Below are 115,343 nucleotides of genomic sequence, written 5' to 3'. Positions count from 1 at the left end.
ATTTTGCGCATTGTCAGCCTGCTGTTGCTGATCGCAGTGATTGGCGGTGGTTTTGTCTGGTGGCAGGATCAAACCTCGCTGCGCACCAAGGACCTGATCACCCCGAGCCCGGAGCACGTCGAAGTCGAAGGCGCTGACGGCACCACCCAGATCCACCCGCTGGACGAGCCGGAAGATCAGGCCGTCGCGCAAGGCCAGGCTGAAGGTGCAACCGCGCTTGCGTTGCCGCAATCCGAGAATTCCACTGAAGCACCGGCCGAGGCTGAAGCCACTGCACCTGCCGCCGCGCCGACTCCACCTGCTGCCCCCGCTGCCCCTGCCGCACCGGCGCACAGCACCGTTCCGGTTGTCGCGACTCCCGTAGCGCAGGCTCCGACGGCTCCTGTTGTATCGACCCCGCCTGCAAGTGCTTCGGTGACGCCGACCATTCCCGCTCCGGCAGCCGCTGCTCCGGTGGCCGGCCAAGGCCAGGTTCAACTGCAATTCACCGCCGATTGCTGGACTCAGGTTACCGATGGCACTGGCAAGGTGCTGTTGAGTGGCCTCAAGCGCAAAGGCGAAAGTGTTTCCGTCAGCGGCAAGCCGCCGTTTGCCGTGCGTCTGGGCTTCGCCCGTGGCGCGCAGGTCAGCTACAACGGGCAGGCGGTTGATGTCGCTCCGTTCACCAGTGGCGAGACTGCTCGCCTGAAGTTGGGTCAATAAGTCATGCACGGCGAATCTCCAATCAAACGTCGCGAATCCCGCAAGATCTGGGTCGGTAACGTGCCCGTTGGCGGCGATGCGCCTATCGCTGTTCAGAGCATGACCAACAGCGACACCAATGACGTGGCCGCCACCGTGGCCCAGATCAATCGCCTGGAAGCGGCTGGCGTCGATATCGTGCGGATTTCCGTGCCTGACATGGACGCCGCCGAAGCCTTTGGCAAGATCAAGCAACTGGTCAAGGTGCCGCTGGTTGCCGACATCCACTTCGACTACAAGATTGCGCTGCGCGTAGCCGAACTGGGCGTTGACTGCCTGCGGATCAACCCGGGCAACATCGGTCGTGAAGACCGCGTGCGCGCGGTGGTCGATGCCGCCCGTGATCGCGGGATTCCGATCCGCATCGGCGTCAATGCCGGTTCCCTGGAAAAAGACCTGCAAAAGAAATACGGCGAGCCGACCCCGGCGGCGCTGGTCGAGTCAGCCCTGCGTCACGTCGAACACCTTGAACGCCTGAATTTCAAGGATTTCAAGGTCAGCGTGAAGGCCTCCGACGTGTTCATGGCCGTCGCCGCCTACCGCCTGCTGGCCAAGGAAATCGTCCAGCCGCTTCACTTGGGCATCACCGAAGCCGGTGGTTTGCGCTCAGGCACAGTGAAATCCGCCGTGGGCCTCGGTATGCTGCTCGCCGAAGGGATTGGCGATACTATTCGCATCTCGTTGGCGGCCGACCCGGTCGAGGAAGTGAAAGTCGGCTACGACATTCTCAAATCCCTGCACCTGCGTTCCCGTGGCATCAACTTCATCGCCTGCCCGAGCTGCTCGCGGCAGAACTTCGATGTGGTCAAAACCATGAACGAGCTGGAAGGGCGCCTCGAAGATCTGCTGGTACCGCTGGATGTCGCGGTCATCGGTTGCGTGGTCAACGGGCCGGGCGAAGCCAAGGAAGCCCATATCGGCTTGACCGGCGGTACGCCAAACCTGATTTACATCGACGGCAAGCCGGCGCAGAAACTGACGAATGACAATCTGGTGGATGAGCTTGAACGCTTGATCCGCCAGAAAGCGGCCGAAAAGGTCGAGGCCGACGCGGCAGTTATCGCCCGCGGCTGAGCCCGACTGAAGAGCCGAACGAATTTAAGGATTTATAGTGAGCAAGTCTCTGCAAGCCATACGTGGCATGAACGACATCCTGCCCGAACAGACCCCCCTGTGGCGTCATTTCGAGGGCACCGTCTCGCGTCTGCTGGATAACTACGGTTACAAGCAGATCCGCATGCCGATCGTCGAGTTCACCGAGCTGTTCAAGCGCTCCATCGGTGAAGTGACCGACATCGTCGAAAAAGAGATGTACACCTTCGACGACCGCAACGGCGACTCCCTGACCCTGCGCCCCGAAGGCACGGCGGCCTGCGTGCGTGCGGTGCTCGAGCACGGCATCACCGGCGGCGGCCAAGTGCAGAAACTCTGGTACATCGGCCCGATGTTCCGTCACGAACGTCCGCAAAAGGGCCGTTACCGCCAGTTCCACCAGATCGGTTGCGAAGTCTTCAACCTCGACGGTCCGGACATCGACGCCGAGCTGATCGTGCTGACCTGGCGCCTGTGGGGCGAGCTGGGCATCCGTGATGCGGTCAAGCTCGAGCTCAACAGCCTGGGCACCGCCGAGTCCCGTGGTCGTTATCGCGAAGCGCTGGTCGAGTTCCTGTCGGCCCGCCTGGACAAGCTGGACGAAGACAGCCAACGCCGTCTGAAGACCAACCCTTTGCGGGTGCTCGATACCAAGAACGCCGACACTCAAGCGGTTCTGGTCGACGCGCCGAAAATGGCCGACTACCTGGATGAAGAATCCCGCGTGCACTTCGAGGGCCTGAAGGCTCGTCTGGACGCGGCGGGCATTCCTTACGTGATCAACCCGAAGCTGGTTCGCGGGCTGGATTACTACAGCAAGACCGTTTTCGAATGGGTCACCGACAAGTTGGGCGCCCAAGGCACCGTGTGTGCCGGTGGTCGTTACGACGGTCTGGTGGAGCAGATGGGCGGTAAGCCGACCCCGGGCGTTGGTTTCGCCATGGGTATCGAGCGCCTGGTTCTGTTGCTTGAAACTCTGGAGCAGATCCCGCAAGAGATTTCCCGTCAGGTCGACGTTTACCTCTGCGCCTTCGGCGAAGCCGCCGAGCTGGCCGGTCTGGCCCTGAGTGAACGTGTGCGTGATCAATTGCCCAACCTGCGCCTGCAAGTCAATGCCGGCGCCGGAAGCTTCAAAAGCCAGTTCAAGAAGGCCGACAAGAGCGGTGCGCTGTATGCGCTGATCCTCGGTGACGACGAAATGGCCCAGCAAGTGGTAGGTTTCAAACCCCTGCGTGGCCAGGGCGAACAACAAAGCATTGCCTGGGATGCGCTTGCTGCACACCTGGCCACCTGCGTCGTGCAGGGTTGAAGCTGTCATAAACAGCCGATTTAGCGATTAAGGAGTATTGGGGTGTCGAGTACCGAAGACGAAAACCTGGCAGATTTGAAGGACTGGTGGACACGCAACGGCAAGCCCCTGGTCACTGGCGGCCTGTTGGCGCTGGTCATCGTGTTCGGCTGGCAGGCTTTTCAGAAGTATCAGAGCAATCAGTCGCAAGGCGCCTCGATTCTCTATCAGCAATTGCTCGAAACCACGCTGACGCCTGATGGCAAGCCTGATGCCGCCCGTGTTTCGGACCTGGCCGGCAAGCTCAACAGCGAGTTCGGCGGTAGCGCCTATGCACAGTACGGCAGCCTGTTCGTGGCGAAAGTCGCGGTCGACAGCGGGAAGCTGGACGACGCGGCCACCGAGCTGAAAGCCATCGTTGCCAAACCGGCCAACCCGGCGCTGGGCGAAATCGCCCGTCAGCGTCTGGCGCAGGTGCTGGCCGCGCAGAACAAGGTCGATGAAGCCCTGAAGCTGCTCGAAGGTGATGCGGACAAGGCGTTTCTGGCCACTCGCGAAGAACTCAAAGGCGACCTGCTGGTGCAGTTGGGTCGTACCGACGAAGCAAACGCGGCGTATCAAAAAGCCAAGGCGGCACTGTCGGATGAAGCGGCGGTCGGTGGCCTACAAATCAAGCTGGACGACCTGGCCAAAGGGGATGCGTGACGTGATCCGTTGGAAACATGCAGCATTGCTGGCTCTGGCCGTTTTGGCCGCGGGTTGCAGCAGCAACAGCAAAAAAGAACTGCCACCGGCCGAGTTGACCGACTTCAAAGAAGAAGTGGTTCTGCAAAAGCAGTGGAGTCGTTCGATCGGTGACGGTCAGGGCGAAACCTACAACATGCTGGTGCCGGCGATCGATGGCGATACCATCTATGCCGCCGACGTCACGGGTGAAGTCGTGGCGATGGATCGCAGCAATGGCGACGTCAAATGGAAGAAGGACCTTGATCTGCCTGTTTCCGGCGCCGTTGGCGTAGGTTACGGTCTGCTCACGATCGGTACGATCAAGGGTGAAATCGTTGCCCTGGACGCGATCAACGGTGAAGAGAAATGGCGCGCTCGCGTGTCCAGTGAAGTCCTCGCACCGCCGGCCAACAACGGTGACGTGGTTGTGGTTCAGACTCAGGACGACCGTCTGATCGGCCTGGATGCCGCCACCGGCACCCAGCGCTGGTTGTATGACAGCACGCCTGCGGTCCTGACCTTGCGCGGCACCAGCGCACCGATCGTCACCAACCGCTTCGCGGTGGCTGGCCTGTCGACCGGTAAAGTGGTCGCTCTCGATATTTCCAACGGCGTGCCGGTGTGGGAACAAAGGGTCGCGATTCCACAAGGTCGTTCGGAACTGGAGCGTGTGGTCGATATCGACGGCGGCTTGCTGCTGTCCGGCGGTACGCTGTATGTCGCCAGCTACCAGGGTCGCGTTGCGGCACTGGATCTGGAAAGCGGTCGTCAGCTCTGGCAGCGTGATGCTTCCAGCTATGCCGGCGTCGCCCAGGGTTTCGGCAGCGTTTACGTGAGCCTGTCCTCGGGCACCGTTGAAGGCGTCGACGAACGTTCCACCACAGCGTTGTGGAGTAACGATTCGCTGGCCCGTCGTCAACTGTCGGCTCCGGAAGTGTTCTCCAGCTATGTTGCAGTCGGTGATATGGAAGGCTACCTGCATCTGCTGAGTCAGGTGGACGGTCGTTTCGTCGGCCGCGAGCGCATCGACAGCGACGGCCTGCGCGCACGTCCGCTGGTGGTGGGTGATACGATTTATGTGTATGGCAACAGTGGCAAACTGGAAGCACTGACCATCAAGTAAAGATTTGACTATGCTTGGGGTTAACCCCCAGGCAGCCCCGTAACCATGGGGTTCGCAGCGCCCTCAAGCGCTGCCCCGAGCACCAGCCGCTGCCTCGCAGCGGCTTTTGTATTTTCTGAAATAACGAAGTGGAGAGCCGCATGGTTCCCGTAATCGCCCTGGTGGGCCGACCGAACGTCGGCAAGTCCACCTTGTTCAACCGCCTGACCAGGACTCGTGACGCCATCGTCGGCGACTTGTCCGGTCTGACCCGTGATCGCCAATACGGTGAGGCCAAGTGGCAAGGGCGTTCCTACATTCTGGTCGACACCGGCGGTATCTCCGGTGACGAGCACGGTATGGACGAAAAAATGGCCGAGCAGTCACTGCTGGCCATTGAAGAAGCGGATGTCGTTCTGTTCCTGGTAGATGCCAAGGCCGGTTTCACCGCCGCCGACCAGATGATCGCCGAGCATTTGCGCAAACGTAACAAGCGTTCTTACGTGGTTGCCAACAAGGTCGACAACATCGACCCTGAAATGGCCCGCGCCGAATTCGCCCCGTTGGGCATGGGCCACGCGATCCCGATCGCCGGTGCTCATGGTCGTGGCATCACCCAGATGCTGGAAATCGCCCTCAGCGACTTCCCGAAAGACGATGACGAGCTGGAAGAAGGCGAGGAAGAGATCGTTGCCGAAGGCGAGGAAGCCAAGCGCATTCCTGGTCCTAGCGAAAAAGACGGGATCAAGATCGCGATCATCGGCCGCCCGAACGTCGGCAAGTCGACTCTGGTCAATCGCATGCTCGGTGAAGACCGGGTAATCGTCTATGACGAGCCCGGCACCACCCGCGACAGTATCTACATCCCGTTCGAGCGTAACGACGAGAAGTACACGCTGATCGACACCGCCGGTGTGCGCAAGCGCGGCAAGATCCACGAAGAAGTCGAAAAATTCTCCGTGGTCAAAACCCTGCAGGCGATCAAAGACGCCAACGTGGTGATCTTTGTGATGGACGCCCGCGAAGGCGTGGTCGATCACGATCTCAACCTGCTGGGCTTCGCCATTGAGTCGGGTCGTGCGCTGGTGATCGCGATCAACAAGTGGGACGGCATGACGCCGAGCGAGCGCGACTTCGTGAAGGTCGAGCTGCAACGTCGACTGTTCTTCGTTGACTACGCCGACATTCACTTCATCTCGGCCCTGCACGGCACGGGCGTGGGCAACCTCTACGCCTCCGTACAGAACTCGTTCAAGTCTGCGGTCACCCGCTGGCCAACCAACCGCCTGACCACGATTCTGGAAGATGCGGTCGGTGAGCACGCGCCGCCGATGGTTAACAACCGCCGGATCAAGCTGCGTTATGCCCACTTGGGCGGTGCTAACCCGCCGATTATCGTGATTCACGGTAACCAGATCGAGAAAGTGCCGAAGTCTTACGTCCGTTATCTGGAAAACACTTACCGTCGTGTCTTGAAGCTGGTCGGTACGCCGATCCGCATCGAGTTCAAGGGCGGCGAGAACCCGTACGAAGGTAACAAGACCTCGCTCACCGACCGTCAGGTCAACAAGAAGCGCCGCATGATGTCGCACCACAAAAAGGCCGACAAAAAGCGCCGCGACAAGCGCTGATTCACAATTGCCTGCACATTGGTGCGGGCATCTTGTGGTCAGCGAGCTTGGTGTGGCGAGGGAGCTTGCTCCCGCTCGGTTGCGCAGCAGCCGCAATGCAGCCCACGCGGTTTAGCTGGACGAACGCGGTTGCAGGTAATGGGACCGCTTCGCGGTCCAGCGGGAGCAAGCTCCCTCGCCACAGGTTCTGTGGTGAATGGTAAGAAGAGGGGCGCCCACCAGGCGCCCTTTTTTTATGGGCGCCGGATGGGCTATCCTCGGGCTCTCCCGCGCCGCCGTTAGAGCCGGGTGTAGAGCAGGGAATCACCGATGATCACCAGTAAGCTGCCGAATGTCGGCATCACTATCTTCACTCAGATGTCTCAGCTCGCGGCGCAAACCGGGGCGATCAACCTGTCCCAGGGTTTTCCCGATTTCGATGCCCCGCAAGCCCTATGCGATGCGGTCGGTCGGCACATTGCCAATGGCCACAACCAATATTCACCGATGACCGGCCTGCCGGCGCTGCGTCAGCAGATTTCGTCGAAGATCGCCCGCACCTACGGCGTCAGCGTGGATGCCGACCATGAAGTGACGGTCACTCCCGGTGCAACTCAAGCGATCTTCTGTGCGATTCAAGCGGTTATCCACAGCGGCGATGAAGTGATCGTGTTCGATCCGTGCTACGACAGCTACGAGCCTTCGGTGGAGCTGGCCGGTGGTCGTTGCGTGCATGTGCAACTCGGTCTGAATGATTTCTCCATCGACTTTGAGAAACTCGCCGAAGCGATTACACCGCGCACCCGGATGATCGTGCTCAACGCTCCGCATAACCCAAGTGGTGCGCTGATCAGCCGTGCCGAGCTGGATCAGTTGGCGGCATTGATTCGGGATCGCGACATCTACATCGTCAGCGACGAAGTCTACGAACACCTGGTCTTCGACGGCGTGCCTCACGTCAGCGTGCTGAATCACGAAGAGCTGTATCAGCGTGCCTTCGTGGTCAGTTCCTTCGGCAAGACCTATCACGTCACTGGCTGGAAAACCGGCTACGTGGTCGCCCCGCCGGCGCTCACCACCGAGCTGCGCAAGGTGCACCAGTACGTCAGTTTCTGCGGCGTGACCCCGCTGCAATACGCCTTGGCCGACTTCATGGCCGAACATCCTGAACACGTCGAAGAACTGCCGGGTTTCTACCAGGCCAAGCGCGATCTGTTCTGCGATCTGCTTGCGCCGTCGCGTTTCAGCTTCACGCGCGTGACCGGCACGTATTTCCAGTTGGTCGATTATTCGCAGATTCGCCCAGACCTCAATGACGTCGAGATGGCGCTGTGGATGACCCGTGAGCATGGCGTGGCGAGCATCCCGATTTCTGTGTTCTACCAGACACCACCTGAAGGCCAGCGCCTGGTGCGCTTGTGTTTCGCCAAACGCGAGGAGACGTTGCGTGAAGCAGCGGCAAAACTATGCGTGATCTGAGTGCGCTGCCCAATCTGAACATCGCGCTGATCCAGACCACCCTGGCCTGGCACGACCGTCAGGCCAACCTGGAGCATTTCGAGCAATTGCTTGAGCAGGCTCGCGGGGCGGATCTGATCATTCTGCCGGAGATGTTCACCACCGGTTTTTCCATGGAATCGCAGACCCTCGCCGAAGCGGAAAACGGTCCGACCAGCAAATGGCTGCGCGTCCAGGCGGCGAAACTCGATGCGGTGATTACCGGCAGCGTCATCGTCCAGGCCGCCGATGGCAGCCACCGCAATCGACTGTTGTGGGCGCGGCCGGAAGGGGAAGTCTGGCACTACGACAAGCGTCACCTGTTCCGCATGGCCGGCGAGCACAACCATTACACACCGGGCGAGCGCCAGGTGCAGTTCGAGCTCAAGGGCTGGCGAGTGCGACCGCTGATTTGCTATGACTTGCGTTTCCCGGTCTGGAGCCGCGATGCACAGGACACCGACTTGCTGCTCTACACCGCCAACTGGCCCGGAGCGCGCCGTCAGCACTGGAACCGTTTGCTGCCAGCGCGGGCGATTGAAAACCTCTGCTACGTGGCGGCGGTGAATCGTATCGGTACCGACGGCAAAGGCTTTGCCTACACCGGTGATAGCCAGGTGCTGGATTTCCAGGGTGAAACATTGCTCAGTGCCGGTGAAGCCGATGGCGTGTTTCAGGTGGTATTGAATGCTGCGGACCTTCAGGCCTACCGCACGCGCTTCCCAGCCAATCTGGATGCCGACACGTTCGAGTTCACCTGATATCTCGGCAGCCTGAGCCGGCCTCATCGCGAGCAGGCTCACTCCCACAGTGGATCGCGTGAATAGAGATTTTGTGTGCACCCGAAGCCTCCTGTGGGAGTGAGCCTGCTCGCGATGAGGCCATGACAGGCACCATAAAAATGCCAGGCAAACAAAAGGCCCCGAGGTTCTCACCCCGGGGCCTTTTGCATTGCATCGCAGACTTACGCCGCTTTTGCTTCCGGCTGGCTCAGGGAGCGGTTCAGCGCGCTGAACAGGGCCTTGAAGCTCGCGGTAGTGATGTTTTCATCGATACCGACACCATGCACCGCACGCTCACCGTTCACACGCAGTTCAATGTAGGCCGCCGCCTTGGCATTGGTGCCCGCGCCGATCGCGTGTTCGTTGTAGTCCATGATTTCCACCGGAATCGGCAGGCCGGCCACCAGGGCTTCCAGCGCGCCGTTGCCCTTGCCGCGCCAGTGCAGGTTGGTTTCGCCCTGGCCTTTGCCCGAGACTTCCACTTCCACGGCACTGTGACCGTTTTCTTCCTGCAGGCGATGGCTGACCAGCGCATACGGGGTGTTGGCCTGCAAATACTCGCTGTGCAGCAAGGCGTGGATCTGTTGGGCGGTCATCTCCAGACCGAGGCGATCGGTTTCACGCTGTACAACCTGGCTGAACTCGATCTGCATGCGACGCGGCAAGCTGATGCCGTATTCCTGTTCCAGCAAGTAGGCGATACCACCCTTGCCCGATTGGCTGTTGACGCGGATCACCGCCTCGTAGCTGCGGCCGATGTCGGCCGGGTCGATCGGCAAGTACGGCACTTCCCACAGGGCGTCCGGTTTTTGCTGGGCGAAGCCCTTGCGGATCGCATCCTGGTGGGAGCCGGAGAACGCGGTGTGAACCAGGTCGCCGACGTACGGGTGACGCGGATGCACCTGGATCTGGTTGCACTCTTCAACGACCTTGCGCACGCCGTCGATGTCGGAGAAGTCCAGCTCAGGGTGAATGCCCTGGGTGTAGAGGTTCAACGCCACGGTCACGAGATCGACGTTACCGGTACGCTCGCCGTTGCCGAACAGGCAGCCTTCGACACGGTCGGCGCCGGCCATCAGGCCCAGTTCGGTGGCCGCAACGCCCGTGCCTCGGTCGTTGTGGGTGTGCAGGCTGATGATCACGCTGTCACGACGGTTGATGTGACGGCCGAACCATTCGATCTGGTCGGCATAGATGTTCGGGGTCGCGCATTCGACGGTGGCTGGCAGGTTGAGAATCACCTTGTGCTCAGGCGTCGGGTTCCAGACTTCAATGACCGCGTCGCAGACTTCCTTGGCGAATTCCAGTTCGGTCGCGCTGAAGGTTTCCGGCGAGTATTCGAAGGTCCACTGGGTGTTCGGCTGCTGGGCGGCGTATTTTACGAACAGCTTGGCCGCGTTCACGGCGATGGCCTTGACCCCTTCCTTGTCCTGGTTGAAGACAATGCGGCGGAAGGACGGGGAGGTCGCGTTGTACAAGTGAACGATGGCTTTCTTCGCCCCGCGCAGGGATTCGAAGGTTCGCTCGATCAAGTCTTCACGGCCCTGGGTCAACACCTGAATGGTGGTGTCGTCCGGGATGTGGTTGCCTTCGATCAGGGTGCGCACGAAGTCGAAGTCGGTCTGCGAAGCGGCCGGGAACGACGCTTCGATCTCTTTCACACCGACCTGCACCAGGGTCTTCCAGAAACGCAGTTTCTTGACCGCGTCCATTGGCTCGATCAGCGACTGGTTGCCGTCACGAAGGTCGGAGCTGCACCAGATCGGCGCTGCGGTGATGGTCTTCGATGGCCAGGTGCGGTCCGGGATATCGATGGTCGGGAACGCGCGGTATTTCGAAGACGGGTCTTTGAGCATGCTCATCGGGAAATCCTTATTGTGTGGGCCGAAAAAAGGCGGCCTGCCGGTGGATCAAATGTTCTTGGGGAAAAGCGTGGGGCGAGGCACCGCGATTCAGCCTGGCAGTCGTGCACTGACGAGGCACAGGCTGCGGTGCTGGCGAAGCTGAATGAGGGTGTGAGAGGTTTTCATGCCTTCAACCCTAACCGCCGTGGTTGAGGATGGCAAGCAGTCGAAAAAAATTGAGAGGAATACCCGAAAAAGCGAAATTGTCGCGATTTTATTGTTCTAAATGACGGTGTTTGTCTGGATGCTTGCCCTAGGTTCCAGCGATGCGCAATCGAAGACTTTAGCTGATGGGCCGTATCAGCGCAGCTATTCTTAAAGCCTCAACAGGTCGACCGGCACGCAGGAGTCAGCCATGAACGAGTCGGATTGGAAGCTTTATAGTGCGTTGCGCCCGAAGGCGCATGAACGGATGTGTGTTCGGATCATGGAGGAGGTCGAGCGTACGGTTCTGGACAGAAGCCAAGCGCCTTATGATCGGATCGAAGCCAGCGAAGAACTGCTGAAGGCCGGGCAAAAGGAGCTGTATTGGGCGTTTGGCGTTTTCCGGTTTTCACGCCATGAGGCCCAATCTCACTTACTGGGATTGTGCGCCCGCGAGTTGATCACGGCTGAAGAATTGGCTGGCTTCTCGCAAGACACTCAAACATGGATCAACCATTGTCTGGCGGACCGGGAGGTCCATGGGATTGAGGACCTGGATGCTGAATAAGCGGCGGCAGTAATGGCCTCTTCGCGAGCAGGCCAGTCGCCTCAAAGAAGATTCAGGGTTGGAAAGCACCGATAAAAATCGCCGGATCCACCCGCGCATCATTCAGGCTGACGTTCCAGTGCATATGCGGCCCGGTCGCCCGCCCGGTGGCGCCGACTTTCCCGACCACACCGCCGCGAGCCAGTTGCTGCCCGACCTTCACATCAATCTTCGACATATGGCAGAACATGCTGATAAAGCCCTGCCCATGATCGACAAACACCGTATTGCCATTGAAGAAGTAGTTGCCGATCAGGATCACCTTGCCCGCCGCCGGGGTCTTGATCGGTGTGCCGGCGCCCACGGCGAAATCCAGGCCTGAGTGGGGGTTGCGCTCTTCGCCATTAAAGAACCGGCGCACACCGAACTTGCTCGACAGCGGCCCGTTGACCGGTTTGTCCAGCAGCAGGTTGCTCGGGGTGTTCGGACTGAACGTGCGGTAGGCGGCGATTTGCTCGGCCAGTTCGCGCTCGATGCGCTTGAGATTGTCCGGGTCTGGATTGACCTGTTGGGTGTTTTTCAAGGTGATGCGCTGTTCCGGGTATTTCTTGTTGCCGACCGTGAAATTCAAATTACGACCGCCGCTGCTGATCGACTGGGCGCCCGGCTTGACGGTCAATGGCACGCCGACAATCGCCAGCCAGTTGCTCTGTTCCTTGACCACCAGCACCGGCTTGCCTTGGTAACTGGCTTTTGGCGCCTGGGCCGAAGCCCCCAGATCTACGACGGCAACGCCACCCGGCACCGGTTTGTTCAGCAGGCGGGCGATGTAACTGTCGGCGTGGGCGTTGAAGGTCAGGCACAGCAACAACAGCGGAGCTAAAAAACGCGGCATGGATCAATCCAGTAAAGAAAGGGTGACAGGCGTCAGGTGATTGTCTTCGACCCGAACGTGCAGCTCGCCGTCGCCCAGTTTGGCTTTCAGGCGCTGACCGGTGTGGGTTTGCTCGGCGCTGCGGATCGCGTTGCCGCGCTCATCCAGCAGAATGCTGTAGCCACGGGCGAGGGTTGCCAGCGGGCTGACCACTTGCAGCGTCTGCACCTGACTTTGCAGTTGCAGGCGACGGGATTTGAGCCCTTCGCGCATGGCCCGCGGCAGGCGCTCGGCGAAGCTGTCCAGGCGCTGACGGAGCATTGCCAGTTGCCGTCCCGGATGTTGCCCGGCGAGGCGGGTTTCCAGGCGGATCAGTCGTTCGCGGCGGGTGTTGAGGCTGCGTTCGAAAGCGCGGCGCATGCGCATGTCCAGGTCGTCCAGGCGTTGCGCTTGCTGCCGCAGACGTTCGCCGGGGTGGCGCAGGCGACGGGACATGCCTTCCAGGCGCAGCCGGTCGCGCATCAAGCGGTCGCGGATGCGCATCACCAGGCGCCGGTGCAGGCTTTCGACCCGGCGCACCAGGTCGCTGGAATCCGGTGCGAGCAATTCAGCGGCGGCGGAGGGCGTCGGGGCGCGGACGTCGGCGACGAAGTCACTGATCGAGACGTCGGTTTCATGGCCGACGGCGCTGACAATCGGTGTCACGCAGGCATCCACGGCGCGGGCTACGGCTTCTTCGTTGAAACACCAGAGGTCTTCCAGCGAGCCGCCGCCACGGGCGAGGATCAGCGCATCGAAACCGCGACCGTCCGCCAGTTTCAGCGCGCGGACGATCTGCTCGGTCGCCTCGCGGCCCTGTACGGCGGTCGGGATCAGCGTCAGCTGGACCTGCGGTGCGCGGCGGCGAAAGACACTGATGATGTCGCGAATCACCGCGCCAGTCGGCGAACTGATAATGCCGATACGCTGCGGATGCGCCGGCAACGGCACTTTGCGCTCGGCGCTGAACAGGCCTTCGGCGCTGAGTTTTTCCTTCAGTGCATCGAAAGCCAGACGCAGCGCACCGTCACCGGCCGGCTCCACGGTGTCGAGAATCAGCTGATAGTCGCCACGTCCCTCGAACAGCGAAACCTTGCCGCGCACCTTGACCGCCAAGCCGTCCTTCAGCGCTTGGCGAACCCGCGCCGCGTTCTGCCGAAACAGCGCGCAACGCACCTGGGCGCCGCTGTCCTTGAGGGTGAAATACACATGGCCGGACGCCGGTCGGGCGAGGTTGGAGATTTCGCCTTCGACCCAGATGTTGCTGAACACGTCTTCGAGCAACACCCGCGCGCGGCCGTTGAGCTGGCTGACAGTCAGGACTTCACGGTCCAGACCGAGTCTTGCAAAGGGATCTTTAATCATGGGGCGCAGTTTAAAGGCATTCGCATGCGAATCTCCATCAGCCAACGCAAATCCCTAGTGGGAGCGGGCTTGCTCGCGAAGGCGGATTAACATTCAACATTGATGTCGACTGACACACCGCCTTCGCGAGCAAGCCCGCTCCCACAGGGATCTGTGCTGGTTTTGATGAAGTGTTGGACCAGCGTCGTGGGATTCTGCCGGCAGGCCAGGGCGACGGTGCTGTGGCAATCCGGGTCGGCCAGGGGCAGAAAGTGGATGTCGGGCGGCGCGATGTCCTGCATCGATTCCGGTAGCAGAGCAATGCCGAACCCGGCCTGAATCAGTTGAAGTTGCGTGGTTTTGCGCGACACCACCCGCGCCGCTTTCGGGAAAAATCCTTGGCGCATGCACAACTCGGCGGACAGGTAACTCAACCCGCCACGCTGCGGATGAGGAATAGAGATAAACGCTTCATCCTTTAACTGCGCCAGATCGATGCCTTGCCCTGAGTTATCCACAGCCAGTCGATGATTCGGCGGCACCGCCAGCAACAAACGCTCGCTATATAAAGGAACAATCTGCACGCCTTCACGCTGGCGCAGCACCGGCAAACGCAGCAGTCCGACGTCCAGCCGATTGTCAGCCAGCGCTTCAAGTTGCGCTTCGGAAGACAGCTTGGAGATTTCCATGGACACACCGACATGTTGGTCCAGATAGTCGCTGATGCCTCGCAGCAGGCGTCCGCTCATGGGCACGGTGCTGGAATGGCTGAGGCGCAAGGTGCCGAGCTCTCCATTGCCGACCTGAGTGGCCATGTCGCTGGCCTTGGCCAGTTCGTTCAGCAGGTTTCTGGCCCGGGGCAAGAAGGCTTCACCGGCCGCTGTCAGTCGGGGCTGGCGTGCGGTGCGTTCGAACAATAACGTTTGCAACCGGGTTTCCATGTCCTTGATTTGCCGGCTCAGGGCCGACTGAGCAATGAACAGTCGTTCGGCCGCGGCGCTGAAACTCCCGCAGTCGGCGATTTCCACGAAGTAACGCAATTGGCGGGTTGAAAGCACCAGACATGCCTTTTTGAGATGGGTGGGTGGCTTTGAAGATATTAGTCGCAAGACTCGGCGCTGGCTAAAGTCGTCACAGGTATTCAAGGGAGCCGTGCAGATGAATGTGCTTGAGTTGTTGACCCAATGGCCATTCGGCGCCACGGATTGGCTGGTGATCGGATTGGGCATCGCGCTGGCCTATATCGTGTTTGGTATCGCCGGATTTGGCACCGCGTTGGTGGCGGGGCCGATTCTGATTCTGTTCATGCCGCTGTCGAAGATCGTGCCGTTGCTGGTGCTGCTGGATTTCGTCGCAGCCTTTGGCAATCTGCTGCCGTCGCGGCGGGATGTGGCAAAACCCGAGCTGCTGCGTCTGCTGCCCTGCATGGCCGTGGGCTGCACGTTGGGGGTGATCTTTCTGCTGAACCTTAAATCCGATGTGTTGTTGCTGTTGATGGGGCTGTTCATCAGCGCCTACGCGATTTACAGCCTGTGGGTCAAAACCCGCCCTACGCAATTGTCCGCCGGTTGGGCCGTGCCGATGGGCACGGTGGGCGGGCTGTTCGGAGCGTTGTTTGGCAGTGGCGGCTTTTTATATGCGATCTACTTGAACAGTCGCCTGCCCAAAGAGACGGCCCGGGCGACCCAGAGTGCGCTGATCAGTTGCAGCACCGTGGTGCGTTTGAGCCTGTTTGCCGTCGCGGGTGTCTATGCCGAGCTACCCTTATTGATATTGGCCGTGTGTTTGTTGCCGGCCATGGCATTGGGGCTGTGGATCGGCCGGTGGTTGACCATGAAATTGTCCCGCGAGGCGTTCGTGCGGCTGGTGACCTGGTTGGTGCTGGCGAGCGGGATTGCCTTGATCGGGCGTTATTTGAGCACTTGACCGGATTTCGTCAGGGATTAAGCTGCGGGCCGTTCCGACGCCTTCGCGGGCAAGCCTCGCTCCTACAGGATTTATGTCGTTCGCAACTTTTCCTGTAGGAGCGAGGCTTGCCCGCCAAGGCGTCAGTAAGAACACCGCAGAAACATCCAATTGACGCAGTAGGCTTGCACCATGAATTCGCAAAGCATCATCGTCCCGAAAATCTCCACGCTACCGGTGCACGAACCCCGGGCCCGGGCGGTTGTGCGCTGGCTGGTGCGCAAGAACATCATCAAGGAAGAGCTGACCACTTGCGGCCGCACCGGTAATCGCATGGCTCACGCTATTGGCGACGGTGCCCGCGCCGTGGTGTTGCATCCCGAAGCGCTGCCGTTCGGCGAGCCGATCAATGGCCTGGAGATCATCACCAAGCGCTGCATTTATACGCCGGCCAAGGGGTTTCTCGAGGAGGCGGGCTGCGCCGAGTGTCGCAAGGAAGTCGGCGAAGCACTGTTCGAAAGCCTGGAAGAGTGGATGCCGGGTCGCACCGATAACTTCACTTGCCCGGAATGCGGGCATGAAGACGACATCAACGGGTTTCTTTTCCTGCAGGAATGCGGTTTTTCCAACCTGGGGTTCATTTTCAACAACTGGGCCGAGGCCGGGTTCAAGCAGAGCTTTATCGATGAGTTTGCCGATTGGCTGGATCAGCCCGTCAGTTGGGTGAAAGTCGAGTTGTAGGAAGCGACAATCCCCGTATATCAGTAATGCTAATAATAGACAGAGTTTTACATTGAACCCGAGGGGGTGTCTGACTATAATGGCGCGCTTCCATTTTCCCGCTCGGGAGCCCCCGCGATGCTGCGTATCAGCCAAGAAGCTCTGACATTCGACGACATTCTCCTAGTGCCTGGTTATTCCGAGGTGCTTCCTAACGAAGTCAGTCTCAAGACCCGCCTAACCCGTGGCATCGAGCTGAATATTCCCCTGGTTTCTGCCGCCATGGACACCGTCACTGAAGCCCGTCTGGCAATCGCCATGGCTCAGGAAGGTGGCATCGGCATCATCCACAAGAACATGACCATCGAGCAGCAAGCTGCCGAAGTTCGCAAGGTCAAGCGTTACGAAGCCGGCGTGGTCAAGGACCCGATCACCATCGAGGCTGAAGCCACGGTTCGTGAACTGTTCGAACTGACCCGCATGCACAACATCTCCGGCGTTCCGGTTTTGCACAATGGCGACCTGGTCGGCATCGTCACTTCCCGTGACGTGCGTTTCGAAAATCGTCTGGAAGCCACTGTCCGCGAAGTGATGACGCCGAAAGAGCGCCTGGTCACGGTCAAGGAAGGCGCCGACAAGAACGACGTTCGCGAGCTGTTGCACAAACACCGCATCGAACGCGTGCTGATCGTCGACGACAAATTTGCCCTCAAAGGCATGATGACCGTCAACGACATCGAAAAAGCCAAGGCTTACCCGCTGGCCAGCAAGGACGATCAAGGTCGTCTGCGCGTTGGCGCTGCCGTCGGTACTGGTAAAGACACCGGTGACCGCGTCGCCGCCCTGGTCAATGCTGGCGTTGACGTGGTGGTGGTCGACACCGCACACGGTCACTCCAAAGGCGTGATCGACCGCGTTCGCTGGGTCAAACAGAATTTCCCTGAAGTGCAGGTCATCGGCGGCAACATCGCCACCGGCGCTGCCGCCAAGGCCCTGGCCGAAGCAGGCGCTGATGCGGTCAAGGTCGGTATCGGCCCTGGTTCGATCTGCACCACCCGTATCGTCGCCGGTGTCGGCGTCCCGCAAATCAGTGCCATCGCCAACGTCGCCGCTGCCCTTGAAGGCACTGGCGTTCCGTTGATCGCCGACGGCGGCATCCGTTTCTCCGGTGACCTGTCCAAGGCCATCGTTGCCGGTGCTTCCTGCGTGATGATGGGCTCGATGTTCGCCGGTACTGAAGAAGCGCCGGGCGAGATAGAACTGTTCCAGGGTCGTTCGTACAAGGCTTACCGCGGCATGGGTTCGCTGGGCGCCATGTCCCAGGCCCAGGGTTCCTCCGACCGTTACTTCCAGGACTCGTCCGCGGGTGCCGAGAAGCTGGTTCCGGAAGGCATCGAAGGGCGTGTTCCGTACAAGGGCAGCCTGAGCGCCATCATCCATCAACTGATGGGCGGCCTGCGTTCCTCGATGGGCTACACCGGCAGCGCCGACATCGAAGAAATGCGCACCAAGCCTGAGTTCGTGCGGATCACCGGCGCCGGCATGGCCGAGTCCCACGTTCACGACGTACAGATCACCAAAGAAGCGCCAAACTACCGCGTAGGTTGAGGCTTCAAGCAAACGTTAAGTAACCGGGGCTGTTTTATTCAGCCCCGAGTTGTTTCTGAATCACGACTGTTTCTGAATTACTAGACGAGACTGAATCATGGCCCTCGACATTCACGCTCACCGCATCCTGATCCTCGATTTCGGTTCCCAGTACACCCAGCTGATTGCCCGCCGCGTGCGTGAAATCGGCGTGTATTGCGAACTGCATCCGTTCGATATGGATGAAGACGCGATTCGCGAATTCGCTCCAAAAGGCGTCATTCTCGCCGGCGGCCCCGAGTCCGTGCACGAAGCCAACAGCCCTCGCTGCCCGCAAGCGGTGTTCGACCTGGGCGTACCGGTCTTCGGTATCTGCTACGGCATGCAGACCATGGCTGAACAGCTGGGTGGCAAGGTCGAAGGTTCCGAGCTGCGTGAGTTCGGTTATGCCCGCGTTGACGTGGTCGGCAAAAGCCGCCTGCTCGACGGCATCGAAGACCACATTGACGCTGACGGCCTGTTCGGCCTCGACGTGTGGATGAGCCACGGTGACAAAGTCACCAAGATGCCACAGGAATTCCACATCCTGGCCAGCACCCCGAGCTGCCCGATTGCCGGCATGTTCGACGATGCTCGCGGCTACTACGGCGTGCAATTCCACCCGGAAGTGACCCACACCAAGCAGGGCGGTCGCATCCTGTCGCGCTTCATCCTCGACATCTGCGGCTGCGAAGCGTTGTGGACGCCGTCGAAGATTGCTGAAGACGCCATCGCCAACATTCGCGCCCAGGTCGGCACCGATAACGTACTGCTCGGCCTGTCCGGCGGCGTTGACTCCTCGGTGGTTGCCGCGCTCCTGCACAAAGCCATCGGCGACCAGCTGACTTGCGTCTTCGTCGACAACGGTCTGCTGCGTCTGCACGAAGGCGAGCAAGTGATGGCCATGTTCGCCGAGAACATGGGCGTCAAGGTGATCCGCGCCAACGCTGAAGACCAGTTCCTGAACAACCTGGCCGGCGAGTCCGACCCAGAGAAAAAACGCAAGATCATCGGCCGTACCTTCATCGACGTCTTCGATGCCCAGTCCAACAAACTGGACAACATCAAGTACCTCGCCCAAGGCACCATCTACCCGGACGTGATCGAGTCGGCTGGCGCCAAAAGCGGCAAGGCTCACGTGATCAAGTCGCACCACAACGTGGGTGGCCTGCCGGAAGAAATGAACCTCAAGCTGGTTGAACCCCTGCGCGAGCTGTTCAAGGACGAAGTCCGTCGTCTGGGCCTGGAACTCGGCCTGCCGTACGACATGGTCTACCGTCACCCGTTCCCGGGCCCGGGCCTGGGCGTGCGCATCCTCGGTGAAGTGAAGAAGGAATACGCCGACCTGCTGCGTCGCGCCGACCACATCTTCATCGAAGAACTGCGCAAAGCCGACTGGTACCACAAAGTCAGCCAGGCCTTCGTGGTGTTCCAGCCAGTGAAATCGGTTGGCGTTGTGGGCGATGGTCGTCGTTACGCTTGGGTCGTGGCCCTGCGTGCGGTGGAAACCATCGACTTCATGACCGCGCGTTGGGCACACCTGCCTTACGAACTGCTGGAAACCGTCAGCGGCCGGATCATCAACGAAATCGAAGGCATCTCCCGCGTCACCTACGACGTGTCGAGCAAGCCGCCAGCGACGATTGAGTGGGAATGATCCCGGTTTCAACTGATCGTCCGTAACACCTGAAAGGCCCCGTGAGCGCAAGTTCACGGGGCCTTTTTGCGATCAGGCCACTGCAGCGGGCAGGCGCCCTTCAAGGGTCAGGCCCATGCGGTTGAGTGCGTGGACAAGGTTGATCAGATTCGCGTAGTTGATCTGATGCACGGCAGTCCAGGCAGGACGGTTAATCAGAAAGCCGCCATCCATCGTTCGCTCAATCATCGTTCGCACAATCTGGTTGGTCCGGCTGCGATGAATCAGCGTCAACGTGTCCTCCGAATTTTCAATGGTGAACATGCCTTGGCGGAACAGCAGCTGATTGATTTGCTCGGGCGATCGCTGAATGACCTGAGTCGGCATCTGCAGGCTGATGTCGGCATACAGGATGTCGACATTGCCACTCATCTGGGGCGCGGCCTCTGTAACTTCACGGCCGACTTCGATGCCATGGTCGATGTCGAGGTGCAGACTCTGTTCAGGGCCCACTTCTTCGATGCGTAGACCGATACCTCCCTCGGTTTCGCTGATGCCGGCCATTCCCCTGAACGTGTTTGTACTCTCCTGGTCGGTGAGCACCACCCATTTGCCGCCGCCATTGCGGGCTTGAGAGGCCTGCATGATGGTATGGGTGAAGTAGGTCCTGACAGATTGCCGTGAGATGGCGCGGAAGTTCGGGTCTGTGTAGCGATAGCTGGCCAGGCAATCGGTGGCCTGGATTCGAATGCCGTTCTGTTGGGCCGTCTTGACGACTTCAAGGGGGGTGAACTGTCCCGCAGGATCGCCTGGCAGTTTTTGCAGGTACTTCTCCAGCATGCCATGCATGTCGCCGGTTTCGGCGAAGTCGTTCAGGTCGACTTGATTGAAGTCGTTGAGCAGGCGATGCATGTAGATCGTCTTGACGCCTTGTTTCGCCAGCGTCGGCATGTTTTCGATCAGGAACCGCATGCTGGCAATGCGATCCTGACTTTCACCGACTACAAGGCCGGGCGCCGAGTTGAATATGTCCTCGATGAGTTCTGTAACGGTGGTGGAGGGTGTGATGACGGGCTGAACCGGCCGAGCGGGCAACGAGGCAAAAAAGTCCTTCGGGATCTGGAATCCGATTGCATCCCTGATCAGGACCGCTCGACGCCCGGCGACATACTCTTCATAGGGGGTGATCCCTGTGATGCCCCTGCCGGGCGTGGCGACGACTTTTATATGGGTTTCGGGCTTTCCCAGGGCCAGAAAGTTCAGCGAACGTCCATTCGGGGCGTCGTATCTCGTCAAATGCCTGAAAAAATCAGACCTTGGCCGGGCATGAGTCGTCGGCCTGGAAGGACCGGGAGCGGGAGCGGGCTTGCTGAGGCCTTTCCCGCCGCCTTTCAATCCGGCTTTCGGCGCCAGCTCCCATTCGCCCTCGCCATTCAGGCGCACAGGAATTGATCCCGTGGAGGCATGCGGGTTGGCCGGGTCAATGATCGCCCACGTACCGCTACCATTGAGGTCGGCTTCGTAGCGAACGTAGTAAGCCTGATCGTTCATCATGATGGCGGTGGAAGGGTTTGAGTCCAGCGAGTAGATACCCCAAAATTTTCCGTTCGTGGCCACAGGGTAGTTTTCGAGGATTTCATTGCATTGCCAGTGCTCTGGCACTTCAAAAGCTTCCGCGGTTTCATCTGGCAGGGTAGGCAACACACCCGGTTGCAGGGGGCCTTCCTCTGATTCTGCGGACGCCTGAAGGTCTTGCGTGGCGACGGTTTCTTCCGGATCGATCGTCTTGTACAAATCCGCCATCTCGGCTGCGTCAGCCGCCTCAGCGGCGGCCCCGGCTTCATCCAATACGTTGACCTCCTTGAGCAGCGGAATATTGAACAGGGCATTGATGCCATCGAGCACCGCACCGATGACGCCGGCCTTGCGCTGCGCCGCCGTTTTGCCATTGACCGCCTTGTCGATGTTCAAGCCCATCGCGGCGATGCTGGCGCCGATCACCGGCAACGCGATTGGCCAACCCAGAACCGCCAAGGGGCCAAAAACATGCAGGCCGGCAGACAGGTAACCCAGCCAAAGTTGTTTGCGCATTTCTCCGTGGGTCACCAGCGTCAGATCCGCCTCTTCCAGCATCGTGCTCTGGACCGCCCGGCTTTGCCAGGTGAAGGCATCGCCGCTGATTGTGATGTTTTTCTGGTTGATCAAGTGGTGGTCGTATTTTCCCCAGGTGCCGACCAGCTGGTTCATCAGCGGGGTGATGTTGTCGTGGACTTCCTTGCGTACCGACAGCGGGAAATGAGTCATGAACTCGGTGCGTGGCTGCTCTTCATTCATTTGCAGCAACATCCACCAGTGCATGTCCGTCAGTGTCGGATGCACGTGGAAGGCCTTTGCGGCGCCGGGAACGTAAGTGATCTGCCGACCGTTGCGGTCAACGATGCGCAGAATATCGGTGGCGACATGCCCTGCAACATCCAGCGCGCAGACACGAAGATCCTCAGGCGAAGTGGTTTGGGCCCGCAGCGTCGCCAGGGAGATTGGCCAGGCCGCGCCACCGGCGACGGCCCTTACGACCGTCTGGAAATCCGCCTCTTCCAGTTGACCGTTTTGCCGCGCCTCGACGGCTTTGCTGAGGTAGTTGGATTTGGCCAGGGTCCGGAAGTCATCGAAATGAGTTGCCCAGAACGTGTTCAGTTTATTCAGGTAGCGTTCACTGAGGTTCATGTCCCACAGGTCCGTGAGGACCTTGCTGGGGTACATCCGCACTTCGTTGGTTTCATTGAAGATGCTGGCGCTTGCATCTGCCGTGTAAAACCCGCCGTTACTGTTCAGTTCGAGGGCGTCGTCTTGGTCGGTGACGCGGTATCCCTGGATGACCAGTTGCGTCAGGGTCAATGATTCACAGGGTTTGGGGGCGTGCTCCCAACTCAGAAAGGCCTTGGTACTGCTGGCCGAGACGTTATCGAACCGGTGCCACCAGACCTGATCCGGGTCCATGCCGGTGATACCGTGTTTTTGCAGGATTTCGCTGGCGACCGCGTGGGCTTCTTCCTTCAAGCCCGGGCAGGCTGTCACAACGACGGGGGCAATCGTTTTCAGCTGCTCCTTGTCGGCAGCATTGGGTAACGCTTCGGTACTCTGATCAACAGGCATGCTCTCGCTCCTTGAGAAATGGGCCATGAGGATGACCTGTTTGCTCAAGGCAAGTGCACTACATAGTTATGCCCACATGCCTTTCGTGACCGTGTAGGGTCAGCGCCGTGCCACATCCGAAAAGTAGAACTTGTCGAGGGTATGCCTTGATTCGGTGTACTCGAACTGCCGACCGTCCTGCAGGAAAGTCTGGTTGCTGACCACGATCACATGGCTCTGGCCGTCGAGGTCCAGGTGATGTTGGTCGTCCTTGCTGCGGGGGACCGCTTCGATGGTGCGCTGGGCGTAGGCGATTTGCAGTTGCAGGGTCTGTTCGATGAAGGCGTAGATCGACTGCTCGGCGATGTCGCGGGACAAACCGGGAATCACGTCGCTGACGAAATGGTTGATGTCGAGGATCACGCGTTTGCCGTCGATCCGCCGCACGCGCTTGATCCGCGTGATCAGGCTGCCTTCTTCAGCCTTGATGTGCTCGAGCAAATGGCCCGCGAGGGGGATTTGTGTGAATTCGACCACCTCAGTGCTGACATCGTTACCCAGGCGCGGATAGGTCTCCTGGAAGCTGACGATGCCGCCCAACTGGAATTCGATCGGGTTGGTGGAGAGCACGAAAGTGCCTTTACCGTGGACTTTCTGGGCGAATCCGCGCTCCTGCAATTGCTCGATGGCCCTGCGCACGGTGCCGCGGCTGGCCTGATAGCTGTCCATCAATTCGGTTTCGGAAGGCAACCGTGCGCCGCGTTCCAGACGTTCGGTCGTGATGCTGGCAAGCAGATCGCTGTAGATCTGGTTGTATTTACTCATGGGGATGGCTCTGTGCCGCGAGGTACTCAAGGTTTCGAACCTTAAGGGCAGGGTAGGGGTTTGTCCATGCGGCTTTGGGTTTCATCGTTTCGTGAGGTAGGAAAAATCGCCAACTACACAGTTCGGAATAAACAAAATCAAACTCGTCTGTACGAGTTGTTGCTTTAACTCGTACAGACGAGTACTTTTCGCTTCGGCGTGCTGCCAAAAACAAAAAACTACAGCGGAAGAAAAGCATGAGCCACGACTATCCGAACATCGCCAGCGAGCTGCTGCAAAGCCTCGGTGGCAGCGATAATCTCGAGCAGGCTGCGCACTGCGTCACACGCCTGCGCCTGGCCCTCAAGGACCCAAGCCTGGTCGACAGCGCCACGCTGAATCAGGTTGATCTTGTGAAAGGCTCATTCTTCACCGGTGGCCTGTTCCAGGTGGTCATCGGCCCCGGCGAGGTTGAAAAGGTGTACGCCGAACTGCGCCGTCAAACGGGTCTCGCCGCTTCAACCATCGCCGACGTTAAACAAAAAAGTGCCGACAAGATAAACGCCATGCAGCGTCTGGTGCGGGTGTTTTCCGACGTGTTCATGCCGATCCTGCCGGCGTTGATCATTGCGGGGTTGTTGATGGGCATCAACAACCTGATCGGTGCGAAAGGCATGTTCATCGAAGGCCAGACCCTGCTGGACGCCTACCCGAAACTCGACGGGCTCTGGAGCCTGATCAACCTGATGGCCAACACGTCTTTCGTGTTTCTCCCGGCGCTGGTGGGCTGGTCGGCGGCCAAGCGGTTCGGTGGCAGCGAAATCCTCGGCATCGTGCTCGGCCTGATGCTGGTTCACCCGGACCTGCTCAACGCCTGGAACTACGGCAAAGCGGTTGCCGGGCTGGACGGTCAGAGCCTGCCGTACTTCGACATTCTCGGGCTGTTCCAGATCGAGAAGGTGGGTTACCAGGGACAAATCCTGCCGATCCTGCTGGCGGCCTATGTGATGAGCGTCATCGAGAAGTGGCTGCGGGCGCGGGTGCCGAACGCCGTGCAGTTGCTGGTGGTGCCGATTACCACCATCGTTGTCACTGGCGTGTTGGCGTTGGCCGTGATCGGCCCGGTGACCCGGCATCTGGGGATTCTCATCACCGAAGGCGTGGTCATGCTGTTTGACCTCGCGCCGATGGTAGGCGGGGCGATTTTCGGGCTGCTCTACGCGCCGCTGGTGATCACCGGCATGCACCACATGTTCCTCGCGGTCGACTTGCAGCTGATTTCCACCCAGGGCGGCACGTTCATCTGGCCGATGATCGTCATGTCCAACCTCGCCCAGGGCAGCGCGGCACTGGCGGTGTTCTACATGACCCGCAATGTGCGAGACAAAAGCATGGCCTCGACCTCGGCGATTTCCGCCTATTTCGGCATCACCGAGCCGGCCATGTTCGGGGTCAACCTGCGCTACAAGTTTCCGTTCTATGCGGCCCTGTGTGGCTCTGCCCTGGGTTGCATCTTCCTGTCGCTGAACAAGGTCCAGGCCTCAGCCATCGGTGTCGGTGGCTTGCCCGGTTTCATCTCGATCATTCCGCAGTTCATCCCGGTGTTCGTGATCGGGATGGTCATTGCCATGGTCGTGCCGTTTGTTCTGACCTGCGGGTTGAGCATGAAGATTGTCCGGCCGGGGTATCGGGTCGCTTGATAGATCGCATTCGCGGGCAAGCCTCGCTCCTACAGGTTACGCATTCCAATGTAGGAGCGAGGCTTGCCCGCGAAGGGGCCATAACGGTCACCGCATCAATTAATGGAAGGAATAGCGCCATGCAAGACTGGCAACGTTCGGTGATCTACCAGATCTACCCGAAGAGTTTTCACAGCCACGCCGGCAATCCCACGGGTGATTTGCTGGGTGTCGTGGCCAAGCTCGATTACCTGCAATGGCTGGGTGTCGATTGCCTGTGGATCACGCCGTTCCTGCGTTCGCCCCAGCGCGACAACGGTTATGACATCAGCGATTACTACGCCATCGACCCGAGCTACGGGACCATGGCCGATTGCGAGTTGCTGATTGCCGAGGCGGGCAAGCGCGGGATCAAGCTGATGCTCGATATCGTGGTCAACCACACCTCGATCGAACACAGCTGGTTCCAGCAGGCCCGCAGCAGCCTCGACAACCCGTACCGCGACTTCTATATCTGGCGCGATCAGCCGAACAACTGGGAATCCAAGTTCGGTGGTTCCGCCTGGGAATACGAGGCGCAGACCGGTCAGTACTTCCTGCACCTGTTTGATCACACCCAGGCCGACCTGAATTGGGACAACCCGAAGGTGCGCGCCGAAGTCTTCAAAATGATGCGTTTCTGGCGCGATAAAGGCGTGGGTGGTTTCCGTCTGGATGTGATCAACCTGATCTCCAAACCGGCGGACTTCCCTGAAGACAATACCGACGGTCGACGCTTCTACACCGACGGCCCGAACGTGCATGAGTACTTGCAGCAAATGCACCGCGAAGTCTTCGAAGGTCACGACCTGATCAACGTCGGCGAGATGTCCTCCACCAGCCTGGAACATTGCATTCGCTACTCGAAACCGGAATCGAAAGAACTGTCGATGACCTTCAACTTCCATCACCTGAAGGTCGATTACCCGAACCTGCAGAAGTGGATTCGTGCCGACTTCGACTTCCTGGAACTCAAGCGCATCCTCTCGGACTGGCAGACCGGCATGCAGGCTGGCGGTGGCTGGAACGCACTGTTCTGGTGTAACCACGACCAACCGCGAGTGGTCTCGCGTTTTGGCCATGACGGTGAGCATCGCGTGGTGTCGGCGAAGATGCTTGGTACCGCGCTGCACTTCCTTCAGGGCACACCGTTTGTGTATCAGGGCGAAGAGCTGGGCATGACCAATCCGGGGTTTGATCACATCGATCAGTACCGCGATGTCGAAACGCTGAACATCTTCCGCCTCAAGCGTGAAGCCGGTGCGACCGATGCCGACAACATGGCAGCAATCATGCAGAAATCCCGGGACAACGGCCGTACACCGATGCACTGGAACGCCGAGCCGAATGCAGGGTTCAGCGCCGCAGAACCCTGGATTGGCGTGCCGGCGAACGCGGCGCAGATCAACGTAGCCACCCAGCTCGACGACCCGGACTCAGTGCTGCATCACTACCGTCAGTTGATTGCCCTGCGTCGCAGCGAAGCGCTGATGTCCGATGGCGTCTATCGGCAACTGCTGCCGGAGCACCCGCAAATCTGGGCGTATGTGCGTGAAGGTCATGGCGAACGTTTGCTGGTACTGAACAACTTCTATGGCACGCCGTGCGACATCGAACTGCCCGATGACGTGTTCAGCGCAGCAGTGACTCAACGTTTGGTCATCAGCAATTACCCGGACTGTCCGCCGCCAAACCGGCAGATTTCTTTAAGGCCCTATGAGTCGTTCGTTTTGCACCTGACCGACTGACCGACCACTAAAAACACCGACGTTAAACAACACGCAGAACGCTGCGCGGGGGAGTTTTGCGCGCCGATTTTGTGGAACGACACAATAAAAATAATGGGGTGGTTCTTGAAAACAACACTAAATCGCAGCCTTGCCGCCGCGAGCGTATGCCTGGCGTTGCCTTTGTCGGCGCAGGCCCTGGAGTTCGGCGGTTACCTGCGTAGCGGCGTCGGGACATCGGTCAACAGTGGTAAGCAGCAGTGTTTTCAACTGCCCGGAGCGCAGACCAAATACCGCTTGGGCAACGAATGCGAGCAGTACGCCGAACTCGAACTGCGCCAGGACCTCTACACCCTGGACGACGGTTCGGTGCTGAGTGTCGACGGCATGGCGTCGCTGTATAACCAGTACGACAAGGACCTGACGTTCAACGGCGATAATGGCTCGGTGCGCATGCCGCAGATGTACGCGCAGTGGTCGAACATGCCCAATCTCAACGGCGGCTCGCTGTGGGCCGGTCGGCGTTACTACAAGCGGAACGACATCCACATCTCCGACTTCTACTACTGGAACCAGAGCGCCACGGGCGGTGGTATCGAGGACGTGCTGATTGGCGATTTGAAGTACAGCTATGCTTTTTCGCGCAAAGACAACCTGTATCAGAAGGACTACATCAACCGTCACGATTTCAACGTCGCCGGTTTCCACACCAACCCCGGTGGTGAGCTGGAACTCGGGCTGAGCTACATCGACAAACCCGACAGCCGCGACGCACACCGGGGCTGGGCAATCACCGCACAGCATGTGCAAAAAGGTTTTCTGGGTGGCAAGAACAAACTGGCCTTCCAGTACGGCGAAGGCCCGGGCACTGGATTGGGGTATACCGGTAACGTAAAGCTGGACGACAGCAACAAAAGCTACCGGGTGGTGGAGTTCTTCGACTGGCAAGTGACGCCACGGTTTGGCGGGCAAGTCGAGGCGGTTTACCAGAAAGACATTCGCCCGGACGGGGCTGATCAGAACTGGATTTCCTTGGGGATTCGCCCGACTTACGCGCTCACCGAGCAGTTCAAATTGGTGACCGAACTGGGGCACGATCAGGTCGAAGCCTCGGGCGGCACGCGCAAGCTGAGCAAGTTCACCTTCGCCCCGACATGGTCGCCCAAAGGCCCGGAATTCTGGGCACGGCCCGAGGTGCGTCTGTATTACACCTATGCCAGCTGGAACGAAGCGGCAAAGCGGGCGGCCAATGAGCTGGCGGCGGGTTCGGCGTTGTCCGATACCGGCGCCTTCGGCACGGCAAGGCACGGTGCGAATGTCGGATTGCAGGTCGAGTATTGGTGGAAATAAGCGATGCTGTCGGAGCCTCGCGCTCCATCGGCACTTCAAAGAACAAAACAGCAGGTGACGTCATGGCCACACCCCAACAATTGCAGCTGCACGCCCCCCTGTCCGGCGTATTGGTGCCACTGGACCTCGTGCCCGATCCGGTGTTTTCCAGCCGGGTCATCGGCGATGGCCTGTGCATCGATCCGTCTTCAACAACCTTGTGCGCGCCGCTGGCCGGAGTTGTCAGCAATGTGCAGGCCAGTGGGCATGCCGTCAGCATCACCGACGAAAAGGGCGTGCAGGTGTTGATGCACATCGGCCTCGACACGGTGAACCTGACGGGAAAGGGGTTTACGCGGCTGGTGGAGGAGGGCCAGCAGGTTGACGTTGGGCAGGCGCTGATCGAGTTCGATGCCGATTTTGTTGCATTGAATGCCCGCAGCCTGCTGACGTTGATGCTGGTGGTCAGTGGAGAACCGTTCACCTGGCTGACGCCGGAAACGGGCCTGGTAGAAAGTGGCCAGCCGCTACTGAGCCTGAACCTTGTCAAGCAGACAACCGATACGCCGCTAACGGAAGCGGACGAAGCGCTGTTTTCCAAACCGGTGACACTGGCCAACCCTAACGGCTTGCACGCCCGCCCGGCCGCGGTGTTTGCTCAGGCGGCCAAAGCTTTTTCGGCGAGCATTTCCCTGCATAAAAAGCAGGAGACTGCGAACGCGAAATCCCTGGTGGCGATCATGGCGTTGCAGACGGCGCACGGTGACGTCATGCAGGTCAGTGCGGCCGGCCCGGACGCAGACGCGGCGATCAAGACGCTGACCGAACTGCTACTGACTGGATGCGGTGAAGTGGTCGGGGGCCCGGTGCTAATTGAGGTGAATGCGCTCGAGGCTTCATCGCTGACGGTGCTGCGCGGAGTTTGTGCATCGCCCGGGTCGGCGTTTGGCCAAGTAGTGCAGATAGCCGAGCAAAAACTGGAAGTGAATGAACTCGGCGCTACACCGCAGGTGGAACGCGATCATCTGTCTCGCGCCCTGGCCGAGGGGCTGGAGGCTCTGCAACAGTTGCGAGACAACGCCACGGGCGACGCGCAGGCCGACATCTTCAAGGCGCATCAGGAGCTGCTCGAAGACCCGGGTTTGCTGGAAGTAGCTCACGTGCTGATCGATGAAGGCAAAAGCGCCGGGTTCGCCTGGCGCGCGGCCACCGAGTCGGCAGCCTCCTTGTTCAAAAGCCTGGGCAACGCCCTGCTCGCGGAGCGGGCGGCGGACCTCGCCGATGTTAGCCAGCGGGTGCTCAAATTGATCCTCGGTGTACGGGATCAGGCGATGGAGCTGCCTGAAGGGGCGATCCTGATCGCCGAACAACTGACGCCGTCGCAGACTGCCGGGCTCGATACCCGCAAGGTACTGGGTTTCGCCACGGTCGGCGGCGGCGCCACCAGCCATGTCGCGATCCTCGCCCGGGCGTTCGGTTTGCCGGCGATCTGCGGGCTGCCGGTTCAAGTGCTGGCGCTGGTCAACGGAACCCAGGTGTTGCTCGATGCTGACAAGGGCGAATTGCAGCTGGATCCGGATCTGCAGGCCATCGAACAGCTGCAAGCCAGGCGCCAGCTTCAACAGCAACGCCGGCAGCATGAGTTGGCGCACGCAACGTTGGCCGCCTGCACCCGCGACGGTCACCATGTTGAAGTGACGGCCAACATCGCTTCGCTGGCAGAAGCCGAGCAAGCCATGGCACTGGGAGGCGAGGGCGTCGGTTTGCTTCGTTCGGAGTTTCTCTATCTGGATCGCAACCATGCGCCGAGCCATGACGAGCAGGCGTCCACCTACAGCGCCATCGCCAAGGCACTCGGGCCGACGCGCAATCTAGTGGTGCGCACCCTGGACGTCGGCGGCGACAAACCCCTGGCCTACGTGCCGATGGACAGCGAAACCAACCCCTTCCTCGGCATGCGCGGGATTCGTTTGTGCCTGGAGCGCCCGCAGCTGTTGCGCGATCAGTTCAAGGCCATCCTTGGCAGTGCCGGGCTGGCTCGCCTGCACATCATGCTGCCGATGGTTACGCAGCTGTCGGAGTTGCGTCTGGCCCGCCAGCTGCTCGAAGAAGAGGCGCTGGTTTTGGGCCTCACGGAACTGCCCAAGCTGGGCATCATGATCGAAGTCCCGGCGGCGGCACTAATGGCGGACCTGTTTGCGCCCGAGGTGGACTTCTTCTCTATCGGCACCAACGATCTCACGCAATACACCCTGGCCATGGACCGCGATCACCCGCGTCTGGCCAGTCAGGCCGACAGCTTTCATCCGGCGGTGCTGCGCCTGATTGCCAGCACCGTAAAGGCCGCGCACGCCCACGGCAAATGGGTCGGTGTGTGCGGCGCCATGGCCTCCGAGACACTGGCCGTGCCGCTGTTGCTGGGGCTTGGGGTGGATGAACTGTCGGTGAGCGTGCCGTTGATTCCGGCGATCAAGGCAGCGGTTCGTGAGCTGGACCTGGTGGACTGCCAGGCCATCGCCGAGCAAGTGCTGGGCCTGGAAAGTGCCGGACAGGTGCGCGAGGCGTTGCGGCTGTATCACGAGGCGACGGTTGATACTTCACTGGTTCTGGAGAACTGAACATGTTCGAGAAAATGCAGCGAGCGTTCTGGAAAGCGTTGACGCCGGATCTGTTGGTGGATGAGCCGAAGGCAGTAGCTCAGCCTGTTTCTGGGCTGGCGCCGGATATCGTCGCCGCGCTGGGTGGCATGGATAACCTCAAGTCGCAGGGGCCTGTGGCGCTGACTCGGGTCAGGGTGGAGCTGCGGGATGTGACGCAGATGAATCGGCAGGCATTGAATGTCGCAGGTGTGCCGGGCGTGATGGTGCTGGATGACGGGGTGGTTCATCTGATCACCGGCCTCCAGCCATAACCGATCCCCTGTGGCGAGGGAGCTTGCTCCCGCTCGGCTGCGAAGCAGTCGTAAAACCAGCCAACGCAATATCCCTGGTGCGATGCGATTGTTGGATACAGGGCCGCTTCGCAACCCAGCGGGAGCAAGCTCCCTCGCCACAGATGCTTTGTCAGCCTTGCTGTCCCTGTGTCCCATTGCCGCCCCACCCTTACTGTTTCTCAACCGCAGGTGTATCGTATTCGCCTTTTACAGGCCTTCGGGCCTGTCGCTGATACGTGAGGTAGTTGAGTTCATGTCCTTTACCCGTCGCCAAATCCTCGGTGGCCTGGCCGGTCTTGTTGTCGTTGGTGTCGGAGCGGGGGGCGCGTCGCGGTACTGGCTGGGCAAGATGGCCGACGCTGACGCCGGCCATGACTATGAGCTGATCGCGGCACCGCTGGACGTCGAACTGGTTGCCGGGCACACGACCGAGGCCTGGGCGTTCGGCCCATCGGCGCCGGGCACTGAACTGCGGGTTCGTCAGGGTGAATGGCTACGGGTACGGTTCATCAACCACCTGCCGGTAGCGACCACCATTCACTGGCATGGCATTCGCCTGCCACTGGAAATGGACGGTGTCCCCTACGTTTCGCAATTGCCGGTGCTACCGGGCGAGTACTTTGACTACAAATTCCGCGTGCCGGACGCCGGCAGTTACTGGTATCACCCGCACGTGAACAGCAGCGAAGAACTCGGCCGCGGCCTTGTCGGTCCACTGATCGTCGAAGAGCGTGAACCCACCGGTTTCAAATACGAGAAAACCCTGAGCCTCAAGAGCTGGCACGTCGATGACGAGGGGGCTTTCGTGGCCTTCAGCATTCCTCGCGAAGCCGCCCGTGGTGGCACGGCGGGACGCCTGTCGACCATCAACGGTGTCTCGCAAGCGGTTATCGACTTGCCCGCCGGGCAAATCACCCGCGTGCGCGTGCTCAACCTTGATAACACGCTGACCTATCGCCTCAACATTCCCGGCGTCGAAGCGCAGATCTACGCGCTGGACGGCAATCCCGTGGAGCCGCGCCCAATGGGCAAGGAATACTGGCTCGGCCCGGGCATGCGCATCTGCCTGGCGATCAAGGCGCCGCCCGCCGGTGAAGAATTGTCCCTGCGCAACGGCCCGGTTCGCCTGGGCACGTTGCGCTCGGTGGCGAATACTGAGGCCCCCACCGAATGGCCGCCCGCCCTGCCGGCCAACCCGGTGGCCGAGCCCGACCTGGCCAATGCCGAGAAACTCAACTTCAATTTCGAATGGGTGGGCTCGGTGTCGGTCAACGTCGACAACGGCAAACCGCCTAGCCTGTGGCAGATTAACGGCAAGGCTTGGGACATCACGGACAAGACCTGCGCCGACCGCCCGATTGCCAAGCTCGAAAAGGGCAAGAGCTACATTTTCGAATTGAAGAACATGACTCAGTATCAGCACCCGATCCACCTGCACGGCATGAGTTTCAAAGTCATCGCCTCGAACCGGCACAAGGTCATTCCGTACTTCACCGACACCTACCTGTTGGGCAAGAACGAGCGCGCGCGAGTGGCGCTGGTAGCGGATAATCCCGGCGTGTGGATGTTCCATTGCCATGTGATCGACCACATGGAAACCGGCCTGATGGCCGCCATCGAGGTGGCCTGATGCGTCAGATACGTCCCGCCGCGATCATCGACCGCAGCCGTGATCGCGACTACATGCGCGAAGCCCTGGCCCTGGCCGCACAAGGCGCGGCGCTGGGTGAAGTGCCGGTGGGCGCGGTGCTGGTGCAAGACGGCGAGATCATCGGTCGCGGCTTCAATTGCCCGATCAGCGGCAACGACCCGAGTGCCCACGCCGAAATGGTGGCGATCCGCGCCGCAGCATTGGCCGCCAGCAACTATCGTCTGCCGGGCAGCACGCTGTACGTAACCCTTGAGCCATGCAGCATGTGCGCGGGGCTGATCGTGCATTCGCGGATTGCGCGGGTGGTGTATGGCGCTCTGGAGCCGAAAGCGGGGATTGTGCAGAGTCAGGGGCAGTTTTTTACCCAGGGCTTCTTGAATCACCGGGTGCTGTATGAAGGTGGGGTGTTGGCGGATGAGTGTGGGGCTGTACTCAGCGAGTTCTTCAAGGCCCGCCGCGCCAAACCCGCAGACTAAACACTGAACCCTGTGGGAGCGGGCTTGCTCGCGAATGCGGATTAACATTCAACAGATTTGTTGACTGATCTACCGCTTTCGCGAGCAAGCCCGCTCCCACAGGGGGATCTTTTTTGGGAGGGAGATCGGGTGTTTACTTGCGGGCCACGATGACCGCCCGCATCGGTGCCGGCAGCCCTTCAATCGTCTTGCTGTGATCCTGCGGATCCAGAAAATCACTCAACGACTGGTACTTCATCCATTCCGTCCCGCGCTGTTCCTCGACCGTGGTCACGCTCACGTCGACACAGCGAACATCCGTAAACCCGGCACGCCGCAACCACAATTCCAACGCCGGCACCGACGGCAGGAACCATACGTTGCGCATCTGCGCATAACGGTCTTCCGGCACCAGCACCTGTTGCTGATCACCTTCGATCACCAACGTCTCCAGCACCAGTTCGCCGCCCTTGACCAGGCAATCCTTCAGCGCCAGCAAATGCTCGATCGGCGAGCGACGGTGGTAGAACACGCCCATGGAAAACACCGTGTCGAAGCCTTCCATGTTCGGCGGCAGGTCTTCGAAAGGGAACGGCAGGTGCCAGGCATTGGGTTCTGACAGGTAACGCTGCACCGCCTGGAACTGGCAGAAAAACAGCCAGTTCGGGTCGACACCGATTACGCTGTCGGCGCCAGCACCGAGCATACGCCACATGTAGTAACCATTGCCGCACCCCACATCGAGGATGCGTTTGCCCTTCAGGTCCAGGTGCGGCGCGACCCGCGACCACTTCCAGTCCGAACGCCATTCCGTGTCGACGTGTACACCAAACAGATCAAACGGCCCTTTGCGCCAAGGCGACAACCCCATCAACGCGGTACGCATTTGCGCACGGGTCTCAACGTCGCAATCGGTGTCCAGTGTCAGGCCATTGAGCAAATCAACTTCACTCGGCTGAATCTTCGGCAACGCATCCAGCGCACTTTGCCAGCGCTCCAGGTCGCCATGGCCCTTTTCCATTTTCTTGTCGAGTTGCGCTTGCAGGGTGTTGGCCCATTCGGCCAGCGGCGTGCCAGCCAGACGGCGGGCGAGGGGGGACAGATCAATCATGGCAAGGCAATCAACGAGGCAAAGTTAAGACACTGGAACCACGGCACGACTTTCGAGAACCCGGCCGCCAACAGGCGCTCGCGGTGTTCTTCGAGGCTGTCGGGCTTCATGACGTTTTCGATGGCGCTGCGCTTCTGGGCGATTTCCAGTTCGCTGTAGCCGTTGGCGCGTTTGAACGCGACATGCAAATCAGTGAGCAGCGCATGTTCTTCGAGGTCGTTGAAGCGCAGTTTCTCCGAGAGGATCAACGCGCCGCCGGGCAGCAGCGACTGGCGGATGCGCGAGAGCAACGCGGTGCGCTGGTCCGGGGCGATGAATTGCAGGGTGAAGTTCAGCGCCACCACCGAGGCGGGCTGGAAGTCGAGGGCGAGGATATCGCCTTCGATCACTTCCACGGGCAGCAACTCCTGGAACATCGAGTCCTGACCGTTGAGGTATTCGCGGCAACGTTCGACCATTGCCGCAGAGTTATCCACAGCGATGACGCGGCAACCGTCGGTGCGCACGTGACGGCGTAACGCCTGAGTCACGGCGCCCAGGGACGAGCCGAGGTCGTAGAGCACGCTGTTGGGCTGGGCGAATTGCGCGGCGAGCACGCCGAGGTTCTCGACGATGGTCGGATAACCCGGCACCGAGCGCTTGATCATGTCCGGGAACACCCGCACCACGTCCTCGTTAAAGGCGAAGTCGGGCACCTGGGCCAAAGGCTGGGCGAAAAGGCGATCGGGTTCTTTGCTCACGGCGGTTCCAGCGGCGTAGGTGGAAAAGGCCGGCATTTTAGCCAAATTGACGGGGGGATGCGCGGGTTGTCTGATAAACCGCTGGGCTGATTGGGTTTGCGGGATTGAAAGGCTGTTGTGGCGAGGGAGCTTGCTCCCGCTCGGCTGCGAAGCAGTCGTAATGTCTGTGAGCACGGTGAACCTGAAGTAATACAGAGGAGCGCTGCGCACTCCAGCGGGAGCAAGCTCCCTCGCCACAGGGCTCAGCGCGATTTCGGGCCAAACGCCGACGCCGCAATCCCCCATTGCCCCAGCCAGTAACTGAGGATGATCACATAGGGTGCCGCTTCGAACGGCAGCACGAATCGATTGATGCCAATCACGCTGTCGGAAAACACAAACGCCACCGCACCGGCCGCCGCCAACAGCGCCGAGCGTTTGGGTACTTCGGTCCCGAGCCGGGCCAGCGCCCGCCAGAGCATTGCGCTGATGGCCAAGCCGTAGACAATCACCGGAATCAACAACGGGCCCAGTCCGTGGGAAATCAAAATCCCCAACAGCACCGCGCCAACCCCCAAGGCCATCACCAGTGGCAACAACGCCAGCCGCCGGCAATCACTCAAGTAAGCCTTCAGATAGGCCAGGTGGGCGACCAAAAATGCCCCAAGGCCAAACACAAACAAATCCCCGGGCCACGCCAGCAACACATCGCCGAGCAGGGAGAAAATCAATCCGAGGCTGATCCAGCGCCGATACTCACTGGGCGGCGCATCGTGCAACCAGCCGAGCAGGGCCAGTACCGGCAACGGTTTGACCAGCAGGCAAAGCAGCGCGGCATGCACGCTCAAACCATACAGAAAGGTCACTGCGCCCATCAGCGCCAGAATCAGCCAGCCCACGATCAGTTGACCACGATCGAGCAATCAAAGGTTTTCACTGCCGGCACCTCCGGTGCCCATGGCTGTGAATAGGTCAAACGCAACCGGCCTGTACCGGTGGCAAACGCCTGAAAGCGCCAGGTCGAAATGCCCGCACTGCCGACGATTCCGGCGTCTTCCGGGTTGCTGTACACCTCGGGGCTGAGCGCATGCAACACGCCACCGGCCGAATCCTGGATCGACCAGCGATAGCCCGTGGTCGGGTTGCTCGGCAGGGTCAGGATCAGGTTCTGTCCGTTGCGCATCTGCAGCGGGCATTCGCCTTGTTTTTCCACGGTCACGTTCTGTTTCGGTTGCGTGGCGCAGGCAGCCAGCAGGGAAAGGGCGAGGGGGACAAACAGGCGAGTGGGGGACATAAGGTCAGCGGCTCCGGCGTTCACGACGAACGGCGAGCATAACTGAAGATGAGACAAATTGTGACAACGACGGGGGAGTCGGCGGTGTGAGTGCCGACGTCTTCGCGAGCAAGCCCGCTCCCACAGAGTGTGCGATCCGTAGGAGCGAGGCTTGCCCGCGAGGGCGATGGTGAAGGCACTACATGACTATCAGAACAGGATTTTCGCCACATCCGCAAAGCGCTTGGCAAAGTGCACGGTTATCCCTTCCTTCAGATAGTCCGGCAACTCGTCAAAGCTCCCACGGTTAGGCTCCGGCAGGATCAATTCAAAGATCTTCTGCCGCCGCGCCGCGATCACCTTCTCGCGCACCCCGCCAATCGGCAGGACATGCCCGGTCAGCGTCAGCTCTCCTGTCATGGCCACGCCTTTTTTCGGCGCCTGGTTGCGGGCGAGCGAGAGCAGGGCGCTGGCCATGGTCACGCCGGCGCTCGGACCGTCTTTCGGGGTAGCGCCTTCCGGGACGTGCAGGTGGACGAAGGCTTCGTCGAAGAACTTCGGATCACCGCCAAACGACTTCAGGTTGGAGCTGACGTAGCTGTAGGCGATTTCCGCCGACTCCTTCATCACGTCGCCCAGTTGCCCGGTGAGTTTGAAGCCACGGTTGAGCGTGTGAATGCGGGTCGCTTCGATCGGCAGCGTCGCGCCGCCCATGCTGGTCCAGGCCAGCCCGGTGATGACGCCGGTGCCGGACAGCACTTGCTCGTTACGGAACACCGGATGGCCGAGCGAGGCTTCGAGGTCTTTCGGACCGATTTTGATCACCGCTTTCGGCTCGTCGATCAATTTCACCACGGCTTTGCGCACCAGTTTGCCCAGTTCCTTTTCCAAGTGGCGCACGCCGGCTTCACGGGCATAACCGTCGATCAAGGCTTTCAACGCGCTGTCGCTGATGCTCAGACTGCCTTTGGACACGCCGGCCTTTTCCAGCTGCTTGGGCCACAGGTGGCGCTTGGCGATGGCGATTTTTTCTTCGGTGATGTAACCCGACAGGCGAATCACTTCCATCCGGTCCAGCAATGGGCCGGGAATCGAGTCCAGGGTGTTGGCGGTGCAGACGAACAGCACTTTCGACAGGTCCAGACGCAGGTCCAGGTAGTGGTCGAGGAATTCGACGTTCTGTTCCGGGTCCAGCGTTTCCAGCAGCGCCGAGGCTGGGTCGCCCTGGTAGCTTTGGCCCATCTTGTCGATTTCGTCGAGCATGATCACCGGGTTCATCACTTCGACGTCTTTCAACGCCTGGACGAGTTTGCCCGGCTGCGCGCCGATGTAGGTGCGGCGGTGGCCCTTGATCTCGGCTTCGTCGCGCATGCCGCCGAGGCTGAAGCGGTAGAACGGCCGGCCGAGGGATTCGGCGATGGACTTGCCAACGCTGGTTTTACCCACGCCCGGCGGGCCGACCAGCAGGACGATGGAGCCGCTGATCTCGCCTTTATAGGCACCGACCGCGAGGAACTCGAGGATGCGGTCCTTGATGTCGTCGAGGCCAGCGTGGTGTTTGTCTAGCACCTTGCGCGCGTGCTTGAGGTCGAGTTTGTCCTCGCCGTACACGCCCCACGGCACCGAGGTCGCCCAGTCGAGGTAATTGCGGGTGACCGCGTACTCCGGCGAACCGGTCTCGAGGATCGACAGCTTGTTCATTTCCTCTTCGATGCGTTTTTGCGCCTGGGCCGACAGGACTTTGCCTTTCAGGCGCTGCTCGAACTGTTCGATGTCGGCGCTGCGGTCGTCTTTGGTCAGGCCCAGCTCTTGCTGGATGACCTTGAGTTGTTCTTTGAGGAAGAACTCGCGCTGATGCTCGCCGATCTTGCGGTTAACTTCAGCGGAAATCTCTTTCTGCAATCGCGCGACTTCGACTTCCTTGCGCAGCATCGGCAGGACTTTTTCCATGCGCTTGAGCATCGGCACGCAGTCGAGCACTTCTTGCAGTTCGCTGCCGGTGGCCGAGGTCAATGCGGCGGCGAAGTCGGTCAGCGGCGACGGATCATTAGGGCTGAAGCGGTTGAGGTAGTTTTTCAGCTCTTCGCTGTACAGCGGGTTGAGCGGCAGCAGTTCCTTGATCGCGTTGATCAGCGCCATGCCGTAGGCCTTGACCTCGTCGGTCGGCTCGGTGGGCTGGTGCGGGTATTCGACTTCCACCAGGTACGGCGGGCGATGGTGCTTGAGCCAGGTTTTGATGCGCACCCGGGTCAGGCCTTGGGCGACGAATTGCAGTTTGCCGTTTTCGCGACTGGCGTGGTGCACTTTGACCAGGGTGCCGTACAGCGGCAGGGCCGAGGTGTCGAAATGGCGCGGGTCTTCCTGGGGCGTGTCCATGTAGAACAGGGCCAGGGAGTGGTGGTCGGATTTGCTGACCAGATCCAGGGTTTCAGCCCACGGTTCTTCATTGACGATGACCGGCAGCACTTGGGCCGGGAAGAACGGGCGGTTGTGGATCGGGATGATGTAGACCTTGTCCGGCAGGTTCTGGCCGGGCAGGGCGAGGCCTTTGCCGGTGGAGTGGTGTTCGGCGTTCTCTGGGTCGGCGTATTCGCTCGGGTCTTCGGGGAATTCTTGCTGGTCGCTCATGGGGCACCTGCGCAATGGGGTATGGGTCTTAGATGGGGCAGGTGGGGGGTGGTTTCAATGGCGGGGGATATTTCTGGGTGTGTGTTCAGGGTTTGGACAGGTGCTTTTGACTTGGCGGCCTTTGGGCCGACCATGTTCTTGGTGGTTGTGTGCATATCCGTTTCTGCGGTAACGGCGGCTGGTGGTTTCGCCCTTACGGCGACTCACTTTTTTTACAAACGCCTAAAAAAAGTAAGCAAAAAAACGCTCGCCCCAAGCGTCCGGCCCCTCGCTTGGGCTCGGCGTACCTTCGCTCCGGTATCCATCCGGGGACACTGCCCTCCGGTCTGCTTCGCGACGACCTACATGCAGCGTGTTCGACTGCGTCGAACGGCGCTACGCGCCACTCCCCGGATGAACACCTCCACTCAGCCTCCCGAAAGGGGCGGGTGGATCAAGATCAAGAGCTGCAGGCGAGCTAACGCTCGGCCTGTTGAGTGGTGAGAAGCGGATGTACGCCGGGCCCTTGTAGGAGCGAGGCTTGCCCGCGAAGGCGGCCTGACAGCCGACCATTATCTTGCTGATCCACCCAATTCAATTGTGGGAGTGAGCCTGCTCGCGATGGCGGAGAGTCAGACGACATTGATGTTGAATGACACACCGCCTTCGCGGGCAAGCCTCGCTCCTACAGGGGATCAGCTGTGCGGTTGAGGTTTTGGTAGGGCGACGTTATCCAGCATCCGATTCACCGCCAGTTCGGCCAGCATGACGATCTGCTGGATTGCCATCGCCTTGTGCCGATGCGGCCCTTCCAGATAGTCCGCGAAATCACTCGCCATCACACTGGCCTGGGCCAACGATTCGCAGGTGTGGGCCAGCAGGTCTTCGTCTTTGATGTCCGGTGCAATCAGAAACATGGTGCTGGGTTTGCGGATGGCAGGGGACTTGAGGGAGGCGGGGTTGAGGTAGTGATCCAGTGCGCGCTCGGCGGCTTCGTTGAGTTTTTTGGAATCGAGGGATTCGTAGGGGGAAACATCGTCGGTTTGCGGGGGATTCGGGGTTTCTTTGAACATGGTGAAGCTCCATTCGGGGACAGGGAGTCCGCCACGACTGCGACCAAGCAGTTGGGTGGCGAACCGTACGCAGGTTGGTCGACCAGGGAATGGAACCCGGCAGGGCCGAAGCCCTCCCACGCACAGCTCGCCATGAAGCAAGCACGAAAAGTGCGCCATTCTAAACCTGGGCGACCAAACCCGGCCGCTGAATTTGCAGCGACCACAAAAGCCTATCCCTCCGGCTTCTGACACGACAACCGATAGAACTTGTCGGAATCCTCCTCCAGAACAGCAACGGCAGTAGGACGTACGCACAGTTTCTTCAGGCCAACCGAGGTCAAATGTGGGAGCGGGCTTGCTCGCGAAGGCTGTTTAACATTCAACATAGAAGTTGTTTGAAACACCGCTTTCGCGAGCAAGCCCGCTCCCACATTGGATCTGCAGTGTGGCGAAAATGGCGGCCACAAAAAAGGCGACTCCTTCGCAGGAGTCGCCTTTCCTTTATCTGTCGCTACAACTTATTCCGACAGTTTGTACGCAATCACATAGTCACCTTGCTTGGTGCCCAGCGACCCGTGACCACCTGCAACAACAAGCACGTATTGCTTGCCGTCCTTGCCGGTGTAGGTCATCGGCGTGGTTTGCGCGCCGGCGGGCAGGCGGCCTTCCCACAGTTGCTTGCCGTTTTTCACGTCATAGGCGCGCAGGTACTGGTCGAGGGTGCCGCTCAGGAAGCCAACGCCGCCAGCAGTGACGAAGGTACCGCCCAGGCTAGGCACGCCCATGCTCAGCGGGATCGGAACTGGCGAGCTGTCGCGCACGGTGCCGTTTTTGTGTTTCCAGATGATTTTGCTGGTGGTCAGGTCGACCGCAGCCACATAACCCCAGGCGGGCGCCTGGCATGGCAGGCCCACAGGCGAGAGCAGGGGTTCGAGGATGACGCCGTAGGGCGCGCCTTTGTTTGGCTGCACGCCTTCGGTTTCGCTTTTACGCGGGCCTTGGGCGGCGATTTCGGCGGCCGGGATCATTTTCGATTTGAACGCCATGTAGTCCGGGTTCATGAAAGCAATCTGACGCACCGGGTCAACCGAGATGCCGCCCCAGTCGAACACGCCGAAGTTGCCTGGATACACGATCGAACCTTGCAGCGATGGCGGCGTGAACGGGCCTTCGTAGCGCATGGATTTGAAGTCGATCCGGCAGATCAGTTGGTCGAACGGGGTTACGCCCCACATGTCGCGCTCTTGCAGCGGCGGCGGCATCAGGTTGAGGTCGGATTTCGGTTGGGTCGGCGAGGTGTGATCGCCTTCGACAGCACCCTGGGGAACGGGCACTTCGTTGATCGGCACGATCGCCTTGCCGGTGCTGCGGTCCAGCACGTAGATGCTGCCTTGCTTGGTGGAGACGAGTACCGCTGGCTTTACGCCGTCAGCGGTTTTCAGGTCCATCAGGGTTGGCTGGCCGCCGACGTCCATGTCCCAGAGGTCATGGTGGGTGAGCTGCATGTGCCAGCGCACCTGGCCGGTTGCGATGTCGAGGGCGGTCAGGCCGGCGGCGTGCAGTTCCGATTCAGGGGTGCGATCGCCACCGAACTGATCCGGGGTCTGGTTGCCCATCGGCAGGTAAAGCATGCCGAGTTTTTCGTCGACGGCGAACATGGACCACATGTTCGGCGAGTTACGGGTGTAGACCTGGCCTTCGGCGATCGGCGTGGTGTCGTCCGGGTTGCCGCTGTCCCAGTTCCACACCAGTTTGCCGGTGTGCACGTCGAACGCGCGGATCACGCCGCTAGGCTCGTCGGTGGAGACGTTGTCGGTGACGTGGCCGCCTATCACCACCAGGTCTTTAGTGACCGCTGGAGGCGAGGTGGAGTAGTAACCGCCGGCGTTGAAGCCGCCGATGTTGGCGCGCAGGTCGACCTGGCCTTTGTCGCCGAAGTCTTCGCACATCTTGCCGGTATCGGCGTCGAGGGCGATCAGGCGGGTGTCGGCAGTCGGCAGGAAAATCCGGCGTGGGCAAACGGTGCTGATCGGTGCGGGGCTGGCGCTGCCGGTCGGGCTTTGCTCAGACGCGTAGGCGGCATCATCGTGATAGGTCACACCACGGCAGGTCATGTGCGCCCAACCCTTGAAGTTCGCCGCGTTTTGCGTGGAGAGCTTCGGATCGAACCGCCAGATTTCCTTGCCGGTGTCCGGGTCCAGCGCGATCACCTGGCTGTGCGGCGTGCACACGTAGAGCATGCCGTTGACTTTCAGCGGGGTGTTTTCGGCGGTGGTTTCACCTGGGTCGTTCGGCCCTGGCAGGTCACCGGTGCGGTAGGTCCAGGCTGGAACCAGCTTGTTTACGTTTTGCGGAGTGATCTGCGTCAGTGGCGAATAACGATCGCCGTGAGCGCTGCGACCGTAGGAATTCCAGTCACCGTCGGGCATGGCCGGGGCGGTGTTGGTCATGCCGGGGACGTTGTCGCGGTCCAGTTCGCCTTTGATTTCACCGGGGTTGGTGAACTGGCTGGCCAGTGCTGTAACGCCCGCAAGTACCACAGCAACGCTCAACGCGCCGGTGCCCATCGGCGCAGCGCCTTCACGCAGCAACGGACGGCGGAACCACGGCAGCAACATGACGATGCCCAGCGCAAACAGCATCGCCAGACGCGGCACCAGTTGCCACCAATCGAGCCCGACTTCCCACAAGGCCCACACGGTACTGGCGAACAGCACCAGTGCGTAAAGGCCCAGTGCAGCGCGGCGCGCCAACATCAGCAGCACGCCGGTCAGCGTCAGGCCGATACCGGCCAGCAGGTAATACAGCGAGCCGCCGAGCATGCTCAGCTTGATCCCGCCGGCCAGCATGGCCAGGCCCATTAGCAGAAGCAGAATGCCGAGCAGGGTCGGCAGTAGACGGCTTCGACTCAAAGCACCATCAGTGCTCATAGTGTGGTTCTCCGTGACGTTTCAAGTTGTCCCGCGCAAGTTCACTGTAGATGACGATCCTGTGCGGGCATGGTTCAGATAAAAATGGTTCGGCTGACGCGATCCCTGTAGGAGCGAGCCTGCTCGCGAAAGCGGTGGGACAGTCGGCATTGATGCTGAGGCTGACGGCCCCTTCGCGAGCGGGCTCGCTCCTACAGGGGATTTTCGGTGTTGGTTAGAAGGATGACTGGATTTTTATCCCGCCTATCAGCGCGTCATCGACCTTGTCCACGCCACCGGGATGGCGGATGTATTGCAGGTTCGGGCGCACGGTCAGCCAGTTCGTGACGTGCACGCCGTAATAGAGTTCGGCGCTGTATTCGGTGTCCTGGGGCGGCAGGAACGAGGGGTCGTCGTAGTCATACACGGCGCGGGCCTGATTGGTCGCTTCGGCGTTCTTGCGATAGGCCGGGTTGACGTGCACCCGGGCGAGGGCAAAGCCGATGTCGTCTTTGGCGCGAGCATCGAAGAACCCTTTGTAGACGACGCCGGCCTGGACATAGTTGTCGATGGCGTTGGTCTTTTTGTCGTGCATCGTGCCGTTGGCGAACACGCTCAGGCCGCGCGAGTTGTCGCTGGCACGGCTGGTGATTTGCTGCTGCACACCCAGCCACACGCCGTGCTTGCTCGACGCGCTGCGGTAAGCCTCGCCGCTCAGGGCGGCGGGCTGACCATTGCTGTCCTTGTAGGCATCCGTGGCCTTGGCGTTGCTGTAGTAATAACCGGCGCGGTATTCGCCCGGCAGGCCGTTGAGCTTGGGTGACCACACCAGTTCGACCGGCAAAATCGCGCCCTGGGTGCCGCTGCCGCTGAGCTTGAAGCCGTTGTCGCGATCAAGGTTCGACGGGTTCTGTTCATACGCGCCGATTTGCGCGTAGAGCTCCGGCGTCAGGTGGTATTTCACGCGCATCGCCCACTGGCTGACGGGCCAGTTGTACCAGATGCCGCCGACCCAGTTACCGACCTGCGAGCCGCAAAACGCCAGGTTCTGGAAGTCGCACGGGAAGCTGTTGAAGTCTTCGCCTTCGCCGAAACGGCCGACCTTGATGTCGAGCTTCTGGTCGAAGAATTTCTGCTGATACCACATCTGCGTCAGGCGCCAGGTCTGCCCACGGCCCCAGACTTCCTGAGCCGAGGTGAAGCCGCTGACGCGCGGGTCGTTGATCCGGTCGTTGCTGATGTTGTTGCCATTGCGCTCGGTGATGGTCAGCTGAAATTCAGCGTCATTCCAGCCGAGGATTTTCTGCAAATCCAGGTGCGTGCCGAAACCAAACTGGTCGCTGTAGCGTGCGGTGCGATCGTGGTCGTAGCCGCCGTGCAGATTGCTGCCCATTTCGCCGGTGTAATCGACTTTGAAGTCGTAGCCTTTTTCCGAAAGTTCGGTGCGCGTGCCGTTCCAGTCGCCGAGCATCCAGGGCGATTCACTATCGAAGGCGGGAGCGGCCTGGGTGCACGTGGCCAGGCTCAACACGGTGAACCCACCGATCAGGTTCAGAGTTTTTCGACCGGCAATAGCGGTGCAGACAGCGCTGTCTCGCGGAGTTGGGAAATCAGGCATAGAGAAGGAATTCTTGATCTTTTTCTGGGGGATGAACGGAAAGCGGCACTATGTCGCGGGAAGATGAAGCGTTTCAGCTTGACGGGCGCAAGGATAGTGTCCTGTTACAAATAGAGAAAGCGCTTTTAGTGACATGAATTATTTCGTATTTGGTAACAGTGCCGGGCAGCGATCTGTTCAAGGTCACCTACATTTACCAGAGAGCGCACAGAGCGCTTCCACCCGGCCACACCCTCGGCTAAGGTGCGCGGCTTCCAATCCTTTCATCGCTCAAAGGCCCGGCATGACCGAACAGAACAACAACCCGCTGCACGGCGTGACGCTGGAGCAAATCCTCAACGCCCTGGTGGAACATTACGAATGGTCAGGCCTGGCCGAGCGCATTGATATCCGCTGTTTCAAGAGTGACCCGAGCATCAAGTCGAGCCTGACCTTCCTGCGCAAAACCCCGTGGGCGCGGGAGAAGGTCGAACGCCTGTACGTGAAGCTGATGCGCACCAAGCGCCCGCTCTGAACATGGGCACCCTGTCTACGCCAGGTTCTGCCGCGAGGCGTCGTTTTGTGGCGGTGGCCGCCGTGCTGGGCTGGGCCGGGCTGGCCATTCAGTTGTACTTGATTCTGTACTCACGCTGGACGCTGCAAGCCAGTTTGCTGGGTGGGCTGCTGAGCTTTTTCAGCTACTTCACCGTGCTGACCAATATGCTGGTGGCGGTGGTGCTGACCTGTGAGTGGACCCCTCGCGAGTCGGCGGCGCGCCGCTGGTTTTTGCAGCCGTGGGTCAGCAGCGCCATTGCCGTGAGCATCGTGGTCGTCGGTCTGGCGTACAGCCTGTTGTTGCGCCACTTGTGGCATCCCGAAGGCTGGCAGTTTCTGGCCGATGAGCTGATGCATGACGTCATGCCGCTGCTGTTTCTGGCGTATTGGTGGTGGTGCGTGCCCAAAGGCACCTTGCGCCTGCGGCATATCGGCCTGTGGGTCATTTATCCGCTGGTGTACTTCGCCTATTCATTGCTGCGCGGGCACGAGTTGGCGGTTTATCCCTATCCGTTCATTGATGTCGGCACGCTGGGTTATCCACAGGTGTTTTTGAATGCAGCGGGATTGTTGGTTGGGTTTGTGGTGATCGCCTTAATTATTATCGCGTTGGACAGGTGGCGTGGTCGGTGAATACTGAGGGTGATGTGAAGGGCTTTTGTGGCGAGGGAGCTTGCTCCCGCTCGGCTGCGAAGCAGTCGTAAATCAACATACACGGTGTTTCAGTAAAATTCGGTTGCTGGTTTTAGCACTGCTGCGCAGCGCAACGGGAGCAAGCTCCCTCGCCACACTATCGAGCTGCGATCACTCTTCGTCGCTGTCATCCAGGCGCCAGTAACCCACCGCCTTGACGAATTGCTCGTTCAAACCATGCTCATCGAGCAGCAGCCGGCGAATCTGCCGTGACACCTTGGTCTCGGTCGCCACCCACGCATACAGATTGCCGCTCGGCACTTGCAGGTGCTTCACGGTGGTCAGCAAGTTGTCTTTGCCTCCCTCGCGCAAGACCCAGATCACATTGACCTGCGCGGCGCTTTCGAGGCGTTGCTGTTCAGCGCCGTTCTCCACTTCCACAATCACCAGGGCACGACGATTGGCCGCCAGACCTTCGAGCCGGCGGGCGATGGCGGGCAGGGCGGTTTCGTCGCCGATCAGCAAATAGCTGTCGAACATGTCCGGTACTATCATCGAGCCGCGCGGCCCGCCGATGTGCAGGAACTGGCCGGGTGTGGCCTGCTCGGCCCAGGTCGAGGCGGGGCCGTCGCCGTGCAGGACGAAATCGATGTCCAGTTCCAGAGTGTCGAGGTCGTAGCGACGCGGCGTGTAGTCACGCATTGCCGGCATCGGCCCGTTGTCTTTGCCGGCACCGAGCACCAGGGTTTCCAGTGCGGCGTGTTCGGCCGCGTTTTGCGGGAACAGCAGCTTGACGTGGTCGTCCGTGCCCAGGCTGACAAAACCCGCCAGCTCCGGGCCGCCCAAGGTAATCCGGCGCATCCGCGGCGTCAGGTCAACCACCCGCAGCACTTGCAGACGACGGCGTTTGATTTCATGCATGACACGGTGAATGGTGTGCACAACGTCAGTCATTCGGCTTTCTCCTGAACGGGTTGAACGACAGGGCCATCGACGATGGCTTTGGCGGTGTTATTGAGCAGGTCGCGAACCCGCAGGATTTCTTCGGGACTCCAGCGGCCGTGATGCATCTGCAAGGCGTGACGCAAGTTGTGCACCGCCTCGTGGATCTCGGCCGGACGATCATGGCCGCGCAACGAGCGCTTGCTGACCTCGATGCGCATCCGCACGCCGTCCAGCGCAATCGCCTGTTCGGTTAATGACAGACGTCCGGCGTCGGTGATGGTGTAGCGCTTTTTGCCGCCTTCGGCGTCGCCCAGGATCATTTCGCTTTCTTCGAGAAAGGTCAGGGTCGGGTAGATCACGCCGGGGCTGGGGCAGTAGGCGCCGTCGAACATGCTTTCGATCTGGCGGATCAGGTCATAGCCGTGGCAGGGCTGCTCGGCAATCAATGCCAACAGCAGCAGTTTCAGATCGCCGGGGGCGAACACCCGGGGGCCGCGGCCACCGCGTTCCCGCCCGGGGCCGGGGCGTTTCTCGAAGCCGTCGCGGCTATCGTTGTGGTCTCGGTGGGAATGATGGTCTCTCATTTTTGCGTCTTCTCTCGTCGTGTTTAGATACAACTTAAGATATATCGCAAGGCTTGCGCAAGGGTTCTTGACCAACGGTTCGCCTCGGTCGCCGCTTCGGAGCCAGACGCAATCAGCACGAGGAGTGATGCATGGGTTGCTCTTTTAGAGTAATTAAACTAATCATGGAAGTTCATCGATTTATAATTATTCCACTATCATGAGATAAGTAGGCCCGGTCTTACGGAAGTTTTATTAGTTTATATCTGTGTGCTTTTTCAGTTAGATCTGTGTGTAGTATTTTTCTGAGGGTAAAACAATCAAGTTGGCGTTTTTTTAACTTTTTTCCTATTGTTCGAAAGCCATTGTTACTACATGTTCTTCGGAAGTTACGTACTTACTTTTTCAAGAGATTGGACGATCATTTTCTGGCGTCGAAAGTTAAGCGAAATCGCCATCAGTGCGAGGGGTTAAGTTCGCTTGTTTAGACTTTTCTCGGCCCAATCCTTTGAAAAAGACAGGTACTCAATAATGTTCAAGAAGTTTGCAATCGCCGTTCCGATGACCCTCCTGGCCCTGAGCGCTTCGATGGCGTTCGCTGCTGAAGAATCGCGCACCTCCATCAACATTACAGCGGATATCCCAAGCAAGGTCTTCCATGCCCAGCCTGTGAACCCGGATTTTGGTAAAGACGAGAAAATGCAATACCTCATTGGGGTCGGCGACCTGACAGAGGTCCGTGGCACCTACAATATTCAACACACCAATGGCTCGGTTGGCGCTTATATCGTCGGCGGTCCTACCCCGCTGTTCAACGGTAATCCAACCTTGAACATTCCTCTGACGTACACCTTCAATGGCAAGGAGCTGACTGCCGATTCCCAGGAAGTGGTAGGTGACGTCGAGTCCAACGGTGGCATGCGCGCCGACCTGGTCATCAAGGCCGCGAAGCCGACCAACGCCCAGGTGGGTCTCTACACCGCCAACCCGGTCGTCATCTTTGATGCCATTCCGCGCATCTAAACCACGGCGCGTTCTGTAAGTAAGTTCCGTCTTACTTGGCAACGTTCACCGATCGATAGGGTTGCGTCCTTGTCGATCGGGTTTCAACGAATTTATCTTCAGAGTATTTCGTTCATGTTCCCGATGACTCCCATCGCGACGGCGCTTGCCCTATGTTTTTGTGCAACTGCCCTGGCCGCGCCAGCGGACAACGGCCACACACCCCGAAGTTTGCTTGCGCAAGCCAAGGGGCTACCGAGCGAGTTCGAAGAGCACTTCTTTGATGTGCCGCTGGCGGTGCGAGTGGAACTTGACCAACAGTTTCTCGGTGAGGCGATGGTCGTGTTGACTCGCGATGATCGCATCACCCTCGTTGACTTCGCCGATGTCAGCGACAGCACGATCAAACCCAGCGAGCGTGACATCTGGGCCAACTACCTGAAACAAGGTGTGGTACTAGGCGCCTGCCAGGCCAATTGCCCCGAACAATTGCTGGCCGTGCACTACAGCCTGGAAAACTCGCTGGTGTCGATCCTCACCGAAAACGCCGAGCGCGATGATCAGGTGCAGCTCTATTACAACCAGCCCGAAGGCGGCAGCACCGGGTTGATCGTGCGCAACCAGCTGAACCTCAACGGCGGCCAGAACCAGAACCTCGGTGGTCGCTACGGTCTGGAAGCGAGCAGCAGCCTGGGCAACTGGACCCAGGCGGTGAACATGCAGTTGTCCCGCCTGGGTGGTGTGGACAACCAGACGTATCACGCGGTGCACGAGCTCTTCACCCAGCGCGAACTGGAAGGCAGTTTCCTGCGCCTGGGCTTGTTCACACCCACCTCGGAAGGCTTGACCCGCCAGCCACGCTCCTTTGGCGCCAGCCCCGACACCGCGCTGGGCGTTATGTACGGCAGCTCCGACAGCCTGGCCATCAACAACCCGAAACCGGCGGTGTACCCGATCTATGTCACGGCCAATCGCCAAGGCTCTGTGGAGATCTATCGCGACGGCTTGCTGATCAACACTCAAGCGATGCCGGCCGGTTTGCAGACGCTTGATACGCGACCCTTGCCCGGCGGCATCTATGAAGTCGAAGTGCGGCTGATCGAAGACGGCCAGATCACTTCCAGCACTCAGGAACTGGTCTACAAACCCAACAACTGGAGCAATCATGACGAGCGCTGGCGCTACAACCTGTTCGCCGGGCGTGAATCGAAGATGCTCAGCAACTGGGATGAGCAGGCCGACGGCGACATGACCGCTGGCGCCGCGTTCAACTTCCTGCTGCACCCACGGGTGATCCTCGGCCTGTCGGGTCGGCAAGTGAAAGACACCCTGCAGTACGGCACGTCGGTCGACTGGGCCATCGTCAACAACGCCAGCGTCTTTGCCAACGTCTACAAGACTCAGGACTACGGCACCGGTTTTGACGTGCAGGGGCTTTATTCCTACGGCAGCGGCAGCATCGTCGCCAGCCATAACCGCAGCTGGCTCGACACCACGCGGCTCTACGACACCCTGCCCGACGGCACGCGAGTGCGACAGCGCAACGTATATATCGGCCAGACCAGCAACTCGTCGTTATCGGTGAATCATCGACTCACCAGCAAAAGTTCGGTCAATGCCCGGGTGTCCCACAGTGAAGGCAACACCGAAGGCGTCGGCGTGGATCTGGGCTGGAGCCAGCGCGCGCAACTGTTCGGCAGCGATGCCAATTGGCGCCTGTCACTGTTCGATAGACCGGGCAGTTTCAGCTCGGGGAATGATCGAAATCGCGGGCTTGATCTGAGCGTGAGCATCGCGCTGGGTGGTCCGGGAGAACAGCTGTCCGGCAGCATCGGCACCCGTACCGATCGTGACGGCGGGCGCGACAACAATGCCTCGATCACTTACCGCAAAGACTTGCAGGACCACCTGCTGCAAAGCGTTTCCGCCACGGCCATCACCGACACCTATGGCATCGGTTTGAATGCGCTGGCGACGATGCAATCGGACCTGGCCAACGCTGACGGTTTTATCCAGCGCTCCTCTTACAACAACGACCTCACCGGCGGCCTCAACCTCGACAGCACCGTGGCGGTCGGTGGGCAGAAAATGATCGTGACCAGCCAATACCACCGCAACGGCGCGGGCATGATCATCGATGTCGAGTCAGACATCGACGACATCACGTTGCGCGCCGACGATTTGAGCGGCGGCAGCGCAGTCCTCAAGCCCGGACGCAATTTCGTGCCGATCACGGCTTACAAAAGCAGCTCCGTCAGTTTCGATTTCGAAGGCAACCACGTGCCTGCCGCGACCATCCAGCCGGCTCGTTCCAGCTATCACCTGAACAAGGGCGGCGTGGATTATCGCCAGATCCGTGTGATGCGAACCCTTACCGTCCTTGGCCGCCTGATCGACCCCCAGGGCAAGCCGCTCAAGGGCCATCACATCATCAACCACGCCAGCCGTGGAGTGAGTGAAGTGGACGGCTTCTTCTCCATGGAAATGAACGCCGGCTCTCCGACCCTGGAAGTGCGCCACGGCAACCAGTTGCTATGCCAGTTCCGTCTGGACCCGAGCAATGGCCGCACGGAAAACAATGTGCTGATGATCGGCGATCTGCGTTGCACGCCGGATACGTTGGCGGACCTGACGCTCGAGACGCCGACGGCAGGTTGATGCCCGGCACCACGCACTTTTTTATGAGGTAAATGACGATGAAACGTCGGTTGGCACTGATTGGTTTTTGTTTGTTCACCCAGACGGCGCACGCCGGGCCGAGCATCAATATCGGCACGGTTTACGACTACCTGGACGGCGACAAAAGTACCTTTTTGAAACGCGTCTACAACGGCGGCGACAGCACCGCCTTCGTCAAGGTCAATATCCTTGAAATCCTCTACGACGCCGATGGCAAATCCCGGGAAGTGCCGCTCCAGTCCAATGCCGACGGCAAATCCCGGGATGGCTTGATGGCCAGCCCGGCGCGGCTGATCGTGCCCGCCAGTGGCATGCAAGGCACGCGATTGCTGTACATGGGGGAGCGTGACAAGGAGCGCTATTTCCGCGTGCGTTTCGTGCCGGTGGTGCCCGAGAAGGAAGACGAATTTGCGGTCTCCGGCGAGGAACGTGAGGAATACAAGAAAGCCCTGTCCGCCGGGGTCACGGTGCTGGCCGGTTATGGCGCGGTGTTTTTCGTTCGCCCCAAGGACCCGCGCTACGCCAGCGTGATCGAAAACGAGGCGGCCAGGTACCGGATCCGCAATACCGGCAACACCGTGGTGGTGATCGACGAGTTCAAGGATTGCGCGGTCAAGAACGACCAGGACTGCCAGCCGACCACCAAGCATCACATTCTGGCCGGCCGCAACTTCGAGTTCGAGAAACAGGCTGGCCGCGAGTACCGCTTCACGTTGATTGAAGGCGAGAGCCGCAAGAAACTCGATGTGAAAGGCTGATGACTATGTTCAGAAAACTGACGGTCCTGATGATGTCGGCAATGGCTTGCCATTCAGCGTATGCCGCCCGCGAAGTGCAGCACTTCGAAGTGTTCGTGACGATCCCGAGCCAGGCGTTTTATGTCATTCCCGCAGACCCCGGCTGGATTCACCGCGAACAGCAATTGCCGTGGAATCTGACGACCTCGACCCTGGGTGGCTTGCGCAAGTATTTCGACGTGAAGAATGAAGCCGGGTCCATCGAAGCTCGCCTTGAGGGCAGGCCGTACTTGTCCAACGGGACGGATGCCCATGACATTGGTTTACGCGTGCTGTTCAACGGCCATGTGCTCAATGAGCTGGACAGTCGCGAGGTGGTGTCGATGAGTGATGCCGCGCCGGGTAAACGGGTGTTGCTGGAGATCGTGCCAATGCCGCCTGTCGATGGGGTTTATAAACCGGGCAGCTATTTTGGCAGCGTGAATATGGTCTTCAATGCGGTACTGCCCAAATGAAGCGTTTATTGAAGAAGCGATCAGTCCGGGCTCGGAATGGGTTTGTATTGACCAGTCTGTTGTGCGCTGTGTTTTCGATGCCTGCAGAGGCGGTGGTGGCAGAGATCACGGCGGAGTTTGTGCCGGATTCGGCCAAACCGCAGAACAATAAATTCGTCAACAAGACGCCCTCTGAGGGGTTCTGTCGTCAAGTTCCAGAGACCTGTGCGCGCTATCAACTTTTCAGTCTTGTCGCGCCTATATTGTTCACGGCCAATGCGCCGATTCTTGCCAATCACGCGGACCCGCGCCAGGGCGGCATGGCCCGGGTACCCTCTGAATGGAGAGAGGTGCGTGTTACACATGAGTCGGGCGATTCAAAAGTGCTTTCCATACGGATCGGGGGTATTGGTCACGAAGCGTCCATTCCCCGTCCAATCACCGACATTACGGGAGGCGGTTGGTGGGATCAGATGTGGCAGGGAGGGGGCTGGGTGTATGCGCCTGCGCCGTGTCTGGGGGTCGGTAACGCGACTGCGGGACCCGTTGGTTACAACAGTTTCTGGAGAGTCCCGGTGGGTGCGGGCGTATGCAGCAAAAAGGCGCTTTTCGACATCCCGATGTCCTTTAAGTATCTGTATTTTGTGTACGCCTATGAATTGCGCACGCCCGATCCACTGAACATGGCCGCGGGTAAATACACAGGCTCCATTACCTACATGGTCGGTCCTCGTCAGGATTTCGACATGGGCGATGTCATGATTCCCAATGACAACCAACTGACCCTCAACTTCTCCCTGGATGTTCGGCACACCCTCAAGGTCGAGATTCCCCCCGGTGGCAATCGCGTCGAACTGGTTCCGCAGGGCGGCTGGCAAGCCTGGCTGACGCAAGGGCGCAAGCCGACGCGGTTGTTTCGCGATCAGACGTTCAATCTCTCTTCGTCGAGCCGCTTCAAGATGAGCCTGGACTGCCAGTACAGCGAAGATGGCAATCGCTGCTCGGTACGCGACGCGGTTTCCGGTCATGTCGTGCCGCTCGACGTCAGCCTGACCCTGCCCAATGGCTTGGTGGATGCCGCCGATCAGCCGGTCAGTCGCCGGCCATTGCGGCGCGACGGCAGTGGTACTGAGTTGTTCCAACCACGCTTTTATGTCGATCGCAAACCGGGAACGTTGCACTTCGAGATTGCGCAGGATCAGGTCGGCGAAATGCTCAAGCCGAATGTGGCCAGGACCTACTCGGGCCTTGTCACGGTCATCTGGGATTCGGAAGTTTAGCGGGCGCCTGAAGGATCAATTCAGCAGGGCTAAGCATCAATATGGACTTTGAAGGAAAGACAATGCGGTTTCTACGTGGACTATCAGTTCGACTTTTGAGATGCCTGGCGTTTGCTGTGTTTGCGCTGCCCGTACAGGCCGCCGTTATGGAGATCGAAGCGGTATTCGAGCCGGATTCATCGAAGCCCAATAAAAACGTGTTCGTCAACATGACGCCGTCCGAGGGTTTTTGCCGACAGATACCGCAAGCCTGTGCGCCCTATAACTTGTTCAGCCTTGTTGCGCCTATTCCATTCACGGCGAATGCGCCCATCCTGGCCAACCATGCGGACCCGCGGCAAGGGGGCATGGCCCGTGTTCCCTCAGACTGGAGAGAAGTGGTGGTCACCCACGAGTCGGGTGATAAGCAAGTGCTTTCCATTCGTATAGGCGGGATCGGGCACGAAGCCGCCATTCCCCGCCCTGTCACTGAACTGACTGGAGGAGGTTGGTGGGATGACTTATGGGTAGGTGGCGGTTGGTCATATGCGCCACCACCCTGTTCAAGTGTGGGTTGGCACTCGGCGGGTCCCTCTGGCTACAACAGTTTCTGGCGAGTCGCCAGAGGGGCGGGCGTGTGCAGCAAGACGGCGAAGTTCGATATTCCGCTTTCTTTTCGCTACCTGTACTTCGTGTTCGCTTATGAGCTGAAAACGCCTGACCCCCTGGCCATGAAATCGGGCAAATACACCGGCACCATGCCGTACACGGTCGGTCCTCGTCAGGACTTCGACATGGGCGATGTCATGATTCCCAATGACAACCAACTGACCCTCAATTTCTCCCTGGATGTTCGGCACACCCTCAAGGTCGAGATTCCCCCTGGTGGCAATCGCGTCGAACTGGTCCCGCAGGGCGGCTGGCAAGCCTGGCTGACGCAGGGGCGCAAGCCGACGCGGTTGTTTCGCGATCAGACGTTCAATCTCTCTTCGTCGAGCCGCTTCAAGATGAGCCTGGACTGCCAGTACAGCGAGGATGGCAATCGCTGCTCGGTGCGCGACCCGGTTTCAGGTCATGTCGTACCGCTCGACGTCAGTCTGACCTTGCCCAATGGCCTGGTGGATGCCGCCGATCAGCCGGTCAGCCGCCGGCCGTTGCGGCGCGACGGTAGTGGTACCGAGTTGTTCCAGCCACGCTTTTATGTCGATCGCAAGCCGGGAACGTTGCACTTCGAGATTGCGCAGGATCAAGTCGGCGAAATGCTCAAGCCCGGTGTCACCCGAACGTACTCGGGCACTGTCACGGTGATCTGGGATTCGCAAGTGGGTTAAGGGTTGAGCCCTGATGCATCACCCGATGCATCAGGGTTTGCCGATTACGGCTGTGCGTCTTTTTGCAGCGCTGCGCGGGTGAGTTTTCGGCTCAGCTCTTTTTCTTCGTAACCCATGTCGTGCAGCAATAGGCCATAGACTTCATCGGTCATGTCTTGATCCGTCAACACTACGCTGTCATCGATATTCAGTCGTCGGGCGAGGTCTTGCAGGCGCTGTTTGAGTGCTCGTCGTTGTGCAATTTGCTGGCCTTTGGAGCTGACCCAGGCGTGTTGAACTTCGCGTAACTCATCCAGCAATTCGCTCTTGGTTTCGTAAAACAGGGCATTGCGCCGGAACTCGTTCGGGTAAGTGTCCTGCAGGTATTTCTGCCAGAACGGCTGTTCGATCATGTCGTTGATCAAGCCATCGCCGGCCTCCATGGACATCACCGTATCGAAGGCAGTGTCGAGGGTTTTGGCGTTCACGCTGGCCAAGGGACGATACAGCATTGACTCCGATTGCCAAGGTAAACCGAGGCGTTGAGCCAGGCCGGTTTCGTAGGCGAGGTACACCTCGACCTCATCCGGATTGCCCGGACGGCTGCCGAAGTCGGCACGGGCAATGTCATCCACGCGGGCGAGGCGAGCGGCGCCTCTGGCCAGGTTCACCAGTTTGCTTTCAAGGACGGCGTTGGACGTCGACAAGGCATAGGCTTCGGAGGCGAGCACCTTGATGCCCATGTGGTTGAACACCTGGGCCCCGGCATCGGCGCAGGTGGTGGGCGCCTTGGCCATTGCGAACAGATCCTTGCGCAACTCGGTGTCCAGGTCGATGGCTTCAATCATGCGCCAGACCCGGTTGCTGAGCTGTTGACGCAAATCACCACCGGCCATGTAATCGGCCGAGCGGGTCTGTTTCTGGATCAAGGCAAAAAAATCCTCATGGCCAGGCTCGGTCATCAAGTCGTGCCAGGCTTCCTCTCGAAAAGTACCCAGCCCTGAGACTTGGTTACTCCACCATACCGAGTCGTCATTCATGGGCCACAGGTACATCGCGTCTCGTGCCGCATCGGTGTAGACCTGCTTGGGCGAGATGCCGACTGACCGTCGATACGCTTTGAAAGTGACCAGGTTGGCGTCCGAGAGTTGCTTTTCGTACAAGCGGGTCCGCGCGAGGATGAAGGCGTCCTCCGAGCCGGGCACGACTTTCGGAATGACGCTGATCGGGTTCTCCTGCAAATCCAGAAAGAAGCCGCGCGGTCGACGTTTGTTGGCAGGCCCGAACAGGCCATCGGGCCAAGTGGTTGCCCCCGTATTGCTCAAACTCAGGATTTTCAGTCTGGGCATGCGTCCGACGTCCGGGAGCCGGCCCAATCGCTTGTTGTCATCGAGTCTGAGGGTTTCCATGCGGGTCAGGTTTCGCAATTGCTCGACAGCCGATGGCGTCAACGTGATGTCGTTGTTCATCAACCGCAAAGTGCGCAGGTGGTGCATCTTGCCGATGGTGTCGGGAAGTCGCGTCAAGCTGCAGCTGCGAGCGCTCAGTTGCCGCAGATGAGGGAAGTCCCCTAACAGGCCGGTGGCGGATTCGGATAGGTGCGTGCGGTCCAGATTCAAGGTGCTGATCTGATCGAGGTAGTGCTTGATATCCGGCAGGTCCTTCCACCAACGTTCGAGGTCGAGCATCCCGAACTCTGTGGACAGGTCCAGCGCATAACCGCCGTCGGCCGTGATACTGCGTTCACCAAAGACCGTGGGCTTGTGCTTGAAACAATCGATGAACCGCTCGGCAAGGTGCAAGCCGCCACTGTTGACGAACCCGCGTTGATCCGGGCCCCAGCTATCCGGCTGCTGGTATCGCCAGCGATTGAACAGCACACGCAAGTCATCCAGTTCCCGGTCCAGTCGGGTCAGTGTCTGCTGACCTTGCTCCTGCGAACCCAGGGATCGAACGAAGGTATCGACCTCGCGTTCGTTGAAGTGGGGGTAGATATCCTGCACCCGTTCGGTGAGCGTGGGGGAGATCGTGGAGAAACCGGGACCGCGCAACAGCATCATGTCTTCATGGTCAGCCAGCGGACGGATCGGCGGTGCAGCGAGCGCGGTGCGGCGCTGCGCCGGTGTCTCGGTCTTCGCCATCACCCATTGCTTGAAAAAGGCGCCCTGGCCCGGCCGATAACCCAGCTGCGCCTGTTTGTTTTTCGGCAAGGCGTTGAGGACGGCGTCGTAAAAATCAGCGGCGTCGTGCAGTTTGTGGTTATCGCCGTCCCAGACTTCGAACCGGTTGACATCATCCTTGACCAGCACCCGAACCATGGACGCGTCCTCGGCCCCCACACGGCTGCGCAAGGGGCCGGCATCGTTGCCTTCGCGAACCTCGATGCGCAATTGCGCAAAGGTGTCGGTATGAATCCTCAAGGCGTTCAACACCAGGCTTTCGGTTTCCGCCACCCACTGCGCGCCGTCGTTGAAGCCTTCATAGGCATGGTTGGTCCGGGCTTCGAAGGCGGCTTCCCGCGCTCGGCTTTTCAGGCTGAGTGGCAGACGTTGTTCCTGGGTCATGCGCTTGAGGTCGGTCGCGTCGGCACTGCTCAGCAACGTCGCTGCCGCACGGGACGGCAGTTCGGGAAATGAGTGGCGTATGAGTCGCAACTGCGGGTCGTCAGACGCTTGGGCACCTTGGTAAAGCTGATTGACGATGTCCGAGTCCATTCGACTGGCTTCATCCGCCAGTCGATTACGCAACGCTTGCACCCGGTCACTTTTGGCGGTGGAGCGACCGAGCACGGCTTGCAGCTCTTCTTCGCTGAGAAACTCGACAAGGCCCGGCGCAAACTGCTCGCTCATGAGGTTGGACAAACTGGTGGACAGCGTCTGCTCGTCGCTCGCCTCGGCATTGCCGTACTGGCGGAACCGGCCGCTCATGTCGGCGTTTTCATAGACCTTCAGGGCTTTATCCGCGGGCCAGCCCTCCAGGTAAGTCGCCAGCGGTTCAAACCAGTAGGAGGAAGGGTCCAGAGGCTGACCCGAGCGAATCCTTTCAATCGCCTGGCGGGTCTGGCGCTGGATGTTCAAGCGGGTGAGGCTGTCGTCCAGTAACGGTGGCGGGGCCGTGTTGTCGACGTACATCCGGCGCAGCGCACCGTCGTCGGTGCCGCTGGCGATGCGAACGTCTTCGAGCTGCGCGTCACTGAAGCCCTCCACGGAGTGGCCGAGACGGCGCATCAACGTCGGGCGATCCCAGGTTCGCGGGGTCTCGGCTTCATGGGTCCAGGCGCCGAGGCCGTTGTGTTTCAGCTCGGGCAGATAAGCATTCTCGCGATGCGGGTGTTTGACTCGGTAGTTGCCGGTTTGCGGATCCTTTTGCACGGCGTAGTGCTTGTCATCCAGTGGCAGAACATCCTTGCCTTCGTGGACATGCAGCCCCAGCGCGTCGGGTCTGGAGTCCGGCGATAACTGCACATCGGGCAACTCATAGGGTTTGAGGTCGGGGTGCCACAGCCGGGGTTCGCCGTTGGGCAGGATGACCGGTTTCATGCCTTCGATCAGCGGCGACAGTTTCAGGCGTGCCAGTGCACCGATCTGCGCACCGGCGGCAAAGGCCGCGAGCTGAAGAAAATCCGTGGCCACGCCGATGATGTGTCCGGTGGCTTCGGTCCACAGCCCCAGTGTCATGTCGACGATGCCTTCGATGGCGTCACTGGCCATCTGATAAGCCATGTAGCCCATCATCAGCTCACCCAGTCCGGGAACGAACGGCGTGACGACCATCAGGGCGATGTTGAAGATGTCCGAGACGATTTTCTTGAAGTTCTCCCACCAGGCCCATCGGGCGTTGGTATCGGCATCGGCGGTGGACACGGCGATGTGTCGGGCGTCATTGAGGACCTTGTTGAGCTTTTGCTCAAACAGGTATTTCCAGAGTTCGCCGGTGAGCGGTGCGGTGTTGAAGTGCAGATGAGGGTCAGTGACGGCCACTTCCCGCCAGCTCGGCCTCTGGTCCAGCGGCTCTTTGTGATGCCATTTCACTTGGAACAGACGTTGTTGCAGCCCGCCGAAAAAATGCCCTCGATCGGACTGATCGACGAACCGGCTGAAGTATTGCTGGTAGGTCATGCCGGTGGACGGTATGACGTCGTTGTTACGCAACTGACGCGTCAGTTCATTCACGAACGCGAGGGTCGAGGGGTACTCTTTCAGCGGGTGCTCAGGGTCTTGCGGGACGTATGCGAAGATCGGCATAACCTCACGGGTCCGGTCCAGATCCGGCGTAATCAATACGATTCCGGTCAGCAAGCTGTCGAGAATCGACAGGTTGGCGAATTGCATTATCCGGCCTTTGCGGGTGAGGTTGCGCTGGCCATCGAGCATCATCAGGATCAGGTCACAGCTATCGGCGTCGATGTCGCCCTTCAGCACGGCCAGTCTGGCGGCCGCTTTAAACGAGGTTTTCTCGCTCTCGACGATCTTGTGTTTCAAAACAGCCCGCACGAGGCCGTCCCTGGGCCGCAACTGCTCTTCGAGGTATTTCGTGTAGCGCGCGCCAATGTCCAGCTTGCGACACAGGGTCTGAAACTGGGCGATGGACATTTTGCGTTTGATCGGCAGGATGTCGAAATGCCCGCGGGCATCGGGCTGGCTGATGAAGTCCGAGTCTGGTTCGCAGGTTTCCTTGCCCGCGAAGTTGTGCAGCGCCGCGTCCAGCAGTGAAACGATTCGGGTCACGGCACCGCCGAAGTCGGCGGAATACCAGGGAAGCTTTTTGGGTAGATAAAGGTGTAAGTAAGTGGTCTTTACATCGACGTCGACACCGAACTGTTTCAGCAACGCCTCGGTCAGTAACGGTTCGGCGAATTCGTAAACGCCTTGTACCTTGTCCATGACCCGGTCGACGGTGTTTTGAGCGGACCAGCGTTCGAGGTTGGCTTCTTGTAACGGCGTGTGATCGAAATCCCTGGTGGCCTGTACCCAATACCCTGAAGCCGTTTGTGTGAGGCTCAGTTCCCGAATCCGTCGCAGTGAAGCGTCCTTGAACGCAGGATGGATACGGCTCTTGATAAACGCGTAGTGGCGACCTTTATTGTCATCGGCTCCCGGTGTCGGTAGCGCTGATATACGTCCGTGTAAGTCAGTCATGCTTTTAATAAACCTTGAGCGTTAAGTGGAGTGACCAGCCTAACGCCCGAGGCTCAAAGTAAAAGCCTGAATTACCGCTGCTTAATCAGTGTTGGTCCCCCAAACGCATTGGAATTACCAATGCCGAAAATAATTAATTACCGCCTTTTTTCAGCGCCTCGCGACCTCCACCGGCAGGCATTGCGTATGCGCACCCGGTTGCAGATACGGCGTGAGAATCGGCGCCATGCCCTTGAGCACCTGCACGGGCAGCGCCGAGGTGAACTTGAAGGCTTCGGCGGTGCGCCCGGGCACGAAGGCGGTCAACGTACCGAAGTGGTTATCGCCGATGTAAAACACGAAGGTGGCCGTGCGGTTGATTGACTTCGAACTGAGAATCCGCCCGCCGGAACCAATGGCTTCGATGCGGTTATCCCCGGTCCCGGTCTTGCCGCCCATGGCCAAGGGTTTGCCATCGGGCGTGGTGAAACTGCCGGAAACACGTTTGGCCGTACCGGCATCCACCACTTGCGACAGCGCCTCGCGCATGGCCGTGGCCACTTCGGACGGCATCACCCGTTTGCCGGCGTCCGGGTCATTGATCAGTTTGGTTTCGTAGGGCGTATTCGCCGCGAAATGCAGGGTGTCGATGCGCAATGTCGGCATGCGCACACCGTCGTTGAGGATGGTGCCGATCAACTCGCCCAAGGCTGCGGGGCGGTCGCCGGAGCTGCCGATGGCGGTGGCCAGCGATGGCACCAGGTGATCGAACGGGTAACCGACTTTCTGCCAGCGCTGATGAATGTCGAGGAACGCTTCGATCTCCAGCATGGTGCGAATACGGCTGTCGCGGGCGCCCTTGTGACGACTCTTGAACAGCCAGCTGTAGACTTCCTGGCGCTCGAACTGGCTGGCTTTGACGATCTGGCTCCACTTGGCGTCCGGGTTGTTCAACAGGTAGCCCATGAGCCACAGGTCCAACGGGTGAACCTTGGCGATGAAGCCCTGATCCGGCAAGTCGTAGGCGCCGGGGCTGTAATTCTCGTAGAGCCGTTGCAGGCGTTCGTCGGTGAGTTTTTCGGTGAGCTTGGCGCCTTTGAGGTGCGCCCGCACAAAGGTATTGAAGCTTTCCTGGCTGGCCTGGGGCAGCAGATAACGGTGCACCGCCGCCATGCGGATCGGCGTCGGGCGCATGCTGTCGAGGAAGGTATCGAGCCGCGCCTGGGTGTCCTTGTTTTTGTATTTTTTCCAGAACTTCAGCAGGAAAGAAGTGCCTTCGCGGTCGGCGAAACTGGCCAGGTATTCCTGGCGCCGTGGGTCGCGATCATCCTTGAGCAACTCGGCGCTGTTGTTGGGGCCTGAATACGTGGTGTAGCGCACCAGGTCACGCATCAGCCGAATGAATGGCAGGTTGATCGATTCGCGCAAGGCATCGCGCATGGTCGGAATGCGACCGTTGTCTTCCTTGCGGAAGTTGACGAAGGTGTGCAGCCCGCCGCCGGTGAAAAAGGCTTCGCCGGGGCTGGCTGAATACTTACGATCCAGCGCGGCGGCGAGCATGGCCGGCAGGTTGCGGTCCTTGTTCTCAATCAGGTAATCGACGGCCCAGCGACTCAGGCGGTCCTGATCCGGGACGTCGACTTTCTTCAGTTCCGGCACAGTCATCGCTGCGTACTTGTCGTGCAGCTCGGCCATGATTTGCAGGTAGGTGGTGAGCACGCGCATTTTCGCGGTAGAGCCCAGTTCCAGCTTGCTGCCTTCGTTGATGTCGAACGGCTGGTCGGTGCTGTCGGTCTGGACCCGCACGCGCGCGCCGTCCGGTGTCAGCTCAAACAACGTAAAGCTGTAGCGCACTTGGGTGGTGCTGGTGGGGGTGAGCAAACGTTCGCCCATCAGGCCGATTTGGGTGGCAAACGCCGGGTCTGCCAGGTGCTTGAGGTATTCGGTGGTCTGGGTTTGCAAGTCGCCTTGCAGGGTGCTGGTAGCGGACAGGTCGAGGCGGTCGAGATCGTACAGCGGACGATTGAGCAGCCCGCCCAAGCGGCTGCGCGCCACGCTGATGCCTTTGTTGGTTTCAATCGGCTGAATGGTCGGCTGGGTCTGCCAGTCGCGGTAAGTCACCTTGCTGACCAGGGCGGCGGCGGCGAAGGGCGCATCGATCACGCCATTCGCCGCCAGCAGGCGGATGTGGCTGTCGGTGAGATCCGCCAGTTCATCATGGCCTTTGGTCAGGTAGTAAGAAGGGCGGCGCTGGGCGATCATCAGCGAGAGCATTTCACGTAGCGCCAGGCCTTTTTCGGCCATGCTCTTGGGATCTGTGTCGGTGCTGGCCAGCCGTTCATTGGCCTTGTTGAAGTCGGCGCCGTACCAGACGCGCAACCCTTCGGCCATGCCATGCACTTCACCGTGGCCCGGTACTGCCGACAGCGGCACGCTGTTGAGGTAGTCGCGCACCACGTTTTGCCGGGCCTGCAAGGTTTCCGGACCCGGTTGATAAGCGCGCACGGTGGCGGAAATCATCTGCCGGATCTTTTCTGCGCCCGAGACCGTCAGGCCATCGGGCGAGTGCCGGTATTTCTCCAGTTGCGTCGCCAATGTACTACCGCCCGCCGATTGGCCCGGCAGGTGCATCAGTTTGGCCACCTGCGACCAGATCGCCATGCCGAACCGTGGCCAGTCCACGGCGGGGTTGGCCAGGGGCTGACGCGGGTCGAGCAAAAAGCGGTTTTCAATAAACAGCAGGCTGTTGACCACCACCGGCGGAATCGACTCAAAGCTCGAATACAGTTGTTGTGGGTATTTGTACTGGTACAGCGGCGACGCACGGCAATCGGTGATCGACAATCCAGCCTGTATTTTTTCCGCGTAGGGCACGAAAAAGCCCTTGTCGGTGTAGTCCATCAGCTTTTCAGAGAAGCGGGTTTGTGACGCAATGACGTAGTCACGCTTGAGCAATCGCGGCAGAAACTCACCCAGCGAGCTGTAGCCCAGACGCAAGTCGAAAGGGCCAGCGCCTGGATAGCGAATCGCGTCGCTGGGGCCGGGTTTCATTTCGTAACTCAGGGAGGCGGCGAATTTGCTCACCTCACGGGCTTGAAACTTCGAGGTGCGCATTTCCTTGGCGGCGGCGAGCCCCAGGACAATCAGGATAATGACCAGCAACAACCAAAACGCCCCCCAGCCATGCTTCGTGCGACTGCGAGGGGGTTTTTCAGGAATAGGCGTTTCATCCACACGTTCAGTCGGAACCACAGTATTACTCGAATCGGTTTGCCATAACGCACCCATAGTCGACTGATCCATTCACGCAGATTGATCGGACTTGTCTGAAGCTTAGTCGGTGGTTGGCGATGGTGAAAAAATTGTGAATGCTCAGATCTCAAATATTCCCCATCTACTGTGGCGAGGGAGCTTGCTCCCGCTGGGCTGCGGAGCAGACCCGAATTTGCCATCTCGGTCTTTCAGTCGAACCGCGATCACAGGTTTTGCGACTGCTGCGCAGCCGAGCGGGAGCAAGCTCCCTCGCCACAGGGTAGTGCCTGCCTGAAATGCCTTTGCTAGACACGTCGAACGGTAAATAAGGCTCGGTTAGGGGCATGACGATGCACCAATGCTGTGCAATACTCGGCGGCGTTTCAGTTGGTGAATAATCCTACAAAAGCCAGGTAATGCCCCTCCGCTATCCGGGCTTTTCCCGAGAGTTCTGGCTGAATGTTGTGGTTTATAGAGTGAAAAGCCCTGTACGAAGCTTTTTATACTGCACGCCCCGCTGATCTTGCAGGTGTTGTCCTGCAAGACGGGTTTGCTCACGAAGCAGGCCCGGTTTCTCAGAAGCAATGGCTTACCGGTCAGCGCTTTGTTACTCGGTGGTCATATCCAATAACAAGACGAGGTTGTACCCCTATGCCAGTCGGCAATCATCTGCCCCATGGCGAGACCGCTCAGGGCGGTCCGCTTAAACGCGAACTCGGCGAACGGCATATTCGCTTGATGGCGCTCGGTGCCTGTATCGGCGTCGGTCTGTTCCTCGGTTCGGCCAAGGCCATCGAAATGGCCGGCCCCGCCATCATGCTGTCCTACATCATTGGCGGTCTGGCGATCCTGGTGATCATGCGCGCCCTCGGCGAAATGGCCGTGCACAACCCGGTCGCCGGCTCCTTCAGCCGTTACGCTCAGGATTACCTCGGCCCTTTGGCAGGCTTCCTGACGGGCTGGAATTACTGGTTCCTGTGGCTGGTGACCTGTGTCGCAGAAATCACTGCCGTGGCCGTGTACATGGGCGTCTGGTTTCCCGATGTACCGCGCTGGATCTGGGCCCTCGCCGCGCTGATCAGCATGGGTTCGATCAACCTGATTGCAGTGAAAGCCTTCGGTGAATTCGAGTTCTGGTTCGCCCTGATCAAGATCGTCACCATCATCGCCATGGTGATTGGCGGCATCGGCGTGATCGCGTTCGGTTTCGGCAACGACGGCGTGGCGCTGGGTATTTCCAATCTCTGGGCCCACGGCGGCTTCATGCCCAACGGCGTGCAAGGCGTGTTGATGTCGCTGCAGATGGTGATGTTCGCCTACCTCGGCGTCGAGATGATCGGCCTGACGGCCGGTGAAGCGAAGAACCCGCAGAAGACCATCCCCAACGCGATCGGCTCGGTGTTCTGGCGGATTCTGCTGTTCTACGTCGGTGCGTTGTTCGTGATCCTGTCGATCTACCCGTGGAACGAAATCGGCACCCAAGGCAGTCCGTTCGTGATGACGTTCGAACGCCTGGGCATCAAGACCGCAGCCGGCATCATCAACTTCGTGGTGATCACCGCGGCGCTGTCGTCCTGCAACGGCGGCATCTTCAGCACCGGGCGCATGCTCTACAGCCTGGCGCAGAATGGCCAGGCCCCGGCCGGTTTTGCCAAGACCTCGAACAACGGCGTGCCACGTCGGGCGCTGCTGCTGTCGATCGGCGCGTTGTTGCTGGGCGTGCTGCTCAACTACCTGGTGCCTGAGAAAGTCTTCGTCTGGGTGACGGCGATTGCCACCTTTGGCGCGATCTGGACCTGGGTGATGATCCTGCTGGCCCAGCTCAAGTTCCGCGAAGGCCTGAGTGCCAGTGAACGGGCGGGCTTGAAATACAAGATGTGGCTGTACCCGGTCAGTTCGTACCTGGCGCTGGCGTTCCTGGTGCTGGTGGTCGGCCTGATGGCGTACTTCCCGGAAACTCGCGTGGCGCTCTATGTGGGCCCGGCGTTCCTGGTGCTGCTGACGGTGTTGTTCTACGTGTTCAAGCTGCAACCGACCAATGTGTCGCAAGGTGCGGTGCGCTCGGCTTCGTAAGTCGTCACGCCTGAAACGCAAAAGCCCCGGTCCATTGGCCGGGGCTTTTTATTGGCTGGTGTCTGCTCCCCAATGTCGTATTTGCGTGGGAGCAATTCTCAGAAAATGAAAATGCTCTGTGGTAGCGAGTAGGCTCGAGAATCATTTGCAGCGCCCGGTCAAAGTTTGTAACTCTTGATCGATTGCAAGTGAAAATGAGAATTTATAGCATCGGCGGCGAGGCAAGGTAGCCTCGCAAAGGATGTGTCATTGACACACTACGCGCTATCAGGAGATAGAAAAATGCATGTTAAATCGGTAACGTTCGTTGCAACCCTCCTTCTTTCCGCTCACGCAGCCGCGATGACAGAAAAGCCGGTGGTTGTAGACATGAGTCTCGCAAAGGAACATGCGCAGTTTTTGATTACTAAGCCCACTCCTTCAACTTCTCCCCTAGTCGTGCAGCCAGCCGAGTTGGTAGTTGCTGGGACCGCGTGCAAGCTTTTCATGAAGCCACACCCTCTGGCTTGCAACTAATCTGTGCCACACAAGACCAGCAGTAACATTGCTGGTCTGTCCCTCCGCAATACTGGGAATTTGGAATGGACTCTCTATTCGAATCTCTATCCGCCGGAGAAGAGCGGGTATCTGACTCTTTCGTCTACGCGCAAAACAAAGTTGTTGGCTTAATACGTCCAACCGTTGTTGAAGGGCTTGATGGCGCAAGGGGTGCCTACATTGCTGGGCCGGCAGGAATTGTACAATTACCGAACCCTGCCTCTCAGGAGAATTTATTTGAAGCTTTGGTTTCTTCTAACTCAATTCTTTTCGGTGAGGAGGATCAAGTCATTGCAGCGCGCAGGCTACTACGAGACGAGAGAACTAGCAGGACCGCGTCTTATTTTTGCTGCATATCCCGCAATTGCCAAGAGCTGATCAATGCGTTTGATCGTATTCAGAATGCACGAATTTTAGTCATTGGATGTGGCGGAATTGGTTCCCTCGTTACTTTGCAACTTGCCGGAGCAGGGATTGAAGATCTGATCCTTGTGGACCCAGACACAATTGAGGCAAGTAATCTTAACCGTCAGTTTTTGTGGGAAAGGAGTGATATTGGTCGGCCCAAAGTCGAAGTACTTAAAGACGTTCTTGAGCGTAGATACTCTTTGAGAAATTGCCGCGCGCTGATGGAACGGGTGAATGACAATCACCTTGAAGAGCTAACACAAGGAGTGGATGTGGTTGTACTGTCGGCTGATGAACCGTTGGGGGTCGCACAAGAAAAACTTCAAGAGTTGTCGCAGAGAAATGGCTTTCTGACAATTTCTTGTGGGTATTTTCAGAATAAGGCTCTAGTTAAAATTTTTGGTCACTCAGAATCTCAGGTAGATGATGAATTCCGAGCAGTTAAGTGGACAAGAACTCCTGACTTTATTGGACCCAGCTTTGGGCCAATGAATGTAGAGATAGCGGGTGTAGTTTCATCCTCTGCGATTCACGCGCTTGGGTTCCCTGAAAGCATACCTTGGCGTAGGGATAGCAGTGAGCTCAGCCTGTCATGGGTTTCATTTGAGCGTCGCGGTACATTCTTGAACTGAGGTGCTTAAACGTGAAGATCGTAACGATTGGTGGCGGTGAGATTTCTGAATTGGAAACTCTGGATCTGGATTCGTTTATCTGTAACCAAACAGGAAAGAGCACCCCCAAAGCCCTCTTCATCCCTACGGCAAGTGGCGATGCGGAGGGATACTGCAAAACTTTTAAACATGTCTATGGCGAGCGCCTGGGCTGCAAAGTTGATTTCCTGCTGGCTACGCGTTCTAACTTTACGCAACAAGACGCCATGCAGAAGATCCTCTACTCCGATCTTGTCTATGTAGGGGGAGGGAATACACAACAGATGCTCGCCATATGGCGAGATTTCGGAATCGATACGGCTCTGCGCCAAGCGGGAGTGAATGGCACCATCCTTTCGGGGCTAAGCGCTGGAGCCATTTGCTGGTATGAAGCAGGACTGAGTGACTCGGACCGATTCTCCGCTAATTCGGGCTCAAGCTGGAGTCTGAAGCGGCTGGAAGCACTGGGTTTTCTGCCCGGTGCTTTCTGCCCTCACCTCGACAAAGAGCAGCGGCATGCCCCTCTGCAGGAGCTTGTGCGCTCGTCCGGTGGAAGGGCTATTGCCTGCGACAATGGGGCAGCAATCTATTGGGAAGGAGGTGTCGCTCAAGTCCTTGCCTCTCTTCCTGATGCATATGCCTATGTCTACATGGAGCACGCTGGCGAGGTAAAAATTGAGCGATTTACGTCGGGACAGAAACTACCGCTGTAAGCCTCTCGAACTTTCAATCTGGTGTAACTGGTTTTGTGCAGAGGGTCATGTGGCGGGAACGGGGGCCGACTGTTGGGGGACTGCTGCGCAGTCCAGCGGGAGCAAGCTCCCTCGCCACAATGGTTGCTTTGCCGATGTCACGCGGCGGCGACGTGAGCCGACCGGGTCAGGCGCTTGTTGAAATCCAGCCACACCCCCAACAACCCCATCAACCCCGCACCCACCAGCGCGGTGAAGATTTGCATGGCAAACGCGTCGTCGGTCAAGGCGTTGACCATGTCCGCCAAGGGTGCCAACAACACCCCGAGGCAGAACACTTCCAGCGAATAACGACCCATGCGACTGCATTGCTGGGCCAGCCAGTTCTGCGTCCAGCCAGCGTCCGGCAACAGTTTCGCCGTGACATACGCCAGCGCCAGAAAGTGCAGGAGTCGGACCGGCGACAGGTCGGTCTTGCTGATCGGGTACAACAGGTTGCTCAGGCTGGTCGGTACCATCGCATCATGCAGTTGCGGCCAGCGCCACAATACGGTCAGTACACCGGCAACGCCTGCGCATAACGCCGCACTCACAAACAATGGCTGGCGCAGCAACGAGCGCCTGTCGGGCAAGCGTGGGCGCTGCGCGTGAATCGCAGCGGCACCGCCGAGTACGAACAACAGTTGCCAGGCGACGGGGTTGAAGTACCACACGCCATCCTTGATGGCGGCCAGATTCCAGCCGAACAACGGCACCGTCAGGTACACCGCAAATGACATCGCTACCACCACCCATGGTTTGCGCACGAATATCGGCAGCACCAGCGGCAAACCTGCCAGCAGCACGATGTAGAGCGGCAACGGGTCCATCAGGTTCGGTTTGAAGCGCAGCAGCAACTCATCGATCAAGGCTTGCTGCGGGTTGCTGATGAAGTGGTGCATGCCCATTTCCTCGACCAGGTCGCGGGTTTCCACATGGCTGTTGGCGAAGAACACGATGCCCATCAGCATCGCCAGCAGGAAAATATGCACCACGTACAACACCCAGGCGCGGCGCAGGATTTTCACGCAGGCAATCAGGTAACCGTCGCGGGCCAGGATCTTGCCGTAAGCCAGGATCGCCGCGTACCCGGCGAGAAACACGAAGACTTCGGCGGCATCACTGAAACCGACGTTACGCAGGGTGAGTTGACCCAGCGGGTTGTGGGGCACGTGATCCCAGAAAATGAAGATCAGCGCCAGGCCTCGGAAAAAGTCGATTCGGTGATCGCGTTCAGTCGTCATGGCTGCGGGCTCTTGAACGGGTTTTGAAGTAGGAGCGTCGGCGACACAAAAGATTGCACGCCGAACAATGGCGGCGCGCAGGGTGCAGGGATTCGTCGGCAATTGCAAAGTGCGGATACTACGGAATGTCTCTGTGCTTCGGCGAGGTGGCAACCGCCGGTCTAAAAGCCGCGCAGGTCGGCGATCTCTGGCTACCGTCGGGGTTCAAGGCTTTATTGATTGAAGGCGGAATTCCCATGAGGCACCGGCATGAAGATCAGCGAATGGCTCGACAAAGAACTCACAGGCCGCCAAGTCTGGTTGTTGTTTCTGTTCGCGACGCTGATGTACATCCTGCCGCTGATCCTCGCGGATTATCCCTACATCGATGACAACTGGCGTGCCCTGGCCGCCGGCACCGGCTGGGCGGAGGAGGGCCGGTTGTTCGCGCAGTGGTTCTACAACCTGCTGACCTTCAGCGGCGCCGCGCCGAACATCTTCCCGATGCCGCTATTGATCGCCACGCTGGCGATGAGCTCGGCCCTGACACGGCTGACGTTCCACTACTTCCCCGAACCGACGTTCGCCCATTGTCTGGTGGTGCTGCCGCTTTGGTACAACCCGTTTTTCCTGCAAAACCTGTCGTACCAATACGACGGACCGACCATGGTGATGAGTATCGTGGCGGTGATCTACGCGATCACCTTTCAAAGCCCCTCGCGCGTCCAGCACCTGCTGATACCCGCCGCGCTGATAGCCTTGGCCATCGGGCTTTATCAGGTCAGCTTCAATGTGTTTCTCGGTCTATGTTGCCTGGAGTTGCTGCGGCGCACGGACGACCCATTGGCATGGCCTGAGTGGTGGCGATTGATCGGCAGCAAAGTTGTACAGGTGGGTCTGGCGGGGTTGATCTATTACGCCACCGCCTATTCCTACATGACTCAGAACCGAACCTCATTGTTGAACGGAGCAGCGGCGCCGTTGCAGCAAATTGAAACCAGCGCGGGCTGGGTGCTGGAAAAAATCGTGCTGCTGTTCCATGGCGGCTTTGCCTGGGTATTTGCCGCGCTGTTGCTGTGCGCCCTATTCGGTGCCGTGCGCGTGGGACAGCGCGTGCGGGAGCGTGCGGGCACTGGGCTGAACAAAACCGTGATCGGCCTGCTGTGCCTGTTGATCTTGCCCGTCCTGATGCTGCTGGTACCGGGCGTCTCATTATTTTTCCGCGATTTCAATGAAGGCGCCCGCACCTTGATGGGCTTTGCTGTCGTGCTGGTATTGCTGTTCTACCTGAGCCATCGGGCGCTGGCGTCGGTGCACGGGAAGCTGCCGTTGCTGTTGCTGGTTCCATTGTTGGCGATGCTCTCGCTTTCCTTTGCTTATGGACGGGTGCTGACGTTGCAAAAGACTTTCGCAACGAATGCGCTGTACGCCTTGAGTGCCGACATTGCTTCGCGCCCCGCGTTGCGCGAAGCCAAGCGCATTTATATGTCGGTGACGTACTCCGATCACTGGCTGGTGGGCGCCTCCGGGTCGTTCAAGCAGATGCCGGTGTTGCATTACTTGCTCAACACCGACTTCTTCATGCTCGCGGAAAATTTGCCGAAAACTGGCATTGCCAATGTGGTCAGGGAAAAGGAGCGGCGTAACGCGACGCGGGTGGGTTATCAGGGTTATCCACCGCTGGTGGACAGTCTGTTTTATCGGATTTATCTGCTGGGGGACTACGGCTTTATTGTCATGAAAGAACCCGCCAGGGTCCGCTCTCTCCAGTGGTGAACCCCGCGACCATTGGTCTGGAATGCCGCGCTACCTGTTAGTTCTTACAGTAGACGCGCACCTGTCCTCGACTTTAGGTTTGAAACACACCTGAAGCAGCGACAGTTCAAGGACCGAACATGAAAGCCTTATGGAAAGAGTTCTCCACGTATGCGGTTGTTGGCGTAGCCAATACGCTGATCCATTGGCAGATATTTTACGTACTCACCATCGCTGCCGAACTGAGTCAGGCTGCCAGTAACTTTTCGGCGTTTTGTGTGGCCGCGACGTTCTCATTCTATGTGCATGCGCTCTACACGTTTGAGGCCGGGGCGTCGGTACTTCGTTATCTGCTGTATGTGTTTTTCATGGGGGTAATGAGTTTCGTCGTCGGGCATTACGCCGATGTCTGGAAAATCCACGGGCTGGTGACCGTATGGTCGTTCTCGCTGTTGAGTCTGGTTTGCGGGTTTTTCTTCTCGAGATTTATCCTGTATGGCGAGCGCGAAGCGTGAACGTGTCGCGCCGGTTTGTCGATTGGGCGGGGCTGATTGCCGTAGTGGCGATCGCGATGGTCGTGAGGTTTCACTCTATTACCGTGCCGGCGGTCTGGTATGACGAGGCCTACAGCCTGCTGCTTGCCGACGGATCGCCTTCGTACATTTGGTCCACCACGGCTCGGGACGTTCATCCACCGCTTTACTATGTGTTGCTGCATTACTGGATGTTGTTGTTCGGTAATGGCGTCTTGTCTGCTCGATCCCTGAGCACCTTGGCCGACGTCGGCACATTGTTGCTGTGCATCAAATTGATGAGTGTTGTGGCGACGCGAAGGGCGACTTGGATTGCTGCTGTGTTGTTGGCATTGCTACCGATCTCGGTTCGCTATAGCCAGGAGATCCGCATGTATACCTTGCTCGGTTTCTGGCTCATGGGCGCGACCGTGGCGTTGGTGTGTTGGGTTAATTCACCGCAGCGAAAGCGCTTTGCGATCCTGTATGTGCTGCTGATGACGGCTGCTTTTTACACGCATTATTTCGCTGCGTTGTGTGTCTTGGTTCATTGGCTTTTTTGGTGGCAGGCGCGTGGATTGTCCGTTCGTGCATGGACAGCGGCAAACATCGTGATTGTCTTTTTGTACTTGCCTTGGGTTCCATATTTCCTCCATCAACTTTCAGGAATGGGGGGGCAAGCCTGGATAGAGCCTCTCACTGGGCACACTGTGCTGACAATAGTTTGGCTATTCACGGTGATGAATGACTCAGTGCCGGTTTCGTCAAGTTTGCGCGCGGTGCCGACATTCCTAATCCTGATTTGTTCTGTTTGGGCGTTGTCGAACGACCGGAGTGAGCCCCGTTATAGCGTGCTGTTGATCGGGTATTTTTTTGTACCTGCGATTGCGCTTTTACTGATAGCTCTATTCACCCCCGCATTTGTGCCTAGATATCTTTTATTTGCCGCGGTCGGATTGCCACTTATCGTTGCTGTTGCTGTGGATTCCTGGTCGCATCAGCAGCGCACGTTTGCTATAGCTACCTTGGCTATTTTTGTTGTTGTGGAAGTTCAGGGGCTGATTGGTGTTTATGAAAATAGGGAGGGCAAGACAGGTCGGCTGGACGAAATAGTCGCCCGCATTAGTCAGGAACTCAAACCAGATGATGAAATCCTGATCGACAGCCTGCTCTGGTACTTACCGTTCATGTACTACAACACGACGGGTGTTCAGCCGCGGGTTCATGCCAGATCATCGTCCGACCCAACCTGGGGCTACCCTGACCAAGGCGGGTGGGCTCTCATCTCCCCATCCCTGAAATGGATCTTCCTGGAGGATGTTGCGGTATCTAGAGTTCCCACCAGACGGGTCTGGTGGGTAACTCGCTCAGGGTTACCTGAAAGCACAACCAAGTTCCCAGCACGATGGCAACAAATGCTGACGATTAACGGAGGAGACGTTGAAGCTCGCTTGTTTACTCTCGATGGAACGGTAACGTCGTCTGAGGCTGGCGAGGGCGTTTTCCTCACGCAGCAACCACCTCATTAGGCTCAAAACTATCCGCCCGCGCCATCTGCCACATCCGCGAGTAAAACTCGCCGTTCACCTCACCCGTGAGCAATTCCCCCGGCTTCAAGAACACATGCAACTGCGAGAACAACTTGATCTCGGTGGCCGACATGCGCCGTACCAGATGCTTGGCCGACAGTTGTGACGGATGATCGAGGCCCGCGGCCGCGAGCATTTCCGCCAGGGCCTTGAGTGTGTTGCGGTGAAAGTTGAAGACGCGCTGGGCCTTGTCCGGGACCACCAGCGCACGCTGGCGCAGGGTGTCTTGAGTGGCGACGCCGGTCGGGCATTTGTTGGTGTGGCAGCTTTGCGACTGGATGCAGCCGATGGCAAACATGAAGCCGCGCGCCGAATTGGCCCAGTCGGCGCCGATGGCCAGGACGCTGGCGATGTCGAAGGCACTGACGATCTTGCCGCTGGCGCCAAGTTTGATTTTGTCCCGCAGGTTCAGGCCCACCAGCGTGTTGTGCACGAACAGCAAGCCTTCACGCATTGGCACGCCGATGTGGTCGGTGAACTCGACGGGCGCGGCGCCGGTGCCGCCTTCCTTGCCGTCGACCACGATGAAGTCCGGGAGAATGCCGGTTTCCAGCATGGCCTTGGCGATGCCCATGAATTCCCACGGGTGACCGAGGCAGAACTTGAAGCCCACCGGTTTGCCGCCGGACAGTTCACGCAACTGCTGGATGAAGTGCATCAGTTCGATTGGCGTGGAAAACGCGCTGTGCCTCGATGGCGAGATGCAATCTTCGCCCATCAGGATGCCGCGGGTTTCGGCGATTTCCTTAGTGACTTTGTGCTTGGGCAGGATGCCGCCGTGACCGGGTTTGGCCCCTTGCGACATCTTGATCTCAATCATCCGTACTTGCGGCGTTTGCGCTTGTGCGGCGAAGCGTTCCGGGTCGAAGCGTCCGTCTGCGGTGCGGCAACCGAAGTAGCCGCTGCCCAATTCCCAGGTCAGGTCACCGCCGTTTTCCCGGTGATAGGCGCTGATGCTGCCTTCGCCCGTGTCATGGGCAAAGTTGCCGAGTTTGGCGCCCTGGTTCAACGCGCGAATGGCGTTGGCGCTGAGCGAGCCGAAGCTCATGGCCGAGATGTTGAACACCGAGGCCGAGTACGGTTGAGTGCACTGCGGGCCGCCGACGATGACCCGGAAACTGTTCGGATCGCTCAACGGCGCCGGGCGCATCGAGTGGCCGATGAATTCGAAACCCGATTGGTACACATCGATCAGCGTGCCGAAGGGTTTGTCGGCGCTTTCATTCTTGGCCCGGGAATAGACCAGCGAGCGCTGAGCCCGGGAGAAGGGCAGGGCGTCGCTGTCGGATTCGAGCAGGTATTGGCGGATCTCCGGGCGAATGCCCTCTACCAGATAGCGAATATTGCCGAGGATCGGGTAGTTGCGGCGCACCGCGTGAGGGCTTTGCAGCAGGTCGAACAGGCCCACCAGACTGAGGACGCCCGTCACGGCGGTGATTGGCCAGAGCCAGTCATGTTCCAGGAAGGGCAGGCTGGCGAGGGTGAAAATCACGCAAGCGGCAAAGAAGGCGTAGCGGCTCAGGAGTGACAGGCTCATACGGGTTCCTTGGTTCGGACTCGGTTAGCAGGTACACACGGACCCTGTAGGAGCGAAGCTTGCTCGCGAAAGCGGTGTATCAGCCAATATCAATGTTGAATGAAATGGCCACTTCGCGAGCAAGCTTCGCTCCTACAGAACCGTGCTGTGTCAGGCATTTTGTGCCTGCAGGAATATCGAAAACAGCTCGGACTGGGACTTGATCCCCAGCTTGCTGTACATGTGTTTCTTATGGACTTTCACGGTTTCGACGGAGATTTCCAGCTTACGGGCGATTTCTTTACTGGAGCAACCGCTGAGCATCAAGCGCCCGACATCCAGTTCACGGGCGGTCAATTGCGCGCCTTTGAGTTGTTGCACCGAGGCTTCCAGCTGCACGCGCCAATCGCCCTGGATCGGTGCTGGCGCGAGGGCCACGACTTCGTTGATTTCGTAGGGCAGGCGCTGGCGCAACAGGCCGAGCACCCAAGGCTGGATCAGCGACAGCAAGGCAATCTGCTGGCCGCTGAAACGCTGCTTGCTGCCCAGTGACAGACACAGCGTGCGGTCTCCTTCGAGCTGGCAATTGAACTGGATTTCATCGGCCACCACATTCAGACGAAAGTAGCGTTGGTAATACTCGGTCAGCTCAAAGTGCTCCGGCGCCACTTCCGACAGGCGATAGAGCCCGGTACGCGACTGTTCTCGGCAGGCGATGTAGAACGGATCAAGCAGATAGAGCCCGCGCAAGTAATCCTGAAACAACTGATCAGGGCTGCCGTCCTCGCCCGGGCATTCGGCGAACACCTGGGGGTGCTGGTCCGCGCTGAAAAGCAGCGCCACCCAGCTGTCGAAGGTCACGTACTGATCCAGCAGGCGCACCAACTGCGTCCAGAAGTTCGGCTTGTCGAGGGCGTCGATCAGTTGCCCGACCGAGCGGTGCCAAGCGATATCGTCTAATGAAAGTGTCATGCCTCTACCCCTATCGGGTTACCCCAGCGGCGTGATTCCCCGGCCGGTGGCTTGCTGCGCATACTGGCGCACAGACACAGACCGGGCAATCTTTCTGCCGCCCGGTCCATAACAAGGACTCCCCATGAAAGTCGAACTCGCCCAGCTGGCGGGCCGTGACAACGGCACAGCGTACAACCTCGAACGCGCCCTGGCGGCCATCGCTGCCTGCAACACGGATACGCAACTGATCGTCTTCCCGGAAACCCACCTGATGGGCTTTCCGTCTGCCGACACCGTGGCCCAAACCGCCGAACCGCTGGACGGGCCGACGGTCAGTGCCATCGTGGCAGCGGCCCGCGAGCACAACATCGCCGTGGTGATCGGCATGGCCGAGAATGACAACGGCCGTTTCTACAACACCACGCTGCTGATTACCCCGGAAGGCATCGCCCTGAAATACCGCAAGACCCACCTGTGGGCGTCGGATCGCGGCGTGTTCGAGGCGGGCGACCGTTATGCCACTTGCGAGTGGAACGGTGTGCGTGTCGGTCTGCTGATTTGCTACGACATCGAATTCCCGGAAACCGCCCGCGCCCTGGCGCAACTGGGTGCCGAATTGCTGATCGTCACCAACGGCAACATGGACCCTTATGGCCCGACTCACCGCACCGCGATCATGGCGCGTGCCCAGGAAAACCAGGCCTTTGCGCTGATGGTCAACCGGGTAAAAGAGAGCGATGACGGGTTGGTGTTCGCCGGTGGCAGTGCGCTGGTGGATCCGCTGGGCACCTTGTTGTTCGAGGCCGGGCGCGATGAAGGGCAGTTTGCGGTGGAGCTGGATTTCAGCCGGTTGGAGGCTGCACGCAAGGATTACCGGTATCTGGATGATCAGCGGTTGAAGTTGCCAGGTGAAATTGTCGAGCAGGCTTCTGGCGCGCGGGAGTTGCTGATTCCGTCGCGTTGATCCTGATTCTCTATTGCCTGGGATGACGCTTTCGCGAGCAAGCCCGCTCCCACATTTTGATCGCGTCCTCCTGAAGCAACTCGATCGAATGTGGGAGCGGGCTTGCTCGCGCAGGGGCCCTCCCAGACGAAACAGCTGGTTGATCGTTCACCCAAAACAACAACGAAACACCCGAAATTTAGCGCCGAACTCGGCTCTGCCATAAATCTAATAAATTCGGAGTAGTCGCTCATGGCTCGTTTGCAACGCACCCTGTCATTGGGTTCGGTGGTGCTGTTCGGCATCGCCTACATGACGCCGATCATTGTGCTCGGCACCTTTGGCATCCTCGCTCAATCCACCTCTGGCATGGTTCCGGCCGCGTATCTGGCGGCGCTGGTGGCGATGTTTTTCACCGCCATGAGCTACGGCCGAATGGCCTCGGCGTTCCCCGTTGCCGGCTCGGCCTACAGCTATGTACGCAAGGCCATCAGCCCGAAACTGGGCTTCATTGCCGGTTGGGCGGTGCTGCTCGATTACCTGTTCCTGCCCATGGCGATCTGGCTGATCGGTGCCGCCTACCTCAACTCCGCGTTCCCGGCCGTGCCGCAGTGGATCTGGGTGCTGGCGTTCATCGGCATCACCAGTGCGATCAACATCGTCGGCCTGAAACTGGCCAACGGCATCAACGCCTTGCTGATGCTGGTGCAATTTCTGGTGCTGATTGCCTTCGTCGCGCTGTGCATCCATTACGTCGGTGGGGATGCGAGCACGCCGTTGTGGTCGATCAAACCGTTCTTCAACGGCGACATGCAGATGCCGCTGATCATGAGCGGCGCGGCCATCGCCTGTTATTCGTTCCTTGGTTTTGACGCGGTCAGCACCTTGACTGAAGAAACCCGCGACCCTCGCCGTACCATTCCGAGGGCGATCATGCTGATTACCCTGATCGGCGGCCTGATCTTCGTCAGCGTCTCGTACTTCGTGCAAGTCGCCCATCCCTCGTTCCAGTTCGACAGTGTCGACTCGGCGGCCTATGAAATCGCCCGCAATATCGGTGGCGACCTGTTCGTGACGATTTTTCTGATCGGCCTGATCGTCGGCCAGTTCGCCTCGGGCCTGTCGGCTCAGGCCAGCGGTTCGCGTCTGTTGTTCGCCATGGGCCGCGATGGCGTGCTGCCCAAATCCTTTTTCGGCAGCTTGCACGAACGCTTTGGCACACCGGTCAACAGCATCCTGTTGTGCGCCGTGGTCGCGTTGCTGGCGCTGAAACTGGACGTCACCACCTCGACCTCGTTCATCAACTTCGGCGCGTTCCTGGCGTTCAGTCTGGTGAACCTGTCGGTGATCTTTCACTACTGGATCGGCGGAGAAAAGAAAGGGCTGCGCGAGTTCGTGTTGTTCCTGTTATTTCCGTTCATTGGCCTGGCGGCAGATTTGTGGCTGATGGTCAGCCTCGATCACCTGGCGATCTACCTGGGCCTGAGCTGGCTGGCGATTGGCGTGGTGTACCTGGCGGTGCTGACCGGTGGCTTCCGCCGCCAGCCACCGGAGATGGATTTCCAGGAGGCCACATAACATCGAACACCGCATAACCCCTGTAGGAGCGAGCCTGCTCCCGATAGGGCCATGTCAGTCAACATCAAGGGTGACTGACACACCGCCATCGCGAGCAGGCTCACTCCCACATTTATTTACGGTGTTCAGGCAGCTGAGTGGGTTTGGTGCACAGGCAACTCGACGCGAAACGTGCTGCCCACACCCACCTCACTGCGCACCGAAATATCCCCCCGATGCTTCTTCACGATGCCATAAGACAGGGACAACCCAAGCCCCGTCCCCTGGCCCACCGGTTTGGTGGTGAAGAACGGGTCGAAGATTTTCTGCAGGCTGTCCGGCGCAATGCCGCAGCCGGTGTCTGTGACTTCAATCCACACCCATTCACCCTCGAACCCGGTGCGCAAGGTGATGGTGCCGCGCTCTGGGCCGATCGCCTGGGACGCGTTGACGATCAGGTTCATGATCACCTGGTTGATTTGCGAGGGCAGGCATTCGATGTCGGGCAGTGGCTGGTACGCCTTCTGCACATCGGCCTTGTACTTGAGTTCATTGGCGACGATGTTCAAGGTCGATTCGATGCCCTGTTGCAGATTGGTCCACTGCCATTCCTGGTTGGAGTCCACCCGGGAGAAGTCCTTCAGGTCTTTGACGATCTGGCCCACGCGGTTGATGCCTTCCTTGGATTCCTTGATCAGCAACGGAATGTCCTCGCGCAGGAACTCCAGCTCGATCCGTTCCCGTAACTGCCCAAGCCGCTCGATCACCTCGTTCGAATCAATTGCCTCTTCGGCCTCGCGATAGGCGTCGAGCATTTCCTGTAACTGCTTGAAGTAGCCCTCGAGGCTGCCGAGGTTGGAGGAAATGAAGCCAATCGGGTTGTTGATTTCATGGGCGACGCCGGCCGCCAATTGCCCCAGGGAAGCGAGTTTTTCCGATTGCACCAGTTGCGATTCAAGCTGCTTGCGCTCGTCGATTTCCCGCTGCAACGCCTCGCTGGCCTGTTTGAACTCCGTGGTGCGCTGGTCCACCAGATGCTCCAGGTGGCTCATCTGTAAAAAAGCGCGTTCGGTCATCTCCCATTTGGTCAGCAGGGTGTTGGCCATCTGCTGGACTTCGATGTTGTCGAACGGTTTTTTCAGGATCAGCAAACGATCATGGGCTTGCAGTCGGTCCAGCAGTTCATCCCAGGAATAGTCGGAGTACGCGGTACACACCACCACTTGCAGGCGCGGGTCTTCCTGCCACAGATGCTCGATGGTCTGCGCGCCGTCCCAGCCTTCAGGCATGCGCATGTCCACGAACGCGAGGGCGTAGGGGCGACTTTCCTGCAAGGCCTGCGTGAGTTTGCCCAGGCCTTCCTGGCCGCCATACGCTGAATCCAGTTCGAACAGCGCAGTGGTGGCTTTGATTTCACTGCCAAACAGCGTGGCTTCCATCTCGTCCAGTTCGACGTGCTGCACCGAAACCGGTGTGAGGATCTTGCGAAAGTCGTCATGAATCGATGGCGTGTCGTCGATCAGCAGAATGCGCCGGTTCGAAAGCTCACTCATGCCTCCTCCGGGACGGTTTTGAGCGGGATCTGCAGGGTGAACTGCGCGCCCTTGCCGGGTCCGTCGCTGTGGGCGCTGAGATGGCCGTTCATCTCGATCGCCGCCAGCGCGCAGCTGTGCAGACCAAAACCGTGGCCTTCCTTGCGGGTGGTGAAGCCGTGGGCAAAGATGCGCGTCATGTTCTCGGGCGGGATGCCTTCGCCATCATCCTTGACGCTGATTTGCAGGGTGTCGTCTTCAACGATTTTCACCCCCAGGGTCATTTGTCGCGGACGATTGCTGAGGTCGGACATGGCGTATTTGGCATTGCTGATGAGGTTGATCAGGATCAGCAGCAACCGGTGCTTGTCGCCCATGACCTGTGGCACTTCGTTGTACTCCTTGACCACCTTGACGTGGTGCCGGGTCAGGGCACCGGAGTTCATGCGCAGGGCGTCTTCCAGCAGTTCGCTGATGTGCAGCGGTTCCATCAGGCTGTTGGCGCCGGCGTAGGATTGCTGGGTGGCGACAATGTCCTTGATGTGGTCGACGCTTTTGGTCAGTTGGGCGAGTTCGTCGGTCATGCTTTGTTGTTCGAGCGCAATGGCATCTACCAGTTGATTCAGGTAGCCGGGCAGCAACTTGCCTTTGTCGTCCTGGGTCAGAAAGGCACCCAGGTCGCCCTGGTGTTCGTTAATCAGCTGCATCGCCTTGCCCACCCCCTGGGCCTTGCTGCTGCGCAGTTTGCGGCTGACCAGGTCGGCGGAGATGTTCACGCTGTTGAGCACGTTGCCGACGTTGTGCAGCACATTGGTGGCGATTTCGGCCATGCCGGCCTGGCGCGCGGTGTCCAGCAGTTCACTCTGGGTATCCCTGAGCTCGCGGGTGCGTTCTTCGACCCGTTGTTCGAGGTCGTCATTGGCGGTTTTCAGGGCTTTGTTGACGCGATTGATCACCGTGAAACTGCGCATCAGGTGAATCGCCAGGTACACCAGCAACATCACCAGCAGCACGGAAAACACCAGCATGTAAAAGTGATAACGCTGATCGACCGCATCGGTGCGCTGCTGATCGTTGTTCAGCAGATCGGTGATGCCGTCCAGCCGCTCGGCCACGGGAACGGCCTCGATGTTTTCCAGCAAGCGGTTGACCACCGGTTGCTCACGCAGAATCAACTCAATGTGGTTACTGAGAACATCCAGCGGACTGTGGAACTCCTCCGGCAGTCGCAGTTTGTTCACTTTCAGTTTGCTCAACCCCACCAGGATTTCGGCGGCCTTGTAGTCAGAGGTGACCATGGCGAACTCCATGGTGCTGAGGACCAGGTCATAGGTGTCGTTGGCGATGTTCTGCAGTTGTAGCTTGTCGCCGTCCTGCAACTGGGCGAGGGGCTCCTGAATGTCGTCCTCGGCGGTTGGCAGAAACGCCAGTGAGTTGCGCAACACGGCATTGTGGGATTTGAACTGCTCCACCAGCCGGATCTTTTCCTCGAAGGCGCTCAGGTACGCATCATGGCTGGTCAGCCAGACAGGCGAGGCGTTGCGGCCATGATTCGACTCCATCGTGTCGAACCGTTCCCACAGCTGCGTCATCTCGGTCAGCGGCGTGACCAGCGGATCGTAGTTGTGGTTGATGGCAATCCTGGCCTTGAGGATTTCCGTTTCCCACTGCGCATTCAGCTGTTTCATTCGGGAAATCAGATCCCGGGACTCCGTGTACGTCGATGTCTGGTTCGAGCTGGATTTGAGGTACAAAAACAGCAGCGTCGAGGCCAGTAACAGGGCCACGACACCGAGAAGTGCCAAGCTGCGTCGGCGGGACATTTTCATAACGGTTTGCCGTCCCATTCACCGGTCAGGGTCTTGAGGAATTTGATAATCAGCACCTTGTCTTCGGCGGAGGGGATGCGCCCCAGCTGAAACTTGAACATCACGTCGACCGCCTCTTCGAGAGTTTTGGCCGAACCGTCGTGAAAGTACGGCGCGGTCACGGCGACGTTGCGCAGGCTTGGGACCTTGAACACGTTGCGGTCCTCTTCGTCCTTGGTGACCAGGTAGCGGCCCAGGTCGGTTTCGGTCGGGTTGCCCCGGGTCTTGAAGTAATCGCCCATCACTCCGAACTTCTGGAACATGTTGCCGCCGATGTTGACCCCCTGATGGCAGGTGATGCAGCCGTATTCCTTGAAGCGTTGGTAGCCGTATTTCTCTTCGCGGGTGAGGATGTCGGTATCGCCTTGCAGGTACTGATCGAAGCGCGAGTTGGCGCTGATCAGCGTGCGCTCGTAGGTGGCCAGGGCGTTTTGCACATTGTTCAGGGTCACGCCATCCGGATAGGCGTCGCCGAACGAGGCTTGATAAGCCGGATCGGCGGACAGCGTTTGCACCACGTGTTCCCAGTTGCTGCCCATTTCACTGGGGCTTTGCACCACGGCGTGGATCTGGGTTTCCAGGGTGGCGACGCGGCCATTCCAGAACTGCCGGAAGTTCAGGCTGGCGTTGAACACGCTCGGGGTGTTGACCACCACTGGCTGGCCGTTGAAACCGATGGAAAACGCCTTGTTATCGGCGCCACCGCTTTCCAGGCGATGGCAACTGGCACAGGACAGACTGCCGTTGACCGACAAGCGTGGTTCATTGAACAACTGGCGACCGAGTTCGACCCGCAGAGGGTTTTGCTTTGGCACGGCCGGTAGCGGTTTGAGCGGTTCGTTTAGTGGTGCGCCGCTGGCCGTCAGACAAAGCCCCAGCAGAGGCATCAGGAGCAAGCGGTGGAGAAATGGCGACATCTGATAATTCCTTGGCTGGTAGCCCGTGTGTCGCTGCTGATCGGTCATGTGGCGGCAGAGGGAGGGGATTTCACCGACATCAGGTACTGCACAAAGGCGTCCGGTGGCACGGCTTTGCTGAAGTAGTAGCCCTGGCCTTCTTCGCACTGATGGGCCTTGAGGAAGTCCAGTTGTTCGAGGGTTTCCACCCCTTCGGCGATGATGGTCAGCTTGAGGCTCTTGCCCAGGCTGATAATGGCGCTGACCAGGGCTGCGTCATTGCTGTCACGGCTCAGACCACGAATAAATGACTGGTCGATTTTCAGCACGTCGATGGGAAACCGTCGCAGGTAGCTCAGGCTGGAATAACCGGTGCCGAAGTCATCGATGGCCAGCCGCACCCCCAGTGCCTTGATCTGCTTCAGGGCGGTGACGGTGGCATCGACGTTCTGCATCAGCACGCCTTCGGTGATTTCCAGTTCGAGCAATGACGGGTCCAGACCGGTTTGTTCGAGGACCTGTTCAATGCCTTCGACAAAGCCTCGTTGGCGAAAGTCGATGGCCGACACATTCACCGACATGCACAGCCTCGGCAGCCCCGCCGCCTGCCAGGCGCAGGCTTGCCGACAGGCCTGGCGCAAAACCCATTTGCTCAACGGCACGATCAAGCCGCTGTCTTCGGCCACACCAATGAAATCCGACGGGTAAACCCAGCCATGCCCCGGTTTCAGCCAGCGGATCAAGGCTTCTGCACCGACCACCTCACCGGTGCCCAGATCGAGCTTGGGCTGGTAATGCAGCACAAATTCGTCCCGTTCCAAGGCCAGGCGAATACCCGACTCGATGGTCTGCTGGTCCCGGGCGCGCTGGTTCATGTCTTCAATGAAAAAGCGGAAGTCGTTGGGGCCGCTTTCCTTGACGTGGCGCATCGCGGTCTCGGCTTTCTTGATCAGTGCGACGGCATCGAAGCCGTCATCGGGGTAGATGCTGATGCCCAGGCTGGCGGTCACGCTCAGGTCATGGCCGGCGATGTGCTGTGTCGTACCGATGGCGTTCAAGAGTTTTTCGGCGATGCCTTTGGTCTGCTGGGGATGGCGGATGTCAGCGAGGATCACCACGAATTCATCAGAACCGTAGCGAAACACCGAATCGGATTCGCGCACCGTGGACACCAGGTTATGCCCGACCCGTTTGAGCATTTCGTCACCGGCCGGATGGCCCAGGGCATTGTTGATACGCTTGAAGCGGTCAAGGCCCAGGAACATCACCGCCAGCTGCTTGTCATGGCGACGGGACAACGCCAGGGACTGGTTCAGCCGATCACCGAGCAACGTGCTGTTGGGCAACTCGGTCAACACGTCGTATTGCAACAGGTGGGACACCTTGAGCAGTTCGTGGACCCGCGCCTCGATGGTTTGCTCCAGGCTTTGCACTTTCGTCTCCGCGTCCTGGGTCATCTGCCATTTCCAGGTCAGGGCGCTGGCCATCTGGCGGATTTCCAGACTGTCGAAGGGTTTTTTCAACACCAGTAACTGGTCGCCGAACTCCAGCCGTTCAGCCATGTCCTCCCAGCTGTAATCCGAATAGGCGGTGCACAGCGCGATTTGCAGGTGCGGGTCGATCTTCCAGAGCTGTTCGATGGTTTCCAGCCCGTCCCAACCCGGCGGCATACGCATGTCGGTAAACGCCATGGCGTAGGGGCGACCTTCGGCCTGGGCCCGCTTGACCATTTCGAAGGCTTCCTGGCCCTGATAGGCAGAATCGAGCTGGAAGGTGAGCCGAGCCGGCTGTTGCGTGCCGAACAGCGCCTCTTCAGTACCGGCCAGGCTCTGTTCACCTTCGGTATCGGGGCCAAGGATCTTGCGAAAGTCCTGATGGATCGACGGCGTGTCATCGATGATCAGAATGCGCCGGTTGGTCTGGACGGACGAAGTTTTCATCCCTTGTCCTCCGTGGCGTGCGGATTGTCCAGGATCGGTCCGTTTTCGTGGCTTGCGGGCACGATGCTGCCGGCTTTGAGCAACTGGGCTGCTTGTTTGCTGCTGACCGCTTTACTGAAAAAGTAACCCTGAGCGTTCATTGGCGAGCCTGTGGCCATCAGCGAACTACGCTGTTCCTGGGTTTCGACACCTTCGGCGATGATTCCGATCCCTACCTCGCGAGCGAAGTTGATGATTGCGCGCAACGTGTTGGCGCTCGCCGGGTCGCGGGCAGCGGTGTCGATGAAGGCCTGGGCAAGTTTCAGGTGATTGACCTGGTAGGTCTTGAGGTAGTCGAACGAGGAGTATTCGGTGCCGAAGTCGTCGATGGCGATCTTCACCCCCAGCTCGCGCAAGCGCGGCAGCACGTCGTTGTGGGTCCATTTGGTCTGGGCCAGGGTTGCTTCGGTGACATCGAAGCGCAGGTCCCAGGCGCACAATTCCCAGCGCGCGGTGGTGCGCAGTACGTCATAGATCAGCTCGGGTCCGCTTTTCAGTTGGGCCAGGGACAGCTTGATGGCAATCACCGGGGGCGCCATGCCTTCGTCGCGCCACTGGCGCATTTGCTGGCAGGCGCGATCCAGCACCCAGTGACCGAGGGCAATGATGGCGCCGGTTTTTTCCGCGGCCGGCAGGAACGCCGGCGCTTCCAGCAAACCACGCTTGGGGTGGTTCCAGCTGACCTGGGCTTCCATGCCGAGGATCTTGCCGCTGCTCAGGTCGACTTCCGGCCAGTAATTGAGCTCGAGTTCTTCATGGTCGATGGCCGCGCGCAGTTCGCTGGCGATGGTCATGCGCTCGACCACCTCCTGATTGATCTCCTCGGAGTGGAAGTGATACTGGTTGCGGCCCTTTTCCTTGGAGCGATAAAGCGCCATGTCAGCCTGGTTCAGCAGGCCGTCGGCGCTGGTGATGAGCGGCGAATAACTGCTGATGCCGATGCTCACCGAAACGCGTACGTCATTGCCGGCCAGGGAGTAGGGGAGCACCAGCGCATCGCGGACCTTGGCGGCCAGGGACGCGGACTGGGTCGGGTCGCTGACGTCCAGTTGCAGGATGGCGAACTCGTCGCCGCCGAGGCGGGCGACCACGTCGTTTTCGCGCACACAGGCTTTGATGCGCCGGGCCACTTCCTGCAGCAACAGGTCGCCCACCGGGTGGCCGAGGGTATCGTTGATCCGTTTGAAGTGATCGAGGTCCAGGTAGAACATCGCGAACGGCGTTGCGCCTCGACGCGCGGCGGCGAACGCCTGGTGCAGACGCTCGATCAAGGTGGCACGGTTGGCCAGCCCGGTCAGCCCGTCGGTGCGGGCCAGCAGGGCGATTTTCTCCTCGGCGACCTTGCGTTCAGTGACGTCGATGATGATGCCTTCGACTTCCAGCAGACGTCCTTCGTCGTCACGCACCGGGATATAGCGGTTTTCGACCCAGCGCCAGGCACCATCGCCGGTGCGCATCCGGAACTCGATGGAAGCGCCCGCCGCATGGCGATCCAGCACCCGGGCCATGGCCGTGTCGACCTTCGGCTGGTCGTCCGGATGGATCAACTCCTGGGCCCAGTTGGCCGAGGCGACCAGGTTCGCCGCGACGTGACCGTACTTGGTGATGTTGTGGGAGATGTACATCAGCGGGAACAACGGTTCGCCCCGCAGGCGATACAGAATGGTAGGGCTGTTCTGCACGATGATGTTGGCGTCGGACAGCTCCCGGGTGCGTTCTTCGACGGCCTGTTCCAGCAGCGACATCTTCAGCTCGGCGTCTTCGGTCATCTGCCATTTGGCGGTCAGGGCGCTGGCCAACTGACGGATCTCGATGGCATCAAACGGTTTTTTGAGGATCAGCAGGCGATCGCCCAGCTCCAGGCGTTCATCGATGTCTTCCCAGGAATAGTCGGAATAAGCGGTACAAAGCGCCACTTGCAGCTTGGGATCGACTTGCCACAGCCGTTCGATGGTTTCCAGGCCGTCCCAGCCTGGCGGCATGCGCATGTCGATGAAGGCCATCGCGTAGGGCAGGTCGTTGGCCAGCGCTCGCTCGACCTTGTCCAGCGCTTCCAGGCCCTGAAACGCCGAGTCGAGCATGAAGCTTTGCAGCGTTGCCGTCGCTTGCGACCCGAACAGGGCTTTTTCGGCGCTGATCAAGTCGTCGTCATCGATCGAGGTCGGGCTGAGGATCTTGCTGAAGTCGGCATGAATCGACGCGGTGTCGTCGACGATAAGTATCCGACGGTTGGTTCGTGCCAGCAGCGTATTCATAGGCATACGCCGGGAGCGGTGGCAGTGTGGTGCGGTGTGCTCATAGGGGCATCCTTTCCCTGATCACGTGGCCAAGCGGTATAGATAATGGATCCGAGTGAACTGAGCATAGTCGCCCGTGCAGCACTTCGCCCGGCCGACGCTAACGAATCATTTCCAGGGGACTGGCTGAAAATCATCTAGCCTGTAGCTCAGGCAGGGCCAGAAACGGAATGTTTTGGCTGATGACTGACGCAACAATGCCCGTTTCGCTTGAGGTAATGCCATGGAAGAGCAACTCCCCACGACTGTCACCTATAAACCCACGGTTCTGCTGGTCGACGATGAGGAATCGATCCTCAACAGTTTGCGCCGGCTCTTGCGCGGCCAGCCCTACGACGTGCTGCTGGCCACCAGCGGGGCCCAGGCTCTCGACATCATGGCGAAACAGCCCGTCGACCTGGTGATGAGCGATGCGCGCATGCCCAATATGGACGGCGCCACGCTGCTGGCGCACATTCACCAGCGCCATCCCGGCACGCTGCGCATTCTGCTGACTGGTTATGCCGACCTGACGATGATCGTCAAAGCGATCAACGAGGGGCAGATTGACCGTTACATCAGCAAACCCTGGCACGATGAGGAATTGCTGCTGACGCTGCGACAATCCCTCGCCTACCAGCATTCCGAGCGCGAGCGGTTGCGTCTGGTGCAGGAGACCTGGGACCGGAACGAAGAATTGAAGTTGCTCAACGCGACCCTGGAAAAACACGTCGCGTCCCGCACCTCAGAGCTGCAGCAGACCGCTGACATGCTCGACCTGGCCTATGAAGAGCTCAAACACAGCTATGTGACCGGCACGGAGGTGTTCTCGCTGCTGGCCAACCTGCGGTTGCCGCCGGCCAAGCAGACGAACCGGCAGATCATCGAACTGGTGCGGGTGTACTGCAGACTTCATGGCCTGGACGAGGGCAGTACCCGCGACCTGACCATGGCCGCGGCGCTCTACAACATCGGCAAGCTGAGCTGGACCGACAGCATGATGACCGCGCCTGCTGACCTGCTGCACCACAACGATAAGGAGCGTTATCGCGGTTATCCGAAGCAGAGCGAGTCGTTGCTGATGACCCTCGACCCGATGAAAGACGCTGCACGCCTGATCCTTCACCATCAGGAGCGCTGGGATGGCACGGGATTCCCCGACCGGCTCAAGGGCGAGGCGATTCCGCTCGGGTCGCGGTGGCTGAAACTGGCGGTGGATTTCATCGAGTTACAGCGTGGGCTGATCCTTGAGCGCCAGATGAACAGCGATGAAGCCCTGGTCTACATCCGCCAGTACGCCGGTCGGCTCTACGATCCTGATCTGGTCGAGGACTTCATTCAGGTCTGCGCCGCCTACCTGAGCGATGTGTCGCTGGCCGATCCGACGGTGAGGGTCATGAGCACCCGGGACCTGGCGGCCGGCATGATTCTGGCGCACAACCTCAATGCCGATAACGGCATGCTGCTGCTCAATGCGGGCAAGGTACTGAGCGGACCGCTGGTGGAGAAACTGATCGCTTTCGAGGCGATGGAAGGGGCGAAATACAGTGTTTTTGTGAAAGTGCCGGAGGAAGTGGAGGGCGCGATGCTCGAGGCCGGTCCGCTGGTCCAGGCTCAGCCCTGAACCCCTTTGGAAGACTCAACCCTGAACCCCTGTGGGAGCGGGCTTGCTCGCGAAAGCGGTGTATCAGCCAAGTAGATATCGACTGACACGACGCCTTCGCGAGCAAGCCCGCTCCCACAATGGACTCCGTAGTGCCTGACAGCTATTTTTCCCCGTGACGCCGGCGCGACACCCATGTGATCCTTTGCGCCTTTCACCCAAGGCCCCTTCAGATCCATGACCTTTTCCACCACTACTTCCCCTCGCATCATCCGCATCGCCGCTGCCCTGTTGATCGGCCCCGACGGTCGCACGCTGTTGGTTCGCAAACGCGGGACCGAAGCCTTCATGCAACCCGGCGGCAAGATCGAGGCCCATGAACTGCCGGTTCACGCCCTGGCCCGTGAACTGGAAGAAGAGCTTGGGCTGGTCATCGACCCCGCGCACGCCACCTACCTGGGACCCTTCTCGGCACCGGCCGCCAACGAGCCGGGTTTTGTCGTCCAGGCCGAGCTCTTTCAGCTGACCATCGATTCAGACGTATCGCCAGCAGCGGAGATCGAAGAGGTGCGCTGGATTGATCCGGCCACCGACGGCGATCTCACGCTGGCGCCATTGACACGGGACCTGATCCTGCCGTTTTATCGAGCTTCGTTGACCGCGATCGCTTGATCGTCTACGGACCAGGACTGCCCATGATCCCGCTTCAAGATTTGCTGATTTTCGCCGCCGCCGCGTTGCTGATGGTACTGACGCCGGGGCCGAACATGATCTACCTGATCTCCCGCTCGATCTGCCAGGGGCGCAAGGCCGGCGTGACTTCGTTGCTCGGCGTGGTCGCGGGGTTTTTCGTGCATTTGTTCGCCGCAGCGGCCGGTTTGACCGCCGTGTTTCTGGCCGTGCCGTTGGCCTACGAAGTGCTGAAATGGGCCGGTGCGCTGTATCTGTTGTGGCTGGCGTGGCAGGCGGTCAAACCCGGTGCGCGTTCACCCTTTGAAGCGCAGCAGTTACCGCCGGACTCGTCGCGCAAACTGATCACCATGGGGTTTCTCACCAGCGCCTTGAACCCGAAGATCGCGGTGTTTTACCTGTCGGTGTTTCCGCAATTCATCACGCCTGAGCATGGCTCGGTGTTCACCCAAAGCATCGTGTTGGGCCTGACCCAGATCAGCGTCAGCTTCTGCGTCAATCTGCTGATCGCGATCTTCGCTGCGGGCATCGCGTCGTGGTTCGTCAACAACCCGACCTGGCTGGTGGTGCAGCGTTATTTCATGGGGTTTGTCCTGTCAGCGCTGGCGGTGCGGCTGATGCTTGAGCAACGACGGACGGCTTGACCATGTGGATTGAACGGCTGGATGCCAGCCATGCCCTGGATTATCGGGCACTGATGCTTGAAGCCTACGACCTGCACCCGCAAGCCTTCACCTCGAGTGTGCGCGAACGTGCCGCGATGCCGCTGAGTTGGTGGGAATCGCGCCTGACCAGCAAACTGGATGTGGTGCTCGGGGCGTTTGACGAGGGCAAGTTGGCGGGCATTGTCGGCCTGGCCTTTGAACCTCGGGAAAAGGCCCGGCACAAGGCAACGCTGTTTGGCATGTACGTGTCCGGCAAGGTCCGGCAGCGGGGCTTGGGTCAGCAACTGGTGCAAGCCGCGTTGGATGAAGCGCAGAACCATAAAGGCCTGCGGCTGATCCAGTTGACCGTCACCGCCGGCAACGAAGCCGCGTTCAACCTGTACCAGCGCTGCGGCTTCATCCAGTTCGGCCTCGAACCCATGGCGGCCCGGGTCGGCGAAGACTACTTCGACAAAATCCACATGTGGCGTGAACTCTAAACCCACCACACCCCTTGTAGGAGCGAGGCTTGCCCGCGAAGGCGTCGTGACAGTCGACATCGACTTGGCTGATACACCGCTTTCGCGGGCAAGCCTCGCTCCTACAGGGGTTGTGGGGTGTCAGCGTACGGCGCTGACGCCGTCCAGTGTCGAGAACGACGTGTCCTTGGCTGTCAGCAAGAAATCGCGCATGTACGGCGCGTCCAGCATGTCCGCGCGAATCCCGGCGTACAGCGTCGCAAACAATCCTTTCTCGCCCAGCCGCTTGGCCTTCACGTAACCCCGTGAGCTGTATGGCGCGAATTCCGAAATCACCATAATCCCTGTAGGAGCGAGGCTTGCCCGCGAAGGCGTCGTGACAGTCGACATCGACTTGGCTGATACACCGCTTTCGCGGGCAAGCCTCGCTCCTACAGGGGTTGTGGGGTGTCAGCGTACGGCGCTGACCCCGTCCAGTGTCGAGAACGACGTGTCCTTGGCCGTCAGCAAGAAGTCGCGCATGTACGGTGCATCCAGCATGTCCGCGCGAATTCCCGCATACAGTGTCGCAAACAATCCCTTCTCGCCCAGCCGCTTGGCCTTCACGTAACCCCGTGAGCTGTATGGCGCGAATTCCGAAATCACCATAATCCCTGTAGGAGCGAGGCTTGCCCGCGAAGGCGTCGTGACAGTCGACATCGACTTGGCTGATACACCGCTTTCGCGGGCAAGCCTCGCTCCTACAGGGGTTGTGGGGTGTCAGCGGACGGCGCTGACGCCGTCAAGTGTCGAGAACGACGTGTCCTTGGCCGTCAGCAAGAAATCGCGCATGTACGGCGCGTCCAGCATGTCCGCGCGAATCCCGGCGTACAGCGTCGCAAACAATCCTTTCTCGCCCAGCCGCTTGGCCTTCACGTAACCCCGTGAGCTGTATGGCGCGAATTCCGAAACCACCATAATCCCTGTAGGAGCGAGGCTTGCCCGCGAAGGCGTCGTGACAGTCGACATCGACTTGGCTGATACACCGCTTTCGCGGGCAAGCCTCGCTCCTACAGGGGTTGTGGGGTGTCAGCGTACGGCGCTGACGCCGTCCAGTGTCGAGAACGACGTGTCCTTGGCTGTCAGCAAGAAATCGCGCATGTACGGCGCGTCCAGCATGTCCGCGCGAATCCCGGCGTACAGCGTCGCAAACAATCCTTTCTCGCCCAGCCGCTTGGCCTTCACGTAACCCCGTGAGCTGTATGGCGCGAATTCCGAAATCACCATAATCCCTGTAGGAGCGAGGCTTGCCCGCGAAGGCGTCGTGACAGTCGACATCGACTTGGCTGATACACCGCTTTCGCGGGCAAGCCTCGCTCCTACAGGGGTTGTGGGGTGTCAGCGTACGGCGCTGACCCCGTCCAGTGTCGAGAACGACGTGTCCTTGGCCGTCAGCAAGAAGTCGCGCATGTACGGTGCATCCAGCATGTCCGCGCGAATTCCCGCATACAGTGTCGCAAACAATCCCTTCTCGCCCAGCCGCTTGGCCTTCACATAACCCCGTGAGCTGTATTCATGCAGCGCCCAATGGGGCATGCCGCACACGCCGCGTCCGCTGGCCACCAGTTGCATCATCATCACGGTCAGTTCCGAGGTGCGGACCTGCGCCGGTTCGATGTCGGCCGGTTCGAGGAAGCGGGTGAAGATGTCCAGCCGATCGCGTTCCACCGGGTAGGTGATCAGGGTTTCCGTGAGCAGATCTTCCGGCACGATGTAGGCCTTGTTCGCCAGACGGTGCTGATTGGCCACCGCGAGCATCGCTTCATAGGTGAACAACGGCACGTAAGTGATCCCGGCCAGTTCCAGCGGATCCGAAGTCACCACCAAGTCCAGATCGCCACGGGCCAGGGCCGGCAGCGGGGCGAAGGAGAAGCCCGAAGCCAGGTCCAGTTCGACTTCCGGCCAGGCATCACGGAACTGATCGATGGTCGGCATCAGCCACTGAAAGCAACTGTGACACTCGATCGCCATGTGCAAACGGCCCGCCGTGCCGCCCGCCAAACGCGCGATGTCACGCTCGGCACCGCGCAGCAGCGGCAGGGTCGCGTCGGCCAGTTGCAGCAGGCGCAAACCGGCGCTGGTGAAACGCACCGGTTTGGTCTTGCGCACGAACAACGGCATGCCCATGCGCTCCTCCAGCTCCTTGAACTGGTGGGACAGGGCCGACTGGGTCAGGTGCAGACGGTCGGCGGCATCGACCAGGCTGTCGGCTTCGCGCAAGGCGTGCAGGGTCTTCAGGTGACGGATTTCAAGCACCGGGGGCTCCATGAGGAAAACTTGTGATCAACACGAAAAGGTTGAGTTTGTCTCATGTTGGGTTGGCTGTCGACAATAGCGCCATGTTTTACAGCTTCTTTTATAGAGAGAATTCACCATGGCTCTGGCCCACACACTTGGTTTTCCACGCATCGGCGCGGACCGCGAACTAAAAAAAGCCCTCGAATCCTACTGGAAGGGCGACCTCGATCAGGACGCGCTGAAAAGTGTCGGCCGCCAACTGCGCGCCACCCACTGGCAACTGCAAAAAGACGCCGGCATCGACCTGCTGCCCGTCGGCGACTTCGCCTGGTACGACCAGGTGCTGACCCATTCCCTGACCTTCGGCGTGATCCCCGAGCGTTTCGACAGTGCCAAGGATGCGCGCGGCCTGCCGACCCTCGATACCCTGTTCGCCATGGCCCGTGGCGCCACGGCGACCTGCTGCGGCGGTGAACACACCAAGGCCCAATATGCCCAGGAACTGACCAAGTGGTTCGACACCAACTACCACTACCTGGTCCCGGAATTCAGTGCTGACCAACAATTCAAGCTGAGCTGGGAACAGCTGTTCGACGAAGTCGACGAAGCCAAGGCCCTGGGCCACAACGTCAAACCCGTCATCCTCGGCCCGCTGACTTACTTGTGGCTGGGTAAGGCCAAAGGCAACGACTTCGACAAGCTCGACCTGCTGGAACGCTTGCTGCCGATCTACGGTGAAATCCTCGGCCGCCTCGCCGCCCAAGGCGTGGAGTGGGTGCAGATCGACGAACCGATTCTGACCCTCGACCTGCCGCAAACCTGGAAAAACGCCTTCGAACGCGCTTATCACATCCTCCAATACTCGCCGCTGAAAAAACTGGTGGCGACCTACTTCAGTGGCCTGGAAGACAACCTCGGTCTGGCGGTCGGCCTGCCGGTGCAAGGCCTGCACATCGACGCGGTGCGGGCGCCCGATCAACTCGGCCAGGTGCTCGATCGCCTGCCGACCTACAAGATTCTTTCGGTGGGCCTGGTCAACGGCCGCAACGTCTGGCGCTGCGAACTGGAGCAAGTCCTCGCGCAACTGCAACCGGCGCAAGAGCGCTTTGGCGACAACCTGTGGGTCAGCAGTTCCTGCTCGTTGCTGCACAGCCCGGTAGACCTGGAACGCGAAGACAAACTCGATCCTGAACTGAAAAGCTGGCTGGCCTTCGCCGTCCAGAAGTGCGGTGAAATCGCCGTGCTGCGCGATGCCCTGAACGACCCTCAATCGCCCAAGGTGCAAGCGGCTTTGGCCCAGAGCCGAGCGATTCAGGCGAGCCGCGCCGAGTCGCCGCGTATCCATAAAGCCGAGGTGCAGGCTCGCATCAACGCCATCGGCGCAGCGGACAGCCAACGTCACTCGCCGTTCGCCAAACGCATCGAGCAGCAACGCGCGCGCCTGAAACTGCCGCCATTCCCGACCACCACCATCGGCTCGTTCCCGCAAACCGGTTCGATCCGTCTGGCACGCCAGGCGTTCAAGCAAGGCAAGCTGTCGGCCAACGATTACACCGATGCCATGCACAGCGAAATCCGCCACGCGGTGCAAATTCAGGAACGCCTTGGCCTGGACGTGCTGGTGCACGGTGAGGCCGAGCGCAACGACATGGTCGAGTACTTTGCCGAGCAACTGGACGGCTACCTGTTCACCCGTTTCGGCTGGGTGCAGAGCTACGGTTCGCGCTGCGTCAAACCGGCGATCATCTACGGCGACTTGAGCCGCCCGAGTGCCATGACTGTCGACTGGATCACTTATGCACAGAGCCTGACCGACAAAGTCATGAAAGGCATGCTCACCGGTCCGGTGACCATGCTGATGTGGTCGTTCCCGCGTGAAGACGTCTCGCGCAAAATCCAGGCGCAGCAATTGGCGTTGGCCCTGCGTGACGAAGTGGTGGACCTGGAAAACGCCGGCATCAAGATCGTGCAGATCGACGAAGCCGCGTTCCGCGAAGGCTTGCCGCTGCGCCGGGCGCAATGGCAGGAATACCTGGACTGGGCGGTGGAAGCGTTCCGCTTGAGCGCGTCCGGTGTGCGGGATGAAACCCAGATCCATACCCACATGTGCTACAGCGAATTCAACGACGTGATCGAGTCCATCGCGGCGATGGACGCCGACGTCATCACCATCGAAACCTCGCGTTCGGACATGGAATTGCTCGAGGCTTTCGAAGCGTTCGACTACCCGAACGACATCGGCCCGGGCGTCTACGACATCCACTCGCCACGGGTGCCGGACACGGCTGAGATGGTCAAGTTGATGAGCAAAGCCGTGAAGCGGATCCCGGCGGAGCGGTTGTGGGTGAACCCGGATTGCGGGCTGAAGACCCGGGCGTGGCCAGAGACTGAGGCGGCGTTGGTCAACATGGTGGCGGCGGCAAGGCAGTTACGCAGTCAGTTGGCTTAACGACTAGCGGCATTTTGTGGCCAATGAAAACCCGCTGAACCGGTCAAGGTCAGCGGGTTTTTTTGCGCGTCTCGCCCGTTAATTGGAAAGCTGTCTGACGGTCAATAGGTGAATGTAAAAGTCATTGCCTATATCCCCTGCTTCATAATTATGTATATAGAAATTGGCGGAGGCAGCGGAGGCGGTGAACGTCCCGTGCACCGTGTTCCATCCGGTGTGTTTATTGATATTTGCATAGGCGGTGCTGAGCATATAGTCGACAAGTAAGCTTATTTTGGGATCGACGTCGTAACCGTTCACGGCGGTGTTGTATATCTGGCAAGAGAACTCGTATCTGGCGCCAATCACTAACGGAAAGTTACGTGAGAACAGCACGCCTGAATTGTTTATCTTGCCAGGCGTCCAGATATGAAAGAGATAGTTAGGCGCTGTGCCCAGCAAGCGACCCGTTTGTGCACCAACGCCTGGTGTCCAGCCATTGAAGTTGCCGTTGTTAAAGTCGGTAATGGAGCTCAAGTCTGCTTGCACAGTCACAACCCAGGGAGGGGACGCTTGAAGACCATCCTGCGTTTTCGCCGTCAAACTATGTCGACCCAGACCGACACTGATGTCTTTCGTCCAGATCCCGTTTGTGTTGGCAATGGCTGACCCCACTTGAGCCGCACCATTGAATAGATTCACAGTGCTATTGGGCGATGCAGTTCCGACCAGTGTTGGTGTGACGTCATCACACGTGCCTCCATTTCTGACCTGCCCGGTAATTGCCCCTTGATTGTCAATCAGTTGGGTAATCATTGGCTTGGCGAGCATTTCCGATTTGATCGTCAGTTCCCGCATCGGGAAGAACGTATCAACGCCGCCCTTATCGCTGAAATTGGCGACCGACAGCCCGAATACCTGCGTGCCGTCCTTGAACAGTTTTAGCTGTTCCCGGGAGATGACCCCGCTCAAGCCGGTGCTCAAGTGGTTGGCGGTGATCACCCCATCGAACAGCATGATGACGTTTTCGCTACCGTCGGATTTTTGCCCACTCAATGCCACCCGCATCCGGGTCCCGATGGCAATGAACAGCCAGGCAATCAGCGTCCAGTGAGCATCGCCCGTGAAGTTGTTGAGGTTCAGGACCTTGTGATCCGGCGCCTCCTTGATGCTCATGCGCGGGTAGTTGATATCTTCATTGGCAATCGAGGTGACTTCGTACCTGGTGGGTGCGGAGCTTTGATCATGTATGCCTTCCTGCGTCACGACATACCAGAAGGACATGAATGTACCCATGTTGGCGGGGACGGCGGTCAGGGGCAGGGTGAAGATCAATGTTCCGCTGGCGCTTCCTTTAAGTGTCGCAAGCACCGGGCTGCCAAAACCATCGCGCCCTTTGACGAAGAGGGTGACACGATGGGCGGGGTCCATCCCGGTGTAGGTGACTTTGACCGTGGCAAGTTTCTGAGTGTTTTGCGGATTGATAATCGTGCCAGGTGAAGCCTGCACGAGCGCGGGCGGCGGTAGCACCAAGGCCTTGGCGCCGATTCGCAACACCAGTTCGGGCGCTGTCAGCGGGAGTTCGCGCTCGCGCTCGATGTACCAGTCCACCGTGATCACTTGATTGAGCAGTGAATTGATGAGCTCGTAGGCCAGTCTGAATTCAATGTCTTTGTCGAGGTGGGCCGCCGTAATGGGCAACCTGTCTGCAAAAACAAGATTACCGTCGGGTCCCCGTACTTCCAGATGAACCGTGTCGCCGATACGCGTGTGAGCTTTGGCTGGGCAAATGGCTGGGGTACCGAAAGGAATGTCCTTCGGATCGAGTACACCGTTTTCGTCTCTGCCGACATCGACGATGCCCAGGAGATTGGTCACTTGCCCGATGCGCAGCCGACGGGTGTAGGACTCCAGAGGCGCGGCATGCCCGGTGCCGGTGACGGTATAGGACAGCTGGACCGAACCGTTCTGATAAGTCTCGAAATGGGTGGTTTCACAGTCGAATGGCACGACGATGCCCACCCCCGGAATCACCATGGACTGGGTAACAAACCGTTCGTAGGTTTGCAGGCGGGTGGTGCCGCCGGCGCTGGTACTCAAGCTGGTCAGTGTCACTTTGTCACCGACCTCCAGACCTTCGATTCCAGGTCCGGCATAGACCACCGTCTCTGCCAGAGCCGGCGACAGGACTGCCCCGTGAGCTTGCGGCGCAGTAGGCGCCGGCGCCCGGTATTTTTCGCCGATCAGCTCCAGAGAATAGGAGTAGGACGGAGTGCGTTCCTCTACGCCCGCCACGACTCTGATGCGCTCGTAGTAGATTTCTATTGTCGCGTCGGCCAGATTCTTCACTATTTCGTAAAGCACCTCGACCGTGACGATGCCTCTTTGGTAATTAAACGGACCAAAGGACTGAGTGAGTCCAGTCTTGGGGTTGTAGATAAAGCATTCCACTTTATCTCCTGGGGTGGCGTCGGCTCGCTCTACGAAGATTTCAATTTCCATGGGATTGCCATTGAGATCGTCGATTTTTAGAACATTGCCGTTCGAGCGAACCACTGAAGGCGCTTCAAGATAGGTGATATTCGGAACCAGTTTTCCTTCACCTGTTTTGGAGGTGAGACTGCTGTTTTTTACTTGGTCACCGATCTTGTAACTCACCGATAACGGGTCAGCGGGGCCGATCAGCTCGAGGACGGCAGCCGGCACAAATACAACGATGTTCTGACCGACCTCCTCGGGCTTGAGGGTGTACTCGACGATTTGATTACCGAACATCAGGGTAATGACGTCACCGACGGTCATGATTCGCCAGGCAGGAATAGTGACGTCCACACCCACCTTCACCATAGCCTCATCAATAATGGCCGGGAACCGAGGGGCCTCCAGAGGCACTCGCTCGAGGGTGTTGCCGGTTCGATCAAGGCTGTCAGGGAAGGTTGGCTTGAACCATACGGTTATCTCTACTGAAGGATCCAGGTTGCCACTGGTGCGTTCGACGGTGTACCACATCAGATGGATGCCGGGTTTTTCGACCGCCGTCCTGGGAATGAAGCTGGCGATGTTCTCATTGTTGTGATTCTGGGGGACGATTTCGGTCTTGATCAATGTGCCTCGATCCGTCGGGTCCGGGGCCTGACCGGGCTCAAGGCGTTTGCCCATGTACAGGCGTAGCGTGTCAAATGCTGCCATTAACGTGTAGGAGGGGAAAAGCACCCACCATCCCCGGCCGGGACCGACAGTTTCGTCCGCGTTGACCCCATGGGAGGCAGTGGGGTAGTCGACTACATGCCAACCCGGAATCAGGATGGGGAATATGACGAATGCGCCATTTTCTGCGAACAGGCCCTGCGACCTGATTTCGGCAAACAGGTCGACCTGTTGTTGCGGGCTTTCTTTTTTCAGCGCGGCAAGTTGCTTTGGTGTGTAAATAAATAAAGCAGTCATAGAAGTTCTCCGACTCGCACGAAAGCGCGCGAACCGGGGGTGGCAAGGCGCGTCAGAGACTGATTGAAAGCTCAAACGGGCAGGCTGGCTACTGTCAGAAATAACAGGTACAGACTGTTTTCTGACCAACGGCAGGCGTCAACGCTTCACACGACCGCTCAGCAATCTTCATCAAACTGTCACGTAACTGTGGCAGCGCGCTTGATCAAACTTCATCAGACTCGCGCTCTACTGGGGTTCTGCGTTTCGGTGTTTTTTCATGCGTGCATTCATTTTTCTGGCCTTGCTGTTGTTTGGCCTGCCGTCCTTGGCGGCGTCTCGTTGCGATGTCAATGTTCCCACCCAACACGCCGATCTGGCGCAGGTGAGCCTGGCGTACCAGAGCATCGGCCGTGCGTCCGACCCGGCGTTGCTGCTGGTGATGGGCCTGGGCGGGCAGTTGATTCACTGGCCGGATGAGGTGGTGGTCGCGCTGTGTCAGCAGGGTTTTCGGGTGATTCGTTATGACAATCGCGATGTCGGCCTCTCGACCTGGCGGCAAGCGCCCGTCGACGCCAACCTGACCTTCGAAGTGCTGCGTTACAAGCTCGGTTTGCCGGTGTCGGCGCCGTACACCCTGACCGACATGGCCGACGATGCCTTTGGCCTGATGGATGCGTTGAAGGTTGAGCAGTTCCACGTCCTGGGCGCAAGCATGGGCGGGATGATTGCCCAGCACATGGCGGCGATGGCGCCGCAGCGGGTCGAGAGCCTGACCCTGATCATGACCAGTTCCGGTGCCGAAGGCTTGCCGGCACCGAGTGCGGCGTTGGTACAGCTGTTGTCCCGTCGTGGCGCGCCAAACCGCGAAGTGGCGCTGGAGCAACAGGCGGATTTGCTGGCGGCGCTGGGCAGCCCGACGGTGAGCGATGATCGGCAGGCGCTGCTGCATCAGGCGGCGCTGTCTTATGACCGGGCGTTCAACCCTGAGGGCGTGAAGCGCCAGATCATGGCGATCCTCGCCGAGCGCAGTCGCGTGGCGTTGCTCAACCAATTGCGCGTGCCGACGCTGGTGGTCCACGGCACGGCCGATCCGCTGTTACCGGTGATGCACGGTGTGCATTTGGCGGCGCATATTCGCGGCAGTCAGTTGAAGCTGATTCCGGGGTTGGCGCATCGGTTCCAGGAAGCGTTCAAGGCGCCGTTGCTGGCGGCGGTGTTGCCGTATTTGCAGACCCACCGCGAAGACACTTCGCATTGGGCGCAGATCGATCCGGTGCCGGTCCCCAATCTCCTATAACTCCCAATCACAATGTGGGAGCGAGCTTGCTCGCGATAGCGGCATGACATTCAGCATTAATGTTGACTGACACACCGCCATCGCGAGCAAGCTCGCTCCCACAGTTTTGATCTTTGGTGTTAGTGAAGCATCGCCAGACAGTTAGGTAGCTGAACCCGGTGGAACGAAGTTATCCAGCATCCGGTTCACCGCCAGTTCACCCAGCATGACGGACTGCTGAATGCCCAGCACGGTGTTGCGCTGCGGGCCTTCCAGCAACCCGGCGAAATCACTCAGCATCACGCTCGCCGACGCCAGGGATTCGCAGGCGTTGGCCAGCAGGGTTTCGTGATCGATGTCGGGGGCGATGGTGTAGATGGTGCTGGGGCGGCGGGGAGTGTCTTTGGGGATGACCGGTTTGAGGTAGTAATCGAGGGCGCGGTCGGCGGCTTCGTTGAGTTTTTTGGAGTCCGGGGTTTCGTAGGGGGAAACGTCGTCGGTTTCCGGTGGATTTGGTGTGATCTTGAACATTGGAGGGTACTCCTGATAGTGGAGCCGCAACCTGTCTCGCTACTAAACGGAAGGGTGGCGGCTGTACGCAAGTTAGTAGACCGGCCACCCACCAAAACCGGCGCGCCCGAGGGCGCCATGCGCACAGCCACCATCAAGTGCAGGCGAATGCCTGACTAGATGACACTTATGCGGTCGGTAGGAAAAGCCGGGCTACTAAACCCGATCACTGGAAATCAGTGACGGAACCAAGTTACCGACGGGCCTCCAGGCGCACAAGCCGGCGGATTCTGACGCGGTTGTAGGCGACGGCGCAAGGCGCTGTAGCTTTCAGGAAGTAACCTTAAACAGAACTAAACACACGTCCAAAAACACCGAAAATCCCCTGTGGGAGCGAGCCTGCTCGCGATGGCGGTGTATCAGTCAAGCGGATGGCGACTGACACGACGCCATCGCGAGCAGGCTCGCTCCCACAGGGGGATGGGGAATGGCTGCCACCCCGGTCTTTCAGGTGTATCGTTCCAACTTTCCGGCGCGATCCAGTCTGCGAGGTGAATGATGAGTACCCCCCTGAAAATAGATTTCGTCAGCGACGTGTCCTGCCCGTGGTGCGTGGTCGGCCTGTATGGCCTGACCCGGGCCCTGGATTTGCTGGGCGATGAGGTCCAGGCCGAGATCCGTTTCCAGCCGTTCGAACTGAACCCGAAGATGGGGCCGCAAGGGCAGAACATCACCGAACACATCACTGAAAAGTACGGCTCGACCCCCGAGCAATCGCAGAAGAACCGGGAGATGATCCGTGCCCGTGGCGCCGAGGTCGGGTTTGCGTTTCGCACCGATGGCAACAGCCGCATCTACAACACCTTTGATGCGCATCGGTTGCTGTTTTGGGCGGGGCTGGAAGGGTTGCAATTCAATTTGAAAGAAGCGCTGTTCAAGGCGTATTTCACTGAGGGCGGCAATCCGTCCGACCACGGGCAGTTGGCGCAGATTGCTGAAAGCGTCGGGCTGGATCGGCAGCGGGCCGAGGCGATTCTGGCATCCGATGAGTTTGCCAAAGAGGTGCTCGAAGAAGAGCAGTTGTGGCTGTCGCGCGGGGTGAGTTCGGTGCCGACGGTGGTGTTTAACGGGCAGTACGCGGTGACGGGCGGGCAGCCGGTCGAGACCTTTGTCGGAGCGATTCGGCAGATCATGAGTGAATCAAAGGGCGGGACTGTGAGCTAATTGCCGGGAGTGCTTCTGTGGCGAGAGAGCTTGCTCCCGCTGGGCTGCGAAGCGGCCCCAATGTCAGCACCGTTGTAGCCAGGCAGACCAGCATTCGCTGGATTTACGACTGCTGCGCAGCCGAGCGGGAGCAAGCTCCCTCGCCACAGGGGGGGCGGTTACCTGACGATTTTGTCTACGTGGATGCCCAGTTTCTTCAGGCGATACCAGAAGCTGCGCTCCGAGATCCCGATCAACTGCGCCGCCGCAGCCTGCACGCCATTGCTCTGCGCCAGTGCCGCCAGAATGTAAGCCTTCTCGACCTCGGCCAACGCCGCTTCCAGATCCGCCGGTACGCTGCCTTCGGTGACCAGCGCACCGCTGCTGCCGGCATTTGAGGCAAACAGATACGCCGGCAAATCTTCCTCTTCAATCACCGCCCCCGACGCCACAATCGTCGCCCGCTCCACGCAGTTCTGCAGCTCGCGAATATTCCCCGGCCACGAATAATGGGCCATGGCCTGCAAGGCTTGCGCGCTGAACCCGGTAAAACGCTTGCCCGCCGTGGCGCCCAGGGTGTGAGCAAAATGCCGGGCCAGCGGCGCGATGTCTTCCACCCTTTCGCGCAAGGCCGGCAGCGGGATCGGGAACACGTTGAGGCGGTAATAAAGGTCCTCGCGAAACTCCTTGTTGGCCACCGCGTCCAGCAGGTTCTTGTTCGTCGCGGCAATCACCCGCACATCGACCTTGCGCTCACGCGGATCGCCCACCGGCTCGATCACCCGTTCCTGCAAGGCCCGGAGGATTTTCGCCTGCAAGGCCAGCGGCATTTCGCCGATTTCATCGAGGAACAACGTGCCTTTGTCAGCCTGCATGAAGCGCCCGACGCGATCCGCCACGGCGCCGGTAAACGCGCCTTTGCGGTGGCCGAACATTTCGCTTTCCAGAAGTCCTTCCGGGATCGCCGCACAGTTCACCGCTACAAACGGTTTGTCAGCGCGATTGCCGTGTTTGTGGATCGCCCGGGCGACCATTTCCTTGCCGGTGCCGCTTTCGCCGGTCAGCAGAATCGTGGCGCTGCTCTCGCGTACCGAATCGATCGCGTGCAGCACCCGCCGAAAGCTCGGGCTGTCCCCGATCAGGCTGTCGATCTGCTGGTGTTCGTCGAGCTCGGCGCGCATGCGCTGGTTGTCTTTGAGGATGTCGCGAAATTGCAGGGCCTTGCTGACGGTGATGTCCAGTTCGTCAATGTCGAATGGCTTGGCGATGTAGTCGAAGGCGCCGTTGCGCATCGATTGCACGGCGTTTTTCACCGTGCTGTAGGCGGTCATGACGATCACCGGCAGTTGCGGAAAACGGCTTTTGATTTCCGCCAGCAATTGCGGGCCGTCCATGCCGGGCATGCGCCAGTCGCTGATTACCAGGTCGATGTCCTCGCACTCCAGCACCTTGAGCGCGTGCAGGCCATTGCCGGCGGTGAACACCTGGAGGCCGTTCTGACCCAGTGCCGATGCCAGCAAGTCGCAGAGCTTGGGCTCGTCGTCGACCACCAGTACGTTATGTGTCATCGCTGCCCTCGTCGAAGTCTTCACCATTGGCCGGAATGTACAGGCTGAAGGTGGTGCCGGCATCTTTTTCACTCACGCATTCGATGCGCCCGTCATGACTTTCCATGATCGAGAACACCTTCGCCAGCCCCAGGCCGGTGCCTGAGGCCTTGGTGGTGACGAACGGCGTGAAGATCCGTTCGAGCATGTCCGGTTCGATGCCCTGGCCGGTGTCGCTGATGCTGATCACGGTGTACGGCGATTCGCTGCTGATCGCCACGGTCAGCCGCCCACCGTCGGGCATGGCGTCGATGGCGTTGACGATCAGGTTCAGGCCGGCCTGCTTGAGTTGCCGCGCGTCGGCGTGAAGGGTCGCGCCGGGGGCCTGATCGTCGATTTGCACATCGATGGTGTGGCTGGCCAGTTCCGGGGCGCAGAAGCCGATCAGCTCATCCACCAGCGGCCGCGCCGGTTGCGTCGAGCGCATCGGTGCGCTGGGTTTGGCGAAGTCGAGGAAGTCGGTGATCAGGTCGTTGATGCGGCTGACTTCACTGACCACGTATTCCAGATGACGCTTGTCGGTCTCGGGCAAATCGGCGCGCCGGTGCAGCAGTTGCGTGGCGGTTTTGATGATGCCCAGCGGGTTACGGATTTCATGGGCCAGCCCCATGGCGACTTCGCCCAGCGCGTGCAGACGGTCGCGGCGGCGCAGTTGCGATTCCAGGTGCTGCAACTCGCCGAGGCGTTCGCTCATGTGGTTGAAGGTGCTGCTCAATTCCGCCAGTTCGTCGCCGCCGGTGACCACCAGGCGTTGGCGGTAATCCCCGGCAATCACCGCTTGCACGCCTTTGGACAACCCGCGCAAGGGCTTGGTCAGGCGTTGCGAGACAAACCAGCCAACCGTCAGGGACGCCGCCGAGCTGAGCAGGAAAATCAGGATGAACAGGTTGCTCTGGTTCACCAGCCCGACCAGGCTGGTGTGGCGAAGCAGGCCGCTGAAGATTACGCCTTGCAGCTCACCGTTTTCATTGAGGATCGGCCGGTAGATGCCGCTGTAGCGATTGGTGAATTGTTCGATCGGCTGCTTGGTGTTGCGCAGGATCTGTTCGATTTTCTCCGGCACCGCCGCCGGGTGATCTTCGAAACGCTGGGTGGAAAAGATCTCAGAGAAGTCATTCGCCTTGGCCAGGTACAGCCGCAGGTCGAGGGAATGCACGTCGGCGACGCTGGTGAGGAAACTGCTGTCGAGGTAGGTGGCGATGACCAGTTTGTAATCGACGCCGTCCTGATCGGTCTCGAAGGTCGAGACCACCGTGCCGGTGGGGATGCCGCCGACTTGCAGGGTCTGCAACAACGCCTTGGACTCGGTGCTGATCTGCCGGACGATGTCATCGGCGGCGGTGCTGAACACCACTTTGTGATCGCTGTTGCGCACCAGCGCCACCACGTCGATGCCCATGGAATCAGCGATGTCGGTGGTCAGTTTGTCGTGTTTGCTCGACAACCGATCGGTGGGCGGGCGGGTGTAGCGCAGGAACAACTGCGCGGCCCGGGCGTTATCCCGGCGGATCTCAGTGATCTCGTCCTCGACGATCTGGGTCGATTCCTGCAGCCAGATCCGCACGTTGCTGTCGAAAATTTGCGACAGGGTGGTGGCCGCCAGTTCAGCCGCGATCATCGTCGGAATCACGCTGACCAGCCAGAACGCCAGCACCAGTTTGCGCTGCAGGCTCCAGCCGGAGAGGGCGAAAGGTCGGGCGGTGGCGGGGCGGTTTTTGATCATGAGGTTTCGCTTATTGCAGCAGCCATGGCAGGGTCGGAACGGTCCGGTCGAATGAACATTTTCACCAGTCGCAACAGACCGTCGAGCACGCGGTTGCGATGGCGGAAAAACACGGTGTTGCCGGTGAACGAGCAACCCAGGCGCAGCTTACTGGCATAGCCGGCCTGACCGCACGCGTAGATCGGGATGCCGTGTTCAATACAGTAGTCGACATTGGCCAGCCAGCTGCGCACGTACAGGTTGTGCTCGCGGGTTCGGGTCAGGTCGTGGGCGAAGAATTTGTCGACCAGGCGTTGCTCGTCCAGCAGCACCAGGTTGAACGCTACCAGCTCATCGCCGACCCAGTACAGCACGCACGCGGCGCGTTCATCGAGGTGTTCGAGGACCTGACGGAAGTAGTCCGGTGGCAGGCGTTCGAAGGTCAGATCGCTGCGCTCGAGGGTGGCTTCGTAAAGCGCCATCATTCTCGGGAGCAGGTCTTCCACGGTGCGCCGCCATTCGATGCGCGGACCTTGCCCACGCAACGTGCGGCGCAGGTCTTTACGGGTGGATTTGCCGAGGGTACCGAGGTACGCGTCCACGGAGCCAAAACGGATCGGCAGTTCGGCGCTGGGCAGGCCGGGCATGCTTTGCAGACCGACCGCCTGGCACACCTGCAACCACTGCGGATCCCGGTGAGACGCATCCTTGACCGCCAGCAGACCGATCCCGGCCTGTTCGGCGTCGTTGCGCGCCAGGGTCAATAATTGCTCAAGCAAGGCCGGGCGCCGGGCGGGGTCGATCTGGCGTGCGGTTCCGACATGGCATTGTTCGGCCACCGGCGAACCGAGGGCGTACAGGCGCACGTCGAACAGCCCCGGCCACCAGCGGCGCAACTGTTCGGTGACGCGTTTACCCGGTCCCTGAACCGTGGTGTCCAGCGAATACAAGGTGGTGAATGCCACCGCCGCCGCGACCAACACCTCGTCTTCGTACAGCGCCAGATAGCGCCATTGGAAATCCGCAATGCCCGCCTGTTCGACGGCCCGGTAATAATCCCAGTCCTCCAGTTCTGCGGGGAAACAGTCATTCCAGGCACCGCGGTCGATGGCTTCGATGGTCGAAAAGGCAAGGGCAGTGATCACTTCAGTTCCTTGAGTTACGCCAGCTGCCGGTATGCCTGGCGAATGGGTTGCGGGGCGGTGACTTGTTGCATGAACCGGTGCTGGATAAAGTCCGCGCTCAGCTCCACCACGCGGCGGTATTGCAGGTCGACGGTGATCATGTGGTAACAGTCGTCGAGCAGGATTTTCACCACCGGGCCGCCGAGTTTGCGTTCCACATAGTCGGCGTTCCAGCGGCTGGTGATGTCGTCTTCCCGTGAGTGCAGAACCAGCGCCTGCGTGGTGATCTGCGGCATGCGCTTTTTCACCGCCGCCACCAATCGATGCAGTTCCCGCACACTCACCCCGGACATGGTCAGCAATCCGGCATTGGCGCTTTCACCGGCCTTCATCTGCCGTTCGACGATGGCGCGCAAGCGTTCGTCCTTGATGCCGAACGGTGATTTTTCGTTGAAGCGGCACAGGTGCACGCCAAACGGAATCGACATCACCAGGCTGCTCAATTTGGCGACCCAAGGCATGTTCCAGCCGTCGTAGCGCAGGGTGGTTGAATACAGCAGCAAGCCTTCGATCTGCCCCGGATGCTCGGCCGCCAGGTACATCGCCAGCACCGCGCCCATCGACAAGCCGCCGACGAACACATGCTCATGCTTGCGCCGCACACCGACGAAGGTGTTACGTGCGCTCTCGTACCAGTCGCGCCAGCCGGTGGCTTGCAGGTCGGCGTTGTCCCCGCAGTGGCCGGCCAGGGTCGGCACGTAGACCGTGCAACCGGCCTTGGCCAGGCCCATGGCTACCCGACGCAACTCGGTCGGCGTGCCGGTGAGGCCGTGGATCAACAACACCGCGACCTCCCCGTTGCCGAGAACGAAACCGGCGCTGCCTTCGCCCATATCGATCTTTTCGGTGTTCATCGTTTCATGGCTCGATCAAGTAGACGGTCGAGCAGCGCGATGCCGAGGTCGATTTCCGGGTAGCTGATTTCCAGCGACGGTGCGAGGGTGATCACGTTTTTGTAGTAACCGCCCACATCGAGGATCAGGCCCAGGCGTTTGCCGTCGATTTCGATGTCGCCTTTCATGCCTTCTTCGACCATGAAATCGAGCGTTGCCTTGTCCGGCGTGAAGCCGTCCGGCCCGCAGATTTCACAGCGCAGGGCCAGGCCCAGGCCGTCGACGTCGCCGATGATCGGATAGCGTTTCTGCAAGTCTTTCAAGCCTTCGAGGAAGTACTTGCCCTTGTTCATGACCATCGCACCGTAGTCGATTTCGCTGGTCATTTTGAACATTTCCAGGCCGACCGCCGTGCCCAACGGGTTGGAGGCGAAGGTCGAATGGGTCGAGCCTGGCGGGAAGATCTTCGGGTTGATCAATTCTTCCTTGGCCCAGATACCGCCCAATGGGTTGAGGCCATTGGTCAAGGCTTTACCGAAGACGATGACGTCCGGTTTGACGTCGAAGTGCTCGATCGACCACAGCTTGCCGGTGCGCCAGAAGCCCATCTGAATTTCATCGACCACCATCAAAATGCCGTGCTGGTCAAGCACATGCTTGAGTTCGCTGTAGAAGTTCATCGGCGGAATCACGTAGCCGCCGGTGCCCTGGATCGGTTCGACGTAGAAGGCTGCGTATTCGCTCTGGCCGACTTTCGGGTCCCAGACGCCGTTGTATTCGGTCTCGAACAGGCGGGCGAATTGCTGCACGCAATGGCTGCCGTACTCTTCCTTGGTCATGCCTTTCGGGCCGCGGAAGTGGTACGGAAACGGGATGAAATTGGCGCGCTCGCCGAAGTGGCCGTAGCGGCGGCGATAGCGGTAGCTGGAGGTGATCGACGACGCACCGAGGGTGCGACCGTGGTAACCGCCCTCGAAGGCGAACATCAGGCTTTTGCCGTTGGTGGCGTTACGCACGACTTTCAGCGAGTCCTCGATGGACTGCGAACCGCCGACGTTGAAGTGCACGCGACCGTCGAGGCCGAACTTCTTCTTCGCGTCCACGGCGATCATTTCCGAGAGCTCGATCTTGCCTTTGTGCAGGTACTGGCTGGCGATCTGCGGCAGGGTGTCGATCTGCTGTTTCAGCGCGTTGTTCAGGCGCGGGTTGGCGTAACCGAAGTTGACCGCCGAGTACCACATTTGCAGGTCGAGGTAGGCCTGGTCTTCGGTGTCCCAGACGTAGGAGCCTTCGCAGCGGCTGAAAATGCGCGGCGGATCGATGTAGTGAACGGTGTCGCCGTAGGAGCAGTACTTGGCTTCTTTATCCAGAAGGACCTGGTCTTCAGGTGTGGCGATTCGAATATCAGACATGGTGGAAGAGTTCCTGATTTTCTGGGTTGAAAGTTTCTATGTTGAAAGAGGTGGCGTTGGCGGCGCTGGCGCTTGGCAGCAGGGCGAGCAACGCGGGCAGTTCGGCGAAGCTGTCGAAGCGGGCGTAGGCGATGCCGTTGCGCTCGCAGTGCTCGGCCAGGCGATCCTTGGCGAACACGAAATCGGCGGTGGCGGCCACGCACATGTCGGACTGGCCGTCGCCGATCACCAGCACCCGTTTGGCGCTGGGGGTGGATTTGCATTTGCAGTTGCCGGAGGCGGCGCGGCAGGCGTCGCTGGCATGGGGAAAGTCGATGCGCCAGCTCTGGTGGTCGAGTTGCCGCAGGCGGTTGGCGAGGATCGGCAAGAGGCTGACGTAGTGGCGCGCCAGGATCCGTGCGATGCCTTGCTCGATGCCGTCGCTGACCACTTCAAGGGAAGCGCCGAGGCCGATGACGTGGTCGACGAAGTCGGGGAAGTCAGGGTCGATCTCGATGGTGTCGAAGAACCGTAGCAGTTCGCCCGGTGTGGCCTTGACCAGCGAGAGCTGGCGGCTGAGGCATTCACGGGAACCGATGTCACCCGCCAGCCACTCGTTTTCGATTGCTTCCCAGCTCGGGTCGGCGAACCGTTGGAGGATGCTGTCGATCACGTCGGTGCGGGTGATGGTCCCGTCGAAATCACACACGATATGCCAGTCAATCATCTGTTGTACCTATCTTGGCAGGAGGCGCTGTTTGCGCTTGCCAAGGGGGTAGAGCAGGGACTGTGCCAACCGGGTTCGGCCCAGCGGGGCTGGGGTTCTGGCGTGTGTGGGTATCGGTGAAGCTACAATTTTTGTAGGTCGCTACAAACAACATGAGTGCTTGCGCGGGAGGGGCGATTCGGGGATTGATGCGCGCACATCCAGATCAAGGAATGGCCTCATGTCGAGGATTACTGTTGCTCTATTTGCCGCGCTGACGTGCCTTTCGGCCAACGTTTCAGCGGACGGCATCACCGGTGAAGCAGGGGCTGGCCTCAGCTATCAGCCGCACGATCCGACTGGTAGCCGCTACGAAACCCGGCCGGTGCCGTACCTCGATCTGGATTGGGGCGATGTCAGCCTCAGTACGGACGACGGGCTGACCTGGGACGCGTTGAGCGCCAATGGTTTCAGCGCCGGACCGTTCGTGAATTACCTGCCGGGGCGCACGTCCAACGGCGAATTGCAGGGGTTGCGCGATGTGCCGGACATGGCCGAGGTGGGCGGCTTCGTGCAGTACGCGCCCGCTGATTTCTGGCGGGTGTTTGCGTCCGTCGGGCAAGCGGTGGGCGGGCGTGGCGGGGTGTTGGGGCGCGTCGGCGGGGAGTTGGGTTATCCACTGGGCGGCGGGGTAATTGGCAGCTCCAGTCTGACCGCGCATTTTGCTGATGCGCGGCAGAATCAGACGTTTTTCGGGGTGAGTGCCAATGAGTCACAAGCCTCGGGGATTCGGCCGTACAACGCTGGCGGTGGATTGCAGAATGTGGCGTTGACCCAGAGCTTTGAGTTCCCGCTGGCGCCGCAGTGGTCGTTGCTGACGAGTGCGAGCTGGGTTCATCTGACGGGCTCGGCGGCGGATAGCAGTATTGTCAAAGCCGTCGGGGAGACCAACCAAGGGGAAGTGCAGGCGGCACTGGCCTACAAATTCAACTAAGCACTTGTGGCGAGGGAGCTTGCTCCCGCTGGGTCGCGAAGCGGCCCCCAAACTTGGCAACTCATTCTTCCAGAAATACCTCGCCAGCCTGTTTTACGACTGCTGCGCAGCCGAACGGGAGCAAGCTCCCTCGCCACAGGAATTGCGGTGATTTTCAGGTTTCTTCGCCTTCGGCCAGCAACGCAATCCCCCCCATAATCACCGCCACCCCCACCCAGTGCAGCACGCTGATCTGCTCCCCCAGCCCCAGCCACGACCCGAGCAAAACCCCGACAAACACCAGCGAACTCAGCGGAAACGCCAGGGACAAACTGCTGCGCCGCAAGATCAGCATCCACACGAAAAACGCGCCGATGTAGCAGACAATCGCAAACCACACCCCGGCATTTACCGCCACGGCCAGCAGCCATTGCAGGTTGAAATCCATCTGCCCCAGTTGATCGCCTCCGACCTTGGTGGCGATCTGGCCGGCACTTTCAAAACCGATCAACAACGCCCACAGCACCACCGTACCGAGGCGCTCATGCAGCCAATCGGTCTTGTTTCTGATCATCGCTTGAGCCTCATGCATGGGTGACACACACGAGCATCACCCCCGCCGTAATCACTAAAGTGCCGAGCCAGCGCCGGCGGCTGACGGTCTCGCCGAGGATCAGCTTGCCAGCCAACACCACGCCGCAATACGCCAGCGCCGCCGCCGGAAACAACAGGCTCAGCGGCGCCCGCGACAGGGCTTCGAGCCAGACGAAAAATTCGATCACGTAGGCGCCGATCCCGCACCACAGCAGCGGCGCGTTGAACACTTGGCCCCAGAACGCATTCAAGCGAAACCCGCCTTCGAGCTCCGGTAAACGGTCCAGGCCGAGCTTGAAACAGAGCTGGCCGATGACGTCCAGCACGATGGAAAACGCCACCAGCACAATCACGGTGAAGGTCATGGAAACAACTCCTCGAACAGATCGATCAACGCCTGGTTGGTCGCCGCGTTGCGCAGCAGATCCGCTTCGCTCCAGCGTTCGGCCGGGGGCTGGTCCGACTTGGCTTCCCAGCGCTTGAGGGCGTTGCTGAAGGCCGGCCGGGCGTACTCGCCGCAGATGTCGATGCCGAGGATTCGCTTGCTGGCCGCCAACGCTCTGATGGCTTGCAGCAAGTGGCTCAGGCGCATGCCGCCCTGGTCCCAGTTGGTCGCCGCGTCTTCGCTGGCCAATACATCCTTGTCGACGGTGATCCACACCGCGCGGGAGGGCAGGCTGGCGATCATTTGTTCGAGAAAAACCGGCCAGTCGAGCTCCGCCAGATTGCGCCAGTGCAGCAGGTTTTCCTGCTGTTGATGACCGGCGCCGTCACCGACCCGGCCCCACACTTTCGAGGGCGGGCGCTGCCACGGAAACAGCTGCAACACGCCGCGTTTGAGCGCCCTGACATTGCCGCCCTTGAGCTGCGGATTCTGCAGGTCGTCGCTGCACGGGCCGAGGGTGACGATGCGCTGGATGTTCGGCAGTTTCAGCGCCTGATTGACCCACGAACCGCAATGCCGGCGCGGGGCGAAGCGGACCCAGTCGGGGTGGTTGTCGAAGTGGATCAGGCTTACCGGCTCCGGCAAATCAGTCAGGAACGCCGGGGTCAGATGGTGGTAATCACCGGAGCCGACGAAGAAGATTTCCGGCTGCGGGCCGCTGTGCCGGGGCCGTTGCTGCAAGCGTTCGGCGAAGCGGCGAAAGGTCCGTTCGCTGGACCACAGCCGCAATTTCGGGCCGAGGTCGAGCAAATCGAGGCGTTTGGCACGGCCGCTTTCCAGCAGCCGCGAGATGGGCGCCTGGGTGGTCAGGCTGTGGTCGAGATCTAAAATATTCAAGGTCGCAATTCACCCTTGGCAGACCCTCCCAGACACCGGCTTCATCCATCATGAAGGCCGGCCGAGGGGGCTTTGGGGGTAAATGCAAGGGACGGGCCAGCCGCCACCGATCAGACACCGCAGATCCTTTGATGATCATTCCCACGCTCTGCGTGGGAATGATCACACACCGCAGACCCTGTAGGAGCGAGGCGTGCCCGCGAAGAGGCCGGTGCGTCCGATGCATCTCCTGCGATAGGAACACCGCCTTCGCGGGCAAGCCTCGCTCCTACAGAACCTGCGGGATCAGGCGTGCAGGCGGACCCAGACGGTGACGAGGACGGTGGCGGCCATCAGCCACGCCACTGCCGCCACGGCGAGCGATGCTTCAAGCCGCATCCGGTCGACCATCACATACAACGTCGCCAGGTAAACGAAGTACGGAATGATCGACCACATCCCGAACACGATGGTGGTCTTCAAGTCATCCAGCGAACGCCCCTTGCCGACGATGTAGTGCGCAATCAGCGCAAAGGTCGGAAACAGCGGCACCAACCCTGCGATGTAATAGTTTTTGGTCTTGGCCAACGCAGCCAGAATCACCACTACCGCCGCACCCAGCGCTGCTTTCAGCATCAAATCCATCAGTGGCTCAGCCCGTACTTCTTCACTTTGTCGAACAGCGTGGTCTTGGCCATCCCGAGTTCCAGGCTGGCCTGGGTCAGGTTGCCGCCGCTGCGTTGCAAGGCGTCGCTGAGCAGGTTGCGTTCGAACGCTTCCACCGCTTCAGCGAAGGCCAGCCCCTGAGCGCTGCCGCTGGCGCCGGATTTCTTGAAGGCCGGCAGGCCAAGGGCAAAACGCTCGGCGACGTTGCGCAGTTCGCGCACGTTGCCCGGCCAGTCGTGGCTCATCAGGTGCGACAGGGTCTGGTTGTCCAGCTCCGGCACGGCGCGGTCGAAGCGCAGGGACGATTGCTGCAGGAAGTGTTCGAACAGTTGCAGGATGTCTTCGCGACGTTCGCGAAGGGGCGGCAGTTCCAGGGTCACCACGTTCAGGCGGTAATACAGATCGCTGCGAAACTCGCCGGCCTTGCTCGACTCGTCGAGGTCGGACTTGGTCGCTGCGATCACCCGGCAATCCACGGCCACGCTCTGGTTCGAACCCAGGCGTTCGAGGGTGCGTTCCTGCAACACCCGCAGCAGTTTGATCTGCAAGGGCAGGGGCATGCTTTCCACTTCATCGAGGAACAGCGTACCGCCGTCGGCGTGTTCGATTTTGCCGATCCGCCGTTTGCCGGCGCCGGTGAAGGCGTTGGCTTCATGGCCGAAGATTTCACTCTCGAACAGGTTCTCCGGCAGGCCGCCGCAGTTCAGCGCGACAAATTGTTTGGTGTGGCGGCGACTGAAATCGTGCAGGCAGCGCGCAACCAATTCCTTACCGGTGCCGGTTTCGCCTTCGATCAGCACGTTGGCCGACGTATCGGCGACGTTGGCAATCAGTTCGCGCAGGTTCTGCATGGCCGGCGAGCGGCCAATGATCCGGCCTTCGAGGGAATCGCGCTCCGCCAGTTGCCGACGCAACGAAGACACTTCCCGCGCCAGGCTGCGTTGCTCCAGCGCGCGGCGGGCGACATCGACGAGGCGTTCCGGGGAGAAGGGTTTCTCCATGAAGTCGTAAGCGCCTTTCTGCATGGCGCCGACGGCCATGGAAATGTCGCCGTGACCGGTGATCAGCACCACCGGCAGGCTGCGATCGCGGGCCTTGAGCCGGGTCAGCAGTTCCAGGCCGTCGATGCCCGGCAGGCGGATGTCGCTGATGACGATGCCGGCAAAGTTGTCGCCAACCCGCTCCAGCGCTTCTTCGGCGCTGCCCACGCCCACGCAGGGAATGTCTTCCAGGGTCAGCGCTTGTTGGCAGCCGAGCAGCACATGGGGGTCGTCTTCGACGATCAGCACACTAAGGTCGTTGTTCATATTGGCTCGGCGTGAATGGGGCTTACCAACGGTAAACTGAGGACGAAGGTGGTGCCACCGCTGGCCGGGTGTTCGACACCCAGGTGCCCGCCGGTGGCGGCGGCCAGACTGGCGGAAAGGGTCAGGCCCAGGCCCAGGCCTTGTTCGCCGGGCTTGGTGGTGAAGAACGGTTCGAACAAATGCTTGCGCGCTTCGGCATCGATACCGTGGCCGTTGTCGCGCACGCGCAGGCGATATTTGCCATCGAATGCTTCGCCCTCCAGCCACAACTCGGGCAACGGTTGCGCCTGCATGGCGTCGAGGGCATTGCCGATCAGGTTGACCAGAATCTGCTCGAGGCGGGTCTGGTCGATCTGCACCTGCACGTCTTTGAAGTCACGATGCAGTTGCAGATGGACACTTTCCACGCGACCGCCGAGCAATTGCAACGCGGCGTCTACCGCTTTGCCCAGGCAGGCCTGGCCCTTGTCGTCACCGCGACGGGCGAAGGAGCGCAGGCTGGCGGTGATTCGGCCCATGCGGTCGATCAATTCGTTGATGGTCTTGAGGTTGGTGCTGGCCACGTCCAGTTGACCGCGCTCTAAAAAGCGCACGGTGTTGCCGGACAAGGTGCGCAGCGCCGCCAGCGGCTGGTTCAGTTCGTGGGCGATGCTGGTCGACATCTGGCCGATGGCGGCGAGTTTGCCGGCCTGCACCAGCTCATCCTGGGCGCGGCGCAGTGTCTCTTCGGCCTGGCGCCGTTCGCGGATCTGGCCCTTCAGGCGTTCGTTGCTGGCGCGCAGATCCGTGGTGCGTTCGGTAATCCGACGCTCCAGTTGATTATTGGCTTCCTGCAGGGCTTCACGGGCGGCGAGGCGGGTGGCGATCACCTTGCGCCGCTCGTTCCAGGCAATCAGCAGGAACGCCACCAGGGCAAACGCCACCGCCACCAGAATCCCCTGATTGATCGCTTCACGGCGCAAATCCTGAAGCGGCGTGAGCAGGGTGAAATTCCATGGGGTGTCGCTCAAGGGGCGGGTCTGCGAGAGGTAGCTGATGTCCTCTTCGTCGGACTCCACTTCACTGTTGGCAGGGAAGGTCAATTTTTCCTCGCCTTCGGCCAGTTGCTCCCGGGCCAGTGGCTGCAATTCGTTCAGCGGGAACCAGTAGTACTGCAGGCTGCGGGCGAGTTTTTCCTTGGTTTCGTCGCTCAACGGAACCACCGATTTCAGCCGTCGCGCCGGGTCGCTGGAGAGAATGATGATGCCATTCTCGTCGCTGACAAAGGCTTCGAGGCGCGCACGCTGCCAGCGTTCTTCCATGGCTTCGAGGCGCACCTTGACCACCGCGACGCCGATGATCTTGCCGTGCTCTTCGAGGCCGTGGGCCAGGTAGTAACCGGGTTCGCCGTTGGTGCTGCCGATGCCGTAGAAGCGCCCCGGCTGACCGCGCACGGCGTTCTGGAAATAGGCGCGGAAGGACAGGTCTTCGCCCAGGTAACTGTCGACATCGCGCCAGTTGCTGGTGGCCATGACTCGGCCGGTGGTGTCCATCACGTAGATGGCCCGACTGCGGCTGCGCCGGTTCAGGCCTTCGAGGTAATCATTGACCGTCTGCCGGTGTTCCGGTGACGGATCGGCCAGCAGTTTTGAAACACTGGATTCAAGTTCCAGCAGGCTGGGGAGGTAGGTGTATTTGCTGATCTCGCTCTCGACGGCGCGGGCGTGCAGTTCGAGCTGACGCTGGCCGTTCTCGCTGAGGCTGCGAATCCCGTAGTGTTCACTGACCCAGAAGCCGAGGTAACCCAATCCGATCATCAGGGCGATGACCAGGGGTGGCAGGAACAGATGGCGAATCAGACGGGGTTTCACGGCGAGTGATGGCGGCGCGGCGCGATAGAGAGTGGGGTCGCATTTCATCACAGATGCCTTGGGTCAACCAGCGTGGCAACAGGCTTGCTCTGGTTTCCAGTCGAATGCGGAACCTGTGGCGAGGGAGCTTGCTCCCGCTCGGCTGCGAAGCAGTCGTAAAGCCGGTCAATGCGGTATGTCAGACATCATGCATTGGCAGGTTTTGGGGCCGCTGCGCGGCCCAGCGGGAGCAAGCTCCCTCGCCACAAGGGCAAGCCAGTACCGTCTTAGTGCTGCAGAATCTTGTTAAGGAAGTGCTGTGTACGCTCGGCGCGGTGGGTGATGTCGCCGAAGAAGTCCTCTTTCTTGCAGTCTTCGATGATTTTGCCCTGGTCCATGAAGATCACGCGATCCGCCACTTTGCGGGCGAAGCCCATTTCGTGGGTCACGCACATCATGGTCATGCCTTCGTGGGCCAATTGCACCATCACGTCGAGCACTTCGTTGACCATTTCAGGGTCCAGCGCCGAGGTCGGTTCGTCGAACAGCATGACGATCGGGTCCATCGCCAGCGCACGGGCAATCGCCACACGCTGTTGCTGGCCACCGGAGA

The 115,343-nt window shown here is 59.6% G+C and carries 86 protein-coding genes and 4 pseudogenes (2 of these 90 only partly in view); 44 read left to right on the top strand and 46 right to left on the bottom strand.

Going from position 1 to position 115,343, the window contains the following annotated elements; all coding sequences use genetic code 11:
• From ACA051_RS23940 to ACA051_RS23905, 8 genes are all read left to right on the top strand, one after another.
• Nucleotides 1-702, top strand: partial view of a RodZ domain-containing protein gene (locus ACA051_RS23940; RefSeq protein WP_497372185.1) — the 3' portion only. It extends 336 nt beyond the left edge of the window; 702 of the gene's 1,038 nt are visible here — the last part of the coding sequence; its start codon lies beyond the left edge, outside the window; it ends in the stop codon at nt 700-702.
• 3 nt (nt 703-705) lie between these two features.
• The gene (gene ispG, locus ACA051_RS23935) at nt 706-1,815 is read left to right on the top strand and encodes a flavodoxin-dependent (E)-4-hydroxy-3-methylbut-2-enyl-diphosphate synthase (RefSeq protein ID WP_133840204.1); all 1,110 of its coding nucleotides are present in this window, start codon (nt 706-708) and stop codon (nt 1,813-1,815) included.
• A 37-nt stretch (nt 1,816-1,852) separates the two neighbouring features.
• Nucleotides 1,853-3,142 carry a histidine--tRNA ligase gene (gene hisS, locus ACA051_RS23930; RefSeq protein WP_403100086.1) on the top strand — a complete coding sequence of 430 codons (1,290 nt, stop codon included), beginning with the start codon at nt 1,853-1,855 and terminating at the stop codon, nt 3,140-3,142.
• 42 nt (nt 3,143-3,184) lie between these two features.
• Complete coding sequence (locus ACA051_RS23925; protein ID WP_109634605.1) at nt 3,185-3,826, top strand: tetratricopeptide repeat protein; 642 nt, start codon at nt 3,185-3,187, stop codon at nt 3,824-3,826.
• Nucleotides 3,819-4,970 (top strand): outer membrane protein assembly factor BamB, encoded by a 1,152-nt coding sequence (gene bamB / locus ACA051_RS23920; RefSeq protein ID WP_497305229.1) that lies wholly within the window; start codon nt 3,819-3,821, stop codon nt 4,968-4,970. The genes ACA051_RS23925 and bamB overlap by 8 nt, the downstream gene beginning before the upstream one ends.
• Nucleotides 4,971-5,110: 140 nt before the next feature.
• Entirely contained in the window at nt 5,111-6,580 is a 1,470-nt protein-coding gene (gene der / locus ACA051_RS23915; protein WP_008147761.1) for a ribosome biogenesis GTPase Der, read from the top strand.
• A gap of 309 nt (nt 6,581-6,889) precedes the next feature.
• On the top strand, nt 6,890-8,038 hold the full coding sequence (locus ACA051_RS23910) for a pyridoxal phosphate-dependent aminotransferase (RefSeq protein ID WP_497372183.1): 1,149 nt from the start codon (nt 6,890-6,892) through the stop codon (nt 8,036-8,038).
• On the top strand, nt 8,026-8,817 hold the full coding sequence (locus tag ACA051_RS23905) for an amidohydrolase (RefSeq protein ID WP_497372181.1): 792 nt from the start codon (nt 8,026-8,028) through the stop codon (nt 8,815-8,817). The genes ACA051_RS23910 and ACA051_RS23905 overlap by 13 nt, the downstream gene beginning before the upstream one ends.
• A 203-nt stretch (nt 8,818-9,020) precedes the next feature.
• Here the strand turns inward: ACA051_RS23905 and leuA are convergent, their stop codons facing one another.
• Nucleotides 9,021-10,700, bottom strand: a complete 1,680-nt coding sequence (leuA, locus tag ACA051_RS23900; protein WP_497305223.1) for a 2-isopropylmalate synthase — start codon at nt 10,698-10,700, stop codon at nt 9,021-9,023.
• Nucleotides 10,701-11,097: 397 nt separating this feature from the next.
• Here leuA and ACA051_RS23895 point away from each other — a divergent pair, with 397 nt between their 5' ends.
• Nucleotides 11,098-11,454, top strand: coding sequence for a hypothetical protein (locus ACA051_RS23895; RefSeq protein ID WP_497305221.1), 357 nt, complete (start codon nt 11,098-11,100; stop codon nt 11,452-11,454).
• Between the two features lie 52 nt (nt 11,455-11,506).
• On the opposite strand, the gene ACA051_RS23890 is transcribed toward ACA051_RS23895, so the two are convergent.
• The 3 genes from ACA051_RS23890 to ACA051_RS23880 all read right to left on the bottom strand — a co-directional run bounded on the left by ACA051_RS23890 (nt 11,507) and on the right by ACA051_RS23880 (nt 14,748).
• Nucleotides 11,507-12,328 (bottom strand): peptidoglycan DD-metalloendopeptidase family protein, encoded by an 822-nt coding sequence (locus tag ACA051_RS23890; RefSeq protein ID WP_497372179.1) that lies wholly within the window; start codon nt 12,326-12,328, stop codon nt 11,507-11,509.
• A 3-nt stretch (nt 12,329-12,331) separates the two neighbouring features.
• The gene (gene xseA / locus ACA051_RS23885) at nt 12,332-13,711 is read right to left on the bottom strand and encodes an exodeoxyribonuclease VII large subunit (protein ID WP_497305218.1); all 1,380 of its coding nucleotides are present in this window, start codon (nt 13,709-13,711) and stop codon (nt 12,332-12,334) included.
• 86 nt (nt 13,712-13,797) lie between these two features.
• Entirely contained in the window at nt 13,798-14,748 is a 951-nt protein-coding gene (locus tag ACA051_RS23880) for a LysR family transcriptional regulator (protein WP_497305216.1), read from the bottom strand.
• A gap of 100 nt (nt 14,749-14,848) precedes the next feature.
• Here ACA051_RS23880 and ACA051_RS23875 point away from each other — a divergent pair, with 100 nt between their 5' ends.
• From ACA051_RS23875 to guaA, 4 genes are all read left to right on the top strand, one after another.
• Nucleotides 14,849-15,616, top strand: coding sequence for a sulfite exporter TauE/SafE family protein (locus tag ACA051_RS23875; protein WP_497305214.1), 768 nt, complete (start codon nt 14,849-14,851; stop codon nt 15,614-15,616).
• 171 nt (nt 15,617-15,787) lie between these two features.
• The gene (locus ACA051_RS23870; RefSeq protein ID WP_462046887.1) at nt 15,788-16,336 is read left to right on the top strand and encodes a sugar ABC transporter ATPase; all 549 of its coding nucleotides are present in this window, start codon (nt 15,788-15,790) and stop codon (nt 16,334-16,336) included.
• A gap of 117 nt (nt 16,337-16,453) precedes the next feature.
• Nucleotides 16,454-17,923 carry an IMP dehydrogenase gene (gene guaB, locus ACA051_RS23865; RefSeq protein WP_150633824.1) on the top strand — a complete coding sequence of 490 codons (1,470 nt, stop codon included), beginning with the start codon at nt 16,454-16,456 and terminating at the stop codon, nt 17,921-17,923.
• 97 nt (nt 17,924-18,020) lie between these two features.
• Nucleotides 18,021-19,598 (top strand): glutamine-hydrolyzing GMP synthase, encoded by a 1,578-nt coding sequence (guaA, locus tag ACA051_RS23860; protein WP_046054681.1) that lies wholly within the window; start codon nt 18,021-18,023, stop codon nt 19,596-19,598.
• A 72-nt stretch (nt 19,599-19,670) separates the two neighbouring features.
• Here guaA and ACA051_RS23855 read toward each other — a convergent pair whose 3' ends face one another.
• Both ACA051_RS23855 and treR read right to left on the bottom strand, forming a co-directional pair.
• Nucleotides 19,671-22,730 (bottom strand): membrane-targeted effector domain-containing toxin, encoded by a 3,060-nt coding sequence (locus ACA051_RS23855; protein ID WP_497372177.1) that lies wholly within the window; start codon nt 22,728-22,730, stop codon nt 19,671-19,673.
• Nucleotides 22,731-22,829: 99 nt separating this feature from the next.
• Nucleotides 22,830-23,534 (bottom strand): trehalose operon repressor, encoded by a 705-nt coding sequence (gene treR / locus ACA051_RS23850; RefSeq protein ID WP_497372175.1) that lies wholly within the window; start codon nt 23,532-23,534, stop codon nt 22,830-22,832.
• Between the two features lie 236 nt (nt 23,535-23,770).
• On the opposite strand from treR, the gene treP reads away from it, so the two are divergent.
• The 7 genes from treP to tadA all read left to right on the top strand — a co-directional run bounded on the left by treP (nt 23,771) and on the right by tadA (nt 33,346).
• On the top strand, nt 23,771-25,213 hold the full coding sequence (treP, locus tag ACA051_RS23845; protein WP_497305211.1) for a PTS system trehalose-specific EIIBC component: 1,443 nt from the start codon (nt 23,771-23,773) through the stop codon (nt 25,211-25,213).
• A 119-nt stretch (nt 25,214-25,332) separates the two neighbouring features.
• Entirely contained in the window at nt 25,333-26,979 is a 1,647-nt protein-coding gene (treC, locus tag ACA051_RS23840; RefSeq protein ID WP_497372173.1) for an alpha,alpha-phosphotrehalase, read from the top strand.
• 105 nt (nt 26,980-27,084) lie between these two features.
• Nucleotides 27,085-28,308, top strand: a complete 1,224-nt coding sequence (locus tag ACA051_RS23835; RefSeq protein ID WP_497305208.1) for a maltoporin — start codon at nt 27,085-27,087, stop codon at nt 28,306-28,308.
• 62 nt (nt 28,309-28,370) lie between these two features.
• The gene (ptsP, locus tag ACA051_RS23830) at nt 28,371-30,905 is read left to right on the top strand and encodes a phosphoenolpyruvate--protein phosphotransferase (protein ID WP_497372171.1); all 2,535 of its coding nucleotides are present in this window, start codon (nt 28,371-28,373) and stop codon (nt 30,903-30,905) included.
• A gap of 2 nt (nt 30,906-30,907) precedes the next feature.
• On the top strand, nt 30,908-31,198 hold the full coding sequence (locus ACA051_RS23825) for a PTS sugar transporter subunit IIB (RefSeq protein WP_497372169.1): 291 nt from the start codon (nt 30,908-30,910) through the stop codon (nt 31,196-31,198).
• 274 nt (nt 31,199-31,472) lie between these two features.
• Complete coding sequence (locus ACA051_RS23820; RefSeq protein ID WP_497372167.1) at nt 31,473-32,849, top strand: multicopper oxidase family protein; 1,377 nt, start codon at nt 31,473-31,475, stop codon at nt 32,847-32,849.
• A complete protein-coding gene (gene tadA / locus ACA051_RS23815; protein ID WP_497305201.1) occupies nt 32,849-33,346 on the top strand; it encodes a tRNA adenosine(34) deaminase TadA in 498 nt (165 codons plus the stop codon). Before ACA051_RS23820 ends, tadA begins: the two co-directional genes overlap by 1 nt.
• Nucleotides 33,347-33,479: 133 nt before the next feature.
• Here the strand turns inward: tadA and cmoB are convergent, their stop codons facing one another.
• The 8 genes from cmoB to ACA051_RS23775 form a co-directional block, all read right to left on the bottom strand.
• Nucleotides 33,480-34,436 carry a tRNA 5-methoxyuridine(34)/uridine 5-oxyacetic acid(34) synthase CmoB gene (gene cmoB / locus ACA051_RS23810; RefSeq protein WP_497305199.1) on the bottom strand — a complete coding sequence of 319 codons (957 nt, stop codon included), beginning with the start codon at nt 34,434-34,436 and terminating at the stop codon, nt 33,480-33,482.
• Nucleotides 34,433-35,212 carry a carboxy-S-adenosyl-L-methionine synthase CmoA gene (gene cmoA / locus ACA051_RS23805; protein WP_497372165.1) on the bottom strand — a complete coding sequence of 260 codons (780 nt, stop codon included), beginning with the start codon at nt 35,210-35,212 and terminating at the stop codon, nt 34,433-34,435. The genes cmoB and cmoA overlap by 4 nt, the downstream gene beginning before the upstream one ends.
• 206 nt (nt 35,213-35,418) lie before the next feature.
• On the bottom strand, nt 35,419-36,054 hold the full coding sequence (locus ACA051_RS23800; protein ID WP_497375627.1) for a lysoplasmalogenase: 636 nt from the start codon (nt 36,052-36,054) through the stop codon (nt 35,419-35,421).
• Between the two features lie 2 nt (nt 36,055-36,056).
• Entirely contained in the window at nt 36,057-36,449 is a 393-nt protein-coding gene (locus ACA051_RS23795; RefSeq protein ID WP_497305195.1) for a protease inhibitor I42 family protein, read from the bottom strand.
• A gap of 189 nt (nt 36,450-36,638) precedes the next feature.
• Nucleotides 36,639-39,056 carry an endopeptidase La gene (gene lon, locus ACA051_RS23790; RefSeq protein ID WP_497305193.1) on the bottom strand — a complete coding sequence of 806 codons (2,418 nt, stop codon included), beginning with the start codon at nt 39,054-39,056 and terminating at the stop codon, nt 36,639-36,641.
• 674 nt (nt 39,057-39,730) lie between these two features.
• Nucleotides 39,731-40,108: a DUF6124 family protein gene (locus ACA051_RS23785; protein WP_497372163.1), complete on the bottom strand. Its 378-nt coding sequence runs from the start codon at nt 40,106-40,108 to the stop codon at nt 39,731-39,733.
• Between the two features lie 500 nt (nt 40,109-40,608).
• Nucleotides 40,609-43,020, bottom strand: a complete 2,412-nt coding sequence (locus ACA051_RS23780) for a glucose/quinate/shikimate family membrane-bound PQQ-dependent dehydrogenase (RefSeq protein WP_497305190.1) — start codon at nt 43,018-43,020, stop codon at nt 40,609-40,611.
• 214 nt (nt 43,021-43,234) lie between these two features.
• On the bottom strand, nt 43,235-44,617 hold the full coding sequence (locus ACA051_RS23775; RefSeq protein ID WP_497372161.1) for a carbohydrate porin: 1,383 nt from the start codon (nt 44,615-44,617) through the stop codon (nt 43,235-43,237).
• Nucleotides 44,618-44,900: 283 nt separating this feature from the next.
• On the opposite strand from ACA051_RS23775, the gene ACA051_RS23770 reads away from it, so the two are divergent.
• Together ACA051_RS23770 and ACA051_RS23765 are read left to right on the top strand one after the other, a co-directional pair.
• Nucleotides 44,901-45,131 (top strand): VF530 family protein, encoded by a 231-nt coding sequence (locus ACA051_RS23770; protein ID WP_007903672.1) that lies wholly within the window; start codon nt 44,901-44,903, stop codon nt 45,129-45,131.
• A 2-nt stretch (nt 45,132-45,133) separates the two neighbouring features.
• A complete protein-coding gene (locus ACA051_RS23765; protein WP_497372159.1) occupies nt 45,134-45,784 on the top strand; it encodes a Pr6Pr family membrane protein in 651 nt (216 codons plus the stop codon).
• Nucleotides 45,785-45,955: 171 nt separating this feature from the next.
• Here the strand turns inward: ACA051_RS23765 and ACA051_RS23760 are convergent, their stop codons facing one another.
• Together ACA051_RS23760 and ACA051_RS23755 are read right to left on the bottom strand one after the other, a co-directional pair.
• Complete coding sequence (locus tag ACA051_RS23760) at nt 45,956-46,738, bottom strand: siderophore-interacting protein (RefSeq protein ID WP_497372157.1); 783 nt, start codon at nt 46,736-46,738, stop codon at nt 45,956-45,958.
• Entirely contained in the window at nt 46,735-47,313 is a 579-nt protein-coding gene (locus tag ACA051_RS23755; RefSeq protein WP_497305184.1) for a PadR family transcriptional regulator, read from the bottom strand. The genes ACA051_RS23760 and ACA051_RS23755 overlap by 4 nt, the downstream gene beginning before the upstream one ends.
• Nucleotides 47,314-47,823: 510 nt before the next feature.
• Between ACA051_RS23755 and ACA051_RS23750 the strand changes: the two genes are divergently transcribed.
• From ACA051_RS23750 to ACA051_RS23725, 6 genes are all read left to right on the top strand, one after another.
• Nucleotides 47,824-48,315, top strand: a complete 492-nt coding sequence (locus tag ACA051_RS23750; RefSeq protein WP_497305183.1) for a CS1 type fimbrial major subunit — start codon at nt 47,824-47,826, stop codon at nt 48,313-48,315.
• 114 nt (nt 48,316-48,429) lie between these two features.
• Nucleotides 48,430-50,952, top strand: a complete 2,523-nt coding sequence (locus ACA051_RS23745; protein ID WP_497372155.1) for a TcfC E-set like domain-containing protein — start codon at nt 48,430-48,432, stop codon at nt 50,950-50,952.
• A gap of 38 nt (nt 50,953-50,990) precedes the next feature.
• Nucleotides 50,991-51,731, top strand: coding sequence for a molecular chaperone (locus ACA051_RS23740; RefSeq protein WP_497372153.1), 741 nt, complete (start codon nt 50,991-50,993; stop codon nt 51,729-51,731).
• Nucleotides 51,732-51,736: 5 nt separating this feature from the next.
• Nucleotides 51,737-52,225: a CS1 type fimbrial major subunit gene (locus ACA051_RS23735; RefSeq protein WP_497295855.1), complete on the top strand. Its 489-nt coding sequence runs from the start codon at nt 51,737-51,739 to the stop codon at nt 52,223-52,225.
• On the top strand, nt 52,222-53,484 hold the full coding sequence (locus ACA051_RS23730) for a hypothetical protein (protein WP_497372151.1): 1,263 nt from the start codon (nt 52,222-52,224) through the stop codon (nt 53,482-53,484). Before ACA051_RS23735 ends, ACA051_RS23730 begins: the two co-directional genes overlap by 4 nt.
• Nucleotides 53,485-53,546: 62 nt before the next feature.
• A complete protein-coding gene (locus ACA051_RS23725) occupies nt 53,547-54,794 on the top strand; it encodes a hypothetical protein (protein WP_497372149.1) in 1,248 nt (415 codons plus the stop codon).
• A gap of 44 nt (nt 54,795-54,838) precedes the next feature.
• On the opposite strand, the gene ACA051_RS23720 is transcribed toward ACA051_RS23725, so the two are convergent.
• Both ACA051_RS23720 and ACA051_RS23715 read right to left on the bottom strand, forming a co-directional pair.
• On the bottom strand, nt 54,839-59,911 hold the full coding sequence (locus ACA051_RS23720) for an NEL-type E3 ubiquitin ligase domain-containing protein (RefSeq protein WP_497372147.1): 5,073 nt from the start codon (nt 59,909-59,911) through the stop codon (nt 54,839-54,841).
• A gap of 150 nt (nt 59,912-60,061) precedes the next feature.
• On the bottom strand, nt 60,062-63,178 hold the full coding sequence (locus tag ACA051_RS23715; protein WP_497372146.1) for a transglycosylase domain-containing protein: 3,117 nt from the start codon (nt 63,176-63,178) through the stop codon (nt 60,062-60,064).
• A 615-nt stretch (nt 63,179-63,793) separates the two neighbouring features.
• Here ACA051_RS23715 and ACA051_RS23710 point away from each other — a divergent pair.
• From ACA051_RS23710 to ACA051_RS23700, 3 genes are all read left to right on the top strand, one after another.
• Nucleotides 63,794-65,215 carry an amino acid permease gene (locus tag ACA051_RS23710; RefSeq protein WP_497372145.1) on the top strand — a complete coding sequence of 474 codons (1,422 nt, stop codon included), beginning with the start codon at nt 63,794-63,796 and terminating at the stop codon, nt 65,213-65,215.
• Nucleotides 65,216-65,796: 581 nt separating this feature from the next.
• Nucleotides 65,797-66,792: a ThiF family adenylyltransferase gene (locus ACA051_RS23705; RefSeq protein ID WP_497372144.1), complete on the top strand. Its 996-nt coding sequence runs from the start codon at nt 65,797-65,799 to the stop codon at nt 66,790-66,792.
• Nucleotides 66,793-66,803: 11 nt separating this feature from the next.
• Entirely contained in the window at nt 66,804-67,523 is a 720-nt protein-coding gene (locus tag ACA051_RS23700; protein ID WP_497305166.1) for a Type 1 glutamine amidotransferase-like domain-containing protein, read from the top strand.
• Nucleotides 67,524-67,660: 137 nt separating this feature from the next.
• On the opposite strand, the gene ACA051_RS23695 is transcribed toward ACA051_RS23700, so the two are convergent.
• Nucleotides 67,661-68,785: an OpgC family protein gene (locus tag ACA051_RS23695; protein WP_497305164.1), complete on the bottom strand. Its 1,125-nt coding sequence runs from the start codon at nt 68,783-68,785 to the stop codon at nt 67,661-67,663.
• A gap of 249 nt (nt 68,786-69,034) precedes the next feature.
• Here ACA051_RS23695 and ACA051_RS23690 point away from each other — a divergent pair, with 249 nt between their 5' ends.
• The 3 genes from ACA051_RS23690 (at nt 69,035) to ACA051_RS23680 (ending at nt 72,560) form a co-directional block, all read left to right on the top strand.
• Nucleotides 69,035-70,540, top strand: coding sequence for a glucosyltransferase domain-containing protein (locus ACA051_RS23690; RefSeq protein ID WP_497305163.1), 1,506 nt, complete (start codon nt 69,035-69,037; stop codon nt 70,538-70,540).
• Nucleotides 70,541-70,659: 119 nt separating this feature from the next.
• A complete protein-coding gene (locus tag ACA051_RS23685; RefSeq protein ID WP_497305161.1) occupies nt 70,660-71,034 on the top strand; it encodes a GtrA family protein in 375 nt (124 codons plus the stop codon).
• On the top strand, nt 71,031-72,560 hold the full coding sequence (locus ACA051_RS23680) for a glycosyltransferase family 39 protein (RefSeq protein WP_497305159.1): 1,530 nt from the start codon (nt 71,031-71,033) through the stop codon (nt 72,558-72,560). The genes ACA051_RS23685 and ACA051_RS23680 overlap by 4 nt, the downstream gene beginning before the upstream one ends.
• Here the strand turns inward: ACA051_RS23680 and ACA051_RS23675 are convergent.
• Complete coding sequence (locus ACA051_RS23675; protein WP_497372143.1) at nt 72,538-74,157, bottom strand: FMN-binding glutamate synthase family protein; 1,620 nt, start codon at nt 74,155-74,157, stop codon at nt 72,538-72,540. The genes ACA051_RS23680 and ACA051_RS23675 overlap by 23 nt on opposite strands.
• A 150-nt stretch (nt 74,158-74,307) precedes the next feature.
• Nucleotides 74,308-75,108 carry a helix-turn-helix transcriptional regulator gene (locus tag ACA051_RS23670; RefSeq protein WP_059406091.1) on the bottom strand — a complete coding sequence of 267 codons (801 nt, stop codon included), beginning with the start codon at nt 75,106-75,108 and terminating at the stop codon, nt 74,308-74,310.
• Between the two features lie 124 nt (nt 75,109-75,232).
• Here ACA051_RS23670 and ACA051_RS23665 point away from each other — a divergent pair, with 124 nt between their 5' ends.
• Together ACA051_RS23665 and ACA051_RS23660 are read left to right on the top strand one after the other, a co-directional pair.
• Nucleotides 75,233-76,054, top strand: coding sequence for a carbon-nitrogen hydrolase family protein (locus ACA051_RS23665; RefSeq protein WP_497372141.1), 822 nt, complete (start codon nt 75,233-75,235; stop codon nt 76,052-76,054).
• Nucleotides 76,055-76,285: 231 nt separating this feature from the next.
• Complete coding sequence (locus ACA051_RS23660) at nt 76,286-77,611, top strand: APC family permease (protein WP_497372140.1); 1,326 nt, start codon at nt 76,286-76,288, stop codon at nt 77,609-77,611.
• Between the two features lie 125 nt (nt 77,612-77,736).
• Here ACA051_RS23660 and ACA051_RS23655 read toward each other — a convergent pair whose 3' ends face one another.
• From ACA051_RS23655 to ACA051_RS23635, 5 genes are read right to left on the bottom strand one after another with little or no spacing between them, the layout of a single operon-like run.
• Nucleotides 77,737-79,143: an ATP-binding protein gene (locus ACA051_RS23655; protein ID WP_497372138.1), complete on the bottom strand. Its 1,407-nt coding sequence runs from the start codon at nt 79,141-79,143 to the stop codon at nt 77,737-77,739.
• Nucleotides 79,140-80,951, bottom strand: coding sequence for a DAHL domain-containing sensor histidine kinase (locus ACA051_RS23650; RefSeq protein ID WP_497372136.1), 1,812 nt, complete (start codon nt 80,949-80,951; stop codon nt 79,140-79,142). The genes ACA051_RS23655 and ACA051_RS23650 overlap by 4 nt, the downstream gene beginning before the upstream one ends.
• Nucleotides 80,948-81,907: a cytochrome-c peroxidase gene (locus tag ACA051_RS23645; RefSeq protein WP_497305149.1), complete on the bottom strand. Its 960-nt coding sequence runs from the start codon at nt 81,905-81,907 to the stop codon at nt 80,948-80,950. Before ACA051_RS23645 ends, ACA051_RS23650 begins: the two co-directional genes overlap by 4 nt.
• Before the next feature lie 44 nt (nt 81,908-81,951).
• The gene (locus ACA051_RS23640) at nt 81,952-83,826 is read right to left on the bottom strand and encodes an EAL domain-containing protein (RefSeq protein ID WP_497372134.1); all 1,875 of its coding nucleotides are present in this window, start codon (nt 83,824-83,826) and stop codon (nt 81,952-81,954) included.
• Entirely contained in the window at nt 83,823-86,126 is a 2,304-nt protein-coding gene (locus tag ACA051_RS23635; RefSeq protein WP_497372131.1) for a GGDEF/EAL domain-containing response regulator, read from the bottom strand. The genes ACA051_RS23640 and ACA051_RS23635 overlap by 4 nt, the downstream gene beginning before the upstream one ends.
• Before the next feature lie 259 nt (nt 86,127-86,385).
• On the opposite strand from ACA051_RS23635, the gene nosR reads away from it, so the two are divergent.
• The 4 genes from nosR (at nt 86,386) to ACA051_RS23615 (ending at nt 89,578) form a co-directional block, all read left to right on the top strand.
• Entirely contained in the window at nt 86,386-87,765 is a 1,380-nt protein-coding gene (gene nosR, locus ACA051_RS23630) for a response regulator c-di-GMP phosphodiesterase, NosR family (protein WP_497305144.1), read from the top strand.
• Between the two features lie 216 nt (nt 87,766-87,981).
• Nucleotides 87,982-88,416 carry an NUDIX hydrolase gene (locus ACA051_RS23625; protein ID WP_497305143.1) on the top strand — a complete coding sequence of 145 codons (435 nt, stop codon included), beginning with the start codon at nt 87,982-87,984 and terminating at the stop codon, nt 88,414-88,416.
• 23 nt (nt 88,417-88,439) lie between these two features.
• Entirely contained in the window at nt 88,440-89,078 is a 639-nt protein-coding gene (locus ACA051_RS23620; protein ID WP_497305142.1) for a LysE family translocator, read from the top strand.
• A gap of 2 nt (nt 89,079-89,080) precedes the next feature.
• The gene (locus ACA051_RS23615; protein WP_497305141.1) at nt 89,081-89,578 is read left to right on the top strand and encodes a GNAT family N-acetyltransferase; all 498 of its coding nucleotides are present in this window, start codon (nt 89,081-89,083) and stop codon (nt 89,576-89,578) included.
• Nucleotides 89,579-89,698: 120 nt separating this feature from the next.
• Here ACA051_RS23615 and ACA051_RS23610 read toward each other — a convergent pair.
• The 5 genes and pseudogenes from ACA051_RS23610 to metR all read right to left on the bottom strand — a co-directional run.
• A pseudogene (locus ACA051_RS23610) lies at nt 89,699-89,872 on the bottom strand (LysR family transcriptional regulator); the annotation flags it as partial.
• Between the two features lie 135 nt (nt 89,873-90,007).
• A pseudogene (locus ACA051_RS23605) lies at nt 90,008-90,181 on the bottom strand (LysR family transcriptional regulator); the annotation flags it as partial.
• A 135-nt stretch (nt 90,182-90,316) separates the two neighbouring features.
• Nucleotides 90,317-90,490, bottom strand: a pseudogene (locus tag ACA051_RS23600) (LysR family transcriptional regulator); the annotation flags it as partial.
• 135 nt (nt 90,491-90,625) lie between these two features.
• Nucleotides 90,626-90,799 (bottom strand): annotated as a pseudogene (locus ACA051_RS23595) (LysR family transcriptional regulator); the annotation flags it as partial.
• 135 nt (nt 90,800-90,934) lie between these two features.
• Nucleotides 90,935-91,852, bottom strand: coding sequence for a transcriptional regulator MetR (metR, locus tag ACA051_RS23590; protein WP_010457725.1), 918 nt, complete (start codon nt 91,850-91,852; stop codon nt 90,935-90,937).
• Nucleotides 91,853-91,970: 118 nt separating this feature from the next.
• On the opposite strand from metR, the gene metE reads away from it, so the two are divergent.
• The gene (gene metE / locus ACA051_RS23585) at nt 91,971-94,283 is read left to right on the top strand and encodes a 5-methyltetrahydropteroyltriglutamate--homocysteine S-methyltransferase (RefSeq protein WP_497372129.1); all 2,313 of its coding nucleotides are present in this window, start codon (nt 91,971-91,973) and stop codon (nt 94,281-94,283) included.
• Nucleotides 94,284-94,361: 78 nt separating this feature from the next.
• Here metE and ACA051_RS23580 read toward each other — a convergent pair whose 3' ends face one another.
• On the bottom strand, nt 94,362-97,706 hold the full coding sequence (locus ACA051_RS23580) for a hypothetical protein (protein ID WP_497372127.1): 3,345 nt from the start codon (nt 97,704-97,706) through the stop codon (nt 94,362-94,364).
• Nucleotides 97,707-97,965: 259 nt separating this feature from the next.
• Here ACA051_RS23580 and ACA051_RS23575 point away from each other — a divergent pair, with 259 nt between their 5' ends.
• Nucleotides 97,966-98,985 (top strand): alpha/beta fold hydrolase, encoded by a 1,020-nt coding sequence (locus ACA051_RS23575; protein ID WP_497305135.1) that lies wholly within the window; start codon nt 97,966-97,968, stop codon nt 98,983-98,985.
• A 141-nt stretch (nt 98,986-99,126) separates the two neighbouring features.
• On the opposite strand, the gene ACA051_RS23570 is transcribed toward ACA051_RS23575, so the two are convergent.
• Nucleotides 99,127-99,495, bottom strand: a complete 369-nt coding sequence (locus ACA051_RS23570) for a DUF6124 family protein (RefSeq protein ID WP_497372125.1) — start codon at nt 99,493-99,495, stop codon at nt 99,127-99,129.
• A 537-nt stretch (nt 99,496-100,032) separates the two neighbouring features.
• Here ACA051_RS23570 and ACA051_RS23565 point away from each other — a divergent pair.
• On the top strand, nt 100,033-100,698 hold the full coding sequence (locus tag ACA051_RS23565; protein ID WP_497375625.1) for a DsbA family oxidoreductase: 666 nt from the start codon (nt 100,033-100,035) through the stop codon (nt 100,696-100,698).
• 158 nt (nt 100,699-100,856) lie between these two features.
• Here ACA051_RS23565 and ACA051_RS23560 read toward each other — a convergent pair whose 3' ends face one another.
• The 6 genes from ACA051_RS23560 to ACA051_RS23535 are packed head-to-tail and all read right to left on the bottom strand — an operon-like array spanning nt 100,857 to nt 108,121.
• Nucleotides 100,857-102,245 carry a sigma-54-dependent transcriptional regulator gene (locus ACA051_RS23560; RefSeq protein ID WP_497305130.1) on the bottom strand — a complete coding sequence of 463 codons (1,389 nt, stop codon included), beginning with the start codon at nt 102,243-102,245 and terminating at the stop codon, nt 100,857-100,859.
• Nucleotides 102,235-104,007, bottom strand: a complete 1,773-nt coding sequence (locus ACA051_RS23555; protein WP_497372123.1) for a sensor histidine kinase — start codon at nt 104,005-104,007, stop codon at nt 102,235-102,237. Before ACA051_RS23555 ends, ACA051_RS23560 begins: the two co-directional genes overlap by 11 nt.
• Complete coding sequence (locus tag ACA051_RS23550; RefSeq protein WP_497372121.1) at nt 104,004-105,131, bottom strand: GNAT family N-acetyltransferase; 1,128 nt, start codon at nt 105,129-105,131, stop codon at nt 104,004-104,006. Before ACA051_RS23550 ends, ACA051_RS23555 begins: the two co-directional genes overlap by 4 nt.
• 14 nt (nt 105,132-105,145) lie before the next feature.
• Nucleotides 105,146-106,024, bottom strand: a complete 879-nt coding sequence (locus ACA051_RS23545) for an alpha/beta hydrolase (RefSeq protein ID WP_497372119.1) — start codon at nt 106,022-106,024, stop codon at nt 105,146-105,148.
• Nucleotides 106,021-107,415 carry an aspartate aminotransferase family protein gene (locus ACA051_RS23540; protein ID WP_497372117.1) on the bottom strand — a complete coding sequence of 465 codons (1,395 nt, stop codon included), beginning with the start codon at nt 107,413-107,415 and terminating at the stop codon, nt 106,021-106,023. Before ACA051_RS23540 ends, ACA051_RS23545 begins: the two co-directional genes overlap by 4 nt.
• The gene (locus ACA051_RS23535; RefSeq protein ID WP_497305121.1) at nt 107,408-108,121 is read right to left on the bottom strand and encodes an MtnX-like HAD-IB family phosphatase; all 714 of its coding nucleotides are present in this window, start codon (nt 108,119-108,121) and stop codon (nt 107,408-107,410) included. The genes ACA051_RS23540 and ACA051_RS23535 overlap by 8 nt, the downstream gene beginning before the upstream one ends.
• 220 nt (nt 108,122-108,341) lie before the next feature.
• On the opposite strand from ACA051_RS23535, the gene ACA051_RS23530 reads away from it, so the two are divergent.
• The gene (locus ACA051_RS23530) at nt 108,342-109,094 is read left to right on the top strand and encodes a MipA/OmpV family protein (protein WP_497372115.1); all 753 of its coding nucleotides are present in this window, start codon (nt 108,342-108,344) and stop codon (nt 109,092-109,094) included.
• Between the two features lie 154 nt (nt 109,095-109,248).
• Here ACA051_RS23530 and ACA051_RS23525 read toward each other — a convergent pair whose 3' ends face one another.
• From ACA051_RS23525 to ACA051_RS23495, 7 genes are all read right to left on the bottom strand, one after another.
• Nucleotides 109,249-109,647, bottom strand: coding sequence for a DMT family transporter (locus ACA051_RS23525; RefSeq protein WP_497372113.1), 399 nt, complete (start codon nt 109,645-109,647; stop codon nt 109,249-109,251).
• 10 nt (nt 109,648-109,657) lie between these two features.
• The gene (locus tag ACA051_RS23520) at nt 109,658-110,032 is read right to left on the bottom strand and encodes a DMT family transporter (protein WP_010457711.1); all 375 of its coding nucleotides are present in this window, start codon (nt 110,030-110,032) and stop codon (nt 109,658-109,660) included.
• Complete coding sequence (locus ACA051_RS23515) at nt 110,029-110,949, bottom strand: arginase family protein (RefSeq protein WP_497372111.1); 921 nt, start codon at nt 110,947-110,949, stop codon at nt 110,029-110,031. The genes ACA051_RS23520 and ACA051_RS23515 overlap by 4 nt, the downstream gene beginning before the upstream one ends.
• 285 nt (nt 110,950-111,234) lie before the next feature.
• Entirely contained in the window at nt 111,235-111,564 is a 330-nt protein-coding gene (locus ACA051_RS23510) for a GlpM family protein (protein WP_219094616.1), read from the bottom strand.
• Nucleotides 111,565-111,572: 8 nt separating this feature from the next.
• A complete protein-coding gene (gene aauR, locus ACA051_RS23505) occupies nt 111,573-112,901 on the bottom strand; it encodes a two-component response regulator AauR (protein WP_497305114.1) in 1,329 nt (442 codons plus the stop codon).
• A complete protein-coding gene (gene aauS, locus ACA051_RS23500; protein ID WP_497372109.1) occupies nt 112,898-114,799 on the bottom strand; it encodes a two-component sensor histidine kinase AauS in 1,902 nt (633 codons plus the stop codon). Before aauS ends, aauR begins: the two co-directional genes overlap by 4 nt.
• A gap of 218 nt (nt 114,800-115,017) precedes the next feature.
• Nucleotides 115,018-115,343 carry the final stretch of an amino acid ABC transporter ATP-binding protein gene (locus ACA051_RS23495; protein ID WP_219094577.1) on the bottom strand. Its footprint extends 409 nt past the window's final position, so 326 of the gene's 735 nt are visible here — the last part of the coding sequence; the start codon falls outside the window, past its right edge — the gene reads right to left on this strand; it ends in the stop codon at nt 115,018-115,020.

This window comes from Pseudomonas sp. LBUM1669 (genome assembly GCF_059695705.1).
The sequence above is the reverse complement of the archived record's forward strand: the minus strand, read 5'-3'. Positions and strand labels throughout refer to the sequence as shown.

What these genes read in the sequence shown, in the direction of transcription:
- ACA051_RS23545 (WP_497372119.1), bottom strand. Translation starts at nt 106,024, where the DNA reads ATGAACACCGAAAAGATCGATATGGGCGAAGGCAGCGCCGGTTTCGTT.
- ACA051_RS23795 (WP_497305195.1), bottom strand. Translation starts at nt 36,449, where the DNA reads ATGTCCCCCACTCGCCTGTTTGTCCCCCTCGCCCTTTCCCTGCTGGCT.
- ACA051_RS23820 (WP_497372167.1), top strand. Translation starts at nt 31,473, where the DNA reads ATGTCCTTTACCCGTCGCCAAATCCTCGGTGGCCTGGCCGGTCTTGTT.
- ACA051_RS23745 (WP_497372155.1), top strand. Translation starts at nt 48,430, where the DNA reads ATGTTCCCGATGACTCCCATCGCGACGGCGCTTGCCCTATGTTTTTGT.
- treR (WP_497372175.1), bottom strand. Translation starts at nt 23,534, where the DNA reads ATGAGTAAATACAACCAGATCTACAGCGATCTGCTTGCCAGCATCACG.
- ACA051_RS23625 (WP_497305143.1), top strand. Translation starts at nt 87,982, where the DNA reads ATGACCTTTTCCACCACTACTTCCCCTCGCATCATCCGCATCGCCGCT.
- cmoA (WP_497372165.1), bottom strand. Translation starts at nt 35,212, where the DNA reads ATGCCGGCCTTTTCCACCTACGCCGCTGGAACCGCCGTGAGCAAAGAA.
- ACA051_RS23695 (WP_497305164.1), bottom strand. Translation starts at nt 68,785, where the DNA reads ATGACGACTGAACGCGATCACCGAATCGACTTTTTCCGAGGCCTGGCG.
- bamB (WP_497305229.1), top strand. Translation starts at nt 3,819, where the DNA reads ATGCGTGACGTGATCCGTTGGAAACATGCAGCATTGCTGGCTCTGGCC.
- ACA051_RS23825 (WP_497372169.1), top strand. Translation starts at nt 30,908, where the DNA reads ATGTTCGAGAAAATGCAGCGAGCGTTCTGGAAAGCGTTGACGCCGGAT.
- ACA051_RS23675 (WP_497372143.1), bottom strand. Translation starts at nt 74,157, where the DNA reads ATGAGCCTGTCACTCCTGAGCCGCTACGCCTTCTTTGCCGCTTGCGTG.
- ACA051_RS23875 (WP_497305214.1), top strand. Translation starts at nt 14,849, where the DNA reads ATGAATGTGCTTGAGTTGTTGACCCAATGGCCATTCGGCGCCACGGAT.
- ACA051_RS23645 (WP_497305149.1), bottom strand. Translation starts at nt 81,907, where the DNA reads ATGTCGCCATTTCTCCACCGCTTGCTCCTGATGCCTCTGCTGGGGCTT.
- leuA (WP_497305223.1), bottom strand. Translation starts at nt 10,700, where the DNA reads ATGAGCATGCTCAAAGACCCGTCTTCGAAATACCGCGCGTTCCCGACC.
- ACA051_RS23575 (WP_497305135.1), top strand. Translation starts at nt 97,966, where the DNA reads ATGCGTGCATTCATTTTTCTGGCCTTGCTGTTGTTTGGCCTGCCGTCC.
- ACA051_RS23670 (WP_059406091.1), bottom strand. Translation starts at nt 75,108, where the DNA reads ATGACACTTTCATTAGACGATATCGCTTGGCACCGCTCGGTCGGGCAA.
- lon (WP_497305193.1), bottom strand. Translation starts at nt 39,056, where the DNA reads ATGAGCGACCAGCAAGAATTCCCCGAAGACCCGAGCGAATACGCCGAC.
- ACA051_RS23870 (WP_462046887.1), top strand. Translation starts at nt 15,788, where the DNA reads ATGAATTCGCAAAGCATCATCGTCCCGAAAATCTCCACGCTACCGGTG.
- ACA051_RS23530 (WP_497372115.1), top strand. Translation starts at nt 108,342, where the DNA reads ATGTCGAGGATTACTGTTGCTCTATTTGCCGCGCTGACGTGCCTTTCG.
- ACA051_RS23730 (WP_497372151.1), top strand. Translation starts at nt 52,222, where the DNA reads ATGAAGCGTTTATTGAAGAAGCGATCAGTCCGGGCTCGGAATGGGTTT.
- ACA051_RS23520 (WP_010457711.1), bottom strand. Translation starts at nt 110,032, where the DNA reads ATGACCTTCACCGTGATTGTGCTGGTGGCGTTTTCCATCGTGCTGGAC.
- ACA051_RS23685 (WP_497305161.1), top strand. Translation starts at nt 70,660, where the DNA reads ATGAAAGCCTTATGGAAAGAGTTCTCCACGTATGCGGTTGTTGGCGTA.
- xseA (WP_497305218.1), bottom strand. Translation starts at nt 13,711, where the DNA reads ATGATTAAAGATCCCTTTGCAAGACTCGGTCTGGACCGTGAAGTCCTG.
- ACA051_RS23640 (WP_497372134.1), bottom strand. Translation starts at nt 83,826, where the DNA reads ATGAAAACTTCGTCCGTCCAGACCAACCGGCGCATTCTGATCATCGAT.
- metE (WP_497372129.1), top strand. Translation starts at nt 91,971, where the DNA reads ATGGCTCTGGCCCACACACTTGGTTTTCCACGCATCGGCGCGGACCGC.
- ACA051_RS23785 (WP_497372163.1), bottom strand. Translation starts at nt 40,108, where the DNA reads ATGTTCAAAGAAACCCCGAATCCCCCGCAAACCGACGATGTTTCCCCC.
- ACA051_RS23775 (WP_497372161.1), bottom strand. Translation starts at nt 44,617, where the DNA reads ATGCCTGATTTCCCAACTCCGCGAGACAGCGCTGTCTGCACCGCTATT.
- ptsP (WP_497372171.1), top strand. Translation starts at nt 28,371, where the DNA reads ATGGCCACACCCCAACAATTGCAGCTGCACGCCCCCCTGTCCGGCGTA.
- ACA051_RS23560 (WP_497305130.1), bottom strand. Translation starts at nt 102,245, where the DNA reads ATGACACATAACGTACTGGTGGTCGACGACGAGCCCAAGCTCTGCGAC.
- ACA051_RS23740 (WP_497372153.1), top strand. Translation starts at nt 50,991, where the DNA reads ATGAAACGTCGGTTGGCACTGATTGGTTTTTGTTTGTTCACCCAGACG.
- ACA051_RS23540 (WP_497372117.1), bottom strand. Translation starts at nt 107,415, where the DNA reads ATGTCTGATATTCGAATCGCCACACCTGAAGACCAGGTCCTTCTGGAT.
- treP (WP_497305211.1), top strand. Translation starts at nt 23,771, where the DNA reads ATGAGCCACGACTATCCGAACATCGCCAGCGAGCTGCTGCAAAGCCTC.
- ACA051_RS23710 (WP_497372145.1), top strand. Translation starts at nt 63,794, where the DNA reads ATGCCAGTCGGCAATCATCTGCCCCATGGCGAGACCGCTCAGGGCGGT.
- ACA051_RS23555 (WP_497372123.1), bottom strand. Translation starts at nt 104,007, where the DNA reads ATGATCAAAAACCGCCCCGCCACCGCCCGACCTTTCGCCCTCTCCGGC.
- ACA051_RS23535 (WP_497305121.1), bottom strand. Translation starts at nt 108,121, where the DNA reads ATGATTGACTGGCATATCGTGTGTGATTTCGACGGGACCATCACCCGC.
- nosR (WP_497305144.1), top strand. Translation starts at nt 86,386, where the DNA reads ATGGAAGAGCAACTCCCCACGACTGTCACCTATAAACCCACGGTTCTG.
- ACA051_RS23890 (WP_497372179.1), bottom strand. Translation starts at nt 12,328, where the DNA reads ATGCCGCGTTTTTTAGCTCCGCTGTTGTTGCTGTGCCTGACCTTCAAC.
- ACA051_RS23635 (WP_497372131.1), bottom strand. Translation starts at nt 86,126, where the DNA reads ATGCCTATGAATACGCTGCTGGCACGAACCAACCGTCGGATACTTATC.
- ACA051_RS23510 (WP_219094616.1), bottom strand. Translation starts at nt 111,564, where the DNA reads ATGCTGAAAGCAGCGCTGGGTGCGGCGGTAGTGGTGATTCTGGCTGCG.
- ACA051_RS23665 (WP_497372141.1), top strand. Translation starts at nt 75,233, where the DNA reads ATGAAAGTCGAACTCGCCCAGCTGGCGGGCCGTGACAACGGCACAGCG.
- ACA051_RS23720 (WP_497372147.1), bottom strand. Translation starts at nt 59,911, where the DNA reads ATGACTGACTTACACGGACGTATATCAGCGCTACCGACACCGGGAGCC.
- ACA051_RS23620 (WP_497305142.1), top strand. Translation starts at nt 88,440, where the DNA reads ATGATCCCGCTTCAAGATTTGCTGATTTTCGCCGCCGCCGCGTTGCTG.
- ACA051_RS23895 (WP_497305221.1), top strand. Translation starts at nt 11,098, where the DNA reads ATGAACGAGTCGGATTGGAAGCTTTATAGTGCGTTGCGCCCGAAGGCG.
- ACA051_RS23855 (WP_497372177.1), bottom strand. Translation starts at nt 22,730, where the DNA reads ATGCCTGTTGATCAGAGTACCGAAGCGTTACCCAATGCTGCCGACAAG.
- ACA051_RS23690 (WP_497305163.1), top strand. Translation starts at nt 69,035, where the DNA reads ATGAAGATCAGCGAATGGCTCGACAAAGAACTCACAGGCCGCCAAGTC.
- tadA (WP_497305201.1), top strand. Translation starts at nt 32,849, where the DNA reads ATGCGTCAGATACGTCCCGCCGCGATCATCGACCGCAGCCGTGATCGC.
- ACA051_RS23910 (WP_497372183.1), top strand. Translation starts at nt 6,890, where the DNA reads ATGATCACCAGTAAGCTGCCGAATGTCGGCATCACTATCTTCACTCAG.
- ACA051_RS23780 (WP_497305190.1), bottom strand. Translation starts at nt 43,020, where the DNA reads ATGAGCACTGATGGTGCTTTGAGTCGAAGCCGTCTACTGCCGACCCTG.
- guaB (WP_150633824.1), top strand. Translation starts at nt 16,454, where the DNA reads ATGCTGCGTATCAGCCAAGAAGCTCTGACATTCGACGACATTCTCCTA.
- der (WP_008147761.1), top strand. Translation starts at nt 5,111, where the DNA reads ATGGTTCCCGTAATCGCCCTGGTGGGCCGACCGAACGTCGGCAAGTCC.
- ACA051_RS23735 (WP_497295855.1), top strand. Translation starts at nt 51,737, where the DNA reads ATGTTCAGAAAACTGACGGTCCTGATGATGTCGGCAATGGCTTGCCAT.
- ACA051_RS23760 (WP_497372157.1), bottom strand. Translation starts at nt 46,738, where the DNA reads ATGACTGACGTTGTGCACACCATTCACCGTGTCATGCATGAAATCAAA.
- ACA051_RS23755 (WP_497305184.1), bottom strand. Translation starts at nt 47,313, where the DNA reads ATGAGAGACCATCATTCCCACCGAGACCACAACGATAGCCGCGACGGC.
- ACA051_RS23655 (WP_497372138.1), bottom strand. Translation starts at nt 79,143, where the DNA reads ATGAGTGAGCTTTCGAACCGGCGCATTCTGCTGATCGACGACACGCCA.
- ACA051_RS23570 (WP_497372125.1), bottom strand. Translation starts at nt 99,495, where the DNA reads ATGTTCAAGATCACACCAAATCCACCGGAAACCGACGACGTTTCCCCC.
- ACA051_RS23765 (WP_497372159.1), top strand. Translation starts at nt 45,134, where the DNA reads ATGGGCACCCTGTCTACGCCAGGTTCTGCCGCGAGGCGTCGTTTTGTG.
- ACA051_RS23750 (WP_497305183.1), top strand. Translation starts at nt 47,824, where the DNA reads ATGTTCAAGAAGTTTGCAATCGCCGTTCCGATGACCCTCCTGGCCCTG.
- ACA051_RS23770 (WP_007903672.1), top strand. Translation starts at nt 44,901, where the DNA reads ATGACCGAACAGAACAACAACCCGCTGCACGGCGTGACGCTGGAGCAA.
- ACA051_RS23660 (WP_497372140.1), top strand. Translation starts at nt 76,286, where the DNA reads ATGGCTCGTTTGCAACGCACCCTGTCATTGGGTTCGGTGGTGCTGTTC.
- ACA051_RS23615 (WP_497305141.1), top strand. Translation starts at nt 89,081, where the DNA reads ATGTGGATTGAACGGCTGGATGCCAGCCATGCCCTGGATTATCGGGCA.
- guaA (WP_046054681.1), top strand. Translation starts at nt 18,021, where the DNA reads ATGGCCCTCGACATTCACGCTCACCGCATCCTGATCCTCGATTTCGGT.
- ACA051_RS23715 (WP_497372146.1), bottom strand. Translation starts at nt 63,178, where the DNA reads ATGGGTGCGTTATGGCAAACCGATTCGAGTAATACTGTGGTTCCGACT.
- ACA051_RS23525 (WP_497372113.1), bottom strand. Translation starts at nt 109,647, where the DNA reads ATGATCAGAAACAAGACCGATTGGCTGCATGAGCGCCTCGGTACGGTG.
- ispG (WP_133840204.1), top strand. Translation starts at nt 706, where the DNA reads ATGCACGGCGAATCTCCAATCAAACGTCGCGAATCCCGCAAGATCTGG.
- ACA051_RS23580 (WP_497372127.1), bottom strand. Translation starts at nt 97,706, where the DNA reads ATGACTGCTTTATTTATTTACACACCAAAGCAACTTGCCGCGCTGAAA.
- ACA051_RS23905 (WP_497372181.1), top strand. Translation starts at nt 8,026, where the DNA reads ATGCGTGATCTGAGTGCGCTGCCCAATCTGAACATCGCGCTGATCCAG.
- cmoB (WP_497305199.1), bottom strand. Translation starts at nt 34,436, where the DNA reads ATGATTGATCTGTCCCCCCTCGCCCGCCGTCTGGCTGGCACGCCGCTG.
- aauS (WP_497372109.1), bottom strand. Translation starts at nt 114,799, where the DNA reads ATGAAATGCGACCCCACTCTCTATCGCGCCGCGCCGCCATCACTCGCC.
- ACA051_RS23565 (WP_497375625.1), top strand. Translation starts at nt 100,033, where the DNA reads ATGAGTACCCCCCTGAAAATAGATTTCGTCAGCGACGTGTCCTGCCCG.
- aauR (WP_497305114.1), bottom strand. Translation starts at nt 112,901, where the DNA reads ATGAACAACGACCTTAGTGTGCTGATCGTCGAAGACGACCCCCATGTG.
- ACA051_RS23650 (WP_497372136.1), bottom strand. Translation starts at nt 80,951, where the DNA reads ATGAAAATGTCCCGCCGACGCAGCTTGGCACTTCTCGGTGTCGTGGCC.
- treC (WP_497372173.1), top strand. Translation starts at nt 25,333, where the DNA reads ATGCAAGACTGGCAACGTTCGGTGATCTACCAGATCTACCCGAAGAGT.
- ACA051_RS23725 (WP_497372149.1), top strand. Translation starts at nt 53,547, where the DNA reads ATGCGGTTTCTACGTGGACTATCAGTTCGACTTTTGAGATGCCTGGCG.
- ACA051_RS23705 (WP_497372144.1), top strand. Translation starts at nt 65,797, where the DNA reads ATGGACTCTCTATTCGAATCTCTATCCGCCGGAGAAGAGCGGGTATCT.